The organism is Nocardia brevicatena NBRC 12119, from assembly GCF_000308495.1.
Classification (GTDB): domain Bacteria; phylum Actinomycetota; class Actinomycetes; order Mycobacteriales; family Mycobacteriaceae; genus Nocardia; species Nocardia brevicatena.
Genome location: NZ_BAFU01000057.1, coordinates 1 through 115,343, shown reverse-complemented (window position 1 = coordinate 115,343; position 115,343 = coordinate 1). Strand labels below are relative to the sequence as shown.

Annotated in this window: 100 protein-coding genes and 6 pseudogenes; 45 read left to right on the top strand and 61 right to left on the bottom strand. The window is 65.8% G+C overall.

Annotation, left to right across the window (positions count from 1 at the left end):
* Positions 1-111 precede the first annotated feature (111 nt).
* The gene (locus ON20_RS14495) at positions 112-498 is read right to left on the bottom strand and encodes a nuclear transport factor 2 family protein (RefSeq protein ID WP_040836019.1); all 387 of its coding nucleotides are present in this window, start codon (positions 496-498) and stop codon (positions 112-114) included.
* A gap of 350 nt (positions 499-848) precedes the next feature.
* On the opposite strand from ON20_RS14495, the gene ON20_RS14490 reads away from it, so the two are divergent.
* The 8 genes and pseudogenes from ON20_RS14490 (at position 849) to ON20_RS14455 (ending at position 9,725) form a co-directional block, all read left to right on the top strand.
* Positions 849-1,940, top strand: coding sequence for a ferredoxin--NADP reductase (locus ON20_RS14490; RefSeq protein WP_086008984.1), 1,092 nt, complete (start codon positions 849-851; stop codon positions 1,938-1,940).
* Between the two features lie 219 nt (positions 1,941-2,159).
* Positions 2,160-3,344, top strand: a complete 1,185-nt coding sequence (locus ON20_RS14485; RefSeq protein ID WP_040836018.1) for an acyl-CoA dehydrogenase family protein — start codon at positions 2,160-2,162, stop codon at positions 3,342-3,344.
* Between the two features lie 26 nt (positions 3,345-3,370).
* Entirely contained in the window at positions 3,371-4,324 is a 954-nt protein-coding gene (locus tag ON20_RS14480; protein WP_040836017.1) for a VOC family protein, read from the top strand.
* Between the two features lie 160 nt (positions 4,325-4,484).
* On the top strand, positions 4,485-6,197 hold the full coding sequence (locus ON20_RS14475; RefSeq protein WP_051162471.1) for a flavin-containing monooxygenase: 1,713 nt from the start codon (positions 4,485-4,487) through the stop codon (positions 6,195-6,197).
* A 57-nt stretch (positions 6,198-6,254) separates the two neighbouring features.
* Positions 6,255-7,199 (top strand): alpha/beta hydrolase, encoded by a 945-nt coding sequence (locus ON20_RS14470; RefSeq protein ID WP_051162475.1) that lies wholly within the window; start codon positions 6,255-6,257, stop codon positions 7,197-7,199.
* Positions 7,200-7,228: 29 nt separating this feature from the next.
* Positions 7,229-7,819, top strand: a pseudogene (locus ON20_RS14465) (FAD-binding protein); the annotation flags it as partial.
* Between the two features lie 414 nt (positions 7,820-8,233).
* The gene (locus ON20_RS14460) at positions 8,234-8,773 is read left to right on the top strand and encodes a flavin reductase family protein (protein WP_051162469.1); all 540 of its coding nucleotides are present in this window, start codon (positions 8,234-8,236) and stop codon (positions 8,771-8,773) included.
* Positions 8,774-8,858: 85 nt separating this feature from the next.
* Positions 8,859-9,725 (top strand): alpha/beta fold hydrolase, encoded by an 867-nt coding sequence (locus ON20_RS14455; RefSeq protein WP_040836058.1) that lies wholly within the window; start codon positions 8,859-8,861, stop codon positions 9,723-9,725.
* Here the strand turns inward: ON20_RS14455 and ON20_RS40265 are convergent.
* From ON20_RS40265 to ON20_RS14445, 3 genes are read right to left on the bottom strand one after another with little or no spacing between them, the layout of a single operon-like run.
* Positions 9,705-9,992, bottom strand: a complete 288-nt coding sequence (locus ON20_RS40265) for a Dabb family protein (RefSeq protein WP_306306846.1) — start codon at positions 9,990-9,992, stop codon at positions 9,705-9,707. The genes ON20_RS14455 and ON20_RS40265 overlap by 21 nt on opposite strands.
* Positions 9,889-10,401 carry a hypothetical protein gene (locus ON20_RS14450; protein ID WP_306306847.1) on the bottom strand — a complete coding sequence of 171 codons (513 nt, stop codon included), beginning with the start codon at positions 10,399-10,401 and terminating at the stop codon, positions 9,889-9,891. The genes ON20_RS40265 and ON20_RS14450 overlap by 104 nt, the downstream gene beginning before the upstream one ends.
* Entirely contained in the window at positions 10,394-10,741 is a 348-nt protein-coding gene (locus ON20_RS14445; protein WP_040836057.1) for a hypothetical protein, read from the bottom strand. Before ON20_RS14445 ends, ON20_RS14450 begins: the two co-directional genes overlap by 8 nt.
* Positions 10,742-10,845: 104 nt before the next feature.
* On the opposite strand from ON20_RS14445, the gene ON20_RS14440 reads away from it, so the two are divergent.
* Positions 10,846-11,514, top strand: a complete 669-nt coding sequence (locus ON20_RS14440) for a PadR family transcriptional regulator (RefSeq protein ID WP_040836015.1) — start codon at positions 10,846-10,848, stop codon at positions 11,512-11,514.
* A gap of 16 nt (positions 11,515-11,530) precedes the next feature.
* Here the strand turns inward: ON20_RS14440 and ON20_RS14435 are convergent, their stop codons facing one another.
* The gene (locus ON20_RS14435) at positions 11,531-12,307 is read right to left on the bottom strand and encodes an IclR family transcriptional regulator (RefSeq protein ID WP_040836014.1); all 777 of its coding nucleotides are present in this window, start codon (positions 12,305-12,307) and stop codon (positions 11,531-11,533) included.
* Between the two features lie 488 nt (positions 12,308-12,795).
* Between ON20_RS14435 and ON20_RS14425 the strand changes: the two genes are divergently transcribed.
* Complete coding sequence (locus ON20_RS14425) at positions 12,796-14,493, top strand: 3-ketosteroid-delta-1-dehydrogenase (RefSeq protein WP_040836009.1); 1,698 nt, start codon at positions 12,796-12,798, stop codon at positions 14,491-14,493.
* Between the two features lie 63 nt (positions 14,494-14,556).
* Here the strand turns inward: ON20_RS14425 and ON20_RS14420 are convergent.
* Positions 14,557-15,154: pseudogene (locus tag ON20_RS14420) on the bottom strand (MaoC family dehydratase).
* Between the two features lie 385 nt (positions 15,155-15,539).
* Here ON20_RS14420 and ON20_RS14415 point away from each other — a divergent pair.
* Entirely contained in the window at positions 15,540-16,043 is a 504-nt protein-coding gene (locus tag ON20_RS14415; protein WP_040836056.1) for a thioesterase family protein, read from the top strand.
* 57 nt (positions 16,044-16,100) lie between these two features.
* Here ON20_RS14415 and ON20_RS14410 read toward each other — a convergent pair whose 3' ends face one another.
* Positions 16,101-16,769 (bottom strand): TetR/AcrR family transcriptional regulator, encoded by a 669-nt coding sequence (locus tag ON20_RS14410; protein ID WP_083864921.1) that lies wholly within the window; start codon positions 16,767-16,769, stop codon positions 16,101-16,103.
* A 477-nt stretch (positions 16,770-17,246) separates the two neighbouring features.
* On the opposite strand from ON20_RS14410, the gene ON20_RS14405 reads away from it, so the two are divergent.
* Complete coding sequence (locus ON20_RS14405; RefSeq protein WP_051162467.1) at positions 17,247-18,104, top strand: IclR family transcriptional regulator; 858 nt, start codon at positions 17,247-17,249, stop codon at positions 18,102-18,104.
* Between the two features lie 136 nt (positions 18,105-18,240).
* Here the strand turns inward: ON20_RS14405 and ON20_RS14400 are convergent, their stop codons facing one another.
* On the bottom strand, positions 18,241-19,074 hold the full coding sequence (locus ON20_RS14400) for a mycofactocin-coupled SDR family oxidoreductase (protein WP_040836005.1): 834 nt from the start codon (positions 19,072-19,074) through the stop codon (positions 18,241-18,243).
* On the bottom strand, positions 19,074-19,883 hold the full coding sequence (locus tag ON20_RS14395) for a mycofactocin-coupled SDR family oxidoreductase (RefSeq protein WP_040836003.1): 810 nt from the start codon (positions 19,881-19,883) through the stop codon (positions 19,074-19,076). Before ON20_RS14395 ends, ON20_RS14400 begins: the two co-directional genes overlap by 1 nt.
* A gap of 1,001 nt (positions 19,884-20,884) precedes the next feature.
* Here ON20_RS14395 and ON20_RS14390 point away from each other — a divergent pair.
* A complete protein-coding gene (locus ON20_RS14390; RefSeq protein ID WP_040836002.1) occupies positions 20,885-22,426 on the top strand; it encodes an FAD-binding protein in 1,542 nt (513 codons plus the stop codon).
* A 393-nt stretch (positions 22,427-22,819) separates the two neighbouring features.
* Here ON20_RS14390 and ON20_RS40575 read toward each other — a convergent pair whose 3' ends face one another.
* From ON20_RS40575 to ON20_RS14365, 6 genes and pseudogenes are all read right to left on the bottom strand, one after another.
* On the bottom strand, positions 22,820-23,059 hold the full coding sequence (locus ON20_RS40575) for an AMP-binding enzyme (protein WP_245547237.1): 240 nt from the start codon (positions 23,057-23,059) through the stop codon (positions 22,820-22,822).
* Positions 23,060-23,326: 267 nt separating this feature from the next.
* Positions 23,327-24,503 (bottom strand): annotated as a pseudogene (locus tag ON20_RS40570) (AMP-binding protein); the annotation flags it as partial.
* Positions 24,500-26,587 (bottom strand): acetate--CoA ligase family protein, encoded by a 2,088-nt coding sequence (locus tag ON20_RS14380; protein WP_040836001.1) that lies wholly within the window; start codon positions 26,585-26,587, stop codon positions 24,500-24,502. The gene ON20_RS14380 and the pseudogene ON20_RS40570, both read right to left, overlap by 4 nt.
* Positions 26,584-28,299: an FAD-dependent monooxygenase gene (locus tag ON20_RS14375; RefSeq protein ID WP_051162464.1), complete on the bottom strand. Its 1,716-nt coding sequence runs from the start codon at positions 28,297-28,299 to the stop codon at positions 26,584-26,586. Before ON20_RS14375 ends, ON20_RS14380 begins: the two co-directional genes overlap by 4 nt.
* Positions 28,300-28,390: 91 nt before the next feature.
* Complete coding sequence (locus tag ON20_RS14370) at positions 28,391-29,215, bottom strand: PaaX family transcriptional regulator (RefSeq protein ID WP_051162462.1); 825 nt, start codon at positions 29,213-29,215, stop codon at positions 28,391-28,393.
* Positions 29,216-29,425: 210 nt separating this feature from the next.
* Positions 29,426-30,622 carry a PucR family transcriptional regulator gene (locus tag ON20_RS14365; protein WP_157228850.1) on the bottom strand — a complete coding sequence of 399 codons (1,197 nt, stop codon included), beginning with the start codon at positions 30,620-30,622 and terminating at the stop codon, positions 29,426-29,428.
* Between the two features lie 133 nt (positions 30,623-30,755).
* On the opposite strand from ON20_RS14365, the gene ON20_RS14360 reads away from it, so the two are divergent.
* The 3 genes from ON20_RS14360 to ON20_RS14350 all read left to right on the top strand — a co-directional run bounded on the left by ON20_RS14360 (position 30,756) and on the right by ON20_RS14350 (position 34,449).
* A complete protein-coding gene (locus ON20_RS14360) occupies positions 30,756-31,724 on the top strand; it encodes a VOC family protein (protein WP_040835997.1) in 969 nt (322 codons plus the stop codon).
* 19 nt (positions 31,725-31,743) lie between these two features.
* On the top strand, positions 31,744-32,586 hold the full coding sequence (locus ON20_RS14355; RefSeq protein WP_040835995.1) for an alpha/beta fold hydrolase: 843 nt from the start codon (positions 31,744-31,746) through the stop codon (positions 32,584-32,586).
* 84 nt (positions 32,587-32,670) lie between these two features.
* Complete coding sequence (locus ON20_RS14350; RefSeq protein WP_040835993.1) at positions 32,671-34,449, top strand: FAD-dependent oxidoreductase; 1,779 nt, start codon at positions 32,671-32,673, stop codon at positions 34,447-34,449.
* A gap of 309 nt (positions 34,450-34,758) precedes the next feature.
* Here the strand turns inward: ON20_RS14350 and ON20_RS14345 are convergent, their stop codons facing one another.
* The 5 genes from ON20_RS14345 to ON20_RS14320 form a co-directional block, all read right to left on the bottom strand.
* Positions 34,759-35,094: a hypothetical protein gene (locus ON20_RS14345; RefSeq protein WP_157228849.1), complete on the bottom strand. Its 336-nt coding sequence runs from the start codon at positions 35,092-35,094 to the stop codon at positions 34,759-34,761.
* A 192-nt stretch (positions 35,095-35,286) separates the two neighbouring features.
* Complete coding sequence (locus ON20_RS14335; protein ID WP_040835987.1) at positions 35,287-36,540, bottom strand: MFS transporter; 1,254 nt, start codon at positions 36,538-36,540, stop codon at positions 35,287-35,289.
* Complete coding sequence (locus ON20_RS14330) at positions 36,537-37,652, bottom strand: PLP-dependent cysteine synthase family protein (RefSeq protein ID WP_438803409.1); 1,116 nt, start codon at positions 37,650-37,652, stop codon at positions 36,537-36,539. The genes ON20_RS14335 and ON20_RS14330 overlap by 4 nt, the downstream gene beginning before the upstream one ends.
* A gap of 117 nt (positions 37,653-37,769) precedes the next feature.
* On the bottom strand, positions 37,770-38,189 hold the full coding sequence (locus tag ON20_RS14325) for a hypothetical protein (protein WP_040835986.1): 420 nt from the start codon (positions 38,187-38,189) through the stop codon (positions 37,770-37,772).
* 433 nt (positions 38,190-38,622) lie between these two features.
* Positions 38,623-38,823 carry a hypothetical protein gene (locus tag ON20_RS14320; RefSeq protein WP_040835984.1) on the bottom strand — a complete coding sequence of 67 codons (201 nt, stop codon included), beginning with the start codon at positions 38,821-38,823 and terminating at the stop codon, positions 38,623-38,625.
* A gap of 66 nt (positions 38,824-38,889) precedes the next feature.
* Between ON20_RS14320 and ON20_RS14315 the strand changes: the two genes are divergently transcribed.
* Positions 38,890-39,345, top strand: a complete 456-nt coding sequence (locus ON20_RS14315; protein WP_218002523.1) for a GNAT family N-acetyltransferase — start codon at positions 38,890-38,892, stop codon at positions 39,343-39,345.
* Between the two features lie 444 nt (positions 39,346-39,789).
* Here ON20_RS14315 and ON20_RS14310 read toward each other — a convergent pair.
* The 9 genes and pseudogenes from ON20_RS14310 to ON20_RS14280 form a co-directional block, all read right to left on the bottom strand.
* Positions 39,790-40,272, bottom strand: a pseudogene (locus ON20_RS14310) (nucleoside deaminase).
* 79 nt (positions 40,273-40,351) lie between these two features.
* On the bottom strand, positions 40,352-40,630 hold the full coding sequence (locus ON20_RS14305) for a hypothetical protein (RefSeq protein WP_040835982.1): 279 nt from the start codon (positions 40,628-40,630) through the stop codon (positions 40,352-40,354).
* Between the two features lie 321 nt (positions 40,631-40,951).
* Positions 40,952-42,223, bottom strand: a complete 1,272-nt coding sequence (locus ON20_RS36425) for a hypothetical protein (RefSeq protein WP_157228848.1) — start codon at positions 42,221-42,223, stop codon at positions 40,952-40,954.
* 332 nt (positions 42,224-42,555) lie between these two features.
* Complete coding sequence (locus ON20_RS14295) at positions 42,556-43,800, bottom strand: MFS transporter (protein ID WP_040835978.1); 1,245 nt, start codon at positions 43,798-43,800, stop codon at positions 42,556-42,558.
* 111 nt (positions 43,801-43,911) lie between these two features.
* The gene (locus ON20_RS14290) at positions 43,912-45,705 is read right to left on the bottom strand and encodes an HEXXH motif domain-containing protein (RefSeq protein ID WP_040835977.1); all 1,794 of its coding nucleotides are present in this window, start codon (positions 45,703-45,705) and stop codon (positions 43,912-43,914) included.
* 5 nt (positions 45,706-45,710) lie between these two features.
* On the bottom strand, positions 45,711-46,892 hold the full coding sequence (locus tag ON20_RS14285) for an FxsB family cyclophane-forming radical SAM/SPASM peptide maturase (RefSeq protein ID WP_281032873.1): 1,182 nt from the start codon (positions 46,890-46,892) through the stop codon (positions 45,711-45,713).
* Between the two features lie 77 nt (positions 46,893-46,969).
* Positions 46,970-47,143 (bottom strand): hypothetical protein, encoded by a 174-nt coding sequence (locus ON20_RS36420; RefSeq protein WP_157228847.1) that lies wholly within the window; start codon positions 47,141-47,143, stop codon positions 46,970-46,972.
* A 252-nt stretch (positions 47,144-47,395) separates the two neighbouring features.
* Complete coding sequence (locus tag ON20_RS36415) at positions 47,396-47,569, bottom strand: hypothetical protein (RefSeq protein ID WP_157228847.1); 174 nt, start codon at positions 47,567-47,569, stop codon at positions 47,396-47,398.
* A gap of 374 nt (positions 47,570-47,943) precedes the next feature.
* Entirely contained in the window at positions 47,944-48,204 is a 261-nt protein-coding gene (locus ON20_RS14280) for a transposase (protein ID WP_040835975.1), read from the bottom strand.
* A 240-nt stretch (positions 48,205-48,444) separates the two neighbouring features.
* Here ON20_RS14280 and ON20_RS14275 point away from each other — a divergent pair, with 240 nt between their 5' ends.
* The gene (locus tag ON20_RS14275) at positions 48,445-48,873 is read left to right on the top strand and encodes a class I SAM-dependent methyltransferase (protein WP_051162458.1); all 429 of its coding nucleotides are present in this window, start codon (positions 48,445-48,447) and stop codon (positions 48,871-48,873) included.
* A gap of 200 nt (positions 48,874-49,073) precedes the next feature.
* Here ON20_RS14275 and ON20_RS14270 read toward each other — a convergent pair whose 3' ends face one another.
* The 6 genes from ON20_RS14270 to ON20_RS14245 form a co-directional block, all read right to left on the bottom strand.
* Positions 49,074-49,835: a class I SAM-dependent methyltransferase gene (locus ON20_RS14270; protein WP_040836046.1), complete on the bottom strand. Its 762-nt coding sequence runs from the start codon at positions 49,833-49,835 to the stop codon at positions 49,074-49,076.
* 932 nt (positions 49,836-50,767) lie between these two features.
* Positions 50,768-51,445 carry a membrane protein YczE gene (gene yczE / locus ON20_RS14265; RefSeq protein ID WP_245547234.1) on the bottom strand — a complete coding sequence of 226 codons (678 nt, stop codon included), beginning with the start codon at positions 51,443-51,445 and terminating at the stop codon, positions 50,768-50,770.
* 117 nt (positions 51,446-51,562) lie between these two features.
* Complete coding sequence (locus ON20_RS14260) at positions 51,563-52,522, bottom strand: acyl-CoA thioesterase (RefSeq protein WP_245547233.1); 960 nt, start codon at positions 52,520-52,522, stop codon at positions 51,563-51,565.
* 279 nt (positions 52,523-52,801) lie between these two features.
* On the bottom strand, positions 52,802-53,308 hold the full coding sequence (locus ON20_RS14250; RefSeq protein WP_040835973.1) for a PucR family transcriptional regulator: 507 nt from the start codon (positions 53,306-53,308) through the stop codon (positions 52,802-52,804).
* Between the two features lie 57 nt (positions 53,309-53,365).
* Entirely contained in the window at positions 53,366-53,536 is a 171-nt protein-coding gene (locus ON20_RS38895) for a hypothetical protein (protein ID WP_245547232.1), read from the bottom strand.
* The gene (locus tag ON20_RS14245; RefSeq protein ID WP_245547231.1) at positions 53,533-54,249 is read right to left on the bottom strand and encodes an alpha/beta hydrolase; all 717 of its coding nucleotides are present in this window, start codon (positions 54,247-54,249) and stop codon (positions 53,533-53,535) included. The genes ON20_RS38895 and ON20_RS14245 overlap by 4 nt, the downstream gene beginning before the upstream one ends.
* 573 nt (positions 54,250-54,822) lie before the next feature.
* On the opposite strand from ON20_RS14245, the gene ON20_RS14240 reads away from it, so the two are divergent.
* Both ON20_RS14240 and ON20_RS14235 read left to right on the top strand, forming a co-directional pair.
* Positions 54,823-55,278, top strand: a complete 456-nt coding sequence (locus ON20_RS14240) for a hypothetical protein (protein ID WP_040836041.1) — start codon at positions 54,823-54,825, stop codon at positions 55,276-55,278.
* 352 nt (positions 55,279-55,630) lie between these two features.
* Positions 55,631-58,357, top strand: coding sequence for an ATP-binding protein (locus ON20_RS14235; protein ID WP_040836039.1), 2,727 nt, complete (start codon positions 55,631-55,633; stop codon positions 58,355-58,357).
* 162 nt (positions 58,358-58,519) lie between these two features.
* On the opposite strand, the pseudogene ON20_RS36410 reads toward ON20_RS14235, so the two are convergent.
* A pseudogene (locus tag ON20_RS36410) lies at positions 58,520-58,609 on the bottom strand (short-chain dehydrogenase); the annotation flags it as partial.
* Between the two features lie 286 nt (positions 58,610-58,895).
* A complete protein-coding gene (locus ON20_RS14230) occupies positions 58,896-60,125 on the bottom strand; it encodes a cytochrome P450 family protein (RefSeq protein ID WP_040835972.1) in 1,230 nt (409 codons plus the stop codon).
* A gap of 213 nt (positions 60,126-60,338) precedes the next feature.
* Between ON20_RS14230 and ON20_RS14225 the strand changes: the two genes are divergently transcribed.
* Entirely contained in the window at positions 60,339-60,971 is a 633-nt protein-coding gene (locus tag ON20_RS14225; protein WP_040835970.1) for a TetR/AcrR family transcriptional regulator, read from the top strand.
* Positions 60,972-61,045: 74 nt separating this feature from the next.
* Here ON20_RS14225 and ON20_RS14220 read toward each other — a convergent pair whose 3' ends face one another.
* From ON20_RS14220 to ON20_RS14205, 4 genes are read right to left on the bottom strand one after another with little or no spacing between them, the layout of a single operon-like run.
* Positions 61,046-62,656: a PEP-utilizing enzyme gene (locus ON20_RS14220; protein WP_083864917.1), complete on the bottom strand. Its 1,611-nt coding sequence runs from the start codon at positions 62,654-62,656 to the stop codon at positions 61,046-61,048.
* The gene (locus tag ON20_RS14215; RefSeq protein WP_051162453.1) at positions 62,653-64,161 is read right to left on the bottom strand and encodes a pyruvate, phosphate dikinase; all 1,509 of its coding nucleotides are present in this window, start codon (positions 64,159-64,161) and stop codon (positions 62,653-62,655) included. Before ON20_RS14215 ends, ON20_RS14220 begins: the two co-directional genes overlap by 4 nt.
* Positions 64,158-64,769 (bottom strand): hypothetical protein, encoded by a 612-nt coding sequence (locus tag ON20_RS14210; RefSeq protein WP_040835968.1) that lies wholly within the window; start codon positions 64,767-64,769, stop codon positions 64,158-64,160. Before ON20_RS14210 ends, ON20_RS14215 begins: the two co-directional genes overlap by 4 nt.
* 30 nt (positions 64,770-64,799) lie before the next feature.
* The gene (locus ON20_RS14205; protein WP_040835967.1) at positions 64,800-65,696 is read right to left on the bottom strand and encodes a DUF7064 domain-containing protein; all 897 of its coding nucleotides are present in this window, start codon (positions 65,694-65,696) and stop codon (positions 64,800-64,802) included.
* 1,419 nt (positions 65,697-67,115) lie between these two features.
* Between ON20_RS14205 and ON20_RS38890 the strand changes: the two genes are divergently transcribed.
* The 14 genes from ON20_RS38890 to ON20_RS14140 all read left to right on the top strand — a co-directional run bounded on the left by ON20_RS38890 (position 67,116) and on the right by ON20_RS14140 (position 79,092).
* Positions 67,116-67,277 (top strand): hypothetical protein, encoded by a 162-nt coding sequence (locus tag ON20_RS38890; protein WP_245547230.1) that lies wholly within the window; start codon positions 67,116-67,118, stop codon positions 67,275-67,277.
* Positions 67,262-67,645: an aromatic-ring-hydroxylating dioxygenase subunit beta gene (locus tag ON20_RS14200; RefSeq protein WP_245547229.1), complete on the top strand. Its 384-nt coding sequence runs from the start codon at positions 67,262-67,264 to the stop codon at positions 67,643-67,645. The genes ON20_RS38890 and ON20_RS14200 overlap by 16 nt, the downstream gene beginning before the upstream one ends.
* Before the next feature lie 75 nt (positions 67,646-67,720).
* Positions 67,721-69,106, top strand: coding sequence for an aromatic ring-hydroxylating oxygenase subunit alpha (locus ON20_RS14195; protein ID WP_083864916.1), 1,386 nt, complete (start codon positions 67,721-67,723; stop codon positions 69,104-69,106).
* 8 nt (positions 69,107-69,114) lie between these two features.
* Positions 69,115-69,753: an isochorismatase family protein gene (locus ON20_RS14190; protein WP_040835965.1), complete on the top strand. Its 639-nt coding sequence runs from the start codon at positions 69,115-69,117 to the stop codon at positions 69,751-69,753.
* Positions 69,750-71,003 carry an NADH-ubiquinone oxidoreductase-F iron-sulfur binding region domain-containing protein gene (locus ON20_RS14185; RefSeq protein ID WP_040835964.1) on the top strand — a complete coding sequence of 418 codons (1,254 nt, stop codon included), beginning with the start codon at positions 69,750-69,752 and terminating at the stop codon, positions 71,001-71,003. The genes ON20_RS14190 and ON20_RS14185 overlap by 4 nt, the downstream gene beginning before the upstream one ends.
* A gap of 2 nt (positions 71,004-71,005) precedes the next feature.
* A complete protein-coding gene (locus ON20_RS14180) occupies positions 71,006-71,197 on the top strand; it encodes a ferredoxin (protein WP_040835963.1) in 192 nt (63 codons plus the stop codon).
* Between the two features lie 99 nt (positions 71,198-71,296).
* Positions 71,297-72,070 carry an SDR family oxidoreductase gene (locus ON20_RS14175; RefSeq protein WP_040835962.1) on the top strand — a complete coding sequence of 258 codons (774 nt, stop codon included), beginning with the start codon at positions 71,297-71,299 and terminating at the stop codon, positions 72,068-72,070.
* A 62-nt stretch (positions 72,071-72,132) separates the two neighbouring features.
* Positions 72,133-73,149, top strand: a complete 1,017-nt coding sequence (locus tag ON20_RS14170; RefSeq protein ID WP_040835961.1) for a 2,5-dihydroxypyridine 5,6-dioxygenase NicX family protein — start codon at positions 72,133-72,135, stop codon at positions 73,147-73,149.
* Between the two features lie 5 nt (positions 73,150-73,154).
* Positions 73,155-74,291, top strand: coding sequence for a DODA-type extradiol aromatic ring-opening family dioxygenase (locus tag ON20_RS14165; protein ID WP_040836033.1), 1,137 nt, complete (start codon positions 73,155-73,157; stop codon positions 74,289-74,291).
* Positions 74,288-75,172: a carbon-nitrogen hydrolase family protein gene (locus ON20_RS14160; protein WP_040835960.1), complete on the top strand. Its 885-nt coding sequence runs from the start codon at positions 74,288-74,290 to the stop codon at positions 75,170-75,172. The genes ON20_RS14165 and ON20_RS14160 overlap by 4 nt, the downstream gene beginning before the upstream one ends.
* Positions 75,169-75,432, top strand: a complete 264-nt coding sequence (locus ON20_RS14155; RefSeq protein WP_051162448.1) for a hypothetical protein — start codon at positions 75,169-75,171, stop codon at positions 75,430-75,432. The genes ON20_RS14160 and ON20_RS14155 overlap by 4 nt, the downstream gene beginning before the upstream one ends.
* A complete protein-coding gene (locus tag ON20_RS14150) occupies positions 75,429-76,247 on the top strand; it encodes a GntR family transcriptional regulator (protein WP_040835959.1) in 819 nt (272 codons plus the stop codon). Before ON20_RS14155 ends, ON20_RS14150 begins: the two co-directional genes overlap by 4 nt.
* Positions 76,248-76,317: 70 nt before the next feature.
* On the top strand, positions 76,318-77,070 hold the full coding sequence (locus ON20_RS14145) for a maleate cis-trans isomerase family protein (protein ID WP_040835958.1): 753 nt from the start codon (positions 76,318-76,320) through the stop codon (positions 77,068-77,070).
* An 87-nt stretch (positions 77,071-77,157) separates the two neighbouring features.
* A complete protein-coding gene (locus ON20_RS14140) occupies positions 77,158-79,092 on the top strand; it encodes an oxidoreductase (protein ID WP_040835957.1) in 1,935 nt (644 codons plus the stop codon).
* Between the two features lie 87 nt (positions 79,093-79,179).
* Here the strand turns inward: ON20_RS14140 and ON20_RS14135 are convergent, their stop codons facing one another.
* On the bottom strand, positions 79,180-80,007 hold the full coding sequence (locus ON20_RS14135) for a GntR family transcriptional regulator (RefSeq protein WP_040836030.1): 828 nt from the start codon (positions 80,005-80,007) through the stop codon (positions 79,180-79,182).
* Between the two features lie 146 nt (positions 80,008-80,153).
* Between ON20_RS14135 and ON20_RS14130 the strand changes: the two genes are divergently transcribed.
* Positions 80,154-80,945 (top strand): SDR family NAD(P)-dependent oxidoreductase, encoded by a 792-nt coding sequence (locus ON20_RS14130; RefSeq protein WP_040835955.1) that lies wholly within the window; start codon positions 80,154-80,156, stop codon positions 80,943-80,945.
* A 744-nt stretch (positions 80,946-81,689) separates the two neighbouring features.
* On the opposite strand, the gene ON20_RS14120 is transcribed toward ON20_RS14130, so the two are convergent.
* From ON20_RS14120 to ON20_RS14100, 5 genes are read right to left on the bottom strand one after another with little or no spacing between them, the layout of a single operon-like run.
* Entirely contained in the window at positions 81,690-82,853 is a 1,164-nt protein-coding gene (locus ON20_RS14120; RefSeq protein WP_438803408.1) for an acyl-CoA dehydrogenase family protein, read from the bottom strand.
* 52 nt (positions 82,854-82,905) lie between these two features.
* A complete protein-coding gene (gene mbtM, locus ON20_RS14115; protein WP_281032871.1) occupies positions 82,906-84,528 on the bottom strand; it encodes a long-chain-fatty acid--ACP ligase MbtM in 1,623 nt (540 codons plus the stop codon).
* A 1-nt stretch (position 84,529) separates the two neighbouring features.
* A complete protein-coding gene (locus tag ON20_RS14110) occupies positions 84,530-85,777 on the bottom strand; it encodes a wax ester/triacylglycerol synthase domain-containing protein (protein WP_040835950.1) in 1,248 nt (415 codons plus the stop codon).
* 36 nt (positions 85,778-85,813) lie between these two features.
* On the bottom strand, positions 85,814-86,107 hold the full coding sequence (locus ON20_RS14105) for an acyl carrier protein (protein WP_281032872.1): 294 nt from the start codon (positions 86,105-86,107) through the stop codon (positions 85,814-85,816).
* Between the two features lie 48 nt (positions 86,108-86,155).
* The gene (locus tag ON20_RS14100; protein WP_051162446.1) at positions 86,156-92,821 is read right to left on the bottom strand and encodes a type I polyketide synthase; all 6,666 of its coding nucleotides are present in this window, start codon (positions 92,819-92,821) and stop codon (positions 86,156-86,158) included.
* Between the two features lie 130 nt (positions 92,822-92,951).
* Here ON20_RS14100 and ON20_RS14095 point away from each other — a divergent pair, with 130 nt between their 5' ends.
* The 3 genes from ON20_RS14095 to ON20_RS14085 are packed head-to-tail and all read left to right on the top strand — an operon-like array spanning position 92,952 to position 96,440.
* The gene (locus tag ON20_RS14095; protein ID WP_040835945.1) at positions 92,952-94,052 is read left to right on the top strand and encodes an AMP-binding protein; all 1,101 of its coding nucleotides are present in this window, start codon (positions 92,952-92,954) and stop codon (positions 94,050-94,052) included.
* On the top strand, positions 94,052-95,422 hold the full coding sequence (locus ON20_RS14090) for an aldehyde dehydrogenase family protein (RefSeq protein WP_040835943.1): 1,371 nt from the start codon (positions 94,052-94,054) through the stop codon (positions 95,420-95,422). Before ON20_RS14095 ends, ON20_RS14090 begins: the two co-directional genes overlap by 1 nt.
* Positions 95,423-95,453: 31 nt before the next feature.
* Entirely contained in the window at positions 95,454-96,440 is a 987-nt protein-coding gene (locus tag ON20_RS14085) for an aldo/keto reductase (protein WP_040835941.1), read from the top strand.
* A 39-nt stretch (positions 96,441-96,479) separates the two neighbouring features.
* Here the strand turns inward: ON20_RS14085 and ON20_RS14080 are convergent, their stop codons facing one another.
* Both ON20_RS14080 and ON20_RS14075 read right to left on the bottom strand, forming a co-directional pair.
* Positions 96,480-97,682: a cytochrome P450 gene (locus tag ON20_RS14080; protein ID WP_040835939.1), complete on the bottom strand. Its 1,203-nt coding sequence runs from the start codon at positions 97,680-97,682 to the stop codon at positions 96,480-96,482.
* Between the two features lie 2 nt (positions 97,683-97,684).
* Positions 97,685-98,788 (bottom strand): SDR family oxidoreductase, encoded by a 1,104-nt coding sequence (locus tag ON20_RS14075; protein WP_040835937.1) that lies wholly within the window; start codon positions 98,786-98,788, stop codon positions 97,685-97,687.
* A 503-nt stretch (positions 98,789-99,291) separates the two neighbouring features.
* Here ON20_RS14075 and ON20_RS14065 point away from each other — a divergent pair.
* Positions 99,292-99,498: a hypothetical protein gene (locus ON20_RS14065; RefSeq protein ID WP_157228843.1), complete on the top strand. Its 207-nt coding sequence runs from the start codon at positions 99,292-99,294 to the stop codon at positions 99,496-99,498.
* Here ON20_RS14065 and ON20_RS14060 read toward each other — a convergent pair.
* Positions 99,486-100,580, bottom strand: coding sequence for an NAD(P)/FAD-dependent oxidoreductase (locus ON20_RS14060; protein WP_040835932.1), 1,095 nt, complete (start codon positions 100,578-100,580; stop codon positions 99,486-99,488). The two genes, ON20_RS14065 and ON20_RS14060, sit on opposite strands and share 13 nt — an antisense overlap.
* Complete coding sequence (locus tag ON20_RS14055; protein ID WP_040835931.1) at positions 100,573-101,517, bottom strand: cucumopine synthase-related protein; 945 nt, start codon at positions 101,515-101,517, stop codon at positions 100,573-100,575. Before ON20_RS14055 ends, ON20_RS14060 begins: the two co-directional genes overlap by 8 nt.
* 212 nt (positions 101,518-101,729) lie before the next feature.
* Here ON20_RS14055 and ON20_RS33135 point away from each other — a divergent pair, with 212 nt between their 5' ends.
* Positions 101,730-103,250 (top strand): FAD-binding oxidoreductase, encoded by a 1,521-nt coding sequence (locus ON20_RS33135; RefSeq protein ID WP_051162442.1) that lies wholly within the window; start codon positions 101,730-101,732, stop codon positions 103,248-103,250.
* Between the two features lie 387 nt (positions 103,251-103,637).
* Here ON20_RS33135 and ON20_RS14045 read toward each other — a convergent pair whose 3' ends face one another.
* From ON20_RS14045 to ON20_RS36405, 5 genes are all read right to left on the bottom strand, one after another.
* Positions 103,638-104,435 (bottom strand): phenylacetate--CoA ligase family protein, encoded by a 798-nt coding sequence (locus ON20_RS14045; RefSeq protein ID WP_157228842.1) that lies wholly within the window; start codon positions 104,433-104,435, stop codon positions 103,638-103,640.
* Between the two features lie 621 nt (positions 104,436-105,056).
* Positions 105,057-105,872 carry an alpha/beta fold hydrolase gene (locus tag ON20_RS33130; protein ID WP_051162440.1) on the bottom strand — a complete coding sequence of 272 codons (816 nt, stop codon included), beginning with the start codon at positions 105,870-105,872 and terminating at the stop codon, positions 105,057-105,059.
* Entirely contained in the window at positions 105,857-107,212 is a 1,356-nt protein-coding gene (gene cysS / locus ON20_RS14035; protein ID WP_040835929.1) for a cysteine--tRNA ligase, read from the bottom strand. Before cysS ends, ON20_RS33130 begins: the two co-directional genes overlap by 16 nt.
* Positions 107,213-107,722: 510 nt before the next feature.
* Complete coding sequence (locus ON20_RS14030) at positions 107,723-107,986, bottom strand: hypothetical protein (RefSeq protein ID WP_040835928.1); 264 nt, start codon at positions 107,984-107,986, stop codon at positions 107,723-107,725.
* A gap of 57 nt (positions 107,987-108,043) precedes the next feature.
* Positions 108,044-108,193, bottom strand: a complete 150-nt coding sequence (locus tag ON20_RS36405; RefSeq protein WP_174361885.1) for a hypothetical protein — start codon at positions 108,191-108,193, stop codon at positions 108,044-108,046.
* A 170-nt stretch (positions 108,194-108,363) separates the two neighbouring features.
* Here ON20_RS36405 and ON20_RS37630 point away from each other — a divergent pair, with 170 nt between their 5' ends.
* Together ON20_RS37630 and ON20_RS14020 are read left to right on the top strand one after the other, a co-directional pair.
* Entirely contained in the window at positions 108,364-108,642 is a 279-nt protein-coding gene (locus tag ON20_RS37630) for a hypothetical protein (RefSeq protein ID WP_040835926.1), read from the top strand.
* Positions 108,643-108,715: 73 nt separating this feature from the next.
* Positions 108,716-109,582, top strand: coding sequence for a phosphotransferase (locus tag ON20_RS14020; RefSeq protein WP_040835925.1), 867 nt, complete (start codon positions 108,716-108,718; stop codon positions 109,580-109,582).
* 11 nt (positions 109,583-109,593) lie between these two features.
* On the opposite strand, the gene vph is transcribed toward ON20_RS14020, so the two are convergent.
* Complete coding sequence (vph, locus tag ON20_RS14015; protein ID WP_086008983.1) at positions 109,594-110,457, bottom strand: viomycin phosphotransferase; 864 nt, start codon at positions 110,455-110,457, stop codon at positions 109,594-109,596.
* Between the two features lie 287 nt (positions 110,458-110,744).
* Here vph and ON20_RS14010 point away from each other — a divergent pair, with 287 nt between their 5' ends.
* On the top strand, positions 110,745-111,020 hold the full coding sequence (locus tag ON20_RS14010; protein WP_218002521.1) for a hypothetical protein: 276 nt from the start codon (positions 110,745-110,747) through the stop codon (positions 111,018-111,020).
* Here ON20_RS14010 and ON20_RS14005 read toward each other — a convergent pair.
* The 4 genes and pseudogenes from ON20_RS14005 to ON20_RS41230 form a co-directional block, all read right to left on the bottom strand.
* On the bottom strand, positions 111,007-111,852 hold the full coding sequence (locus ON20_RS14005; protein WP_040835923.1) for an alpha/beta fold hydrolase: 846 nt from the start codon (positions 111,850-111,852) through the stop codon (positions 111,007-111,009). The two genes, ON20_RS14010 and ON20_RS14005, sit on opposite strands and share 14 nt — an antisense overlap.
* Positions 111,849-112,784: a VOC family protein gene (locus ON20_RS14000; protein ID WP_040835922.1), complete on the bottom strand. Its 936-nt coding sequence runs from the start codon at positions 112,782-112,784 to the stop codon at positions 111,849-111,851. Before ON20_RS14000 ends, ON20_RS14005 begins: the two co-directional genes overlap by 4 nt.
* A gap of 25 nt (positions 112,785-112,809) precedes the next feature.
* Entirely contained in the window at positions 112,810-113,136 is a 327-nt protein-coding gene (locus tag ON20_RS41235) for a hypothetical protein (protein ID WP_498043794.1), read from the bottom strand.
* Positions 113,137-113,388: 252 nt separating this feature from the next.
* A pseudogene (locus tag ON20_RS41230) lies at positions 113,389-114,353 on the bottom strand (FAD-dependent monooxygenase); the annotation flags it as partial.
* 181 nt (positions 114,354-114,534) lie between these two features.
* Here ON20_RS41230 and ON20_RS13990 point away from each other — a divergent pair.
* Complete coding sequence (locus tag ON20_RS13990; RefSeq protein ID WP_040835918.1) at positions 114,535-115,206, top strand: TetR/AcrR family transcriptional regulator; 672 nt, start codon at positions 114,535-114,537, stop codon at positions 115,204-115,206.
* Positions 115,207-115,343 lie beyond the last annotated feature (137 nt).

The window sequence follows — 115,343 nt, the reverse complement described above, 5'->3', positions numbered from 1 at the left end:
GCTTCGGAGAATTCGGGTGCCGGCGAAGAGCGGGCCACCCCGAGCAGGCCGTGGGGTGGGCGAAATCGGTCGGGACGCAGGGGCAGCTGTTTCGCGCTCACGCCTACCGGGTCAATCGGACGCGGATTCATGGACGACGACATCGCCCGGACTCCAGATGGCACGCATGCTCGTGATGAGACCGTGCTCGTCGAAGGTCATGACATCGATCGGTTCGATTGTGGTCACCAGATCGCCGGCGGTGGTGGTCACCCGCATATGAAAGGCCGCCGTGTCACCGGAAACCCGGACGGTGAGCAGCTCGGCGGTGATGTCGACCGGGTCGAGCGCGCTGTAGAAGTCGGCGATGTCCGCCCGTCCCCGTCGGGCCGGGCTGCCCACGGGGTCTTCGACGGTCGCGTCTTCGGCGTAGAGCGCGGCGATGTCCGCCGATGTACCGGTTCCGACTCGGCGGACGTACTCGGCCACGGCGGCGGTGAGCTGTTCGACTGTAGGCATCGGATTCTTCCTCCTGAAGGGAACGGCGCATCGTTCGCGCCGGAACGGAGCCGATGGAACCAAACACCGGCGCTCGAGGTACGCCTGTGATCCGCCTAGTGGGACAGCGCGAGCGTCGACCGGCCCTCCCGCGCCTTCCCCGAGAACCGGACCTCGGTGCCACCACTGCCTCGACGCGGTGGCGCGGGCGGGGGGACTCGCCGCCCACTCGATGACCGACGACATCCGGATGGGCTCCCAATCAGCGAGACAGCCCCGCCTGCGCCGCGGATTGCGGCCCTAACCTTCCCGGAGCCCGAAACCCGTACTCGAGAGGTGCGGGCGGTGACCGAAGACGATCAGGAGGGCGGATGTCCACGGATACGAGTGTCGGCCCCGAGGTACTCGGAGGCTCGAACACCATGACCGATGGCTCGCGCGGCAGCATTGTCCGAGTGCGCGAGGTCGTCCATGAGACCGCCGACGCGTGCTCGTTCGTCGTGGAGCCGGAAGAGGAGGCAGCGGCATCGTTCGAATACCGGGCAGGACAGTTCCTGACCGTCCGGGTTCCCGATGTGGGCACCGGGTCGGCGCGCTGCTATTCCTTGTCGAGCTCACCACACAGCGACCCGGCGATGACGTTCACGGTCAAGCGAGTCCAGGGAGGACATGGATCCAACTGGCTCTGTGACACCGTCTCGGTCGGAGACGGACTCGAAGTGTTACCACCCGCGGGGACCTTCACCCCGAGCTCGCTCGACGAGCCCGTGGCCCTGATCGCCGGCGGCAGCGGAATCACGCCGGTGATCGCGATCGCGAAGTCGATTCTGTTCGGTGGCAGCGGAGACGTTGTCCTGATCTACGCGAACCGAGACGAGGGGTCGGTGATCTTCGCCGACGAGCTGCGCGCACTCGAAAGCGAATTCGGTGACCGCTTCACCGTGCTCCATATCCTGGAGTCCTTGCAGGGCTATCCGACGCGACGAATGCTGACGCTGCTTCTTCACCCCTTCACCGGCCGAGACGTCTACATATGCGGGCCGACGCCTCTGATGAGCCTGGCGGCCGAAGTATGTGCGGAAGCGGGAATCCCCAGTACCCGGGTCCATTCGGAACGTTTCTTGTCGATACGACAAGACCCCTTCGCCGTCGGACCCGCGGCCGGAAGCGATGAGAACACAGCCGAGGACATCGCCTGCATGGTCCGGGTGTCGATCGACGGCGCCGACCACGTCGTGCCGTGGACCGCCGGCCGGAAACTGCTCGATGCGCTCTTGTCGGCCGGTATCGATGCACCGTACTCGTGTCGGGAAGGGGCCTGCAGCGCGTGCGTCTGCTCGTTGAAGTCCGGACGAGTGCACCTGGCTCACAACGAGGTCCTCGGCGATGAGGATCTCGCCGACGGATACATCCTGACGTGCCAGGCGGAACCGGTCACCGACGGGATCTCGATCGAGTACTGACCGGCACGCACCGCGCCGGACACAACTTCCATCCCACTCACCAGGAGACTCACATTACACACGAGTGCCGGATTGCCAAGCTCTACGCAGTGCGAGGAATCCTGTAACGCGGCAGTTCGGCCGATCCGCTCGGGCACTCCCTACGGGACCCGCCTCACTCCGGCCGTAGTTCGATCCCCTGCCCATTCCACTTCCAGCTCGAGAGATCAGGAGCCTTCAATGCCGAACCCAGTACTCGACAATATCGTCGCGATCGCCGACGAAATCCGTGCCGGTGCGGAAGAAGGTGAGTCGCTGGGTCGTCTGCCCGACGATATGGCCAAGCGCCTCAAGCAGGCGGGCATCATCCGCCTGCTGCAGCGCAAGAAGTACGACGGCTACGAAGCCCACCCCCGCGAGTTCGCCGAGACGGTCATGAAGACCGCCGGTATCTACGGTTCGGCGGGCTGGGTGGGTGGCATCGTCGGGGTGCATCCTTGGCAGCTGGCCTTCGCCGACCCGAAGGTGCAGGACGAAATTCTCGGCGAGGACAGCAACGTCTGGATGGCCTCGCCCTACATGCCCGGCGGGATCGCCGTCCCTACCGACGGGGGCTATGTGATGAACGGGCGCTGGCAGTTCTCCTCGGGAACAGACCACTGCGACTGGATCTTCCTGGGCGCCATGGTGGGCGGTCCGGACGGCAAGCCGCTGATGCCGCCGCAGGCTCTGCATGTGATCCTGCCCCGTTCGGACTACGAGATCGTCGACGACTCCTGGGATGTCGTCGGTCTGCGTGGCACCGGCAGCAAGGACATCGTGGTGAAGGACGCCTTCATTCCCGACTACCGCGTCATGAACCAGGACAAGGTGATCGACGGTACCGCGGCCAAGGAGTACGGGGTCACCGAGACGCTGTACAAGATGCCCTGGTCCACCATTTTCCCGCTGGGAATCACCTCGGCGACCATCGGTATCTGCGAGGGCGTGCTCGCCGCCGGCATCGCATATCAGCGCAACCGGGTCGGCGCCACCGGCACCCTCGTCAAGGACGACCCGTATGTGCTGCACGCCCTCGGCGAGTCGGCATCGGAGATCGACGCCGCCCGTCAGCAGTTGCTGACCAACGTCGACCGCATCTACGACAGGGTCGACCGGGGCGAGGAGATCGACTTCGCGACCCGGGCCCAGGTGCGCCGGGACCAGGCACGCGTTGCGTGGCGTGCGGTCCGCGCCGCCGACGAGATCTTCGACCGGGCCGGTGGTAACGCGCTGCGCATGGACAACCCGCTGCAACGGTTCTGGCGTGACGCCCACGCGGGCCTGCACCACGCCATCCACGTCACCAGCACCACCTATCACGCGGCCGCCCTGGCGTCGCTGGGCGTGGAGGTCCCGCAGGGGCCGCTGCGCGTGATGATCTGACGGTTCGGAAGGAACGCGAGTAAACGATGACCGAAATCAAGGGGCTCGGCTATGTCCGGGTTCTCGCCACCGATATGGAGCGCTGGCGCGAACTCGGTTTCGAGGTACTGGGTTTCGCCCCGGGCTTCGGCGACGACGAGGACGCCCTGCACTTCCGGATGGACGAGCGGCCGTCCCGCATCACCGTCGAACGCGGTGACGTCGACCGGGTGACCGCGGTGGGCTGGGAGGTCAGGGACGCACCCGCTCTGCGCCGGCTGGCCGCCACGCTCGAGGCCGCCGGGGTCGAGTGCACCCCGATGTCGCAGGAGTTGACCGACCGGCGCAAGGTGGAGGCGGGTATCTGCGCGAAGGATCCCGGCGGTACGCCGCTGGAGTTCTTCCACGGGCCGGTGCTCGAGCACAGTCCGGTGCTGACCAAGTACGGTCAGCGCTTCATCACCGGGCCGCAGGGCATGGGCCATGTGGTGATGCCGACGACCAACTTCGACGAGTCGTTCGCCTTCTACACCGAGACGCTGGGCTTTTTGTCCCGCGGCGCGTTCCGGATGCCGTCGCCGCCGGACGCCCCGTCGCTGCGGATCCGGTTCCTCGGTGTCAACCAACGCCACCACAGCCTGGCGATCATGCCGAGCCTGGAGGGCCGGGACCCGGGGCTGATCCACGTGATGGTCGAGGTGGACGAGCTCGACGCGGTCGGCCGCGCCTACGACCAGGTGCTGGCCCGCGACTTCCCGGTGTCCTCGACGCTGGGCCGGCACACCAACGACAAGATGATCTCCTTCTACGTCCGGGTGCCCGGCGGCTGGGACATCGAGTACGGCACCGGCGGCAAGCTCGTCGACGAGGCCTACTACACCGCCGAGGAGATCACCGCGGACAGCTACTGGGGCCACGAGTGGATGTGGATGCGGGAGATGAAGCAAGCGCAGAAGGCCGCGGAAGCCGAAGCCACCGGTACCGAACAGGTCGCCGTCTGAGCTGCCGGAGACGGCGCCGCCCCGCCGGCTGACGTGTCGGTATATGACGCACTCACCGCGTGGGCCCGGCCGACTGCCGGCGCACGCGGTGAGTGCGTCCTTCATTCCACCGGCCGGGAAAACTCGCCGACCCGGCCGGTATGTCCCCTGCTTCGAATCGATGATCACTTCAGCGAGGAAAGTGAACGTAGTGACAACCCAGGACAGTCATTTCGACGCAGTCGTCGTCGGGGCCGGGATCGCCGGTCTCTACGCAGTTCACAAACTCCGCGGACGCGGTATGAGCGTGCGGGGTTTCGAAAGTGCCGCGGGCGTGGGCGGCACCTGGTATCACAACCGATACCCCGGCGCTCGCTGCGATGTCGAAAGCATCGACTACTCGTACTCCTTCGACGAGGAACTCCAACAGGAGTGGACGTGGAGTGAATGCTTCGCCACCCAGGAAGAGCTCCTGCGCTATCTCGAACATGTCGCCGATCGCCACGACCTGCGTTCGGCATACGAGTTCTCGACTCGGGTGACAGCGGCGGTCTACGACGGGAAATCCGAGCGGTGGACCATCGACACCGACACCGGCCGAACCGTCACCGCGCGCTTCTGCATTATGGCCACTGGGGTCCTGTCCGCGACCAATATGCCGGATATCCCGGGACGCGACAGCTTCGTGGGCGAGATGTATCACACCGGTGAGTGGCCGCACGAAGCCGTGGACTTCTCCGGAAAACGTGTCGGCGTCATCGGGACCGGGTCTTCGGGGATCCAGGCGATACCGGTCATCGCGGAGACCGCCGCCCACGTCTTCGTCTTTCAACGCAGCCCGAACTATTCGATCCCGGCGCGAAACCGCCCGCTGACGGCGGAACACATCGCCGAAGTCAAGGCCGATTATCCCGAGCGGCGCAGGCTGTCGAGGATCAGTGGGGGTGGTACCCCGTACAGCCCTCACCCCAAAGGCGCTCTGGAAGTCGATGCCGCCGAGCGGAGACGGATCTACGACGAATGGTGGGAGCGTGGCGGGTACTTGTTCGCCAAGGCGTTTCCCGATCAGACGACCAGCCTCGCCGCCAACGACACCGCCCGCGAATATGTGGAGTCCAAGATCCGTACGCTGGTGAACGACCCGGAGATCGCCGAGCAGCTCATCCCGACCGATCATCCCATCGGCACCAAGCGCATCGTCACCGACAGCGGCTACTTCGAAACCTACAACCGCGAGAACGTCACACTGGTGAACCTGCGTCGCACGCCGATCGCCGAGATCACGACGACCGGAGTGCGAACGTCGGGGGAGTCCTACGGTCTCGACATGCTGGTGTTCGCCACGGGTTTCGACGCCATGACCGGTGCCCTGTCGCGTATCGATATCCGGGGCCGTGCCGGGCGTGAACTTCGTGACGAGTGGTCGGCCGGCCCACGAACCTACCTCGGCCTGGCCGTCGCCGGGTTCCCCAATATGTTCATCGTCTCCGGGCCCGGCAGCCCCAGTGTCCTGGCGAACATGGTGCTCACCGCCGAACAGCACGTCGACTGGATCGCGAACTGCCTCGATTTCCTGGGCGAGCACAACGTGACGACGATCGAACCGATGGAAGAGGCCGTTACCGAGTGGGTGGCCGAGTGCAACGCCAAGGCGGTCGGCACATTGTTCCCCACCGCCGATTCCTGGTATCTCGGCGCGAACATTCCCGGCAAGCCGAGGGTGTTCATGCCCTATATCGGCGGACTCGGCGCCTATCGCACGATCTGCGACGAAGTTGCCGCCGCCGGCTACAAGGGTTTCGCACTCGGCGCCGTGGAAGCCTCCTCGGACCGACATGTGCAAGCGCCGGACCGCGGGGGTGCAGCCGGCCGTACCCCATCGACGACGAGATAGGAAGTGTGCGAATTGAGCGGACAGCGCCGGTCCGACCTGCATCCGGAGGTCGAGGCGATGCTGGAGGCCTTGGCGGCCTTTCCGGATGTGACCCGGCACGACGCGGCGGAACTGCGGACGATCATCCGATCACGGCGGACGCCGTTGACCCACCGGCCCGAGATGCGCGTGGCCGAGGACCGCGTCATCGAAGGACCGGGAGGAGACCTGGCCCTCCGGATCCTCGCGCCGCACCTCGAGGGACCGGGCCCGCAGCCGGTGATCGTCTTCGCCCACGGCGGTGGCTTCGTATTCTGTGATCTGGACAGTCACGACGAGTTATGCCGGTCCATGGCCGACTCGGTGGGCGCCGTCGTCATCTCCGTCGACTACCGACTCGCACCCGAACATCCCGGTCCCGCGGCGATGGAAGATGTCTATGCGGCGCTGATCTGGGTCTCCGAGCACGCCGCCGAATACGGCGGTGACCCCGATCGCATCGCGGTCGCGGGCGATAGCGCCGGCGGCAACCTGGCGGCCACGGTCAGTGTCGCGGCTCGCGACCGCGGCGGTCCGCGGATCGCCGCGCAAGTCTTGCTGTATCCGGTGATCGACGATGATTTCTCCACCGAGTCCTACCGGCTCTACGGCGAGGGCTACTACAACACCGCCAAGGCGATGCGCTGGTACTGGGCGCAGTATGCCCCCCACGGCACCGAGAGCCCGTACCTCGTCCCGAGCAGGGCCGCCTCGCTCGCAGGTCTGCCGCCGGCGGTGGTCGTGACCGCTGAGCTCGACCCGCCGTGCTCGGCCGGGGATGACTATGCCCGCCGCTTGGCCGAGGCCGGCGTGCCGGTTGTCGCCCACCGCTTCGACGGCTTCTTCCACGGATTCCTGACATTCCCTACCTTGTCGCTGACCGAGCCCGCGCGCCGGTGGCTGTGGCAGACGATGCGGAATGTACTCGCGTGTCCAGGACTGCCGCGCGGGCAGGCCGGCGGCGCATCGGCGGGCGGATCGTAAACTTCGGCGCTGGGCGTCGGGTCCGGGCCCGCTGGCTGGTCGCCAACGGGGTGCCGTTCAAGGAGGTTTTCTGGGGCGAACCCGGCTGGGAACCGCCACACGACGAGGGCCTGGCCTATTCCGGCGGGGAGAACGCCGCACCCTTCAACACCATCGCCACCCCGGCCCCGCGCGGACATGTGCCGCAGATGCAGAACAAGCGGACCGGCTCCAAGGGCGGCGGCTACATACTGATGAAACCGCTCGCCGACACCGCCGAATCGCTCGGCGTGCGGGTCGAATACAACGTCCGGCTGTCCCGGCTGATCGTGGACGGTGAGCGCGTGGTGGGTGTGCCGGCCAAGCGATACGGCAAGGAGGTCGCGGTCCGGGCCGAACGCGGTGTCGTCCTGGCCACCGGCAGTTTCGCCTACGCCGAGCGAATGGTCGCCGACCACGCGCCGCGACTGATCGGGCGGCCGGGTGCCGCCATCGAGGAGCACGACGGTATCGGCGTCCTGGTGGCCACCGCGCTGGGGGCGGCGACCGCGCATATGGACGCAACCGAAGTAGCGATCATGGGCGACCCGCAGTTGATGGCGCGCGGCATCCTGGTCAACGGTCGCGGTCAGCACTACGTCAGCGGCGCGTCGCTCGGAGACGGTAGTTTCTACGGCCGGAGGGCCGGTATCGCCGCGGCCGAGAACTGAGCCGCCACGGCGGAAACGCGATGGCCGTTCCGGGCTGTGCGGTACCGGCCAAGGCCGGGTTGTCGATGGCGCGGTCGGCCATGGGGACTTGTGCCACAATGTGTTCGAAAAATAGATCAAGCGTGGACGTGTCGCTGCGGGACGGCCGATACCGGCGCACCGTGGAGCCCAGTCGCTCTGGGCGCCGTCGCGGCAACCGAATGGGCAGCGAGCCGGGACGGTGTTCTACCGGAAACTTCGGAGCCGGAGAGGTTCCCAGCCATCGGGAGATCGTCGGCCCGGATATGTGCGTCCTGGATAGCGTCGGTCGACTCGTCCGAATCCGAATCCGCGAGGAGTATCTCGATGACGCCCAACGGTCCTGAAACCACCACGGCAGCGCTTTCCGGTCAGAGCCTCCCGGAGTTGGATTCAGTGCAATTACGCATGGTGCTGGGACATTTCGCAACCGGTGTCGTGGCGATCACCGGCATCGACCCGGATACCGGAAAACCTGTCGGCCTGGCCGCCAACTCGTTCACCTCGGTCTCGCTGAACCCTCCACTGATCGCGTTCTGCGTGGCGGCAACCAGCACCTCATGGCCGGGAGTCCGATCCGCGGGCCTCTACGCGGTCAGTATCCTGTCCGACGCACAGGAAGCAGTGTGCCGTCGGTTGGCTGCGCGCGGCGGCGACAAGTTCGAGAGAATCGACTGGACACCCTCGCCGTCGGGGGCACCGGTGGTCACCGATTGCCTGGCCTGGATCGAGGCCGAACTCGAGGCCGAGCATCGCGCCGGAGATCACACCATCGTGGTATCGAGAGTGCGCCACCTGTACTCGTCGGACCTGGCGCCGCTGGTCTTCTTCCGCGGTCGGTACGGCAGCGTCAGCGCCCTGTCGTGAGAGATTGCGCGATCGGCCCGGTCGTATGTCCGCTCACCGGGAGTGTGACCGGGAAGAGCCGCGCATTGATGGCATGGTCGGGTACATGAGTACTCCAGTCGATTCCGAAGTCGTACCCGAATTGCTCGAACTTCCCACCGAGCACGGTGTTCTGCGTTATCGCGAGAGCGGAGACGGCCCGCCGCTGTTGCTGCTGCACGGCTCCGGTCCCGGTGTGACCGGGTGGCGCAATTTCGGCGACAACGTGCCGACATTCGCTCGTCATTACCGGACCATCGTGCTGGAATTCCCGGGGTTCGGTGTCAGCGACGATTTCGGCGCCGTCCATCCCATGCAGTCCGCCGGAAGCGCGGTGGGCGCGTTTCTCGACGGCCTCGGACTCGACCGGGTACGGATCGTGGGGAATTCGATGGGTGGCTTCGTCGCGACGGAATTCGCGCTCGCGGCCCCCGAGCGTGTGGAACGCCTGGTCACCATCGGCGGTATCGGAACCCCACTGTTCAGCGCACAGCCGGGGGAGGGGATCGTCCGGCTCAGCGAGTTCGTCGAGAACCCCACCCGTGAAGCCCTTGTCGCATGGCTGCGGTCGATGGTCTACGACCCCACGCTGATCACCGAGGAACTGATCGAGGAACGCCGGCGCCAGGCCACGGAGCCCGCGGTCCTGGAGAACTCGCGCCGGATGTACGGCAGTGCGGCTCTGGCGCGGATGGCCGCGGCGGCCCGGAGCGCGGACACCCCGCCGAGTTGGGCCGAACTTCGCCGGATCGATATCCCCACCCTTGTCACCTGGGGGCGTGACGACCGCGTCAGTCCCGTGGATATGGCGTTGATCGCCATGCGCACCCTTCCTCGCGGCGAGGTGCACATCTTCCCGAACTGCGGACACTGGGTCATGATCGAGCAGAAGGCTGCTTGGGAAGCCGTTGTCCTAGCGTTTCTCGGCCGATGACGGAACTGCCGGCGCCGCGTCGATAACCGGCGCCGGCAGCGCGCAGAAACTGTGGCATACCCGGTCTCGGACGATCAGATCCGGGGACTCCGGGTCGAAGAAGCGATCCACATGAGCCCAATGAATCGGATGATTCATGTACGGGCCGAGCAATCCGTCGAGGTCATCGAACTCTTGTTCCCAGACGTGGGTCCACTCCGATGCCCCCGCGGCGTGCCGCACGCGGCTCAGTTGCCAGGACCGGATCGTGGGGATGTGTTGCGGCATCAGCAGGGTGGCCGCGCTCGAAGCGGTCCAGCTCGGTGTGTGAGGCCGAATCATCCACGCGTAGCAGCAGAGTCCGGTACACGGTGGGCGGATGCGTCGACCGACGGCACCCCGCCCGCCCGTCCGCGTGCGTTCCACCGATGTACTCGACGGAGTCGACATGCCGGATCGGCGACCCGGACATGGCATCGTCGAGGACGGCTCGGCTCCGCGCCCACTGCCGGTCGTCGGCGAACTGTAGGTGCACGATGAGGTCACCGCCGTTGCGGACCCCGGGTAGCGTGGGCTCCACCAGTCCTCGGATGGCGGCGGAGGCCTCGGCGGCCTTCACGATTCGTGAGATCGTCGCGGTCGCCATCGCCTTATCGGCCGGATCCGCCAGATGCAGCAACCGCGTCACCTTATACACGAGTCAGTTCCTCCATGTCTTCGGCGGCGGCCGCCATCGAACGCGTGCGTTCGATGATCATGGGGGAAACCGAGTCCCACCATTGGGCCGGTCCACGATCGTGGCGGGCCGCGAGCGCGGCGGCCCACCACTGCCTCGGGCCCGAAACCGTCCAGGTGATCGTTACCGTGCCGGCCTCGCCCTCGATCCAGGCGGGAGGGCTCACCAGGATCCGGTCCAGCGTCAGGCCGCGGCGGCGCGCGTCCGGTGCGTATTCGTTCATGTACGCATCGATGAACAGTTGTGCGCTGCCGGGTGCGAGCACGACCCGATCGATGAGGTAAATGGTGTGGTCGCTCATGAAGTGAAGGTAGGCTTTGCCGAGGCAGGCGAACACATGCCGTTCCGGTGAACGGGAGTGCGTGATCCGAGGCGCCGCGGCGGGCCCTTGTAAGCTGCACGATTATGGCCGCCGATGTCGATTCGTTCCCCGACCTCCCCGCAACCAGCTGGGCTGTCCTGGGGATGTTGTCCTTCGGCGAAGACCTGACCGGCAACGATCTGAAGAGGTGGGCCGATTGGAGTATCGGCTTCTTCTATTGGAGTCCCTCGGTCAGCCAGATCTATTCCGAGCTGAAGAAGCTGGAAGCTCTCGCGTTGGTCGGTTCGCGAAAGGTTTCCGAAGAAGGAGTGCGGGGGCGTCGGGTCTACGGCATCACCGATCTCGGACTTCGTGCGCTGCGGAACTGGTCTCGTCGCTCCGATATCGACATGCCCGTTCTCAAGCACGGTGTCATGTTGCGCCTGTGGATGGGTCACCTGCATGATCCCGAACATCTCAAGCGGCTGATTCGCACGCATATCGAGAATCTGCAGGAACGGGCACGGCAAGCGAATTCCTATGCCGAAGGCTCCGCCGAGGAGCCGGGATGGGCCTTCAGCCGGATGAGCCTGCGGTGGTCGCAACGGCTGTTCGAAGCCGAGATCGAGCTGGCGCACCAGTTGCTCGCCGACATCGACGAGGCATCGCGTGAGTATCGGAAGTCGGCAGCGCGCGACGCTCGCGATCTTCCGATACCGCGATACCCGGGATACTGGCGCACGGTCGCAGAGGACCTGTCCGACAGCGTGTGATCTCGAGCGAGCCGAGTCATCCCTCGGCGAGAACACTCGCCGCGGTCGGCAGGTACTGCAGCGTGTTGCGTCGCTGAAGGGTCGGCGTGACCTGGCGTCCCGCGGTCATGCTGCGCCAGATGGCATGGGCGGTGAGCTGGACCGGCGTTCTCATCCGGCTGTCGAAGGTCATCTTGGCCAGGGGCCCGCAAATGGACACCGCGGTGGTCGCCTCGCCGACCGGTCCGATAGGTACAGCGATGCAGCCGAAGCCGCTCGCCCCGCTGTTGCGTTCGATGGCGTAGCCGAGTTCCCGGATGGTCGCGTCACCGGGTTCGTCGCGACCGCTGAACGCGAGGAGGACCTTGCCGAGCGCCGAGCGGGACGCCGGTAGCCTGCCGCCGATGCGTGTGGGAACGTGTGCCGCGAGCCTGCCACCGATCTTGTCGAGATATACGACATCGTGGCCGTCGAGGACGGCGAGATGCACAACCATGCCCGTAGCACGGTAGAGGTGTTGCAGATGCTCGCCCGAGGCGGCGTGGACGCGGTCCTGGTGAACCGCGAGCGATCCCAACTCGACCAGTCGGATGCCCAGGCTGTAAAAGCGGCCGTCACGACGCAGCCAGCGCAGTTGGACCAAGCGCTCGAGCATCCGGTGTACCGACGAGCGGGGCAACCCGGTGCGCAGGACGACCTCCGCCAGGCTGAGGCTCTCGTGTCCGTCGAAGGCGTCGAGGACGAGCATCACGCGGTCGAGAACGGCGCTGGGGGCCGCCGCTGAACCCGTCGGCGTCTGCTGTGTGATCTTCATTCAGTAACTCCCGTACACGCCCATGTCAGCCCCGTGACATGGCTATTTCAATTAGGAATACTGCCATGTGTCGTCCATTATGTGAAGCGGGTCACTCGCCTTGCCCGTGGGTTGAGGCAAAAGTGGAGGTGGCGCGGGCGGCCGGTCCGAGACGACTCCGGTGCCGTGGCGTCGGCGGCGTCTGTGCGTGAGCGTTCCCGGAGTCGGATGTGTGTCCGGTCCCGTCGAGGCGTAGGCGATCGTTTCCTCGGACCGGGGGTCGATCGGGAGTTGCGATCCGATCCGGTCGGTGTGACCGGACTTCGCAGGGTCGCGGGAATTCCCGACGATTCGTACGGCGCCGGATTCCGGGCATTGTCGCGGATTTTCGGCGGGCGAACCGGGCGCGCCCGGATTTCCCGCTGAATGGAATTGGCCCGGAGGCCGGCGAAATCGCGAAATACGGTTACCCGGCCATTGCTCCGATGTCGAAGTGGAGTTCGAAACCCATGAAAAAGAAGATGCCTCCGCTCGTGCCTGCTCACGATACGACAGTTGATCTACTCATTGTCGGATCGGGAACCGGAATGGCCGCCGCGCTGGCCGCGCACGAGCTCGGCCTGTCGACCCTGATCGTCGAGAAGACCGGCTACGTCGGCGGATCGACCGCACGGTCGGGCGGAGCATTCTGGATTCCGGGAAACTCCCTGCTGCCCGAAACCGGTCCCGAGGCCATCGAGGATGCCGAGACCTACCTGCGTTCGGTGGTAGGGGATTCGGCGCCGATCGGCCGTGGGCGCGCATTTCTCGAGCACGGCGCCGACGCCCTCGACATGCTCGGCCGTACCACGCCGATGCGGTTTTTCTGGGCCGAGGGCTACTCCGACTACCACCCGGAAGCGCCTGGGGGCCGTCCGGAGGGGCGGACCTGCGAATGCCGTCCGTTCGATGCCTCGATACTGGGGGAGGAGCGGGCTAGGCTGCGCCCCGGCGTGATGGCGGCGCCTGTCCCGATGCCGGTCACCGGCGCGGACTACAAATGGATGAACCTGTTGGCGCGGAAGCCGGGCAAGGCGCTCCCGCGCATCGTTCGGCGAGCAGCGCAAGGCATCGGCGGCAAGCTCATCGGCCGCGAGTACCTGGCGGGCGGACAGGCACTCGCGGCGGGCATGTTCGCGGGTGTGCTGCGTGCGGGTATCCCGGTGTGGACCGAGACGAGCCTGGCGCGGTTGCTGTACACCGAGGGCCGGGTAGCGGGTGCCGTGGTGCGCCAGGGAGACAAGGAGGTCACCGTGACAACCCGCCGCGGTGTCGTCCTGGCCGCAGGAGGGTTCGACCACGACGTGGAATCCCGTCACAAGTTCCAGTCCACGCGATTGGTGGCCCATGCAAGCCTCGGGGCCGAAGGGAATACCGGCGATGCCATCCTCGCCGCTCAGGAGGTCGGTGCCGGGACGGCGCTGATGGACCAGGCCTGGTGGTTCCCGGCGTTCGCGCCGCTGCCGGGCGCTCGGCCGGCGGTCATGCTCGCAGAGCGGTCGCTGCCCGGGTCGTTCATCGTCGACCAGACCGGGACACGGTTCATCAACGAGTCCATCGACTACATGTCCTTCGGGCAGGCCGTGCTCGCGCGTGAGCGCGCCGGCAAGCCTGTCGAACAGATGTGGATGGTGTTCGACCAGCATTACCGCAACAGCTATGTCCTGGCGGGCAGCTGCTTCCCCCGCCAGGACCTTCCTGAGACGTGGTACAAGGCGGGCATCGCGCACCGGTCGCGCGACCTGTCCGTCCTGGCCGAGGCGATGGGAGTACCGACAGGAACCTTCACCGAGACCTTCCGGCGTTTCAACGAACAGGCGGATTCGGGAACCGATCCCGAGTTCGGCCGCGGCGAGAGCGCCTACGACCGCTACTACGGCGATCCGACCGTCACTCCGAATCCGAATCTGGGAGCGCTGCGACAGGCCCCCTACTACGCGGTGCGGATGGTCTTGAGCGATCTCGGCACCTGCGGCGGCGTGGTCGCCGACGAGCACGCTCGTGTCCGGCGTGAAGACGGGAAAGCCATCGAAGGCCTCTACGCGATCGGGAACACCGCGGCCAACGCGTTCGGCGCCACCTACCCAGGTGCGGGGGCAACGATCGGCCAGGGCATCGTCTACGGGTACATCGCAGCACGTCACGCCGCTGCGACCGAGCACTCCTAGAAGTCGCACCACGCCATGCGGGGCTCGTCCACACACCGGACGAGCCCCGCATTGTCGCAGCCCTCAGCCCGCGATCCGCAACTCCGCATCCGCGAGTACCGGCGCATCCATCCGCTCTACCACGGTCACCCCGAGCGTGAGCAGATCATCGGAACGCCTGACACGAACCCGCAGTGTCTCACCGGGATACAGCACGCCTGCGAACCGCGCCCGGAACCCGGCAACCCGCGTGGCGTCCCCGGCCGGCACGGTGTCGGTCGCCGCCTTGCAGACGATCTCGTACGTGCACAATCCGTGCAGGATCGGATTCGGAAACCCCGCCTTCCGGGCGAACGCCGGATCGGAGTGCAACGGATTCCGGTCACCGCTCATCCGGTACAGCAACGCCTGCTGCGGCAAGGTCGCCGCCGGTATCTCGAAATCGGGTTCACGGGAGGGGACCTCGATCATGGTGCCCGGGCCCCGATCACCGCCGAACCCGCCCTCGCCTTCGGCGAAGACGGACGACCGTGCGGTCGTCGAGGTAGCGTAGTTCGGCCGGGTCGGTCCATCGGTGCCCCGCGCCCAGGCCGAGGTGGTAGGTCTGCACATCGGAAGGGGTCCAGGCGAACTCGCGGCCGGGTAGTTCGGCGCCGAGGGCGGTCTTCGGGTCGATAGACACCTGCTTCTCCTTCTTGGTCGTATTCACGGCGGTGGCTTACATATGCGAGCCACCGCCGACGCGTACCTCGGTGCCGGCCACGAAGTAGGCATCGGGGAGTCGAGCGCCGCCACGACCGTGGCCACGGCATCGGGCCCGCAGACGGTGCGTCTCCCGGCGGTGGCAACGCCGACGCCATCTTGCCGAAGAGAGCGTGTCCGCGCCGGTGGGCATGCCGGGACCGGTGCTCTGCTCGGCCTCACTGCCATCGGTGATCCGGGCGAAAGCCGGAATCCACCACCGCCGGTGCTGAGGACGCGGGCGGGAACGGGCCAGTCGGTTGCCCGATCTCGCTGAGTGGACGCTTCGGTCGGAAATTGTCGGAGTCTCTCCGAGAATCGTGGGCATGATCGCTGAACTCCCCACCGCCGACCAGGTGGCAGCCCTGTCCGAAACGGTTGCCGGCACCGTCACCGCCGAGACACTGGACGGCAACGATCACATGAATGTCGTGCAGTACCTGATGTGGGGTACCAAAGGGGCCGACGCCCTCGTCCGAGCTATCGGTATCGACGACGTCTACCGCGGCGAACGGATGATGGGACTGTTCACAGCGCAACACCACCCGGCCTACTACAGCGAGCTACGCGACGGCGACCAGTTCATTGTCGCCGGGCGGATTCTGGACCGGAGCGCGAAAGCCGTCCACAGGATGACCTTTCTCCTCGATACCGGTCGCGGTAGAGTCGCCAACACCCTCGAGATCTTGCTGCTCCACGTGGAATTGCGGCATCGCCGTGCGGTCGAGCTACCCAACGATATTGCCGATGCCCTGGACAAACACATCGCACGCTCACGCACGATGTCGTGGCCGGCGCCGGTCTGTGGTGCTATTCGGATTCGGCGATGAATGCGCGGCCAACGGCTCTGCGCGCCGATACGCGACACCCTCGATGGTCGGCAAGCGTCATGAGCCGGCGGAACCCGCGGAGTTCGCCGGAGCGCGGGTGGAAGCAACTCGCTTCGCGGTAATGGCTTTCAGTCCGCTGAGAGCCATGCGAAAGCCCTGAAGTTCCAATTTCTCGACCTCGGCGTAATCGCCGGAATTCCCGGTGTCGACCCAGTGGAAGATGGCATGGCGCAAGGTTTGCACGACCAGCCTGGCCGGAAGTACGCGCAGGAACGGATCGGAATCGAGTTCGTAGTACCGCGACAGGAATTGTGTGATCCCGTCGGCCAGCCCCTCGCTCCACCCCACGAAGCGGAGTCGGTATTGGGGGGCGTTCACGATCAGGGTGACGAGCCGGCGATCGAACTCGGGTACCTGCCTGCTGCCCACCTCCAGGGTGAGGGCAGAAGCGAGTGCCTCGACCGGGTCGGCGTCATCGGGCACTTCCTCGAGTGCCTGCAGGACGATGCGTTCGCTGCGACGAAGCAACGGCATCAGGACATCTTCCTTGACCGGGAAGTGGCGATGAAAGGTCCGCGGTGCGATTCCGACGATTTCACATATCCGCTCCACGGTGGCCGAGGTGTCGCCATCCGCGACGAATAGATCCCGGGCGGTGAGCGCAATGGTCATCCGCAGTTCCTCGGCGCGGCGTTCGGTGAGAGTTTGTCGCTTCGGTTTCGTCACCACGGGCTCCCTCGCTGCTGTTGTCCGGTCACCGTAGCCGGCCGGACTCTCCGGTGATCTCGGCTGCCCGGTCAGCGGAATATCGTACAGCCGGTGCTGTTGCCGCGGATCCGTGGGTGTCAGTTTGTGACATCTTGTCAGTCGCGGCCCTCCACGGGGGCGACCCGCCGGCGGGCCGCGACTCCATATGCTTCTGCCGCGCCGGATGTCGGCTGTGGTCTATCGCGCCGGCGGTTCGCGGTGTGGTGCGGTCCTTCCGCTGAGCGGGAGAGCGAGGCGTCGGGGTCTGCGCCACGCCCGACACTTGGGCGGTCGTGGCGAGCAGTCGGGTCGGCGGTTCCTGCGCGAACGGGGAATCCGGCGGTACCGGAGATCGCGGTGGGACCCGCTTTACAGCGAATGGTCGTGTGGTTACACTCACACCTGTCATTTACTGCCAGAAAGGCAGAGTGTGACATCTTGTTTTCGGAGGTTGTGATGGCAATGGCGCAGATCGAAGAAACCCCCACAGCGATGATCGATCGGGTCGCTTCGCTGCTGGAGTCCTTCGTGGGGGAGCGGCCATTGACCTTGGCGGAGATCGCGCGCCGTTCCCATGTACCGCGGTCTTCGGCGCATCGCATCCTGCAACGCCTCGTCGAACTCGGCTGGGTAGAGCGCAAACAGTTCAAATACGCTCTGGGCGTCCGAATGTTCGAACTCGGATCGCAGTTCACCCGGCGGCGCACCGTCCATCGCGCGGCATTACCGGTGATGACCCAGCTGCACCGGCGGAGCGGGCTGACCGTGCACCTGAGCATGCTCGTCGGCGCCGAGATCATGCATCTCGAGCGCGTGGGGTTGTGGCCCTCCACTGCCGGCCAATGGAGTATCGGCGCCCGCCAACCGGCGACGATCACCGCCGCAGGCCGGGCGCTGCTGGCGACTCTGTCCCCGGATCAATGGCCCGAACTCTGTTTCGAGGATGCGCCTACCTGCTATTCCCTCCAGACGCGAAGCCAACTCGTGCGAGACCTCGACCGAGTCCGTAACCGCGGCGGGATCGCCGTGGACTCCCAAGGCACCGCATTGGGAGTCACAGTAGTGGCCGCCCCGATCGCCACCGATGACGACGAAGGGCGTTTCGCGCTGTCGGTCTGCGGTCCCACCCGGACGCTTGGCCTCGAATCCGCGATCACCGAGGTGCGAGGTGCCGCCGCAACCATCTGGAGGGTCGCCTCGGGGGTGCCCTCGATGCGACCGCGCCCTGTCACGGGACTCGGTGTCGGTGCGCACCCGGATAAATCGCCATCCCCCGCAACCGCAATCCAACTGGTGGACGGGGAGCGGGTGTAACCGGCCGGCAGCCGACACCGGCCGGCGAACCGCCGGAAACCGGCGGTGTCCCGGGGATGATCGGTTTCGGGCAGACCCGCCGCCCGACGCGCCGGTGCCGGCAACGAGCCCAGTGCATCGGGTTCGGGTCATCCGTCTATTTCACGCAGTGTCCGGCATCCACGGGAAGGGTGACGCCGGTGATATGGCGCGACTCGTCGGAAGCAAGGAACAGACTCGCGTTCGCGATATCCTCGGGTTCGATCAACGTCACGGGAAGCAGGTGCATCGACTGCAGGCCCACCTCGAACTGTTCCTGCGTCGGGTTCTCCACACCTGGACAGAATGCCCGAACGGTGGCCGGGTTCTGAACCATCGTGGTCCGTGTGTTCGCGGGATGAACCGTGTTCACCCGCACGCGGTGTTGCGCCAACTCGTTCGCGAGGGACCTCATCAACCCGACCACACCGTGCTTGGCGGCCGTGTAATGACCGACACCGACCAGTCCGCGCAGCCCGGCGACCGAGCTGAGCAGCACGATCGAACCGCCCCGTCCCCCTGCGATGATGTGGGGGACACCTGCCTTGCAGGTACGCCATACGCCGGTGAGGTTCACATCCAGCATCGTCTGCCAGCGCTGGGCACTCAACTCGACGGCCGGACCGGACGAGCTGATGCCTGCGGCGGCGCAAATGATATCCAGCCCACCCAGTGCATCGACCCCGGCGGACACCGCCGTGTCGAGCGCGCGCTGGTCACGGACATCGACCTCGGACGCACAGATCCGGCGGCCCACCGCCTCCACCCGACGCACCGTTTCGGCGAGATCCTCCGGCGACGCTCCAGGAGTTGTCGCATGCTCGACCGGGGCGCAGATGTCGATCGCGATGATGTCGGCGCCCTCTTCCGCGAAGCGAAGAGCCTGTGCGCGCCCTATACCGCGGGCCGCGCCCGTGATCAGGGCAACCTTGCCTTCGAGACGTCCGGTCATCACGCAACCTTCTGGGTCAGGCCGGCGTCGACGATCATGTGAAGACCGGTGACGTAGCGGGATTCCTCGGATGCCAGAAACAGAACCGCATTGCTGACGTCGACCGGCTCCACCCACGGGACGGGCAACAGCGTTCTGCTGGAAAGGATTTCTGCCGCATCGGCGGCCGAGGGTTTATCGAGATCGGGGCGGAGCCGCGCGAATGTCGCGGGATTCAATATCATCGGTGTGGCGATGGAACCCGGATGGACCGTGTTCACACTGATGGATCGCGAGCCCAACTCATTGGCAAGCGTCTTGGCCAGACCGGTGATCGTATGCTTGGCCGCCGAATAGTGTGAGGCCCCTGCCACGGCTTTGACGGCCGCTGTGGAACTCATGATGATCACCGATCCGCCGGTCGGATTCATCGCCGCGACCCCGGTTTTGACGGTGTGCCACGTTCCGGTGACATTGACGTCGATCGATCGGTTCCAGACATCGTCGTCGATATCCCACGAAGGCCCTGGAGTGTCGAAGACCCCGGCATTCGCCACGACAACGTCGAGTGGGCCGAGTTCGTCCACCCCGGCCCGTACCGCTGCCGCGACAGCGTCGAAGTCTCGAACGTCGGCGGTCCCGGTGAATACCCGACACCCTAGTTCGCGCACCGAACTCGCCGTCCCGGTCAATTCGGCCTCCGACTCGTGCCCGGAAAGATCCAAGGCCACGATGTCGGCACCCTCCTCCGCGAGCCGAACGGCGCACGCACGCCCCACCCCTCTGCGAGCGCCCGTAATCAGCACGACCTTGCCGGCCATTCGTGTCATGGTGTTGGCTCCCCGGTCCGATAGCGCACAGTCAACCTTTCATCGGAGCACGACGCTAGCGATCTGCACGGGGGACCGGGCTCGATCTCCCATGGAGTGGGAGCATGGGGGTGCCACCGCGCTGGGCAGGCCCGACCGGCACGGCCGACCTGCTTCACAGCATTCGGCCACCTCGCCGCCGCACTCACCTGCTACACGGAACTCCCCAGGAGATATTTCCTCGGTGGTCTGCGAACAGGGTCCGACGAGCGAAGGAACGGCTCTCGTCGCCAAGGCCCCGCCCGTCTCCATCGCCGCTGCCGAATGCCGGTACGGAATCGCAAAGGCCACGAACGCACCGACCATGGCGACGAGGCAGCCGATCAACAGGGCCGGCGTGAAGCTCGACTCGGACGGGACGAACTTTCCGCCTCCGATGTCGATGACCAGGAAACGTAGCACGCAAGCCCGGCCCTTCAGGACCGGGAGGACGTCAAAGCCAGGAGTTCGATACCCCGACGCTGCGAGTAGATGCTTCGGTCACTGCCTCGTGGAGCCTGGGCGAGTTCGGATAGGAGCGAGCGACAGGATCGTATCCTCGCAGGGACCATCATTGATTTCCGAAGGGCGAGATCCTCGACGTTTCCCACTGCCCGGACAGCAGTGACGCAGGCGATAGAGCGTGCTCGGCGTAGCCACCGGCGGGTAGGCATTCAAGAGTCGGGCCACGGATCGTCCCGGTTGGTGGGAGAAGGCCTACACCGGTGACCGCTTCGCTGGAAGCCTCCACAGGGTGGCGGCCGACCCTGCGACAACCGAACACCCTCGCCGTGAAGTCGAAACCGAGAACCACGGCGTTCCGCGCTACCACGAAATCAGACCCGGAAACTCTCGCTGCCGCACCGTTCCGGACTCGGGGGTGACCGGCCGGCGCGATCATAGCGGTGTTGTCGGTCCGCGGTGCCCGGCTGTCCACGGTGACCGAATTTCCGGCCGCAGCGAGTGAAAGGCAGAGGCGAGTAATGACATCGAAGTGGGATATGACCTGTGACACCCTGATGGTCGGTTCGGGTGCCGGCGGAGTTTGCGGTGCCTACACCGCCGCACGCGAGGGCCTGGAGGTCATCCTCGTCGAAGCCACGGAGAAGTTCGGCGGAACGTCGGCCTTCTCCGGGGGCGGCGTCTGGTTCCCCGGTAATCCGGTTCTCGAGCGTGCCGGCACCGACGACACCATCGAGGATGCGCTGACGTACTACACGGCGGTGGTGGGCGACCGCACCCCGCGGGAGCTGCAGGAAACCTACATCCGCGGCGGCGGACCGCTCATCGGGTACCTCGAGCAGGAGGAGATCTTCGAATTCGCCCCGTACCCGTGGCCCGACTACTACGGCAACGCACCCAAAGCGCGACAGGACGGAATGCGTCATATCCTTCCGCCCCCGCTGCCGGTCGCCGACGCAGGCGAGCTGAACTCGTTGATCCGCGGTCCGCTGGACACCGAACGCCTCGGCGCGCCACTGCCCGACGAACTCGTCGGTGGTCGGTCGCTGATCGGCCGTTTCCTGCTGGCGATCTCACAGTACGACAATGCCTCGTTGCAGTTGAACACCACGCTCGTCGAACTGGTGGTCGAGGATCACAAGGTGGTCGGCGCCATCGTCGAAAGCGGTGGACAACGAAAGGCGATCGGGGCTCGCAAGGGTGTCCTGCTGGCCGCCGGGGGGTTCGAGCAGAACGACGAATTGAGGCAGAGGTTCGGCGTTCCGGGTGTTGCGCGGGACTCGATGGGTTCGTGGGCCAACATCGGGAAGGCGCTGGAAGCGGCGATCGCGGTGGGCGCGGATACCGACCTGATGGATCAGGCCTGGTGGTCGCCCGGCTTCACCCACCCCGACGGCCGATCGGCCTTTTCGCTCGCGATCACCGCCGGTGTTTTCGTCAACGATGCCGGTGAACGCTTTGTCAACGAGTCGGCACCCTACGACCGTTTGGCGCGCGAGGTCATCGCCCGCATGGCGGATGGTGCGGTCACTCTGCCCTACTGGCTGGTCTACGACAACCGCAACGGGATCGTCCCACCTGTCGGGGTCACCAATGTGTCCATGGTCGAGCCGGCGAAGTTTCAGGATGCCGGGCTGTGGCAGACAGCCGATACGCTCGAGGAGCTCGCCGAGAAGATCGGGGTTCCTGCCGCCAATCTCGTTGCGACGGTCCAGCGGTACAACGAGATGTCCGCCAAGGGTGCGGACTCCGACTTCCATCGCGGTGAAGAGGCCTATGACCGTGCCTTCACCGAGGGCCGGAAACCGCTGACCCCGATCGACCAGGGTCCGTTCCACGCCGCCGCGTTCGGCATCTCCGACCTGGGCACCAAGGGCGGCCTGCGAACGGACACGCAGGCCCGGGTCCTCGACGCGGCCGGCGCGCCGATCACCGGTCTCTACGCCGCGGGCAACACGATGGCCGCACCCAGCGGTCCCACCTACCCCGGCGGCGGCAACCCCATCGGGACCAGCATGCTGTTCGCGCATCTGGCCGCGATGGACATGGTCGCGGTCGGTTAGGGCCTGTCTCGCAGTGGCGGTTGAGGCGCGGCTGCGACCGTTGTCGCCTTGCGGGAAAACGGGACGCCCACCCGCATGGGTGAAACGGCAGCTCATCGACTCCGAGCCGCCGGCGTGTCCGGATCGGTGGCCCCTGGCGGGGCATTCCGCCGCAGTGCGGGTCCTGGGAGGTGATCTACGCGCTGTTCCGGCAGCTTGGCCCGGGCCGAGCCACGGGGCAGTGATCGCACTGAGCCTCGGGCCCGGGTGGTTCCGCATCCGTTCGGATCGGGTGCCGGCCGACAAGGCGTACTCCTCGGCCGCCAACCGCGAGTGTCTGCGCCGGCTCGGGATCGCCGCAGCGATCCCGACGTAGCGACGGTAGACGATTTCGATGCCGGCGGTGCTCGGGTCTTATGTGCCGGTGTCCTCGCGGGTGAGACGGGCGCGGATATCGTCGCGCATGGCCTTCTTGTCGATTTTTCCGATCTTGGTGGTGGGCATGTGGTCGACGACGACGAGTCGTTCGGGCATCTTGAAGCGGGCGACGCCGGCATCGGTCATCACCCGTACGATGTCGTCGAGCGTGACGTGCCGGCCATTGGCGACGGTGACGTACAGGCACGGTTTTTCGCCCAGTTTCGGGTCGGGCATGGCCACAGCGGCGGCCATCTCGACACCGTAGACCTGGTAGGCGAAGTTCTCGACCTCTTCGGCGGAGATCTTCTCCCCGCCGCGGTTGATCATGTCTTTGTCACGACCGGCCACGACGAGGTTGCCGTCCGGGCGGCGGACGACGATGTCGCCGCCGGCGTACCAGCCGTCGGGGGTGAAGGCGCGGGCATTGTGTTCGGGAGCGCGGAAGTATCCGCGCGGCGTGTAAGGGCCGCGGGTGAGCAGGGCTCCCGGAGTGCCGTCCGGGACCGGGTTGCCCAGTTCGTCGACGACGGTGATCTCGTCGGCCTCGCTGACCGGTCGGCCTTGGGTGGTGAGGATGACGTCCGGATCGTCGTCGAGGCGGGTCATGTTGATCAGCCCTTCGGCCATGCCGAAGACCTGCTGCAGGCGTGCGCCGAGGACCGGTTCCACGCGAGCGGCCAGTTCGTCGGGCATGCGAGAGCCCCCGACCTGCAGGACGCGCAAGCTGTTTCCGCTGAGGACGTGGTGTTCGCGCTGGTACTCGATCCAGGCCTGGGCGACGGCGGGGACGACCGCGGAGACGGTGACCCCTTCGGCATCGATGATGTGCAAGGCGCGCTCCGGCGCGGGGGAGGGCAGCATCACGGTGCGTCCCCGCGAACAGAGCGCCGAGGACACCGGGACAGGCGAGGGGGAAGTTGTGGCCGGCGGGTAAGGCGGCGAGATAAACTGTGCGCTCGTCGAATTCGGACACGTCGAGACAACGCCGGATGTTGTAGGCGTAGTCGTCGTGGGTGCGCACGATCAGTTTCGGCTGTCCGGTGGTGCCTCCGGACAGCAGCAGACAGGCGATATCGGAGCCGGTGGGTTCGTAATCGCTGTCGGCGAACCGAGCCGGGATGTCCATACAGCTGTTCAGACTGTGTTCGGGAGCGGCGCCTGGCGCGGGTTCGGCGGTGAGTGCGCCGTGGACCAGCACCATTCGCAGGGTGGGGGAGTCGGCGCAGGCCTGCTGGGCCACTTGGCGCAGGTCGGTGCCACGGTCGTTGTCGGCCACGACGATCGCCACGGCCTCGGAGAGGACGGCCAGATGGGTCAGTTCGTGGCGACGATGCGCGGGTAGCGCCATGACAGGAATGACGCCGGTGCGCATGCAGGCCAGGGTCAGTGCGACGAATTCCCAACTGTTCGGCAACTGCAACACGAGCCGGTCACCGGGGGCGATGGACAGATCGAGCAAACTTTGGGCGCATGAGGACGACTTGTCCCACAACTGGCGGTAGGTCAGGCGAGTGGGGCCGTCGACCAGAGCCTCGTCATGGGGGCGCCGAGCGACCTGTTCGGCGATGCAGGCGGCGATCGAGGTTCCTTGCCAGTAGCCGGCTTTGCGGTATCGCTCGGCCACGTCGTCGGGCCAGGGGACTGCACCGTCGATCGAGAGCGGGGTGCGGGTGCTCATTGTGGCTCTCCTTCGGCTGCGGTGTGCCCGTCGGCGGCCACGACCACCGCGTCCAAGGCGATCAACCCGGTGGGGGTCAGCCGCAGGGGATTGATTTCGATATCGCTGATCTGGGGGTGAGCGGCCAGATAGGCCACGACGGTCACGGCGATGTGGGCGAATGTCTCGCGGTCGAGGACCGGTCCGCCGCGCCAGCCGTCGAGCAACGGCGCGAACTGCAGGTCGTCGAGCATGGTCGTGGCGGCCACCGGCGTGAGATTGTGGCTGCGGATGGCCACGTCACCGATGGCTTCCGCGGCGGTGCCACCGAGCCCGGCCACCACGATGGGCCCGAACACCGGGTCGCGGCGGGCCCCCAGGAATACATCGATACCGGGCTCGGCCATGGCTTCGACGAGGTACGCGGGAGCGGAGATCGCGTCGAGGGCGTCGAGGGCGGCATCCAGTTCGGCGTCGGTGCGGACGTTCAGGTGCACGCCGCCGATATCGGTTTTGTGCAGCACTCTCGCATCGAGGATCTTCACCGCTACGGGCAGCGTGAGTTCACGCAAAGCCCGATGGGCCGCGGCGCGGTCGGTGCACACGCGTCGGGCGGGGGTGGCGATCCGCAAGGCGTCGAGCAGGTCTTTGGCGGCGGCCTCGTCGGCAGGCAGGACCGGCGGCGGAACCGATGGGATGACCGCTCGAGGGTCGGGGCTGTTCGAATGCCGCAGTCGCGCATCCTCGACGAGCGCGTGGACGCCGGTGGCCAATGCGGTCGGGCTGGACAGAACGGGGACGCCCAGCGCCGCTGCGGTGTCCGTGGTCGCCGTCACGTCGGCCGCCGGCCCGCCGAGGCCGAGCACCACAGGCACCTCGGTGTGCACACCGGATCGGCGCACCGCCTCGGCGAGGTCGATGGCGTCGGGTTCGACCAGCGCGTAGATCGCCAATGCGTCGATCTGTCGGTCGGCGGCGATGGTCGAGAGTACGGCCGAGAACGTGGGGCCGGGGCGGCCGGTGTCGACGGGATTGGCCTGGTATGTCATCGGTGGCAGTAGATCGGCCAACTGCTGCTGCGTGTCCGTCGTGAGGGTGGGCACGCGCACGCCCTGTGCCTGTAGTTCGTCGAGCGCCATCAAACCGGGTCCGGCCTGAGCGGTTACCAGGCCTACGCCCGGGTTCGCCGAGGGAGTGAGGCGTGTGCGGCTCAGGACGGCCAGCGCGTCGACGAGCTGCTGTTCGGAGTCGACGACCACCGCACCCGCTTCGGCCAGCAGTGCCCGGGTGGTGCGCCAGGAGGTGGCCAGTGCGCCGGTATGGGATTCGGAGAACGCGGAGACGTCGCTGCGGCCGATGACGATCGCCACGACCGGCTTGTCCGCCGTCACCGCGCGCACCGTCGAGAGCAGTGCCGCGCCGTCGCCGACCGATTCGACATGCAGGGCGATCGCGGTGATCGCGGGATCGCGGCGCAGGTACTCGAGCACATCAATGGCGGTGACATCGACACTGTTGCCCAAGCCGATGCCGAGTCCGACGCCGATACCACGTGCGGAGAGCAGGAAGGACAGGGCATGGTTCATACCCCCGCTGGTGGCGACCACCGCGACCGTGCCCGACTTGATATGCTCGACCGCCGGTACGAAGCTGACGATTGCGCTTCCGGGGCGGAAGAATCCGGAGGTGTTCGGTCCCAGGACACGGATACCGGTAGTGGCGCTGATCTCGGCGATACGCCGCTGGAGCACGGTGCCCTCGTCGCCGACCTCGGCGAATCCGCCGGAGCAGATCAGCGCGGCTCCGACACCACAATCGGCCGCGTCTTGGAGGGCGCCCGGAGTCGCCTCGGCCGGGATGCACAGTACCGCGAGATCGAGCGGGCCGCCGTGTGCTTCGGTGGCGGCCCGCACCGAAGGATGAAACGCCGTGTTGTCGGCCTTGGGGTTGATGCCATAGGTTGCCGGAGCGGTGTCACCCTCGCGGGTGACGGCGCCGAGCATCACGGTGCCCAACTTGGCGGGCGAGGACGATGCCCCGACGACGGCGATGGAGCGGGGGTGCAACAGGCGGTCGAGGCCGGTGCGGGCGGTGGTCGTGGTCATCGGCCGGCCTCTGCGCCACCGGTGGGGGAGTGGGTGGCGAGCTGCGCGGTTTCATAGGCCACGGCGTCGGCGCGACCGGAGAGCACCATGGTGGTGGCGTTGTCTCGCTCGTCGACGGCGCGGCGGGCCCGCACGGCGGTGGGGGCGTCGATCACGATCGTCGGCAGATGATGGGTGAATCGCACGTATTCGGAACTCAACGCCCGCGACAGTGGCGTTCCACCGCGGATCACGACTGCCGCGGGATGCCGTCCGCACAGGGTGTCGAGGTCGGCGCGGGCGATGCCGTCGAGGGACGTGTGGTCGGCGTCGGGTGCGGTGAACAGCACTGGTTCGGCCCGGTCGCCGGTATGGCTGTCGGGCGGGACGGCGGTGAGGCTGCGGGTGCCGTCACCGACTTCGACGCCGGTCGCGCTCGTTTCGCTCAGTCGCAGCAGGCGCGTGGTGAAGGTGGTCCGGCCGATCCGCAGCGGTGTTTCGAGAGGGGGCGCGCCGTGGCACCGGATCCAGGAGCGCTCGGATTCGGCGACGAAGCGGGGGTCGCGGACGCGGATCTTCTCGGTGGAGATGGCGCGGCTGAAGAAATGGAAGCCGAACTGCCACGGTTGTAGGGCGCGATAGTACTCGCCGAAATGGTCCCACCACGACAGGCTCGGCGTGGATGAGTCCTGGATACGGGCGACCTGGGGCTTGCGGACTTCCTGGAAGCGGGCCAGGGCCGACTCCAGGTCGCCACGGTGGTCGGCGATGGTGTGGGCGAGTACCGCAGCGTCTTCCATCGCCATCTTCGTGCCCGATCCCACCGAGAAGTGGGCGGTGTGGACCGCGTCGCCGAGCAGGACGACGGGTGTGCCCGCGGCGCCGCGGGTATGCCAACGGCGAGTGCGACGGGTGCGGAAGTTGGCCCAGCGGGAGTTGTTGGCCACCAGTTCGTGCCCGTCGATCTCGTCGGCGAACAGTTCCTCGAGATAGCGCTGGGACACGTTGTCCGAGGGGCCGGGCGGGAGAGTGGTGTCGAAGTTGTCGAGGCCGGCGCGGCGCCAGGATGCTTCATCGGTTTCAACGATGAACGTGCTCAGTCCGGAGCCGATGGGGTAGGCGTGAACGGCGAAGTTTCCGTGCTCGGACTGCTTGTGGAGGAAGGTCAGTCCTTCGAAGGCGAAGGTGGTGCCGAACCAGATGAACTTCACCGCCGCTTCGTGGACCGAGTGTCCCAGGTTGTCGAGGTAGCGCTCGCGGGTGCGGGAGTTCGCTCCGTCGGCGGCCACGATGAGGTCGTAGGTGCCGGCGGCGTCGAGGGTGTCGACGTCGACGGTCGTGGCGTAGTGCAGACGTGCGCCCAGCGCGGTGGCGCGTTCGCGCAGTGCGTCGAGTAGGGCCCGGCGATGGATGGCGGCCATTCCGTTGCCGCCGGCGGCCGTGGTCTGGCCCTTGCTGTGGACCTCGATGGTGTCCCAGTGCCTGCCGTGAGCCGCCAAGGCGTCCCGTAGCACCGGGTCCACCCGGTCGATGTTGTCGAGTGTGGCGTCGGAGAACACGACCCCGAAACCGAAGACGTCGGAGGCGCGGTTGTGTTCGAAGACGTCGATTCCGGCTCGGGGGATCGCGTGGGCCACCGCGATGGCGGTGAACAATCCTCCCGGACCGCCGCCGATGCATGCGACGCGCAAGGGCGCCGCGTCGGGGACGGGGAAGTGCGTGGCAATGGACATTGGTGGAAGACCCCTCGGGTGACTGCGCTCCGAGACTTCGAGCGAACCGGGCCATTATGTGACAAGAAATCATTTAAAGTCAATGAAAGTGTTACATATGAGCGGTTTGCTGCTCGACGACCGGTCCGGTTTCCGTGCGGGAGGCGACCAACTGCTCGGCCGGTGCGCGCAGCAGTTCGTGTGCTTCGGTGAAGACCTCGTGTGCCGCTCGCCCACGCCAGCCGGCCGGGAGCAGTACCTCCGGTAGATCGGGGTCGCGGAACGGATACCGGCGGTAGTCCTGGACCAACTCCATCCGCTCGACCAGTGCCTCCGGGCCGGCCAGACCGCGGCGGTAGCGGGCCAGCTTCGGCCGGAATCGTTCGATGAACGTCTGATAATCGCTGTCCAATTCGCGCAGATCCCAGCAGCGGTCTGCGATCAGGCGGTCGGCGGTGAGGCCCGTGGTGGTGCACTGCAGGAACTGGACGTGCAGGTCGCCGCCGTCGAGCATCTCACGTAGCTGCTCGCGGCGATCGTGCGGGGAGAACCACACCGATTCCCGATAATTGCCGAAGCCGCACCAGGTCAGGGCGGTGACGATACGTTTATGTCGTTCGCGACCCGCATCGGCCTCGTCGACCAGGGCCTGGGTCCAGATGCGATCCCAGTCGCCGAAGTGTCGTTCGAAGATGCGGGTGCGGCCGTCGTCGAGCAGGCGCCAACTCTTGTCGTTGAGTAGATAGGTCACTTCGCGACCCGATTTGGACGAGTCGAACCAGCCGTCTCTGCGCAATCGGGTCATCGCTACGCGGACCGTGGCGGGTTCGACCCCGAACAGGCCCATGAGTTCGGTCAAGGTGCCGAGTTTCGCACCGCCCCCGGTATGGCGGAAGTACTCACCGTACAAGTCGAAGACCAGGGCCCGTGGACGCACGGCTCCGCTCCTTCCCCGGACGCTGCGTCGTAGCTGCCCGAAAACGTATCAATACCTTAGTAAGCAGAGTAGTAAATGTTACTTGTCGGCCTGCGGCCGGATTCACGTCGCTGATCAGAGCGCTCATTCCACGGGTCGATGGGTCGCCGGGCGGCAGCACCGCCGTCGGCGGCGGCCGGACTCCGCCGCGCGGTGATCTGCCGTCCGCGGTCATTCCGCCGCGCCATCGGATTCGAGAGGTGACGGCAATATCCCGGCCAGTTGCGCGACCCGCAGGCCGGTGTGCAGATCCATACGGGCGACCCCGTCGGAGATATCACAGCCCGTGACATCGCGTATACGGTCCAGCCGGTAGTACAACGTGCTCCGATGTATTCCGAGTCGGCGGGCGGTTTCCTTGACATCACCGCCGGCGCTGAGATAGGCGTCCAGCGTTCGCGCCAGGTCTCGGCCGTTCGGTGACTCCAATAACCGTCCCACTCCTGCGGGGAACTGGGTGGGGGTCAGGTCTTGCAGCGGCAGTTGCAGCAGCAGTCGGTCCACGCCGAGGTCGTCCCAGAACGCGGCCCGCCCGTACCGGGCAGGATCTGCCCGGGAAGCCTGCCATGCAAGCCGAGCCTCACGATATGACTCGGCCGCCTGCACCAAGGAATCCTGCACGCTCCCCACTCCGGCCCTGACCTGTCCGAGCCCGGGCCGCGCCATGATCGCCTGTAGGCGTGTACGATTCACCCGGCGCGGAAAGAGCAGGACTCCCTCGGAGCCGAGAATCCCTCCGACGATTTTCACGGTGGTCGACCTGGCGGTGAATTCCATAGTCGCTTCCACGGCAAGTCGGGTCACCGATATCGAACTTGCACCCGGAGTGCGGTAGACCAGTACCGAATACTGGTCTACATTCTCGATCAGGCCCTCCTCCAGCAGTCCGAAAGCGCAGCGGGACCGGTTGGCGGACGATTCGCCGAGCAAACCTGTCAAAAGCCGGCGAGAATGCTTCATCCGATAGTGCAGGTCGGACAACCGAAACGAGAGCAGCATACCGAGTTCGGTCCCTCCGTCGGTCAACAGATCCTGTTCTTGCGGAGACAGGTCACCGCGTACCGAATCGTCCCAGTAACACAAGTAGCCGAACAATCGCTTCTCGTGGCGTAAGGGGAGAACAACACGCATGGTGTCGTCGGCGCCGGATGAGACACGTATCGGGCCCACGGTGCTCGTGAGACGGTGCTGCTTCACCATCGTGTCGGTCAGCGCGACGTTCTTGCCGGCGGACAGCAGTAACAGACGCATCCGGTCCAGATCCGTCTCGTGCACACTCACCGCCATCACCCGCAGGTCGACATCCAGTACCACCAGCGGCTTGCCCAACTGATCCGCCAGATCCTGCAACCTGTCGTCGAGGCTCATCGGCCGCGCCTCCTTCACCCGACACGATGTCGGAATATTCCGGCAAAGCTACGACAGATCGCCCGAAGCGGGTCGCCCGTCGCATGGATACGTTGAGATTCGTATCACAGCTCCTAGCGTTCGAGAGGTCCCCGTGACAACTCCTGAAATTGCAAAGCTCGGCCATGTTTCACTGGTTACTCCCGATCTGGACAAATCTCTATGGTTTTTCCACGAGGTTATCGGACTGGAGATCACCGAGGAGTCGAACGGTACCTATTATTTACGCGCGAATATGGAATTCGAGCATCATAGCCTGGCTCTGCGCGCGGGCGATCGGGCGTATATGGACCATGTCGGTTGGCGGGTCAAGCGCGCCGAGGATATCGACGAATTCGAAAAACTTCTCACCGATGCGGGCGTAGCGGTGACCCGGGTGCCCGCAGGCGAGCAGAGGGGTATCGGGGAGGCAATCCGATTCCGGATGCCGACCGGGCACCGTTTCGAAATGTACTACGACGTCGACAAGCCGCTCGCTCCGGAGGCCGAACGCTCGGTGTTGAAAAACCAAGTGTACCGATCCTGGAACCGTGGGATCGCGCCGCGGCGGATCGACCACGTCAACCTCTGGACCTCGCACAACCCGAGTAGCGCCCACGAATGGCTGGCGAACAGGCTCGGGTTCAAGCTGCGTGAGTACGTGCGCGCCGGGAACGATCAGGTCGTCGGGGGGTGGATGAGCGTGACGCCCCTGGTGCACGACATCGCGATCATGGGAGACCCGCACGCGCGGACACCCGCCCGGATGCACCACGTCGCGTACTGGCTCGATAACGCCCAGGACGTCCTGCGTGCCTGTGACATCCTGCGAGAGAACGGCATCGTGCCCGACCAGGGGCCCGGCAAACATGGGGTGAGTCAGGCCTTCTTCGCTTACGTACGCGATCCGGGAAGCGGCCACCGGGTCGAACTCTTCAGCAACAGCTATCTGATCCTCGACCCGGACTGGCAGCCGATCGAGTGGAACCAGGACGAGATCGCGACCGCCTTGGCGATGTGGGGGCCGACCGACTACGTCCCGCACACCGACAACCATGTCATGAACACCACCACCGAGGCCTGAGGACGAGGAGCACAGTTCGATGCATGCGATTTCCGAACAGATTGTGCAGACCGATGGCTATTCGACCTTTCTGCTCGATACCGCCACCCCCGACGCCGAGGTGGTGATTCTGCTGCACGGCGGGGGCCCCGGCGCGAGCGCGAGCTCCAACTGGCGCTCTTTTATCCCGGAACTCTCCGATGAATACCGTGTCCTCGCGCCCGATCTGGTGGGTTACGGCCGGACCGACCACCCCGAGGACATGCCGCGCAGCCTGACCGGTTGGATGCGGATGCGGGTCGAGCAGGTGCTCGCGATGATGGACGCCCTCGGCATCGACACCGCTCATCTCGTCGGCAACTCCATGGGAGGGTCGCTGGCCATGCACCTGGTGATGACCGCGCCCCACCGATTCGGACGGGTCTCGCTGATGGGTAGTGCGGGCGGTGAATCCCACCCCACACCGGAAGTCATCCGGATGGTCGGCTTCTACAAAGACCCGTCGCTGAGCGCGTTGGAGAACCTGATGCGCTGGTTTGTCTACGACGAGGACACGCTGGGCGACGATTTCGGTGCTCTCGTGGCCGAACGGCACCGAGAAGTGATGCGGCCGCAGGTACGTCGCTCCTACGAGTCCTTCTTCTCCTCCTCGCCCACCGAGATGGCGGTGCCGCCATCGGCGCTGCGGCGTATGCGCCAACCGTTCCTGGTCGTGCACGGTCGCGAGGACCGTTTCGTCACCCCCGATTCCAGCGTCTATCTGCAAAAACACCTGCCCAACGCGGAATTGCACATCTACGACCGGTGCGGTCACTGGGCGCAGATCGAGCGACAGCGCAGCTATGGGGCCCTGCTCCGCGCGTTCCTCGCCGAGCGGCGCTGACCCATCACACGTCGGGCGGACTCTGCTGCCCGCGCCGGCGGCGGAGTCTGTCACCTCCATCAGTCAGCTCATAGGAGTCACACCATGTCCACTTCCGACAATGTTGTCGAAACAGACGTCCTGATCGCCGGAGCGGGGCCGGCGGGCGCGACCGCGGCAGCGCTGCTGTCGACATATGGCATCGACAACATAATGCTCAACAAGCACGGCGGGGTGGCGAACTCGCCGCGCGCGCACATCACCAACCAGCGCGCGATGGAAGTGCTGCGCGATCTGGGCCTGGAACATCAGGCGATCCGGCACGCCACCCCGCAACGCCTGATGGGTGAGCACGTCTACGCCACCAGCCTCGCCGGCAACGAGCTGGGACGTTTGCGGACCTGGTATACCCACCCGCATTTCAAGGCCGAACATGACCTGGCCAGCCCCTCCTCGGTGTGTGACCTGCCGCAAGACGCCCTGGAACCGATTCTCGTCGACGCTGCCTCGGTGCGCGGGTCCACGGTGCGGACGAGCACCGAGTTGCTGTCCTTCACCCAGGACGACACCGGAGTAACCGCTCGGGTGCGAGACCGGCTGACCGGTCACGAATACGATATCCGCTGCAAGTATCTGATCGGCGCCGACGGCGGCAACTCACTCGTCGCACGGCAGCTGGGCCTGCTGATGGAAGGCCGGATGGGGGCCGGAGGATCGATCAATATCGTGTTCGAGGCCGACCTGACGCCCTACGTCGAGCACCGGCCCGGCGATATGTACTGGTTCGTGCAGCCCGGTGTCGGCCATGGCGGCAATGGGGTGGGCGTGCTGCGGGTGGTCCGCCCGTGGACCCGCTGGGTCGGTGTCTGGGGTTATGACCCGAGCGCCGGGAACATCGAGCTCACCGAGCAGGACGGAATCCGGATCGCTCATCAGCTGATCGGCGACGACAGCGTGCCGGTGAAGATCGAGTCCATGTCCACCTGGGCCGTCAACTCCATGTACGCCACCGACAATATGCGCGGCCGGGTGATATGCGTCGGTGACGCCGTGCATCGGCACTCACCGATGAATGGCCTCGGTTCCAACACCTCCATCCAGGACAGTTACAACCTGTGCTGGAAACTGGCAATGGTACTGCGAGGTGTGGCCGCCCCCGCTCTGCTCGACAGCTACCGTGACGAGCGCATACCGGTCGGCAAGCAGATCGTCGAGCGCGCGACGAAGAGTGAGGGGCTGATGCCACCGCTGTTTCAGGCGCTCGCGCTACCGGCGGTTCCGGACGAGGATTCGATGAGCGAGGCACTGGCCGCTCTGTCACGCCCCGGATGCGGGGAACAACGACGCGCTTTCGACGTCGCACTACAGGCGACGATCATGTGCTTCAACACCCACGGGGTGGAGACCAATCAGCACTACCACTCCACGGCCGTGGTACCGGACGACAGCCCAGCGCGGCCCGCGCCGCGTGACGAGGAGATCTACTACTTCTCCACCACTCGGCCGGGACGGCACCTGCCCCATGCCTGGGTGACCGCGAACCAACGCCGGGTTCCCATTTTCGATCTGTGCGGCAAGGGTCGGTTCACCCTGCTCACCGGGCTCGGTGGTGATATTTGGCGGGAAGCCGCACGCCGGGCCGGCGACCGGTTCGGCGTACCGATCCGGGTACACACCATCGGCCGTGGCTGCGACTACGAGGACAGCTACGGCGACTACCGGGCGCTATCCGAAGTCGACGAAGATGGCGCCGTCCTCGTACGCCCCGATCACATGGTGGCGTGGCGAGCCACCGATGCGCGGCACGACCCGGTCGCCATGCTGCAAGCAGTTGTCGAACGGATTCTGGGCCGGGCGACCACGGCACAGACCGAGTCTCGGTAAGCCGCGGTACCGTCCTCGCCCGGCGCGCGCCTCGCCCTCCCCCGCGGCCTGGAGAGGGTGGTGAAAGCCCGAGCACCGCATCCGGGCCCGCCGTCCCGGCCGAGGGATCATCGTCGTTCTCACCACGCGCTCGATGATGTGGCCGGTTCCTCATGCTGCTCCGGCGAATGAGTAGGGCCCTGCTGCGGCAATGCTTCGGCGGGTATGCGTCGTGCGCCGCGGTGCGTGGGCGCCGGATCTACCGGAGTGGGCACCGCTCGGCTTCGGAGGTCGGCCTCTTCGGCCGAGCGGTGCCCGGTGTCTCCCGGGTCAGCGGGTGACGGTGACGCTGACCCCAGGTGTGTCGGCGACCGGCTGATCGATGATCACCGACAGGGTCGATCCAGGGGTTCGCGCGGCTTGGGCGGCATAGTGGGAGATGTTCTCCGCGAGGCGCTGTTTCGCTTCGGGCGTGAAGTTCGGCGGGAGTGCACCCAGGAGAGGGCCGAGGTTCAGCGCGGTTATCGCCTCGGCCTCGGCCTGGGTGAGGTCAAGGGTCACGGTGCTGGGGGAGGGGGTTACCGACAATGCCGTCGCCGGTGCGCTTGCCAGGAGGAGGCAGCCGATGGGGGCGGTCACTGCCGTCAGGGGGGTGAGAAGTCGCACGATTGTCCTTTCTGGGATGGTCGAACAGGTTGATGGGGGGTTCACCGGCGCGGTACGGCTATGCCCCTTCGGTGAGCAGCGGTGAACGGATGAGCACCCCGATGGCGCTCGGATGTCCGGTGCGGCGCGGGTCGGGTCCGCGTCCGGAGGTCGGACGGCGACGCCTGGAGTATGGACAGGCGGTGGCTCGGTTCATGCCGGCGCCGGTTGCGGTTGTGGTTGTTGTGTGGGCCGGGCCCTGTCGAGCCGGTGCAGGGCGAGTGCGGATACGGCACCGATCGCGGTGAGGCCGAGCCAGACCAGACTTTCGGCGTTTGCGTCCTGTGCCGCGCCCAGGACGGCTCCGGTAGTCAGGTTTCCGAGCAGGATGCCGATGCCGACGATGGTGTTGTAGAAGCCGTAGTGGGTGGCGACGAGCCTGCCGCCGGCCAGTGAAACCACGCTGTCCATTTCGAACGGGAACACCGTGGCCGTGCCGACGGCCAAGAGCACCGCCGAGATCAACAGTGCGGCGTAGGCCGCGATGACGCCGAACGCACGGATATCCGGGACCACTGCCGGCGGCAGAAACGCGACCGCGAGGATGCACATGCCGAGCACCAGGGCTCGCCCGGTTCCGAAACGTCCGGCGAAGAACGCGGTGATGCGCAGCTGGCCTGCGATGGCCACCACGGCGGATACCGCGAACACCGCCGATGTCAATACCTGTGCGTGGACGCCTGCGATGACCTCGGCCTGGAGCGGCAGCGCCAAGTAGATCTGGAACGACAATACGTACGATCCGATCATCGCGAGGGAGAACCACACGAACCTGCGGTTGGCGGCAACGGTGCGCCAGTCGTGTAGCACCGAGGTCTTTTCCGGGGCCACCGGCGCGCGTCGGGTGGGCAGTGCGCACAGCTGCGCCACCGTCAGCACCCCGAAAACCACCGCCGCGGCGGCTGCGGTGACCCGGAAATCCAGTGCCATCAGCGCCAGTCCCACCAGGGGACCTGCCAGAATTCCGGCCTGATAGAACACATTGAACACCGCGAAGGCCTCCACGCGGCGTTCCCCGGTATCGGCGGCGAGATAGGCCCGCACCGCGGGATTGAACAGTGCTCCGGCGAAACCCGTCGCTGCCGAGGCGATCAGCAGTGCCGGTAGCGATGTGGCGAACACGAGCAGCGTGAAACCGCCCGTGCGCAGAAGGCATCCGGCGACGATGAGCGGCTTGTAGCCCAAGCGGTCGGCGAGGGTGCCACCGATGAGGAACATGCCCTGCTGGGAGAAGTTGCGCACCCCCAGCACCAGGCCGACGGCCCACGCCGCGAGGCCGAGGGGGCCGGCCAGATACCCCGCCAGATACGGCATGAGCATGTAGAAGCCGAGGTTGATGCCGAACTGGTTGATCATCAGCAGGCGTGCCGGCAGGTCGAAGCTGCGGAATTTCGCCAGGAGGGTCACCGCGCCACCTCGGAACCGGTCGCACGGGTGCGGGGATCCATCACGGTGGTGCAACGGGTCCAGAACCGCACCACCCGTTCCTCCGGGTGGTCGATGGTCTCCGGCCCGCGCGGGGGCTCGGCGTCGAGCAGGCCGTGTTCGGCGCAGTAGGCGTCGTTGTAGACGGTGTCGAAATAGCGGTGCGGGCCGTCGGGGAACACCGCGGCGATCCGGGTACCGGGCTCGTAGGTACGCGCCGCCCACCCGGCCACCAGCGCCGCTGCTCCCACACTCCAGCCCCCGCCGACGTAATGAGTCGACGCCAGGGCACGACAGGCCCAGACGGCCTCGGCCGGGGCGACCCAGTGCACCTCGTCGAAGGCGCTGTAGTCGACATTGGACGGGTAGATGCTCGAGCCCAGACCACGCATCAGCCGAGGCTGCGCCGGTTGGCCGAAGATGGTGGAGCCGATGGTGTCCACGCCGATCAACCGCATCTCCGGCTGGGATCGTCGTAGTACCCTCGCTACTCCGGCGGAGTGGCCGCCGGTGCCGACTGCGCAGACCAGCACGTCGACTCCGCCGAGCTGGGTCATCAGCTCCAAGGCCAGCGTTTCGTAGCCGGCGACATTATCGGGATTGGTGTACTGGTCCGGGCACCAGGAACCGGGTTCGCGGGCCAGCAACTCGGTGACTCGTTCCCGGCGCGCTCGTTGCCAGCCGCCGACCGAATGAGGTTCGGTCACCAACTCGACCTGTGTTCCGTAGGCGGCCAGCATTCGGGCGACGATCGGTTCGAGTCCGGGGTCGGTCACCACCGTCGTCGGATGGCCGGTGATCATCCCCGCCAAGGCCAACCCGAGCCCCAGAGTTCCGCTGGTGGATTCGATGATCCGCGCACCGGGTGCCAGTTCTCCGCGGGCCTCGGCTTGCCGCACCATGTGCAGGGCGGGCCGGTCTTTCATCCCACCAGGGTTGAAGCCCTCGAGTTTTGCCCAGAATCCCCGGTCCGGGGGCGCCAGGGGAGCGCCGATCCATTGCACGGGGGTGTTACCGATCAGTTCGTGGGGAGAGCGGACGGAGCGTAGTGCCTCACCCCAGGGTTCGTTGAGCTCCGCGAGAGTCCTGGACACGACGACATCTTCCATGTGTGTCGCTTTCTGTACGGGCGCCGCAGCGGCGCCGGACGTTGTGTGGGCAGCGGACACCGGCCGCGCGGCCCCGTGGACCGTCGGCCTGGCGCCGGCCTGTCAGCGTCTGGCGATACAGAAACGAGTCAGGATGTCACGACCCCCGGTTGGCAGTGGCGGCCCGGTGGAGAAGGGAAGTTCGGACGGTGCGCGGGGGGCCTCGACCGCTGCTTCCGCGGCCTGATACAGGAGAGTGTGAGCTTTAGGCGTGTCGGTTCCGGCGACGGCGATCTCGTCGGATGCCATGTGCCGCGCGTGTGGCTGTTCGTCCGGTGCATCGGTTCCGGCGCAATGGTCTGTCGGTGCGGCACTGAAAAGCCCCGTGATCCCGGTCTTTTCGGGTTGCTGAAGATACTGGCGTTCACGATCGCACCCGGCGAGTGAGAACATCAGGACAAGGATCGCAAGGATCCATGTCACTGCGGCGTCGATGCGTGACGGGCGCCGGTCCGGCGCCGTGATCTCCGGCTGATACCTCATGGTCACCGTGTGTGGACGTGCTCGCTTCGGAGGCGAACCGCTGCTGTCGCGGTGGTTCGATCGGATCCGCGTGGCGCCGGCATGCCGGCGCGGATTGTCAACTGTAGGCGAGGCGCGGTCCCGCCCGGTGCCCTGTGATCCGGTATTTCCTTGTCGCGGAATACGATCGGTGCACAGGTATGCATAGTAGACGGCCGGTGAGAGGCAACCGTCGAAGGACCCGTTCCCTGGACCGGGAACGGGGTGCCGGGTATGCCGGTGAGGGTGTCGAGCACGGAAGAACCATAGATCTACCGGCCCGGCGGGGCCGTGTTCGGAATCACGCGTCTGCCCATTCTCAGAAACTTCTCAGTCATGTGTCCGTAATGCGCATCCGGTAGCGGGCAGGTGATCGAGGCGTGGTCGGATCGAGACCACCGCAGTGGACTTGCCATCATTTGCCGAACCTGCCGACAACCTCGGGCAGGGCGGCGGCGAGCCGGTCCACATATTCGATGGGTGTGGACTGCGCCGGAGCGACCCGCACGCAATTGCTGCGCGCCCCTCCGCCCCGCCGGGCGTGCGCGACCACGTCGTGGCGGAACTTCTCGGGATAGGGCTTCGGTATATCGATCGCCTCCACCGTGAAGGCCAAGTCCTCACAGGTCAGGAGTCAACCGAACCAGGAGCGGTCCCGTGCGCATTCCGATGAGCGGGGCGTGTGATCGATAAACGAGTCGACAGCGGTGTGGTCTCCGAACCCATAATGGCGGCCGTGGAAATCGACTACGGTTGGCGCGCCGAGATCACCGACGCCGAGCTGATCGCCCTCATCCTGGCCGATGGAGGCTCGCCTGAACCCGGCCGGTGGGATCGTATCCGTCGGCACAGCCTCGGCTGGACGACCGTTAGGCTCTCCGACCGCACTCTGGTCGGATTTGCCAACGTGGCCTGGGATGGAGGTGAGCACGCATTCCTGCTGGACCCCACGGTCCATCCCGACTTTCGTCATCGAGGCATCGGTACCGAACTCGTGCGCGGTGCGGCCGAGGCCGCAGCGCGAGCGGGCTGCACCTGGCTGCATGTCGATTTCGAGCCGCATCTTCGGGCCTTCTATTTCGACGCCTGCGGTTTCCGGCCTACCGACGCGGGCCTCATCGCGCTGTCGGCCTCATAGCGCCGGGTGCCCTCGCTTCATGCTGACACCCGATCGTTGACGTCGGGAAAGTGTCACTTCGTTAAGACACCCCGACGACCACAGCGCGCTCTCGATGGGCCATCCTCCTGGATCCGCCAACCGAATCCGGCCGGTCTGCGGCGGTGTGGTCGACTGCCCCGGTAGCGCCCGGCTGCTGTACCGGCTCGATTTTGCTGTGCCCACCGGCCGCCTCGACGACTGTTGCTCCGGCCTGGAGCGCCGTCTGCACCGGCACCCGATCCCGGTGGCCGTGTTCACCAGCACCACATCCTTCGGGGTGAACCGGGCACGAGGCGGGACCCCCTCGCCATCTGCCCGTGCCGACCATGGCAACCGCGGCCGCATACTCGACGTCTGCGGAAATCTCATGCGGAGCAGCGGTATCGGCCACCACCGGCTGTGCGTAACCGCCGCTGCGTGGATTCAGCTGGTCGAAGGTGTCGCCTCGCGCTCTCCACTGTTGCGTTCGCGCCGGAATCGATAGACGTCGATGGCGGCGTCGCGGGTTCGTAACATATCGGCAGGCGCCGCTTGTCCCGCCCTTTGCCGAATTCGTCGTAGAACGTGTCGACCTCGAAATACCTGCGATCGTCGACATAATACGACTGATAGTTGTCATGCGAAGCCAAGGAGACGACTTCGTCCGGCGAACAGGAATACAGCGAGCCCAGGCACATCGGGCACGGGGTCGGCCGGCAGGTAGACAGTGGCGCCGACCAACTGCTCGGTACCTGGCTTTTTACACGCCTGACTGACGGCGAGGGTCTCCGCGTGCGCGGTCGGGGCGACTCGGTTGGCGGCCTCGACCAGTATTTCGACGTCCTCGACGGTAACCGTCACGAATGGGCGACCGCCTTCGGCGACGTTCTGGTGGGCCAAGTCGATGGTCCGTTGAGCGAAGTCCATGATGTGCCTCCGAGGCGGGAAGGCGAAGGTGCCGTCGGCAGAAACGCAACTGCTGTCGAGCGCGGTCCCGGAAGCACCGTCAACCGAGGCGGTGATGTAGCTCTTCGGGATAGTCGCGGTACGCGGCGACAACGGTGTCGAGGTATACCAACGGGGGGAAGTCGATGACCGGTTGACGTTCGGCCAAGAATAGGGCGGTGTGTTCGACGACGCGTTGCTCGTCTCCGGGGGCGAATCCGAGTTCGGCCAGGGTGTCGGGGTCGATAACGAACTGCGATTCTGCGGTGTCGCCGGCATCGACGACACGGACGAAGTATTCGTGGTCGATAACGGGTTCGACACTGATTCGTTCGGGCATGTGAATCACTTCTGTCAGCGGTGGAGGTGATGACAGGGTGCGCCGCGATGTACCCGGTCATCGCGGAGGCAAACATCGAACGGGGTCGCGGCGCCGGCTCCCATGTCTCGGATCGGGTGAGCACGGCTCGGACGCAAGCCTGGTGAACTCTGCCCGTGTGACGGTCTACACCCATATGACATCTCTGCTGTGTGACCTGGATGTCCTGCGTCAACCTCTCGACAGGATTCGGCCGGTCACAAGGTTGACGCTACGGACGCCGAGGCCATCGGCCAGGGAATACGACTGTTCCCCGACACCGGCCCGAACGCAGCGCTCGATCTAGAGATCAGCCGGTTCGTGGCGTGGTACGGGCTCCAGAGACGTCGGATCGAGCCGCACTATGCCCCGTTGTTCGAGCGCGGCCACCAACCCCACTGCGAGAATCGCACACACATCGGCAGGGGTCACAATCGTCCGTAAGTGCTCGGGCGCATGCCCGCCAGTGATCTGATCGATTTTATCCACGAGTTCAGCATGTTGCTCGGCTTCGGCTTGATTCGGTGCAAGCGCTTGGTTGGACGGACAACGTCCCCAATGACCCATAAAACCTTTTCGTCCCAAGTCTTTCGCTTCCGCCCGCGCTACCCGTTCAGCGGCCGAAACGAGCGGTTGCCTGACTGCCTCGAGGATCCAGCGTCCGGAATTTTCCGTAGCCCGATAGACGCGCTTGCCGCGATCCGAAAAAAGTAAATTTCCCGCCGGGCCGTCCTTGAGGGCAGCCACCGCGGAAATTGGCGCAATGCTGCTGAGCTCGGTTTCTATCCAGACCTGGCGTGGACAACCATCTTCTTTGAAGGTATACGGTAGAATGGTTCCTACCGCGGATCCATAGAATTCACCGAATCCGACTGCATTGGTATGGAGCTGATGCAGAATATCGGGCCGCAAGCTGTTGTTGGCCCGAACCGGTTCAGCGGTGTTTCCCATGAAAGAGACGGTCCTCATTCTCATGGTGACCCGAGCCGCATCATCGACTGTAACGTATGGCTCATTTGCGATAACTTCCATCACAGGCGATTCCGCATACTCTTTGTCGCGCGTGGCCGATGCCGCCTCGCGTAGTGCGATCGTTGCGTCATAGTTGATCCGACGAAGCGCCTCGGCCTGTTCCGGGGTAAAGCAGGAGAACAAGTTCTCTTCGGCTGCGGACATGAACAGGTATTCGTATGCGGCAGCTATTTTCGCCTCGTCTCCGAAAAATACGCGATAGCGAGCACCTTCCCATTGGTCGACATCGGTGACTTTTTCGCGTTCTATGCGATCCATCGCATGCGAATCATCACCGAGAAGGTCCAACGCAATAGGCAGCAGGACTTCGGCCACACGATGTGTCACCACACGCTGAATACTGCGACGTAGGTCTTGCCGCATGAGCATCATCGCAGCTTCCGGCCGCTGGTCGAGCTGGTCTGCACCCTCCACATCGTGATAATCGCGGAGGAACCTCTCGAACTCACCGAGAGCTTCTGGGCCGCATACGGGGTCCGCCAGGATCCTTGCGGAGGTCATCAAATCGATGTGATCACGCAGTTGCCCTGCCTCAATGGTCATGAGGTTTCCTTAAGTGTGACGGTGACTGAACTTCACATTCTATCCGTAAACATATGAGAACAAGGGACTTTCGTGTTCCCAGCAGCGGTGGCGTCTGCATCGGTTGCACCCTCGCCGAATACACCAACAGCATACGGACCCATTGCCGACAAGCTCGCGGCCGACCTCACCGCACCATCCACACGATGGCAACAGCGATTTCGCGGACCTGTCGGACTTCGTCCACAGGCGCCCGAAGGCCGCGACCACTACCGTCGACCTGAGGGTCACCGGTATTACCGGGTGTCGAATTCTACTGCCCGTCAATGGCAATCGACCGTATCGGGTTACCGTCATAGCTCAACGGATCCGCGGCGGATGCTTCGCGACAAGGATAGATAGGTTCCACCGACCGCCAATACGAACATCGCTGCGACCATGATCCATCCGGTGGCCCGGATGCCAACCGCGGTCAGCAGATATCCTCCGGCCAGGGCACCGAAGGCGACCGCCGCAGCGTTGAAGTTCTCGGCCGCGGCCGTAGCACGGCCGAGAACATGGTCCGGGATGACGTCCACCTGGAACACAATCAGCACAACCGAGACGAATCTGCCAATGCCACCGATGCAACCGAATGACAGTGCCATTACGTACGGATTGGAGCTGAGGGCAATCGGTACCAATGCAATCGACCACGCCCACACCGATACTCCGAAGACGACCCGGGTGTTGAACCGTGTTGTCAGCGGGCCCGCGATTCCCGCACCGAGCAGACCGCCCACGCCGGCGGCACCGAGAACGAGGCCGACGGTCCATGTCGGGAGCCCATCGACCTTGATTTCGAGCAGCAACAGCAAGATCACGACCTGGAAGATCGAGTTGGACAGCGCCATGATCGCTGTAGACCCCCGGAGGAACGGGTGGGACCATATAACGGCCACTCCCTCGACGATGCGGGTCCACGTGCGCCTCGGGGCCGAAGAATCTTCGGATCGGCGTGCCGGATAATCCGTGCGCATTACGGACAAAGCGCCCAGACAGCACAGGTAGGACAGAGCATTCACAGCAAAGGGGAGCCACCGGGCGAGTCCGTATACCGTGGCGCCCACGGCGCGCCCGATCAGCTGCGCAATAGGCAATTCTGCTTCGAGTAATGCCAAAGCGGCCGGTCGTTGCTCCACGCTTACCACATTGCGGACCACTCCCAATTCGCTGACAACGAAAAAGACATTCGCGGTACCTTCGAGGAAAGCAGTGACACTGAGCAGCAGAACCAAACCGGGCGGCCTGCCGACGGCAGCGACCAGTGCCATGCACGTGGCTATCAACCCGGCGAATTGGCACCACCACAGAGTCCGCCTACGGTCGGTATAGTCGGCGACAAGCCCGGCCGGAATCTGAAAGATCAGACTGGGCAAGCTCATCGCGAACGTGACTATGCCCGTTTGGCTGGGCGAGCCGGTAATCGCCAGCACCAGCAGCGGATAAGCGATACGCGCACCGTGGAAGCCCACCAGCGAGACCGCATTCCCGGACCATAGCAGCAGGAAGTTCCGGTTCGTGATGATTCCACCGCCGACAGCAGCGGGACTACTCATGGGTCACGGATCCCATCGAAAGCAAGGAACACCGTACTGTCCGGACTCGTGCGTATACCGTTGGAATTAGGCTGCCAAGAACTCACCGGCGCGTGGCAGCGACGCGTTCGTTCATGCCTGGGGGCCATCGCTCGACAACCAGTACACGAGATCCGCTGGATCACAACTGGCCCCGGTCGCACAGATGCGCGTGTAGAGTTGTGCGACAACTTCGCCTCGTGCCGGCAGTGCCGAAACCTCATGAACGGGACGTAGTCGCTGCAAGGCCAGTGCCAGGCCTGCCCATGGCTGTGGAAGCATCGGGCCTGCCTCGATCTCGCGTTTGTAATGCGTGACGGCTTCCACATAGTTGCCTGACCCGTATGCCATGTCACCGGGAGCAAGGTCCCGAGTTCTGTCGACATTTCTCGAAGGAGTCTGTTCCAGGACCTGAAGGTAGCTCGGCAGCAATCGGCTCCTGAGTTCCGGCTGTTTTCGGTCCGGACGGGTCGGCAGGCCAACCGGAACGTTTTCCAGGTGTGGCCGTTCAGCTGATTTCCATGCCGAGAACAAGTTCTCCAGGGCGCTGTCGGCGACCTGCAGGTTGCGTACACACCACGCCACCCAGTGACCCGAGGCGGCCTCATCGGCTATGAGCGCCGCCGAGTCGGTGACTTCTTCGTCGAGCCACGGCCTCAATGTCTCGGCTGCCGCTTGCACGAACTCCAGGCCGGCCATGGTCAATACACCGGATTCGAGAATCTCGGCGATAGAGCGATGCACCTGTGTCCGCCACCGGGCAAACTCCACGTGAGCGAGCTCGGATCGCGTACGCAGCCGTTCAGCGCGCCAGAAATCGGTAACGCCGAGGTGCGCATACATGCCTTGGAGCAGCCATTCGATAGGGCGCGGATCGTCTCGCCATGGCGCATAGAAACGTTCCCGCGGGTCCTCTTCGTAGAGTTCGACCATGTCGGTGAAAGCCCCCAGCTTGGCATGTTGGAATTCATGGATCAAGGTGAGCGCCATCTGGTGGGAACTGCGCGTCGAGGACGCGGCGATGCAACCGAAGGAGTCGTAGGAGGTGCGGCTCGAGCTCGGGGAGATCGGTTCGGCTGTGAGTGGAACAAAGGAGCGCAGCCCCATCGAGATGGGCTTCGCGTAGCCAGGATGGTCTTGCTCCATCAGCACCCACGCTGCGGCGAATGCCTCACGCCAGTCACGTAATTGGTCTCGAGAAAGCCGTGGCAGACGTCTGTCGGCCGAAGCGGACCGGGACGGGTCGTTGAACTCCCGGAACGGATCGAGATCATCGATGACGGCTTCGAAACCGCTGCCGGCTGCCCGAACCCGCTCCAGTGGACGCCAGCCAGGTTGCTCCCAGTACGCAGTGTCCGCGATATCCAGCTTCGTGCCTTCGAATTCGATCGCAATAGAGTTCGGTCCGTGTACGTACAGCCGTCCCAGGCCGTACTCCTCGGTCGCAGCGACCTGCGCCAGACCCACCGTCGGGAGCATGACCTGGCCCGCGCGCACAACCACAGCCGTATGGGTGGGCGCTCCGAGTTCCACCAACGCAGTAGCGGTCAGCCAACCCAGATAACCCAGGTCGGGCCAGATGTCGTCGTGTGCGGTCTCGGCAGATCGAATGCGTCGCAGACAATGTGCCAGCCATACTCCCGTGCTCGGATATGCCAGCAGGCCGTTGACCAACACCGGGTGTGCCTGATGCAGCCCGACCAGCGCTCGATACGATTCGACGAAACGGGACTTTTCGACATCGTCAGGACAAATTTGGCCACTTTCCCTGAAGAGGATGCCAAGCATAGCGAGCCGCTTGGTCAATTGTCCGGCGCAGAGTGATACGACAAGGTCTTCGCTGCCGAAGCCCGCACCCAACTCCTTCGCCCTGTATTGGAGATCCATCGCAGTCACCGTATGGCTCCGTTTTCTTCCGATACGACCAGGTCTGCATGAAGCCGCTGGGTAATATGGTTGATGAGCTCGAATAGGTCCGAGCAATATACCGAAGGATTACGGAAACCCGTTTCCGTCCGATATCGGTGAGTGAAATTTCCTCCACCGCATATATTACGTATCGGACACTTCAGGCACGCAGGGCCCAGCGCATCTACGCCGATCTGCCGCGCAACCACCCCAGGGCTCCACAGTGCGTTCGACAGCCGGCTGCGCGAAACATGTTCGCCCAGTTTCGTCGCATCGGGGAAGGCTGATTTCAGTGTGTCGACCTGCTCGATTTGCCCATCCGTTTCGATGACGACGACCTGTATCGGAGCCAGTCCCACAGTCTCCGATGCACGATCGGTTCCCAGGGCAATATCCATGATGTCGTCGAATAGGCGAACGCTCGGCTCATCCCGCACAGATTCGTACCAATAGTCGAAGATGGAAATGAGCCAGTCGGCATACGGGGTGTCATCGCGGTTCACGGTTCGTCCGGGCGGCGGACTGTCCCAATTCCCATGCGGCATCAGGAAGTCGATGGCGGGCGGAGCGGAAGCGGCGAGGCTTTTATAGGTTTCCAGTGGGTCGTTCTTCAGATCGACCACACACAGTAGACCGCTGTAGAGGCTCCGGTTTGCATCCTCGGTGAGAAGTCTCAGCTTCTCGATCACCTGTGCGTGGCTACCCTGGCCATTGCGATATTTTCGGTGGCGGTCGTGTCCGGCTTCGGACCCATCGAGGCTCACACCCACCTTGATGTCCCAACGCTTGAAGATGTCCAAGAACTCTTGATCCAAAAGCAAGCCGTTGGTTTGGATGCCGAGTCGCAAGATTGTTTCGTCGGCCAGATGTTCATGTAGTCGCCGAGCCACCGAGTCGATTACCTGATGTCCCGCGAGCAACGGCTCTCCGCCATGTAATACGATGGTGACCTGAGGGATCGCATACTCGGCGACGTGCTCTGCGATGTTCCGGCAGGTAGCGTCGATCACATCCGCGGAGATGACCTTCGGCTGCTGGAGCCAACTTTGGTCTGCCATCTCGTACATGTAGCAGTAATCGCATGCCAAGTTGCAGCGACTGTGTATCTTCAGTACGAATTCGGTAAATGGCAGTGGTTGCCACCCACGGTCGCGAAGGGCTTGCACATCGAGTGTGTCCACGGGCCATGATGCGGAGTTCGACAATTGGTGACCGTACCCTTCGCGATCGGAGCGTATGTCAGCTATTCGGTGGGACCGGCATCGATAAAGGAGTTGAAGCTGCCGGGGCCGGAGGAGTCACTGATGGCGTTGTGTCCACGTAGCACGGCCTTGCGCAGCGCCGGTGTTGCGCTCTCCAGTAGGTTCTCGATTTCAGTGTTCGACAGTTGCGGCAGAGACAGAGTATCGCGACTCATGCGGTCTTCCTAATTATTGGGTGAGCCAACGCTTTTCACCCGACAAGGCTTGTAGCGTCAGCCCTGTTGCAGTAGTCAGTGTGCATCACAGACGATGCGGTGACCTCCCGATGTGGGGAAGCATGCGAGATGTAATGGCAGTGGTTGCCACTCGCGGTCGCGAAGGGCTTGCACATCGAGTGTGTCCACGGGCCATGATGCGGAGTTCGACAATTGGTGACCGTACCCCTTCGCGATCGGAGCGTATGTCAGCTATTCGGTGGGACCGGCATCGATAAAGGAGTTGAAGCTGCCGGGGCCGGAGGAGTCACTGATGGCGTTGTGTCCACGTAGCACGGCCTTGCGCAGCGCCGGTGTTGCGCTCTCCAGTAGGTTCTCGATTTCAGTGTTCGACAGTTGCGGCAGAGACAGAGTATCGCGACTCATGCGGTCCTCCTAATTATTGGGTGAGCCAACGCTTTTCACCCGACAAGGCTTGTAGCGTCAGCTCTGTTGCAGTAGTCAGTGTGCATCACAGACGATGCGGTGACCTCCCGATGCTGGGAAGCATGCAAGCGGGACTGTCACTGATCCGGTTGCCTTGCAAGCTATTTCGTCACGGGTGACCCGGTCTGTGGTCGAGGCGGGATCGTCATGGTGGATGTCGAGAGTGGCGTCCATCAGACGCGCGCTATCCCGATCGCACTGGGAGACAGTGGTTTTGTGTCGTTTGTAGAATGCTTGGATGATGAAGCCGAGCGTCCGGCAGGTTACCGGCCACGGGATACTGTCGGCGGCCAGGTCGCGGACCATCGGGTAGGTTATTTCGAAGGCGGTTCGCGGGCGAAGAACGCCGCTGCCCGGCACGGGATTTCGTTCCCTTGTTCGGGTTTCTTGTTGCGTTTACGCAGTCCACGCAGCTTGGTTGGCTCCACGGCCGTGGTCCCGGGCCGTGCACCGTCTTCGATGTCGGCGGCTTCGAGCCAGTTGTGCAGACAGTCCTCGGAGATCCCGAAATCCTTCGCGACCTGCCGTAGCGGCGCCTCGCCCATGCGAGCGACAGCGACAATGTCGCGGCGCAACTCCTCCGGATGGGCTTCGGCACGGAGAACATCCTTCCAGCGAGGACGAACCCCCGTAGATCAGAAATCAACCAAGCCGGGGCAGTCCCAACCAGCGGACCGATTCCAGGGGCCATATCGGATTGTTCCGTGCCCCGGTGCAGCATCGGCCACAATCCAGTACTGCACCGCTCGTGCAAGTGATGGACGACATGGCGATTGCATCGGGGCAGGGACCTGTACATCTGTATCGGAGTCGGCGTGCTCGCGCTGCACGCATTGCTGCGCGGAGCCGAGACCGTTGCCGCCGGGGATATCTCGGTACCGGCGCTGGTATCCGCGTGGGTCAACGGCCGGCTGCGGGTACGACGGATCGAACTACTGCGCGGCGATTTTGCGCGGGTCGTGTCCGACGATGGCGGCTTCGATCGTGTGATGGCCATCCCGCCGTACGTCCCCGGGTCTCGTATCGCCGCAATCCGCGGCGCTGCCCGCGCCTGCGAGGCGGGGCCGGCGGGCTGCGATGCGCTCGATCCGCTGTGCCGTCTCATGTCCCGTCTGCTGCGCCGCACAGCGGTTGGTTTGGTCGTGCATTCGGCGCTGTGCGACCCGCCGCTGACAATGCTGCGGCTGCGACGCGGCGGACTGGAAGCAGTGGTGGCGGTCCGTGCCGACCGGACCGAGCGGTGAACGTCACCGCCACCGTGAGCAAGGCCGGAACTCGTCGAAGGCCGGGTGAGCGCGGACCGGTCATCGCCTACACCGTCGCATGGACGCGCGGCCAATGCCGAGCGAACACAAGCAAACGCTTGATCATCCAATACGAGTCGCGGACCGACAGCAAGGCCCTCACCGGTCACCGCGAACACATGGCCGGTGAGGCGTCCGTTTCACGGTTTGGTGTACACCACGGCCACCTGCCGTCGCGTCGCCGGGAATTCGACGGTGATCGTGGGATCGGCCGCGGCGGCGAGAGCGATGAACGCGGACGTGCTGTAGGAGCGCAACAAGCTGATGTAGGCGTCATGCAGGATGGGAGCGACCGCGGAGGGCGAGGAGTGGGCCAACAAGAACACAGCAGCGGGGAGGACCAGCAGGAACGCGAGCGCCACCACGATCGCCGGCGGCCGTTTCAGGTCGATGACGAGGAATTCCTTCCCGACGCGAGTGCCTTCGGCGATGGACCGGTAAGCCGCGCTCGGCGGGAGATGGTGGAAGGACATCGCGAACACGACCAGGTCGTAGCTGTCATCGGGTGCGTCGATGGCTGTCGCGTCGGCGACCTCGGCGGTGACGCGAGGGCAGGTGCCCAGGGGGCCGGCTTCGATATCGGCGACCGATACCGGGTCCAGATCGGTGACGGTCACCTCCGCGGTGGGACGCAGGTCGACTACCCGTGCCGACAGCCCGCCATGGCCCGCGCCGAGTTCGAGGATCCGCGGATTCGGGATGCCGGAGAGTTGTTCGGTGGTCAGGTGCGCGTTGTAGTTGTGGTGGCCGGTGCGTTCACCGGCTCGGTCGAGAAACGCGGCGATCTTCTGTTTGCGCTCGTCGGGCACATCGTCTCTGTCGAGGTACTCCGGCCTGCTCGTCTGTAGATGCCGGTCGAGCCAGGAGGCATCCGGTCCGCCACGAGGCATCGCACCGATCATCTCGATGTCGATTGTGTATCGAGTCACTGGTTTCGTCCTCAGCCGAAATCCACCCTCGGGTCACCGCACTGCCGAGTCGGTGTGCGCGCACCGTGCTCGCCATCGACCCGGGTACCGATTCCATTGCCTGAAATAGGCGGAATCGGCGACGCCGAAGCAACCGACGGCAGCGCTTCGCCCACACGAACCGGGCAAGGACGGGTTCGTCGGTGACTTCGGCCAGGAACGGGGGCATGGCTTCTGCACGGAGTCTCTCGGGTCGGGCACCGAACAATGCGGTCACGTGCCTGTCGAGCACGGCGCCAGGGATGGGCACGGACATCTATTTCGATGACGCCACCGAACTATCGGTCGGCGCGTGCAGTGCGGGTGACTGCGACGGCATCGGCGAAAGCCGGCATGCACATGTCGATAATGCTGCCCGTGCACACCCACGTCAGCCCGTTCCCGACACCACCTTTCGGTACGGCAACGATGCCGGAACCTGCCTCCATCGTAGGCCCAGGACTCCCGGAGTTGCCATGAAGTGCAAAATACCGGCGCCTCCACCCGGTCGGCAGCCACCGGCGCACCTATTCGCCGGTTCGAGTCCCGCCCGCCCCTGAAGTTCCAACCCCGACAGAGCGAAGAGCCATGTCATCTGTGCACGGGCTTTTCGGTGTTTCGAGCCGAGAAGATCTGCTGGTGTCCTCGATGTGGCGGATGGCTCTGCTCGAAGTCGATATCCACACAGGCTCCGGTGGCACCTACGGGTCGTCCCGGGTGCGCGATCCCGGGCCGACGCGGAGGACGATTGGAGCCACGATGGGTCGGCTGCAGCATTTGACGTCCATCGACTCCTCGGCTCGCCCGGCCGCACTCACGGTGACCAGGAGGTCCACCACGGATTGTGGAGCCCGGCCATATCAACGTAATCCGGTCGGTGCGGGCGGTCAGGTACGGGGAGCGACCGGTCCGTCCTCGCATCCGACCCGCTCCGGAACGGGTGCGGTGACACCGGCGGTCGCTTCGTGCGTGTACAGATCGTCGAATCCGGGTAGCCGTCCGGAGACCAGCGGGATCATCAGTTGGATCAGCGGGCCGATGCATACCGCGTAGACCGCCGTGCCGATACCCACACCGCCACCAAGCAACCAGCCGGTGATGAGGACCGTGACCTCGATGGTGGTGCGTACCAGGCGTACGGACCACCCGGTCCGACGCACTATGCCGGTCATCAACCCGTCGCGCGGCCCCGGGCCGAGTCCCGCGCCGAGATACAGCACGCCGGCCAGCGCGTTGAGCACCACGGCGAGCACCATCGCGGCCGCCCGCACCGGCATGGATTCCCATTGCGGCAGCAGCCACAACCCCATATCGACCGATACCCCGACCAAGACGACGTTGCTCACCGTTCCCACGCCGGGCCGCTGCCGCAGAGGGACCCAGGCCAGCAGCACGACCACACCTGTCAGCGCGGTCACCGTGCCGAAGCTCAGTGGGACATGCCGGGCCAGGCCTTGGTGGAACACATCCCACGGGCCCAGACCGACCGCGGCACGGATCATCACGGCCATCGAGAACCCGTACAGCCACAGACCGGTGAACAGCGCGACGAGACGTCGGATCATGCGGTGAGCATGCCGGGCGGCCGGACCTCTTGTACATGGCCACCTGTCCTCGACTGGACCTCGGCGGTCAGGCCGGTCCGTACGGGCCCGAACGTTGCCATGATGGGGCCGGACGATTCAGCCCGGCGTGGGCGCCCGGAAGTAGTTGGGCTCCGCGTCGGCCGGTACATCGCCGGCCGTTGTGAACGGCTCGGCCTGCGAACGCAGGTCGACGAGATGGCGGGCATGCGCCTCCAGCGCGCGGTCCTCCTCGGAAACCGGCGTCCACTGCCGGACCGGCCGCGCTTTACCGTCGTCGCCGAGCACGACGACGACGGCGAGCCCGTGCGCCGCCAACGCGGGCGTGTCCGAAACGGTATCCGTCGAAGTCACGTGGACGCTGACGTGCATACTGCGCGGCCCGGTGTGGATCAGACGCGCGGTGACCTCGACGATATGGCCGATAACGATCGGCCGGTAGAAGCGGATACCGCCGAAGTACGAGGTGATCACATGCTGTGCGGCCCAATCGGCTCCACAAACGCAGGCGGCGTCCTCGATCCAGCCCATGGTGCGCCCGCCGTGTACCTTGCCGCCCCAATTGATATCCGACGGGGCCGCCAGGAAACGCAATGTCGCGCTCGGCGCGGTGCCGGCCGCGGTGTAGTTCTGTGCGGCCATGGCCTCTTCGATCCGCTTGCGCACCGAGATTCGGGCCCGCGCCTGTCGATGCCGGCGCAACTCGAGAATCGTGGTGGGCTCCCACTGCGGAACGACCACGGTGCGCCGTTGTTCGTCGACCGCGACGAAAATGGTCAGGCACTGCGCCGTCTGCACCGGTTTCTGTCGCGTGGGATCGGTCGAATAGACACTGACCAGGATGTGCATGCTGGTACGGCCCGTGTAGACCAGATTCGCGTGCAACTCGACCAGTTCCCCGACAACGATCGGCCGGTCGAGATGGATGTTCCCGACATAGGCCGTTACGCAGTAGTGCCCGCTCCACTGGGCCGCCGCGGCGTAGGCGACCTTATCGATCCATTCGAGGAGTCTGCCACCGTCGACCGAGCCGGCGATCCCCGCGTCAGCGGGTTTCACGAGGAAGCGGTGGATCGCCTCGGGACGTGTGCCGGCCACGGCCGGGCCCGGAAGGGAGTCGGAAATCGTAGCGTTCACAGGCTGCCGATCTGCTCGTGGTTGCGATTACAGTGCCGACTCCGTTGTCGTCGGAGCAGGATAGGCAACTGCGGTGCTACGGGCGAGTAGGTGCTACCTCGGCGTTTCGTGTCGCCACCGCCTCTCGCGGAGATCGGCCTGCGCCCGCGGAGTTCACCGACCACCCGGGCGCGGTCTCCGCCGATGACCGGCAGATCGAATTCACGCACGGTTTTGCTCCTCCTGCACCGAGACCGGGGTGCCCGGCGCCGAGGTCGTCGGACCGGGCACTGTTGAGTCCGGCCGCCGGAAGCACGGCGGAATATGTGTCGGCGCCCAGAATTCGCGGCGCGGAAATGGGCGCACTGTCCAAATCGGTGCCGCTCCGAAACGGGACTGGTTACGGATCCGATCACCGGTTCGAGATATCGCCGACAATGCCGGCGATATCTCGACGAAGGCGGTATGTCCGTTGAGCGGATGCCCGGTCAGTTCCTCGATCCGGTGTAGCCGGTTCAGCACGGTATTGCGGTGACAGTGCAGACGAAGGGCAGCGCCTGCGGCCGAGCGGTTCTCCTCCAGCCACGCGGTGAGGGCCTCCAACAGCGCTGCCCGCTCCCGTGCCGGACGGCGCAGCACCGGCCCGAGAGTGCGACCGACCAGCCGGTCGGCCAAGTCAGGGGAGCGGACCAGCAGGGCTTGCGGGTAATGCTCCTCGAGCGAGAACAAACCGGTCGTGTCGCCGGGTACGGTCTCGAGCGCGAGCCGATATGCCGTATGACCAGGTCAGTCGATCAGGTTGCGCAAGGTATCGATGACGACACTCGGCTGTTCCTCGGGCAGGAAGTGCCCGCAATCCACTGTGGCCGTGTGGAGGTCGGACGCCCATGTCGACCAAATCGCCTGGGGGTCGAACGGAAGAACGACATCCCCAGGGTCCTGCCAGAGCGCGGTCACCGGCATCTCCAGCCTGCGGCCTGCTCGGCGGTCGGACTCGTCGTGGGCACTGTCGGCATACGCGCCGGCGCGATAGTCGGCACACACGGCGCTGATGGGTCCGGGTGGCGGGCCGCGGCGAGATAAGCGGAGCGGATATCAGCGGGGATCGCGTCGACCACCTGCGTCCACGTGTCGAGGAAATACCCGAAGAACAGGTCGGGATCGGCTCGAATCATGCGTTCGGCGAGATCGGTGGGTTGGGCGAGCAGGTACAGGTGGAAGGCGAAGATGCCGGAAGTCCCGTGCAGGGTGGACCACATGTCCGCTGCCGGTAAGACGTCGAGGATCGCCAGATGGCTGATGGCCTCCGGATGATCCAAACCGGCACGAAACGCGACCAATCCACCTCGATCGTGCCCGGCCAGAGCGAATCGGTCGTGGCCCAGCGAGCGCATGAGCGCCATGATGTCGGCGGCCATCGTGCGCTTGGTGTAGGTACCGTTGCCCGAGTCGTCCGCGGGCTTGTCGCTGTCGCCGTAGCCACGCAGGTCCGGACAGACCACCAGGTGGTCACGCGCGAGATCGGTGGCGACGTGGCGCCAGGCGAGATGTGTCTGCGGGAACCCGTGCAACAGCACGATCGGGGTTCCGGTTCCGGCTGTAGCGACATTGAGACCAACATCGCCGACCGGCATGTGGGTGTAGCCGAAAGCGGGGATTCTGTTGCGCATCCCTGGAAAGTAGCCCACGCAACCGGCAAGACCCGGCAGCGCGGGTGAGTCGAACAACGCTGCCCTCGACTGAAACCGGCCACGTTCACACGGCTGTTCGTTGGAATGAGCGTGCGTTCGCCGGACGTGCGCAGGGGGGAGAAGGCCCTCTTCCTCGGACGTGCGCTCACGGCGCGCGAAGCCGGGATGCCACTGTCGTCGCCGCGGGGCGAGCCGGCGACATCATGGTGGGTCCGCGTTCATCGATTGCGCGGGAAGGTGCAGCGCAACGGTGGTCCCGCGGCGGTACCACGCATACACCGGATCTTCCGCACCGTCGGGCCCGCCGTCCCCGAGCGGGTGCGAAAGTTATGGCCCGCCACTCGCGCAGCAGCTGTCGATGCCGGACGCCATCGAAGCCGAGTAGGTCCCCGCATTCGATGTGCTACCTGCTCGGCCCCCGGCACCGAGGCGGCGGACCTCTTGCGCCGATATCAGTATTTCGACCGATGCGGGTACTGATAGGCGCGGTCGTAGCTTCTCGGGTGTGAGAACCACCGCAACCGTTGTGGACACGCCAAGGAGATGATCGACATGAGTGAAAACACCAACCAGACCCGGGACCCCGAGTTGGCCGCGTTGGATCGGCTGATCGGTACGTGGAAGATTACCGGTGGTGCCGAGGGCACCGTCACCTATCGCCGGCTGACCGGCGGGCACTTCCTGATCCAAGATGTCGAGCTGGAGCAGTATGGCGAGCGGATCGAGGGCATGGAGGTGATCGGGCGGGAGCGGCCCTTCGGGGCCGAGGAGCCCAGCATCGATATCAAGAGCCGCTTCTACGGCAACAAGGGCGAGACGCTGGATTACGTATATGAGCTGGAAGGCGAGGTCCTCACCATCTGGAGTGGGGAGAAGGGGTCACCGGCGTATTATCGGGGATCGTTCGACGAGACGGGCGATGTAATGGTCGGTGCCTGGGTGTATCCCGGCGGTGGTGGCTACGACTCCACCATGACCCGGGTCGCACGGAGGGAGAACGACCGGTAATCGGCCGGTTCACGGGTCGCCGCCGGCCTGCGGGGTGCCGGCGACACCGCTGTTCTGCATGGGTTGCCTGCGCTCGAGCGGTGGCGTGGGACGGTTCGACCTCGGCCCGCACATGCTCGGTCGGGCGGCCACCGGTGGCCGGCTCCGGATCACCGGCTTCGTTGTCACCGGCCACTGTTCGTGCCGGCCGCGACGGGCTCGGGCGGTATCGCCGTCAGGGCAGCGGTGGCTGCTCGGGCCATCCCGCAAGCCGCATAGTCGTGACCGTCCGACGGTGGCGGGCCGGTGCATCGCGCATCCACCGGCCCGCCACCGCGTACTCGCCGTCGAGATGAATTGTTACTGTTCACCCATGGTTCTCGGGCGCGTGGAGGAGTTGGCACGAATCGGCCGGCTGCTGGCAGACGCTCGAAGCGGTGTCGGGGGCGCGTTGGTGATTCGTGGGGAACCCGGGATCGGTAAGACCGCGCTGCTCGACCACGCCGAGCGGGCGGCCGCGGATTTGCGGGTGCTGCGCGGTGTGGGCATCGAGTCCGAGATCGAAGTCCCTTTCGCCGGCCTGCACCTGCTGTTCCATCCCTACCTGGAGCGTATTCCAGCACTACCCGAACCGCAGGCGCAGGCGTTGCGCGCAGCATTCGGCCTGACCGACGCCGATGTCGGCGAGCGGTTCTTGATCAGCGCTGCCACTCTCTCGCTGTTGTCCGAGCTGACCGCTGACGGGCCGGTCGTTTGCCTGATCGACGACGCCCACTGGTTCGATCCGGCCTCGCTGGACGCGCTGCTGTTCGCCGCCCGGCGGCTGCAGCAGGAGCCACTGGCCATGCTGTTCACTGTGCGCGATGACGGTGGGTGCTTTCCGATCACCGGGCTCGACACGGTGACGCTGCCCGCGTTGGACCGCGAAAGCTCGATGACCCTGCTCAACCGGCGCGCACACGACCTGGCCGGCCCGACACGTGCCCGTGTCCTGGCCGAGGCGCGGGGAAACCCGCTCGCCATCATCGAATTCACCGCCGCGCTCACCAACCGGGAACACGGCGGCAGCCATACCTGGTCGCTGCCTGTTGAACCACTACCCGTGGCAAGACAGGTCCAGGACGCCTTCCGCTCCCGGATCAGCGGACTTCCGCGACAGACGCAACGGCTCCTGCTGCTGGTCGCGGCCGACGACACCGCGGACCCGACGGTCATCATGTGCGCCGCCGAGCGGCTCGGGCTGACCGCCGCCGACCTGGAACCCGCCGAGCATGCCACCTTGATCGAACTGTCCGCCCGTGGGATCTCGTTCCGGCACCCGCTCATCCGCACCGCCGCCTACCAGGGCGCACCGCGAGGCTGGCAACTCGCCGCACATCAAGCCCTGGCCGACACGCTCATGCAAGGGCACTACGCCGACCGTCGCGCCTGGCATCTGGCCGCCGCCACCACAACACCGGACGAAACCGCCGCGGCCACGCTGGAACAGGTCGCTCGGCGCGCCGCACAGCGGGGCGGCTCGTCTGCCGTCGCGCACGCGCTCGAGCACAGCGCTCGACTCAGCGCCGATCCGGACCGCAGAAGTCGGCGACTGGTCGGCGCCGCCCGAGCCGCCTACGATGCCGGCGCGCTGGAACGGGCAGCCGAATGTGCCTCGGCGGCCGCCGATCTCACCACCAGCGAGTCCGTCCTCGCGGAGGCCACCTGGATCCAGGCTCAGATCGCTTACGAGAACGAATCGCCGGCAACGGCCTCCGCGCTGATGGTGAAGGGCGCGACACCGATCGTCGAATCCCATCCGGAACAAGCCGTCTCGATGCTCATCGATGCTATCGGGTGTGCCAAAGACGGTGGCGCGCACGACCTGGTACGTCGTTCCGCACGGCTGCTCACCGACGTGCCGCTCGAACCGGAATCGGGGCTACGGCCGGTTGTCGACGGAATGGTCGGACTGGCCGAACTCTTCGACGGCCGCGGCCGGCAAGGAATCACCGGCATGCGGGCGCTGGTCACCGCGGCGCGGGACGGGCAGGTGCGCGGCATATTGGAGCGCGTGCTGGCCGGATACCTTGCACTCATCATCGACGACCGAGCTGCGGTCCAGGTGCTGGAGACGACAGTCGCCGAGGCCCGTCGATCGGGCGCGCTGGGCTGGCTGCCCTACATACAAGAACCGTTGGCCATAGCCCTGCTGTTGCGGGGGCGATTTCGCGACGCGGAAACCGAGGTCGCCGAGGCGCTGTCGGTGTCCACGGACCTCGGGCAGAACACCCAGGCGACCATCATGACCGCCATTGCGGCCTGGCTGGCCGCCGTTACCGGCGATGCCGAAGCCTGCCGTACCCACGCCGAAACCATGCTGCGCAACCATGCCCGGCATCCCACCAACGCCGCTCTCGCCGCCTGGGCGCTGGGCCTGCTCGACCTCGGTGAGGGACGGTTCGATACGGCCGCACATCACTTGGAGACCATATGCGCCGGGCCGGCCCGCCGGGATTTCCTGGTACAAGCCATACCCGACCACGTGGAATCGGCCATTCGCAGCGGTCGGACCATGCAGGCAGCTCGGTATCTGCCTGCTCTGACCGATTGGGCGGAACACACCGGACAGCCGTATGCGAACGCACTCGTATTCCGCTGCCACGCGCTGCTATCCACCGACGCCGACACCGAAACTCGGTACAACACAGCGCTTCGACTACATCTCGAAGCCGAGCGCACGTACGACCATGCCCGCACCGCCCTGCTGTACGGCGAATGGCTCCGCAGGAAACGTCGCCGCACCGACGCCCACACCCGCCTGACCGAAGCGTTCAACGCATTCGAGCAACTCGGCGCCACCACCTGGGCCGAGCGGGCCCGCGCCGAACTGAATGCCCTCGGTGACCGACCCATCGCTCGACCGCACGACCACGACCCCATCGCACGCCTTACCCCTCAGGAACTCCAGGTGGTCCGGCTCGCCGCCACGGGACTCGGCAACCGTGACATCGCCGGCCAACTTTTCCTCAGCCCTCGGACGGTCGGACACCACCTATACCGCGCCTACCCGAAGCTCGGCATCACCAAGCGTGCCGAGCTCATCCGGTTCACTTTCTGACAGTAACCAGCACTGTACCGCCCGGGAGCGTCCGATTGACGGCTCTGGCGCACTTTCGGTGGTGGCCGGTTTCGGGCCAGGAGGATGCGGTGGTGGAGCGGAGGAAATCCGACGTGGTGCGCGCTGTCCGACCTCGGTGTCAACAATCCTCGGCTCCGGTGTGTATGGCCCGGCCATGAGGGTGTTGACGCGCACAGTCGGTCCCAGGGCCGGCGCCAGGCCTTCGGCCTTGGCGGCAGCGTACGGCACGATCGAGGTCCGCAACCGGCAAACTGCTCGGCTTCGCCGGTCAGGTCAAGGTCATGGACCCCGGCTACGCTGTGGACCTCTGGAGTGCATCCGGTTACCTCGGCACCGACCCGTCCCCTGGGTGATCGGTTGCGCGATAAAAGTGGGCCACCACACCCGGGGGTCCGGCGGCGGGATTACTGCGGTACGAGCGGCGGCCCCGCTGTGTGGTTGATCGGAAGCAGCGGGTTCCGGGTCGACAGTTCTGCGGCGACGCCTGTAGCCGCGACGCGGTGATCACCATGTCTTCTCAGGATACGTGCAGCGGAGGGGACGGCGGAAACTCGACCAGCAGAGACGTCGGCGACCTATGGAAGGGGCCGGGCCGCCAGGCCGGGGGTTCGGCCGCCCGGATCTCGGGCAGGGCGTCGAGCAGCTGATCGATGGCGTCCTGTGCGATCAGGTATGCCATGGACTGCGCGGGGCAGCTGCGGGCGCCGAGACCCCATGCCAGATGCGAGCGGTTGCCGGCGCGATTATCGCTGCGGACCGCGGGATCGTTGTTGCAGGCGGCGATGCTGATGACGATCGGCTCGTGGGCGGGCAGCCAGGCGTCATCGATGAGGATCGGCTGCCGAGGGTAGGTGAGCAGGTAGTTCGCCAGGGGTGGATCGTTGAACAAGACGTCGTCCAGCGCTTCGCGGGTGGACAGGCTCCCGCCCAGCACGCCGCCGCCCAGCCGGTCATCGGTGAAGATCCGCAGCAGGGTGTTGACGATAAGGTTCTGCTGGAATTCGATCCCCGCACCGTATTGGCTCGCCAGCTGGTGCACCATCTCGAGATCGTCGAGTCCGGCCGGATGCCGTAGCAGTGCCGAGGTGACGTCGTTGCCGGGTTCGTTCCGTTTGAGGGTCACCAACTCCAGCATCGCTTCGCTGATCATTCTGTTGCCGGTATCGGCGTCCACGCCCTCGACGATCGCCGCCATACCGGCGGCCATCTTCTGCCCGATCTCCGGTGGACAGCCGAACAACGCATTGAGCACGCTGAATACCAGCGGGAACGTGTACTGGCCGATCAGTTCGGCGTGGCCGTCTTCGCAGAAAGAGTTGATCAGTGAGAACGCGATCTCCTCCACGGTGGTATGGAGAGCATAGAGATCGACCTCGTTGACGCTCTCGGTTGTGGCCTGCCGGTAGCGCTCCGCTTCTGCTCCGGCACTCCGGGTCGCCATCGGCCGCCACTCCATCATGGGGAGAACAGGACAATCGGCGGCGACATTCTTCTGCCATGTGCGCGGGTCGGCAGGGAAATGCTCGGGGTCGTTGAGGATCCGAACCGCGGTCCGGTAATCGATCACGAGCGTGGCGGGAACGCTCGGCGCCAGTTCCACCGGAATCAAAGACCGATATCGCTTGCGCATTTCACGGTAGTGGCCGTGGGGGTCAGCGGCGAACTCCGGCGCGAACAGCGCCATCCGCCGGTCGTCGGAACCAAAAGGCGAGTTGCGGAAGGCCGGGCAGGACGGGTCGGTACTCAAGAATGGGACTCCAGACGGTCGGAATTTACTGTGAACGAGGTGCTATGGCTTCGGTGGCGCTCCTACCGGGCACCGGGGCGGAGTTTGGCTCTGTACAATGCGGCCTGTGCGGAGTATGTGCCGCCGTCGAGTGTCCCCGCCAGAGGTTTTGTCGGATACGCGATGATGGTGGGTGATGAGCCGCAATGTCGGTGAACGAGAGGTAGCGCGGTTGTGACTGACCCGGCGGCATTGCCCAAGCGCGGTCGAGGCCGCCCCGCCGGATCCAACGGAGCGAACACCAGAGAACGGATTCTGCGAGCCGCGCGTGAACTGTTCAGCGAAGTCGGCTACCACCGTGCGACATTCACCGATATCGCCGTGCGTGCCGCAGTCACGCGCACCAATGTCAACCATTACTTCCAGAGCAAGGACGAGCTGTACCGAACACTCTTCGAGATGGACAAGAGCAGTGTGATCAGGGCGGGTATCGCCGACGCCGAGGAAGAAGCGGATCTCGCCGATCGGGTGGCGGCGTTTCTGCGCATCACCATGCAGGGTGATTTCGAGAGCCGCGCCTCTGTGCGGCTTCTCGCGGCATCGCTGTTCGACGCGCTGCGCAATCCGGAACTCGGCGACTGGGCGCAGGAACAGATCGACGATGTGCGCCGGTTCATCCAAGCGGCGTTGGATGCCGCTGTGGCGGACGGGAAGATCCGACAGGACATCGATATCGCTACCGTCACCGAGATACTGATAGCCATGGTGTGGGGAATGAGCATGTACGCGGGGTTCGTCGGAACCCCCGGACGGTTCGAGCCTATGGTCGATCAGTTCGCCGACCTCCTGCACGGCACTCTCTGGTAGGGACGCACGAGGGCATCGTAGCTGCTTGGCAGCTACGACGCCTGATCGCACGGAGTTTCATCACATCGTACAACTCATGCGAGCACGGTGACCGTGCCCGTATCACCGTCCAAGCGGATACGCTGACCATCGCGAATTCGGTAGCTGCCGTTCTCGGTACCGCAGACACAGGGGATCCCGAGCTCACGCGCCACGATCGGGCCGTGGCTGAGCAGGCCGCCGAAATCGGTGACGACACCGGCGGCGACCAGGAACAACGACACCCAGCTCGGATCGGTCGTCTCGCAGATGAGGATATCGCCATCGTCCAGCTCGGTGGTCGACGGGTCGCGGACCACCCTTGCGCGACCTTCCACGACACCACCGCTGGCGGCCACGCCGGTGACGACACCGGAGACCTCCAGTGGGGGCACTTCCTCCTCGTCCACCTTCCTCAGTTCCGGTATTCCCGACCATGATTGCGGCAACCGGTAGGTGCACCGCTCGTCGTATTGATCCTGGCGTTCGGCGACCACGGCGCGCCGATCGTCCGTGACGCCTCCACACACATCGTCATAGGAGAGATGGAAGACATCGTCGACGCGGTCGATTGCGCCCGCGTCGACCAACAGGGCACCCTGTCTGCGCATAACCGCCCGGGCGATATCGAAGGTGAGCAGATAGCCGGCCTTGCCCTGCTCGCGGAGGGCGATCCAGCGACTGGCCATCCGCACGGTCCAGGCAGCGACGCCCCGCTTGCGCCGGGGCAGGGCCGACCGGAGCTCGGCCAAGGCACGTTGCCGTATCTCGGTCTGCTCCTGGCTCCGGTTGCGTGGTGCGCGTGGACTGTCGGCGGGGATGGCGCGGTAATCGCCGAGCCGGTCGAGTATGGGCGTGGGATTCTCACGCCAGGTCACGCCGTGCAGCTGACCTTCGTTGCTGCCGTGGTAACCGTGCCGATCGGTGAACTCGCGCAGGGTGATCTGTTCATGGGCCAGTGCCCAGAGGTCGTGTGCGATCTCGTTTTCATCGGAGCCGACCCCGGAAAGCAGTGCCGGTCCGAGGTGAGAGAGATCGTGTTCGGTCAGGATATCGGTCACGCGGTCCGCGAGCCCAGAGCTGACGAATGCGACAAGCATATGCAGGGTCAGCATGCGTTGGAAACGCCGCTGCGCATCGGCCAGCAGCTCGACGCACCCCACGTGGTCGAGGATGTCGATACCGTCCAGATGCGCAAGCCGCCAGCGGCGCAACTCGGCGAATTCCGCATCGTGCCGCTTGGGCAGCCGAAGAACCGCTCCCGGCGCCTTGGCGGCGATGGCCGGATAACGGCGTGCACTGTTCGCATCGACGGTCTCCGGCCGGACGTAGCCGAACAGCTGCTGCTCTACCGCGGTCGCCGAGGTACCGGGAGTGATATTCGCGATCTCGCGGAACTTGTCGATGTTCGCCGCGGCCCGCCCGGCGAACAATGTCCAGAACATGTCCTCCGACCGATCGGGGAGGTAGACCTGCTTCCTGGTGAGAACACCCAGATTCTTGAACGTGGTGCGGGTTGCCGACTCCACCGCCGCGTTGATGAAGGTGAAGCCGAGAGTGGTGAACACGCCGGGGAATGCCTCCGCGACATTGCCGGTGGTCCAGGTGACCGACGGGTCGATCGTCGTATTGTCGAGCGTTTTCTCGACGGTTTCGCGACTACTCATCGTATCTTCTCCATCTTGCGTCGTCGGAGCAACTCGGGCAGCGCGCCCGATACGCCCCGGGGGGATTCCGCGCGTGCCCATCGAGTGAGCAGCGCAATATCGGGATCATCGACAGCGGTGGCGGGCACAACGGCAACCTCGCCCGGATACACGGTGCCGGTCGAGGCATCGACGGTGACGATCTGCCCGGTCAGCTTCATGAGTGACCCGGTGCCACAGCCGACTACACACGGAACGCCCAGTTCCCGACAGACCACGGCCGCGTGCGAGGTCGAGCCCCCGAGCTCGGTGATCACCGCGCCGGCGACCGACATCGCCGCCGCATCGTCGGGGTCGGTGGTCGGCCGGGCCAGGATCACCGCCTCACCCCGGCTTACACGGTTCTCGGCAGCGCCGGCCTCGGTGACCACGATGCCGGTGGCGATGCCCGGACAGGCCGGTTTGCCGGTCGCCACCGGTACCGTCGCGGCCACTTCCCCGGGGTCGAGACGCGCTGTGAGCAAGGTCCGGACGTGTTCGGGCTGCACCCGGTCGAGAGCCTCGGTCTCGGTGATCAAGTTCTCCTGCCACAGAAGTACTGCGTGACGGACCTCGGCCTCGGGAGATCGCTTCGCCGCTCGGGATTGCAGCAGCCACAGGGCGCCGCTTTCCACGGTGAACTCGATATCCTGCACGTCGCGGGCGTCGGCCTCCAACCGCCCGGCCGCGGCGATCAGCTCGGCATGGACCTCCGGCATCGTGGTTGCCAAGGCGGCGAGAGCCAGGGCATCGGCACGTCCGGACACCACGTCCTCGCCCTGGCCGCCCGGCAGCCATTCACCGTAGGGTTCGGCGCCGCCGGTGAGCGGGTTGCGGGTGAACAACACACCGGTGCCGGAGCGGTCGTCGAGATTGCCGAAGACCATGGCCTGCACGGTGACCGCGGTACCGCCATCGTGTGAGAGCCCTCGGCTTTCGCGATAGCCGGTCGCGCGCGGCGAGTTCCACGATTCGAGCACCGCCACCATCGCACGACGCAACTGCTCCCACGGGTCCGTGGGAGGTGGAGAGCCGACGACCTTCTCGAACTGTTCGCGAAAGCGCCGGTGGGTGTCGGCGGCGAACGCGGCCCGCTCGCCTGCGGGGCCGGCCAGCGCCCGCTCCAACTCATCGGTCATGCCCAGATCGAGAACCGTGTCCATCATCCCCGGCATGCTGGTCGGTGCGCCCGAACGCACCGAGACGAGCAGTGGCCGTGGGGAGGCTCCGAACCGACGTCCGGTGACCGCTTCCAGTTCCGCAACCGCCGCGGGCACCTCGCGCCACACATCGGCGGGCAGCGTCTCGCCCGTACCGCGCCCACGGCGGCCGACTTCCGTGGTGAGGACGAAGGCAGGGGGAACGGGAAGGCCGAGCGCCATCATCCGCTGGATGCTCCATGCCTTGCCGCCGACCAGCTCGCGATCCGCGACGGTGCCGCCACCGAGGACGAGAATCGCGGACGGACCGGCCCCCGCCGAGGTCATTCCGCTCTCCCGGCAGCCGCTTCCTGCACACGCGACAGGCCCGCGAGGCCGATCAATTCCTCGTGTAGCTCGAACCAGACCGTGTGGTAGCTGTCGATGAGCGGACGGGCGAACCAGGTCGGGTCGCCGGACCGGACCTTCGCCAGTGCCGAGGCGAACCGGTTCGTATACATCGCGAGTCGAGGCGCAAGCCGTACGAACTCCTCGAGCAGCGGTACGAAGCGCTCGTGCAGTTCCGCCAGCCGCGTCGCGATCCGGGCGTCGTACTCGGCGTCGGTATGGTCGTTCGGCGCTCCGTCGATGAGCTGCCAGTCGGTGACCAGCTGTTTGAAATCCGTATTGATCGCATCGAAGCCCAGGTAGCACTGACGTAACAGCTCCTGGTCGACAGTCGCCCGCTCGGCCGCCAGCAATGCGTCGAGTCTGGACCGGCCCGCTGCGGTGAGTCCGATCCGTACACCCACACGATCGAGCTCGCCCGCGGCGACGAGTGCCGCGACGGCGGCGGCGCCGTCGGCTTCGGCAAGGCCCACCGCGGCGATCAGATCGGATTCGCTGGGCCGCCCCTTGAATCGTGTTGCCCGCAGGATGCTGAGTTCCTGTGACATGGTATGTCTGCTTTCTCTCGGCACCGGCGGCTAAGTGACCCGGTGCAGGATCGCCTGCTCGAAAATGCCGGCGCCCCCGTGCCCTTCGCTGTCGAGCGTCATGAAGTCGTCATAGGCCTCCAGTGCCGGACCTTCGGTCTCGGCGGGGCCCGCCGGTATCCGGAATCCGCCGAGGCGGGTGCGGATCGATACCAGGCGGGTGCTGTCGTCGGCGAGTTCGAGCCGGGCCCAACGGAACTGGGCGGCCGCGTCACGTGCGAAGGTGATTCTGGTGATGGGTATCGAACGGGCGCTGTCGATAACGAACCCGTCGCCGGTCAATGTGTCATCGGCGCCGCGGAATTTCATCGCGGAGATGAAGGTCGACTCGTCCACCATGAACAATGCGGCGAACTCGATCCACTGCGACGACTCGTCCCGGAAGCCCCAGGTGCGGTCGCGCATACCGCGACCCGCAGTGGTGACCGTGGACCCGGCCACTGTTACCGTGCCCGCGACCGTGCAGGCCTGCTGGAAATGCTGGAGCGGTTTACCGGGCACCAGCGGCGGAATGACATTGTTCACACCGTAGTCGGCCGCGGCGAACAGTGGGGTGTTGACGAGCTCGGCCTGCACGGTCGGGTGATCGACCCGCACCCGGCCGTCCAGCCCGAAGTGGAGGCTTTCGCCGCTGAATGTTCCCTCGGCCAAAGGTTCGATCACCTCGGTGACCCGTCCCGCCACGGAGATGCTGAATCGGGCGCGGCGGGCATCGGGCGCGTTCGGTGAGGTCGAAACGTGCAATGTGCCGAACACCTGTGCGGCGGGATCCCAGAACGATAGGTAGGCATTGTCCTTCCACACCGGATCGCCTGCGCCCGCAGCATCGGTATGGATGGGCTCGGATAGCGCGCCCCAACTCCGTTCGGTAGGTGTGGCAGATGTCATCGATGTCCCTTCTGATCTTGGATACACGAACGGAATGTGGACCCATGACATTGACTTGTTCGGCAGTCCGCTCCCGGAAGACGAATGTTCCTGCGGTGCAAACCATCTCACCAACCGGTATACACGGTGAGCCGAGCCGCGTGGTCCTGCGGACGATGCCACGTATCTCCGCGGCTCGGGCGCCGGCGGGGGGACCACCGCCCGGCGAGCGCGACATGGACCATCGGCGCGCGGTTGGAGACAGAAGCCGGACCGGACCGGACCGGGTTGTGTGGACGAGAAAGCCACTGTCGGGGTCATCGGCCGCCGCGGCAAACCGACGAGAGCATATGACCCGCTTCGCTCCTATCGGGTCGGCTACCCGGGCAGCCCGGACACGGACTCGTATGGCGCGCCGAATTCCCTGGTCGGTGGGGGTAGTGCAGCTCTGGGCAGAAAGCGCTGTGAGCCAGGCGGCTCGGCTGTTTTCTCGGACCCGACCTCGATGGTCATGGCGGTACCTCCGGTTGCCGGCGCAACATGGACGTGCTCGAACGTAATCAGTGAACAGCTGCGCAGGGATGTGGTCGCGAGCCGACCACGCCGGCGCTCGGAACCACTGTGCAAGTGTGAGGTTACCCACGAAATAACGATAGTGTCAATTTGTGGGCGTTGTCCGAACAGGCCAAATCTATTCGGCGCCAAAGGCTTAGCTGTGGCCGGCCACCACCTCACCGAGTCCAGGTCGCTGCGATACGGCGGCCATGCAGATAGTCGCGGATGGGCCGTATGGAGTAACCCTTGTCCACGGCCACTCGTGTGGGCCGGTCCGCGGCGACCGTCCGAGTTGTCGCTGAGATCGGTGATCCGGACGGCGAATGCGTCACCGCGGAATTGGGGTGGGCCCGATCATCGCTGTGGTGAACGCGTTCGCAGGGTCGGCTTTTCTCGCATGGTGTGGGAGATGTGTCCTGCATGGGCAGGGCGCATTGTCCTTTGGCGAAGCGGTGCCGCAGTGCACGGGTAAGAGCGGATCCGTGGGAGCCGGGGTTGTCGCGCAACACCACCAGCGTTCTGAAGCCCGCCCCGCGCGGGAGCAGTTGGGGCGAGGCAAGCCGGCCGAGACAGGACGTGCACATGTACTTGCTGATACCAAGATATTAGTATCTGACTATTCAAATAGACCGACGCGGTACGACTGCTCCACTGTTGCCGGCTCGATGACCTCGGCCGTATCCGCGGTGGGCGTCGGTCGGGCGACTCTCATTGCACGGTATCCGACCTGTTCGGCTCGGTTACGGCGCGCATCGGATTCCGGAATGGTTCACGCGGGGGAGTCGGTTGGCTCGGGCTTGCATTCACCTGTAACTCGAGCCACAATGCTTGTGCATCCAAAAGTGTATGCAGTTTTAGGGGACGGAATTGACCCAACGACAAACAGTGACGCGGCAGCGGCTCGCGTCCAGCGATCCGCGGCATGCCGAAGTCGTCGACTTCATGCTTCTCGAGGCCGAACTGCTCGACGATCTCAACGAGCGTGAATGGCTCACCGAGATGGTGAGCCGCGATATCGTCACGAGGTCCCGGTGCGCGAGACGGTAGAGCGAGCCCGTGGATTCGGGTTCTCGTCGACCACCTTCCACCTGAACGAGAACCTCGGGTCGCTCCAATCGCGTGTGGCGCGTGGCGCGACCCTGTACGCCTGGGCCGAGGACCCGCCGTCACGGGTGCGGCATTTCGTCACCAATATCCGTGTGTCCGAGCATGAAGGCGGCGATCCCGATTACATCCGGGCGCGCAGCAACATCCTGATCTACCGGACCCGTCAGGACCAGACCAATCCGCAGATGCTTTCCGGTGAGCGCCGGGACGTCCTGCGGCGCGAAGACGGCCACCTCAAGTTGCTGCACCGGGTGGTGTACCTGGACCTCACCGTTATCGGTACCCACAACCTCTCGCTGTTCTTCTGACCGCCGACACGGCGAGCCACGCCCTCGCCCACGGTCCACCCCAAGCCTTCAGCCCATTCAGCCCAGGAGCGACGTATGACGGCGGCACAGGAAAGCACGCTTTCCCCCCGAGTCCGGCAATTGATGGACCGGATCGACAGCGGATTGCCCGGGGGGCGAATCCCCTCCGGCATCTTCGGCAACCCCGATGTACACCAGGCGGAACTGCGCCGGATTTTCGGCCGGACCTGGGTCTACATGGGCCACGAATCCGAGATCGCCGCCAACGGCGACTATATGGTCCGCCGAATCGGTGAAGACAACTTCGTCGTCACCCGTGACGAATTCGGCACGGTTCATGTCCTGTTCGACGCGTGTAAGCATCGGGGTGTGCAGATCTGCCGGGCGGATTCCGGCAACTCCTCGCATTTCCGCTGTCCCTACCACGGCTGGACCTACGCCTCCGACGGCAGGCTGGTCGGTGCGCCGCTGTGGAAGAACGCGTTCGGCAATATGAACAAGGCAGAGAACGGCCTGAGCAAAGCCGCGCAGGTGGAGTCCTTTCACGGACTCGTCTTCGCCACCCTCGACCCGACCGCGCCCCCGCTGCGCGAATATCTCGGCGGTATGGCCTGGTACATGGATCTGCTGTTCGGCCTGGATGCCGATGGGGTGGAGGTCCTGGGCAAACCGCAGCGGTTCGTGCTCGACGCCAACTGGAAGTCGGGCGCCGACAACTTCTCCGGTGACGACTATCACCTGGGTACGCTGCACAAGTCGGTGTACAGCATCGGTGCCTTCCCCGTTCCGTTCAGCGAGAACATGATGGGGTATCACATCCAGGCCTCACCCGGGCATTCGCTGTCGTTCTCCATGGCCGATGATCCCGATGATCCGGGACCCAAGTTCTTCGGCTTCCCGGAAGACCTGGCCGCGAAGTACTTCACCGCCGCCAATATCAGCCCCGAGCAGCTCGAGGTCGCCCGGCGCTCGCGAGTGCTGGTAGGCAATGTCTTCCCCAACTTCTCCATTCTGGCGTTGCCGATGACCGAGGACGGCGCCAACCATCCGCCGACCGGTGTGCTCACCGTGCGCTGCTGGCAGCCCAAGGGCCCGGGCCAGGTGGAGATGTGGAACTGGTTCCTCGGCTACAAGAACATGACCCCCGAGCAGAAGGACCGCGCCTACCGTGCCGGGCTGGGCACGTTCTCGCTGGGTGGGGCGTTCGAGATGGACGACACCGAACCGTGGATCACGGTGAGCCGCACCGGACGTTCGGTCGCCGCCGAGCTGCTGGGTTTCGAACTGAACTACGAAATGGGTATGCCGGGCATCGGCATGGCCCATCCGGTGCAGAACTGGCCGGGCCCCGGCAAGGTGTACTGGACCCGGTACGAAGAGGGCGTCCAGCGCAATATGTACGCCTACTACGCCGACCTCATGCGGTCGGAACCGGGCCAGTGGCCGGAGCATTCGTTTTGAGCCCGGCGATGACCGACGAGGCGCAGATCCGGGCTCGATACCGGGATGGTGGCCTGCTCGGCTCCCTGACTCCGGGGTCACGTCCGGCGGTGATCGTGGTGGATCTGCAATACGGATTCACCGAGTCACAGTATGGTCCCGGGTTCGACCTCGACACCGTCGTGGCCGCTACCCGGAAACTGATCGATACAGCCCGCGGGGGCGGGGTGCCGGTGTACTTCACCGCGATCGCCTTCCCCGCCGACTCCGACGGGATCGCGGGAACCTGGTTGCGCAAGATGCCCGCGATGAGGTGCCTGCGCACCGGTGACCGCAGTGTGGAGATCGATGAACGCCTGGGGATGCGGCCCGGCGACCCGCTGGTGGTCAAACAGACCGCGTCCGCGTTCGCGCACACCGACCTCGCGGCTCGGCTGGCCGTCGCCGGAATCGACACGGTTCTGGTGGCGGGTGCCACCACCTCCGGCTGTATTCGCGCCACCGTCGTGGACGCCTGTGCGGCCGATCTGCCGGCCTTCGTCGTCCGCGACTGTGTGGGCGACCGAGAGGAGGGGCCGCATCGGGCAGCGCTGCTCGATATCGATGCCAAATACGGCGAGGTGATCTCACTCGCCACCGCACAAGCCATTTCGAGGGGACTCTCATGACCTCTACCCTCCGGTCGGCGCTCTACCGTGCGCCTGCTGTCGACACACCGGCCCGGGTGGCCGGCGGCGCCCCGGGACGGCTGGTTGTCCCCGGAGTGGAATCGCCCGAATGGGGTCTCGAGCACGAACGGGCGCTCGGATTCTTCGGCCCTTCCGTGGATTCGGCCGCTTTCCTGGCGGAACTGGAACTGTCCGGGTTGCGCGGACGAGGGGGTGCCGGGTTCCCGGCCTACCGCAAGTGGGCCGCGGTGGCCGGCGCCGGTGACAGTGTCGTGGTGGCCAACGGCCACGAAGGTGAGCCCGCCTCCGCCAAGGATGCGTGGCTGCTCACCCGGCGCCCGCATCTGGTTCTGGACGGGCTTTTGCTGGCCGCCGCGGTCACTGGTGCCGACGAAGCCGTCGTCTACGTCTCCGCACCAGAGGTGGTCGCCACGGTGCGGCGTGCCGTCGCCGAGGTCGTCACGGCCGGATTGGTCCCCGAGGGCGTGACCCTGCGAGTGCATCAGGGCCCACCCGGTTATGTGGCCGGTGAGGAATCGGCGGTGGTGCAATGCCTCAACGGTTGGCCCGCCAAACCGACCAGCAAGCCACCCCGGCCCTTCGAAGTGGGTGTCCACGGTTTGCCGACCCTGGTGAGCAATGTCGAGACGCTGGCCCACGCGGCATGGATTCGCCGCCACGGCGCGTCGGAATTCGCCGCGGTCGGTAGCGCCTCCTCGCGGGGAACCGCCTTGTTCACCGTCACCGGTCGGGTCGGCGAACCGGGGGTGTACGAGATGCCGCTGGGAGCCATCGTGGCAGATCTGGTATCGGCGGCCGGTGGTGTGCGCGCCCCGATGACCGCCGCCCTGATCGGGGGCTGGTTCAACGGTGTGGCGATCGGTGACCACAGCGCGCTCGAGTGCTGCTACGACGCCATGCGTGCCGCGCGTACCGGCCTGGGCTGCGCCGCCATCACCGTGCTCGGCCCCGACGACGATCCGCTGGTGGTGGCCGAGGAATTGAGCGGCTGGTTCGCCATGGAAAGCGCACACCAGTGCGGCTCGTGCTTCACCGGCACCAAGGAGATCGCGCGGGCGTTCCGTCGGGCGCTCGCCGGGAACGACGCGACCCGGCATATCGCCGACCTCAGCCGGTGGGGGTCCGAGCTCGCCGGTCGCGGGGTGTGCGGCTTCATCGACGGCGCGGCGGCGCTGGCCCGGATCGGGGCAGCCGAGATCGAGCGCCGCAATGCGCGAAAGGAGCCCTGACCATGCGAGTGATTGTGGACAACAGCAAATGCGACGGCTACGGCACCTGTTTCGAGATGTGCCCGTCGACCTTCCGGTCCGACGACTGGGGGTACGGCTCCGCTGTCGGGGACGGAACCGTGCCCGCCAGGGACGAGGCACTGGTCCGCCGCGTAATCGGGTTGTGCGGTCAGCAGGCGATCCGTGAGATCTGAACGACCCGCGGGTGTGCGGCCGGGGCGCCGAGTCCAGGCCTACCGGGCGAAGCGCCGCGCATCCACGGGGAGCAATCGACACAATAACGAGGAGTAATCGTGTATCTGGGTCTCGAGAAGGGCGTCGCCTTGGTGACGGCCGCTTCACGCGGAATCGGGCGAGCCACCGCCGAACGCCTGGCGGCGGAGGGGATGACCGTTGTCGCGGCATCACGTTCCGGTGGGTCCGGACCGGAACCCATCGGTACCGGGCAGATCGTGCCATACACGCACGATTTGGGTGACGGCGCCGCCACCGCCGAACTGATAGATACCGTGATCGGCAAGTACGGGGTGCTGGACGTCCTGGTGCTCAACACCCCCGGCCCCGAGATCAAGCCCGTTCTGGAGACCACCTGGGACGATTGGCAGGCCGCGCACGACTTGCTGCTGCGGCCGGTGGTCCAGCTGGCCACGGACGCCGGGAACCGTATGCGCGACAAGGGTTCCGGGTCGATCATCCTGCTGTCGTCGACCTGGGTTCGCCAGCCGGCGATCGGCGGGGTGCTGTCGGCATCCTACCGGTCTGCCGCGTCGGCGTTCGTCAAGACCCTGGCCACCGAGCTGGCGGCCGGCGGTGTGCGGGTGAACCAGGTCATGCCCGGCGCGACCGGCACCGACCGGATGCAACGCATCGTCGAGATGAAATCGCAGAGCAACGGCACCGATGTCGACGAGGAAATCGCCAAGGTAGTGGCCGATATCCCGGTCGGCCGGTGGGCGGAGGCGTCGGAGATCGCCGACACCGTCGCCTTCATCGCCTCACCTCGGGCGTCGTTCATCACCGGCGCGTCGATTCCGGTGGACGGCGGGGCTGTTCGCGCGGGCCACTGACCCGCGCATACCCGGAATGACCGCCTGGCTTTGGAGTAAACAGATTCGAGAGGGATATTTCCATGCCGAAAACGTTGACCGAGAACTTCGTCGAGCAGTTCAGGCTGTGCAAACTGACCGCGGACGAGACGGTGGCCGTCATCGCCGAACTCGGCCAGAAGACCGAGTATGTCGAAGCCGCCGTCGCCGCCGCCCGTCGGCTGGGGGCCGGTGCGCTGGTGTTGCACGCCTCCAGCCTGTCCAACCCCATACTGCCGCCGTACCGGCCGGACGGCCGTGAGGTCGCGCCGTTGCTGGCCGCCGCGGGTGAATGCGATTTCGTCGTCGACGTGACCGTGGGTGGTCTCATCCATTCCGATGTGCGCACCCGCATCACCGGCAACGGCAAGCGTATGCTGTTCGTGGCCGAACCCAACGATGTGCTGGAGCGGCTGATGGGTAGCCCGGAACTGCGGGAGGCCGTGGAGGCTGGTGGCCGCAAGTTGCGGGCCGGTTCGACCTTGCATGTCACCAGCTCCGCCGGTACCGATCTCACCGCCGATATCTCCGGCGAGGGCCTGCCGATCACACACCAGTGGGGATACGTCGACGAGGCGGGCCGCTGGGATCACTGGCCGTCCGGTTTCGTGGCCTGCTTCCCCAACGACCGCACAGCCGAGGGCGTTATCGTGCTCCAGCCCGGTGACGGCCTGATCCCGTGGCAGCGTTACGTGCAGGACACGGTCACCATCGAGGTGGAGAAGGGCTACCTCAAGCGGATCACGGGTACGGGCACCGACGCCCACGTGCTCAACGACTACTTCGAGGCCTGGGGCGACTCCGAAGTGTGGGCCACCAGTCATATGGGCTGGGGCCTGCTACCGCAGGCCCGCTGGTCGGCCTTCGACGTCTACGATGCCCGCACCCTGTACGGGCAGGAACTTCGTTCTACCGCAGGCAACTTCATGTGGTCCACCGGATCGAACCGGTTCGCCGACCGGGAGACCCCGGCCCATCTGGACGTGCCGATGCGCGGTTGCACCGTGGAGATCGACGGCGAGGCCGTGGTCCGCGACGGTGCGCTGGTCGTGGGGGAGTGACCGTGATGGACAAGGCCGCGATCGAACAGGCCATCCTGGCGATGGCACGCGATACCCAGCTGCTCGAACAGGTCAAGGCCGAACCGGCCAGGGCTCCGGAACTGCTGGGCGTGCAGCGGGAATGGGTCGAGACGATTCTGTCCGGCAATCGGGACAAACTGCGTGCCGCCGGTCTCAACGACGGACTGACCATCCTGGTCAGCCGATGGTTCAACGACAACCTCGGGGACACCACCAGCAAGGGTGGCTTCCTCGTGGACGAGAGCATTCCACTGCCCGATCCGGACGTGCCCCGCAATCTGGTGTTCGCCGGGGGCTGCTCACACGTCCCGGACCTGCTGGCCCGGCCCGAGGTCGACCCGGCCGAGGCGGTCGGTCGGTTACTGGCGGGCTATGACCGGCTGAAGCGGGACCTGGTTGCCGCCGACCCCGATATCGTCCTGGTCACCGCCGACTGCCATTTCCAGAGCTTCGAGACCGGTCACTACGTGGTGGGTGTCGGTAATCAGCACGTCGGCTCCATGGAGTTCTTCAAGCGCGGTGATCTGGACCTGACGCTGAAGGGACACCCGGAGTTCGCCCGCGCGATCGCCGACACGGTCCGCGCCGCCGGACTCGAGGTCGAGGAAGCCGAGCGGGTCGACCTGGACCACGGCCTGATCGTGCCGTTGCGGCTGGTGCTGCCGCGGCCGGATATTCCGGTGATCCCGATCATCACTCAGCCGCACCGCAGCTTCTCGCCGTTCAACGCGCGCCGCTATGGTGAGGCGCTGCGCGGCCTGGTCGAGGAGTCCGGTCCGAAGGTGGCGTTCCTGGCCACCGGTGGCCTGTCGCACTGGCTCGATCCCGGTCATTTCGGTGGGGTGGATGTCGAATTCGACACCTACATTCTGAAACTGCTGGAGTCGGGTCGCGGTTTGGACCTGTGCGGCCTGGAACCGTATCCGCTGCTCGAACACGGCCAGTACGAAATCCAGAACTGGATGATCATGCTCGGACTGGTCGGGCCCGGTGTGCACGGCACCGTGTACAGCTACGAGCCGATGGAAGCGTCCGGCGGTGGCTGGACGGTGGTCAATATGGATCTGGCGCGTGCCGAGCGCGAGCGTTCAGCGATGGCCGCGGCAGGGCAGTCGTCATGACCGACCGGACACTACGGATCGGGCTCACCCAGTGGCATGCCACCACTGATATCGAGGCCAACCTCGGGACCGCCGTCCGGCTCGTCCGGGCGGCGGCCACCGACGGCGCCGATCTGGTGGTGTTGCCGGAGAACGGTCTGATGCTCGGTAGCAACGCCCAGATGCGTGATGCTGCTTTCACCGAGGAATCGCCGGAGATCGGCGAACCGCGCCGGGCCGCCGCGGAATCCGGGGTGGCCGTGGTGCTGGGCGGGATGAAGAACCGAACCGACGACGGTGTCTTCAACTCCGCCTTGGTCATCGGCGCCGACGGCGAGGTGGCCGGGCGCTACGACAAGATGCACTTGTTCGACGCCAATATCGGCGGCCGGTCGTTCGAGGCGTCTTCGGTCGAACGACCCGGCGCCGGGCCGGTGCTGCTCGAACTCGACGGCGTCCGCATCGGGCTCACCATCTGCTACGACGTCCGATTCCCCGAGCTGTTCCGGGCGCTGGCGGTGGCGGGGGCCGAGGTGCTGCTGGTGCCCGCCGCCTTCGTCCGGTCCACCGGCGAAGCCCACTGGCACACCCTGCTTCGAGCACGTGCGATCGAGAACCTGGCGTATGTGGTGGCTCCGGCCACCGTGCATGCGGTGGATTCCTCCTACACCGACGCCTTCGAGACCTATGGCCACGCCCTGGCGGTATCGCCGTGGGGTGAGGTGCTCGCCGATCTCGGCGAGGACCCGGCGGCGGTGCGGGTTGTCGATCTGGACCTGTCCGCGGTGACCGCGGCCAGGGCCGAATTGAACGTGCTGAGGGGTCGCCGCAACGCGCAGGAGTACGGGGCGCCGCCACGCCCGGTGCGCATTACGGGCCGGATTCCGGAAGGAGCCCAATGAGCGAGACGACAGTGTCCTCGCGGTCCGATCTGCCGCCCGGTGTGGTCGAGGCAGCGGAATGGAATGGTATCGGCAACGAATTCACCGGTGTGCGGTTCCGCAAGGTCTGGACACGCAATGGGGAGCGGCTGGAACTCTTCGTTCCGCGCACCGGGAAGAGTATCCTGCTCGACGCCATGGTGCTGGAAGCGCTCGCCGGTCAGCGACCGGACTTCTTCGGCCACATGATCGCGGTGGGGCTCGGTTCGGCGGACGAATGACCACCGCGATAGGCGGGGGTACCCGCCGGGGCAATGCCGTCGAGGATACCTATCTCGTCCTGCGGGAGCGGATCGTCGACGGCACCTACCGCCCGGGAACCGCATTGTCACAGGTACAGCTGGCGGCCGAACTCGCGGTGTCCCGGACCCCCTTACGAGAGGCGTTACGCCGGCTGGAAGCCGAGGACCTGGTGGTCGGTCAGGCCAATCGGGGTGTGGTGGTGGCTCCGCTGGAGCTCGGTGATGTGGAGGACTCGTACGCGATCCGCCTGCTCGTCGAGCCGGCCTTGCTGTCGGCGGTCCTCGACCGGGTCACCGCGGGCGATATCGATGCCATGGCCGCCGCCCTGGGGCGGATGCGCCGGCACCGGAACTCGCCCCGCGATTTCCAGCGGGCGCACTGGGAATACCACCGGGTCATGCTCGGACGGTGCCCGGCGGCCACCGGTGAGCTGATCGAGTCGCAGCTGACCAAGATCGACCGCCACCAACGGCTGTACTTCTCGCACCCCGTTGTGGTGGAGGACGTCACCGGAACCGATCAGTTGTTCCTCGACGCGGTGGTTGCCCGAGACGCCGAGTCGGTCCGGCACATCCTCGGCTTCCATCTGCTCGACACCGCGCTGGGACTGATCATGGCCGTCGACCGCGACCATGAGTTCCGGTCGCTGCCGGTGGCGGTCGCCGCGGGGGCCGCGCGGCTCGACGACCTGGATCGGCTGCGCGCGGGAGGCCGGGCCCGGATCGCCCACATCGGTTGTGCCAGGACAGATCTACCGATCCTGCGGACAGCCAACCTGACCTCGGCTCGCTGACCTACCGATATAGCCGCGCATCGTGTGCCGGGCGCGCGAGAAATACGACACAAAAAGTAGACACACGACAATGACGACTTCCTACCGTGTGGGCATGATCGTGCCCAGCTCCAACACCACCATGGAGACCGAGATCCCCGCCATGCTCCGGGCGCGCTCGGAGATCCGGCCCGACGAGCAGTTCACCTTCCACTCCTCGCGGATGCGGATGCAGCATGTCACCCCGGAACAGCTCGCCGCCATGGACGCCGACTCGTTGCGCTGCGCGGCCGAGCTCGCCGACGCCCGGGTGGATGTCATGGCGTATGCGTGTCTGGTGGCAATCATGTCGCAGGGCCGCGGCTACCATTGCGAATCCGAACCCAAGCTGGCCCAGGTCGCCAAGGAGGAGAGCGGTACCGATATCCCCGTCCTGTCCTCGGCCGGCGCGCTGACCGAGGCACTGGCGCATCTGGATGTCGAGAACATCGCGGTGGTCACGCCCTATATGAAGCCGCTCACCGCGACTGTCTGCGACTACATCGAACACCTTGGGTTCACCGTGGTCGATTCGCTCAGCCTCGAGGTGGCCGACAACCTCGCTGTCGGCCGGCTCGATCCGCAGGATTTGCTCGGGCATGCCCGGTCCGTGCAGACCTCGGGTGCCGACGCGCTGGTGATCAGCGCTTGCGTACAGATGCCGTCGCTGCCGGTGCTGGACGCCCTGCAACAGCAGTTCGACATTCCGGTGTTGTCCGCGGCCGCCGCCACCACCTGGCGCCTGCTGCGCAGCCTGGATCTCGAGCCCGTCGTCCCCCGGGCCGGTGCCCTATTGGCCCCGTGATCCGGTTCCGGGAGGATTCCTTCCCCTCGAATCTCTGATCAGCCCATCTCTCGAACTTTTCACAGCCCATTCACGAATCGAGATTTCATGAGTTTCGACGCTCTGTTCCGGCCGGGCCGTATCGGTCCGGTCGAGATCCGCAACCGGGTGCTGAAGTCGCCCAACAGTTCCGCTGCCGCCAATATGGACGGAACGGTCAGTGAGCGGATGGTCAACCACTACCGGCGACTGGCCGAGGGTGGTGTCGGCCTGATCATGACCGAATACACCTATGTCGACGACGACGCCAGCAAGGCCATTCACAACCAGCCCGGTATGAGCCGCCACGAGCACATCGCGGGCTGGGGCTGGTTGGTCGACGAGGTTCACCGGGCAGGCGCGAAAATCGGTCTGCAGCTGGCGCACGGTGGCCGTCAGAAGTTTCTCGGCACCAAGCCGTTGAAATCCGCGTCCGACAGTTCCTGGGATTATGTCGAGGCGATCGAGGGCAATGTTCCGCAACCGCTGACCGTCGAAGAGATCGACGGTATTGTCGAGGCGTTCGGCGCGGCGGCACTGCGGGCGTGGAAAGCCGGTTTCGATCTGGTCGAAGTGCATGCCGGGCACGGGTACATGATTACCAACTTCTTGTCCCCGCACACCAATTTCCGGACGGACGAATACGGCGGCAGCTTCGAGAACCGTGTCCGTGTTCTGATTCGGATCGTGGACGCGGTCCGGGCGCGCGTTCCCCGGGGCTTCCCGCTCAGTGTCCGGGTTTCGGTGACCGACTACGAGCCCGACGGGTTCCCGGTCGAGGAGACTGTCGAACTGTGCACCCTGCTCGAGGCGCACGGTGTGGATGTTATCCACGCCTCCGGTGGTCATCACGCCACCATGGAGTGGGAGGTCAGTCCATGGTTCAACATGCGGGCCCCGCACCGTTGGGGCTGGGAGAAGATCAAATCGGCTGTCTCCATCCCGGTGATCGGGTCCGGCTCGCTGGTCTCGCCCGAAGTCGCCGACGAGGTGATCGCCTCCGGTTCGGCCGATTTCGTCTCGCTGGGCCGTGCCATGCTCGCCGATCCCGACTGGACCCGTAAGGCCCAGGAAGGTCGGGTACTGGATATCGTCCCGTGTATCCGCTGTAACGACGGGTGCCTGCACCGTGGCTTGGACAAGGGCCGCTCGGTGGGCTGCACGGTGAATCCGTCGGTTGTCGAAGAGGGGCGGTTCCCTCTTGTGCCCGCCCCGGTCGCCAAGTCCGTCGCGGTGGTCGGTGGGGGTCCCGCCGGTCTGCACAGCGCGGCGGTGCTGGCCGACCGTGGTCACCGGGTGAGCCTGTTCGAGGCCGAGGAGCTGGGCGGTCTCCTGCTGCACGCCCAGGGATCACGGGTGAAACAAGATATCGCGTCATTGGCAGAGCATCTCGTGCACCAGGTCCGACAGCGCGATATCGAGGTGGTCCATGCCCGGGCAACCGTCGCCGACCTGGTGCGCAGCGAGGTAGACGCCGTTGTGCTGGCCACCGGTGCCCCGTTGCGTGAACCCGAGTTCCCGATCGCCGACGGCATCGAGGTCGTCCAGGCCGCGAAGGTCCGGGCCGACAAGCCGTTGCGCGGCCGGGTGGTGGTGATCGGTGGCGGCTTCCAGGGCTGCGAAACCGCGCTCCGGGTCGCCGAGATGCCGGATACCGAGGTGCTGGTCCTCGAACAGCAGGATGCGCTGCTGACCGGGGACGAGGTCGTCTACGACGTCATGAAGCTGCCGGTGTTCATGGACAAGGCCGGTATTCGGGTTCGGATCGGAGCCCGAGTCACCGCGGTGACCGCCGCCGGGGTCGTGGTGGCCGGCGAGGCGGGTACCGAGACCGTCGCGGCCGACACCGTGGTGCTGGCGCTGGGCCGCGAGCCCGCATCCGACAGGGCGGCCGACGAGCTGCGGCACGCCGGAATCGCTGTTCACGTGGTGGGCTCCGCGCAGCGGCCCGGCCGGGTGTACGACGCGATTCACACCGCGTTCTCCATTGCCCGCCTGGTCTGACCGGCGTCGAGTCCCGGTCCGGCGAGCCATGGCAGCGGTCTGTCCGGTGCCGGGCCGGTCCGGACTCGCCGCCGGACCGGTATCGGGTCAGTCGTGATGGTGAGGCGGGTAGCGGAGGATCAGATTGGAGGTCGTGAAATCCGGCAGTATGGGATCGGAATCGATCCAGTAGATCGGTGCCGGGCGTTGGATGTGCCCGTCGTCGTGTTCGATGACGATCTGCCGTCCGCGCATCGTCAACAGCAGCGAATCGAAGCGGTGATCGGGATCGGCGTCGAGGACGAGCCCGAGAGCCGCGTCGATCAGGTGGAACTCCATGATCCGCTGGGCCGACGGGGCATTGCGGGCCCGGATGGCATCGAGGAAGAACTGGTCGCTCTCGATGAAGTCGCCCGGTGTCCGGGCATGGGAGAGGTAGAAGCTCTGATGCCGGTGGATCATCGTGTGCAGCGAGCGGGTCAGGTCGGCGAAGGTCGAGGGATACCGGACGAGGGCCACGTCGTGGAACAGCTGGTGTGCCTCCTGGAATCGGCGGCTGTGTCCCCGGTGTTCGCGCATGGCGGTGAGATGGGTTTGCATCTTGTCGATATCGCTATCGGCCAACGTGTCGATGATGGCGCCTATGGTGGGTGGTTCGAGCAGCAGGCGCAATGCGTAACTCTGCTCGGTCTCGGAGTTCACCACCGGCGCGACATGCATTCCGCGGTTGGCGTGTGCGACGACCAGACTGTCGGCCTCCAGGCGTTGCAGGGCTTCGCGCAGCGGGGTCCGGCTCACCTCGAGTTCCGTCGCCAACTGTGCCTGAGACAGACGCAGCCCGGGTGGATAAACCCCGGAGATGATCCGGTCCCGGAGGGTGTGATAGAGCGCGTCGACCGTGGTACCGGCGCGGGTCCGGCGAGCGGAGGCTGTCATTCCGGTCATCCTAGGTCTGCCGGCGGGGTTCGGAGTTTCCGGTGGGCGCGGTAAGTGCACCCCACCCTTGATTGTATCCAGATATGTACACAGATGGTGGATCGGTGGTGCCGCCGATCGCCGCAGAACACGAGAGGGGTCCCACTGTGGGTGCTTTGGATGGGCAGGTCGTCGTTTTCACCGGTGCGGGTGCGGGGATCGGCCGCGCCGTCGTGCACCGCTATGTGGCCGAAGGAGCCCGCGTGGTCGCGGTCGACATCTCCGAACGGGTCCTCGAGCTGAGTGACGAGTTGGGTGGTGCCGTGCGCCCCTTGGTGGCCGATGTGGCCACCTGGGAAGGCAATGTGGCGGCGGTCGAGTCCGCGCTCGCGGCCTGGGGCCGGGTAGATGTGTTCGTCGGTAATGCCGGAATCACCGACGCCGCCTGCCCGCTCGAGGAAATTCCCGGCGACCGGCTCGCCTCGGCATTCCGCGAGCTGTTCGGGGTGAATGTGCTGGCTCCTCTGCTGGGTGTGCGGGCGAGCCTGGAGGCGCTGATCCACTCGCGGGGGTGTGTGATCATCACCGGTTCCTACGCCGGTGCCAATGCCGCCGGTGGTGGGGTGCTCTACACCTCGTCGAAGCATGCGGTACACGGCCTGGTCAAGCAGCTGGCCTACGAGTTGGCACCGGATGTGCGGGTCAATGGAGTGGCTCCCGGTGTGGCACCCACCCGATTGCGTGGAACCACATCACTGGGTCAGGCACCCTCGGATTCGGTGCTGAACGGCACCAGGCAGGCCCTGCCGTTGCAGGAGGTCCCTGGAGTGGACGCCTACAACGGGGTTTTCACCCTGCTGGCGTCGCGGACCGAAGCCGCGACCATGACCGGTGCCATGGTGGCCGCCGACAGTGGCCTGTCCATCCGGGGTATAGCCAAGCCGGGCGGACGGGTCTGAGCGACCCGGTTCGGGGTGTCCTCTCGGATTTCTCGAAGCGTTCGTGTCCGGACCCCGCGCCGCCGGGACACGAAACGCCGGGCCGTCACCGTCCCGATAGTAGGGTCTTCGCGAGTGCGATATCGGTGGCCGTATTCTCGGTGTAGCCGCCTTGGTTACCCATCGAGGTCATGATTGGTCGGTGTGTACCATCCGGCCGATCCGGTGAATCCCGCCGAATCGGCCACCTGATGTGACCCCGCTGGTTCGGTCCGGGGCATCGGTGCGATCGGGGGTCGGCGACGGTCCCTGGACGACCGCCCGGTCCGCATTGCTCGCGTCTCTCCCGCGTTCCCTGGCCGAGCCGATCCCGGCATCGGCCGATCGCGCCGATACACTTGTCCCGAGCCGTGGTGTCCGCTTGCGCAAGCGCGCCGACATACGGTGCTGCCGCCTGTAGGGCGCCTCGGGTGAGCGACGGGTTCGGCGCGGCGCTACCCTCGGCCACCAGTGGCTCGTTGATACTCCCCTCCTGCGGGGCGTCGTCGTACCGGTGGAGGTAGTGCGAACCGTCACGAGTTCGGGGCCGCTTCCTTTTCGAGGAAGACGGTCACCATCATGATTCCGGTATCTTGCAGCCGTGCTCACCTGCCACGAGGCGGCTTGAACCCCATCCATGCCGTAGGAACCGCACGAACGAGAAGGCAGGACAGGATTATGCGGCTGCGAGAAAGCCATGGGTGACTACTCCTTCCCGGGGTGAGGTCACCCGAACAGCGCATCGTATTCGTTGAAGTCCGGCTTCATCCCCGCGGCGACGAGTTCCCACAGCACTTCGTCGGTGCCGCTGCCGATCCGGGACAACCGCATGTCCTGCCACCATCTGGCGAGCGGAGTCTCCGCCGTCAGATATCCGGCGCCACCGAAGATGTGGAGGCATTCCCCGACAACTTCTTGACCCAGCCGCGCAGCGGTGACTTTCAAGCCCGCAGCCGTCCGTACGTCGATCTGCTCCGCTGCCGCCATCCCCTGCAAGGCGAGTCGCAGCATGTCGACCTTGGCCTGCAACTCGGCCACCCGCAGGCGCAATGCCTGGTGGCCGAACAAGGGTTTGCCGAACTGCTCACGTCGCATCATCCGCGCAACAGTGAGGCCGAGAACTCGGCTGCATGCGCCCGAGACCTGAGCCGCGATCGACAGGCGCTCATGCGTCAGTCCCCAGGTTATCGCGGCCAGTCCGGTGCCGGGACGACCCAACAGTGCCTCATCGGGCAACCATGTGTCGAACTCGATCGGGGCCGTGTCCAACGAGTTCGCCCCCAACTTGTCGTATGGTTTACCCACCGACGCCGATGTCAGGGGCAGCGCGAACAAACCGAGGTTCCCCGGCCGATGGTCGTCTCCATTCTCTACGCATTGCGCGAGCACCAACGCGAAGTCGGCTACGTTGGACAGCGATACGAACGCTTTCGCCCCGGTCAGCACATACCCGCTACCGTCGCGGACAGCGGTTGTCCGTACAGCTTGCAGGTCCGAGCCGCCCGTCTCCTCCGACGCGCCGATGCAGAGCACCGCAGTGCCTGCCGTCGCGTCGGCGCAGAGCGAGCGGAGATGATCCGAACCGGCAAATCGGTGAAGTATGGCGAGCGCTGAATCGTGCAGACTCACCCCCACACCGACGCCGCCCGAGCATGCCGCGCCAAGTGCAGTGTGCAGCCCGACGAGTTTGGCGAGTTGGAACCGATATCCTCCCGCCCATTTATCGGTGAAGACCCCGGCAGCACCGAGTCGGACAAGGACTTCTCGTGGAAAAACGCCCCGCCGCTCCGCTTCCGCCACCGTCTCGCGAAATCTGTCATCGAGCATGGTCTCGACTGCGGCGCAGAAATTCTCGACCGAGGTATCGTTCGTCACCGCGTTATTCGGCACGCCGAGGCCTCCTGTGCTTGTCCAGCGCAATCCAATGTATTTCGTGGCGACATCACGAGAACCATGTCGCCACCTCCAGCCTTCGCAATTTCCCGGAAGTCGTACGAGGTAGTTCGCCTGGTTTCACCAGCACAACTTTCCCGGGCACAACACCGCATTCGGCCATTACCGCGGCTATGATCCGATCTTCGGTGCCGGGGGCCCGCTTTCCGCTGAACTCGGCAACCACCAGCAGGCGTTCGGTACGTACCTCGGTGCGCTGTGCGGCCATTGTCGCCACCACGCCACCGGGTCGAACGCCCGGAATCAGCGCGGCGACCCGCTCGACGTCGTGGGGAAAGACATTTTGCCCCGCGACGGTGATAACTTCCTTGGACCGCCCGCACACCACCAGTTCCTCGCCCGACAAGTAGCCGATATCCCCGGTCGGGGTCCAGTCTGCGGTGCCGACCGTAGCAACATCATCCGCATACCCACTGAACATCGAATGGCCACGTATCTCCACCAGGCCGATATCGCGACCGGCGACCACGGGCACTTTCATCGGCGGAGCGACAATGCGTACCTCCATGCCGGTGAGCGGCCTCCCGAGCAGTGCATGTCGGCGGATCGTTGCGGTGGCGCCGTTCTCGGCCATCGCAGCTTCATCGATGCGGATGCCGAGCCCTGGGTCCGGTGCCGTCACCGCGCACGTTGCTTCGGCCAACCCGTAGGAGGGTGCCAGTGCACCTGGTGCCAGCCCGAATCGCTGCAGCCGGTCGGCGAAGCGCGCCATGCCGTCGCAGTCGACCGGCTCACCACCGTTGATCATGTAGCGCAGTGCTCCGAGTTCGACGTTGTCCACTCGTCGGGCGTATTTCCCGATCAGGTTGTACGCGAAGTTCGGAGCGGCGGTCACGGTCGCCGAACTCGCACTGAGCCAGCTCAACCACTCGAAGGGCATCCTGGCGAACGCGCTGGTCGGTGCGAGCCACATCGCGAGGCCCGTGGCCATGCCACAGACAGCGAGCATCAGCCCCATGTCGTGATACAGCGGAAGCCAGGAACACAACACATCATCGCTGCCGCCGCGGGCCCGGTCACATAGGCCCCAGAAGTGGTTGAGCACGGCGTTATGCGACAGGACCGCCGTCCTGGGAGTGCCCGTGGAGCCGGCCGTACCCTGTAACACCGCCGGCCTGTCCGACGGGACCCGAACCAGGGGTGCCTCGGAGGCCAACCGCCGGTCGGCGACCTGAGCGAGATCGTGCACCGGCACATGACCTGCGGAATCGCGGAGTAATTCGAGCACCGGGCCGTGGGCGAGAACCATACCGCAGTCGAGTGCGCGCAACCGCCGCATCGTCGATTCCGACCATGGCCGTGGATCACTGCCCCGCACCGGCATCGGCATGATCGATATCGGTCTGCCCGCTGCCCAGCAACCGAAGACCGCGGCAACAACCTCCGCGGTCGTTTCGCCCACGATGCCGACCGGTTGTCGCGGACCGGAACCGGCGTCGAGCACTCGGGTGGCGATCCTGAGACCCACGTCTCGTACCTCCGCCCAGGATCTCTGCTGCCATTGCTGTGATTCGGGGTCCAGCACCATCAGTGGCCCTCGACCCGATTGCATGGCCCGATCGATCGTCTCGACCAGATCGAGATGGGGATCTCTGGTCAGCGCCGCACCCACGTCACACCTGTCCCGTCATGAGTTCGCGCAGATGCTTGGCGAACAGACCGACATCGGGCAACGCGGCGGGGTCCGCCATCATTCCGATCGTGACCCGATCGCGCAGTATCAGGGCGGTCACCGCGAGCTCACGGCCCAGCATCGGGTGGAAGCCGACGACATTCGTCACCTCCCGGCCCAGCAGCCGGTCATCCGGACTGAAAGCAGGATTGACGCCTACGGCCAGATCCCAGCTGTCGGCTGCCATCAGTTGGGTCATCAACACCTGGGCGGGCCATGGCAGATGGCTCAATCCGTGTGAGGTCTTGGGGGCGTCCATGGCTTGGCGCAACGGATCCGATCTGCGCAGCGCAGCCTGGACGTCATGGACTCGCTTCGGCAACGAGTCCGCCGCGTCGGATAGTTCGAGGATCGCCAGCGACGCGGCATTCCCCGTGTGCGCCAGCGTATGGTCCAGCGATACCGGAAACATTATGCGTAGCGGACGATCGGCGTGTTCCGGAAAGGCCCGCGCGAAGGCGAGCCCGGCCACCGCATACACATACTCTTGTGTCGAGGCGCCCAGCCTCAGTCGGTTCTGCCGCACCGTCTCGGTGGAGACCGTGACCTCGGCTACCCGACGCACCGCCCGGTCCCCCACCGGGCGCACGTGTCCCCGGCGCCGGCCTTTACGCCTGAGCAGTCGAGAACTCCGTGTCCCGGCCGCCAGGGCCGCGACCGGACCGACCGGATCGACCTTGAATCGCGGCGTGCCGACAAAGCGCCGGTATTCGGCGGTGCTTCCGGAGACGGTATCGATGAGCATTGCGACGAAGCCGGGCGCGCCGAACCCGTCCGACAGCGCGTGATGCACGCGCAACAGCAAGGCCTGAGCTTTGGTGTCCTGCTGGTGGACCAGAGTGAAGTCCCACGGCGGAGTATCGCGCCGCATCCGACTGCCCATGAGTTCTTCTACCTGCCGGAGCATCCCGAACCGGTCCGCGACATGATGCTCTTTCGCATGCTCGGTCGGATCTATCGAGGCTGCGAGGGTGAAACGGGGTTTGCGTCGTGGACGTATCGGCAGCACCAACCGGTACAGATCGCTCTCGTCGACCCGCTGTGCGATTCGAGCCCGCACATCGTCGATCCGGATGGGATCGCCATCGGGGGACAATTCGAGCACAAGAACCCAATTCATCGGATGCGCGGGAACATCCAGGCGTAGGTGGTGGCTGTCGAGGCTGCTCAATTCGATTTCGACGGGCATGACAATCGCACTCCTCTCTGGTCCGGGCGGAGATTGTTATGCATCCGCCGACATGCCCGGACCGTCCGCAAGCGCGACCCGAAACAAAGCGTCGACTTCGCCTACCGTGCGGCACTCCATCAGTTGCTGTCCGGATAGCTGCAGTCCCGTATGGTCCTCGATGGCGACCAGCGCGATCGCGAATGCCACCGAATCCATTCCGAGATCTTCGATCAAGCGATCATCGGGACCGATGTTCTCCACATCGAGGGCGAGATCTTTTTGGAGGACGCTACATAGCTTGTCGTTCAACCAGCTCGACATGCTGTTGAACTCCCTTCGGCAATTGATGGCGGAGTCTGGAAATGTGTTCGTCGTCGGCTGCTCACAGTCGGCCGGTCACCGGCCGGCCGACTGCGGGGGATCGGCAGCCGGGCTTCGCAGGAGTTCCTTGCTCACTCGGCGTGCGAGGGCGGTGGGATCGGGATTGTCGAAGAGTGCGTCGGTACGCAGATGCAGGCCGGTCAGCCGATTCAGCCGGTTACGGAGCTCCACGGTGGTGAGTGAGTCGAATCCGAGGTCTCGGAAAGTCTCGTCCGCGGCGATCGAGTGACCGGCGGGGTAGCCGAGGACGTCGGCTGCCTGCGTGAGAACCAGTTCGAGTACGAGACGGTCCCGCTCCGGTTCGGTGGCTCCGACGAGCTTGTCGGTCCACGAGCCTTTGCCGCGTCGGGCCGGTTCGGCGGTGGCGCCGGTCCTGCTTTCGCGTCCGGGAACGAGGTCGCGGAGTATCGGCGGCTGTTCGGCTCGGGAAGCGCGCAGGGCCGGCAGGTCCCACCGTGTCGCGATCGTCATCGCTCTGGTGCTGCGGCGGGCCGCGTCGAATATCTCGACACCATCGGAGGTGGACAGCGGGATCATTCCGCCACGGGTGACGCGTCGGTGGCCGATCGGGTCCAGTCCGCGGCTGATCGGCGACGGTGCAGCCCACAGGCCCCACGCGACCGCGCAGGCGGGCAGCCCCGCGACCCGGCGGTGGTAGGCCAGGGCGTCCAGGAATGTGTTGGCCGCGGCGTAATTCGCCTGGCCGGCATTGCCGAAGACGCCTGCGGCCGAGGAGAACAGCACGAACTCGGCCAGATCCAGATCGCGGGTCAGTTCGTGCAGGTGAACAGCGGCGTCCAGTTTCGGACGCAGGACGCTGTCCAGTCGGTCGGTGTCGAGAGATTCGAGGGTACCGTCGGCCACGACGCCTGCCGCGTGCACGACAGATCCCAAGGAGGGAATCGAGGCCAGCAGTGCGGCTACCTCGTCACGCACCGAGACGTCGCAGGACACGATGCGAACATCGGCTCCCCGCGCGGCCAGTTCGGTCGTGAGTTCCGAGGCCGACTCGGCTGTCGGTGCATTGCGGCCGGCCAGCACCAGACGCCGCGCACCGTGTCGGGTTACCAGGTGTCGTGCGATCTGGGCGCCGAGAGTGCCGGTGCCCCCGGTGATGAGCACAGGGCGTTCCGGGTCCGGCCGGACCGGCACGGTGAGTACGACTTTGCCGGTGTGTCGCGCGTTGCTGACGTAGCGGAGTGCGTCTCCGGCCTGCCGGATGTCCCAGGCGCGGACCGGCAGCGGGCCGATGGCCCCGTCATCGATCAGTGTTTGCAGCGCCCGGAACAGGTCGGCGACTCGGTCGAGCTCGAGATCGGCGAGGTCGAACGGCCGGTAGGTGACACCGGGATGCTCGCCGGTGACGGTGTCGGGGTCACGGAGGTCGGTCTTGCCCATTTCCAGGAATCGTCCGCCACGTGGCAGCAGGCGCAGCGAGGCATCGGTGAACTCCCTGGACAAGGCGTTGAGCACCACGTCGACTCCGCGTTCGTCCGTTGCCTGCCGGATGAGTTCTTCGAAGTCGAGCGTGCGCGAGGACGCGATATGCCGATCGTCGAGGCCCTGGCGGCGCAGGGCCTCCCATTTGCCGGGGCTCGCGGTGGCGAACGCTTCGGCTCCGAGATGACGGGCCAACCGCACGGCCGCCATGCCGACACCTCCTGCGGCCGAATGGATCAGGATCGACTCGCCCGGTATGAGATGTGCCAGATCGACGAGGGCGTGATATGCGGTGAGGAACGCGATGGGGAATCCGGCCGCCTGTGCGAACGACCAACCGGTCGGGATGTGGACCAGGCAGCGGTGATCGGCCTCGGTCTCGGTCGCGAAGGCGTCGTCGAACACGCCCATCACCCGGTCGCCGACGGCGAAGGCGGTGACGTCCGGGCCCACCTCGGTCACCACTCCGGCAGCCTCCCGCCCCATGCTCGATACGCCTGGATAGATGTCCAAGGCGACCAGCGCATCGCGGAAGTTGATGCCCGCTGCGCGCACGGCGATTCGCACGTGCCCCGGCGGCAGCGGTGCGAGAGGGCGGGATACGAGAGTCAGCCGGTCGAGGTCGCCCGGCTCCTCGAGGTGCAGGTGCCACGATGAGCTGTCGGTGGGTGGCTCGAGTTCCGCGGTCTCGGTGTTCGCGCGCGCCAGCCGCGGCACGTATAGGGTGCCGGACCGCGCCGCCGACTGCGTCTGTCCGGACGCGAGCGCCGCACTCAGCGCCGCCGGCAGGCCGGCGCCCTGGTCCACGTCCAGCAACAGGATCCGGTCGGGGTTCTCGGTCTGTGCGACACGGACCAGCCCCCAGATCGGTGCGCGGGCGAGATCCGCGATGTGATCGCCCGCGGTGACCACTACCGCTTCGCGGGTTACCACCGCCAGGCGCGAGTCGGCGAAACTCTCATGGGCGAGCCAGGAGCGAAGCAGATCCAGGACGCGGGCGGTCTCGGCGTGTCCCGCCTGGATCACGCTTGCGTCGTGCTCGTCCGGGCCGGCGCAGGGGACCAGCACCACCTCTGGTGCCGGTGCGCCTGCGCCCACTGCGAGGGCGAGTGTGTTCCAGTCGGGCACGGTCAGGACCGAGTGCCCGCTCGTTGCGAGAGCGGCGGTCACGCCGATCCGGTCGATGCCCAGCACCGCGATACTGCGTTTCGCGGAATGCAGTGATGCGTCCGGTTCCGGGGCAGGGACCCAGTCGAGCCGGAACAGGGCCTCCGCCGTGGACTGCGCGGCCAAGAGTCGGTGCTGCACACCGGCGCCGACCCCCGGAGGCGGGAACAACGCGGCCTCGGACACCCGCACGGGCCGCAACACGAGCGAGGCGACGTCGATGACCGGCCGGCCGGTCTCGTCGGTCACGTTGAGCGACAACCTCATCGAATCGCTCGCATCGGGGCCATCGACCCGGATCCGGGCCCGAAGCGTGCCGGGCCGCAGGGCGCACCGGGTGACGCCACTCCACGAGAACGGCAGCCACAATCCCGTCGGTGCCGCGAATTGCGTGGCGTGCATAAGTGTGTCGAGGGTGGCATGCATAAGTGTGTCGAGGAGAGCGGGATGGACGCCGAACCCACCGACGGACACCCCCTCGGGCAGACTTGCTTCCACGTATACGTCGGCACCCGAGCGCCAAGCGGCTCGCAGACCACGGAACGCGGGGCCGTAGACCATTCCCCGCACGGCGAGCTGCCGATACAGGTCGTCCACGGGTAGTGGGGTCGCGTCGGGCGGGAGCCACTGCACATCGCCGGCCGGTGGCTCGGCGTCGGAACGCAGGACTCCGGTCGCATGCCGAGTCCACGGTTCGGGCTCGCCGGCATCCACCCCTGTTTCCGGCCGGGCGTAGATGGTCAACGGCCGGCCACCGTCGTGACCCGGCGCACCGACCTCGACCTGGAGCCGAATATCGGTGTCGTCGGGCAGCAGCAGCGGTTCCTGCAGAATCAGCTCGTCGAGCCGATCGCAGCCGAGGTGGCCACCGGCATACAACGCCAACTCCATCAGAGCTGTTCCCGGGAGTACCGGATTGCCGCGGATGGTGTGGTCGTCGAGCCATGAGGCGCTGCGGCGGGAAAGCCGGCCGTCGAAGACATGCCCTGCGGTGCCGGCGAGCTCGACGGGTGCGGAAAGCCACGGGTGGTCATCGCCACCGGCCCGGGTGATGGCCCCGCTTGCGGGCCAGTAGCGTTGCCGTTGGAAAGCATAAGTCGGCAGGTCGACCTTTTTCGGTCGAAGTGCGGCGAAGAGAGTGTCCCAGTGCAGGGGCACGCCGTGGACGTGGGCTCTGGCCAGAGTTGTCGCCGCGGTGCGGGCCTCGGGCCGACCGGGACGCAGGACCGGGCCGAGTTGCCGGGCGTCGGGCAGACAATCGCGGGCCAGTGCGGTGAGCACTCCGTCCGGGCCGATCTCCAGGTACCCGGTGACGCCGTCGGTGTCCATCCGGAGCAGTGCGTCGTGGCAGCGTACCGTGTCCCGGGCCTGCCGGACCCAGTACTCAGGGGAGCAGGCCTGTGCCGCCGTGAGGGGAGCGCCGGTGACACCCGAGATGATCGGGATCTGTGGTGCGGTGAATGTGACACTCTCGGCCACCTGTCGAAACCGTTCGAGCATGCCGTCCATGTGCGGTGAGTGGAAGGCATGGCCGACCCGCAGGAGCCGGGTTCGGCGCCCCGACGACTCCCAATAGGCGGCCTGGTCGGCTATGGCTGTGGCATCGCCCGAGAGTACGACGGACTGTGGCCCGTTGACCGCCGCGATGGCCAGGTCGAGGTGGTGCCCGGCCAGTGCCTCGGCGGCTTCGCGTTCACCGGCCGCAACCGCCAGCATCGCTCCGCCGGGGGGCATTTCCTGCATCAGCCGGCCTCGCGCGGCGACCAGGGTGCACGCATCCGTCAACGACAACACGCCCGCGACATGTGCGGCGACGAGTTCGCCGACCGAGTGGCCGAACAGCACGCCCGGTCGTACTCCGGCCACCTCCAGGAGGCGCACGAGTGCCAGTTCACATGCGAACAGCGCCGGTTGGGTGAACTCGGTCCGATCGAGGAGTTCGGCGTCCGCGGACCCCGGTTCGGCGAAGATGACCTCCAACAGCGGCCGGTCCAGCAGCGGGTCCAGATGGGCGCAGGCCGTGTCCAGCGCGTCCGCGAATACGGGGGAGTGGTCGTACAGTTCGCGGCCCATGCCCACACGCTGGGCCCCTTGGCCGGCGAACATGAACGCGATCTCGGGGTACGGTGTCGCCGTTCCCTGAACCACACCCGGCTGCTCGTTACCTGCCGCGATCGCTTCGAGGCCATCGAGGTAACCGTCCCGGTCGTCTGCGAGCACGACGGCGCGGTGCGAGAACGCGGTGCGGGTAGTGGCCAGTGCATACGCGATATCGACCACCGGGAGATCCGGATGGGAGCGTAGGTGGTCGGCAAGTCGGGCTGCCTGTGCGCGCAGTGCGGGACCGCCGCGGCCGGATACCACCCAAGGCACGGTTCCGGGCTCGGGCGCCGGACTCGGTTCGGCGCGGACCGGGCCGTCGGGCGTGGATTCCTCTTCCAGGATCACATGTGCATTCGTCCCACTGATTCCGAACGAGGACACCCCGGCGCGGCGGGGGCGTTCGATGCGTGGCCACGGCCGTGACTCGGTCAGCAGCGATACCCCACCGGCCGACCAGTCCAACTCCGCCGGTCGGTCGATGTGCAGTGTGCTGGGCAGCACGCTGTGGCGCATGGCCTGCACGGCCTTGATGACACCGGCGATCCCGGCAGCGGCCAGGGTGTGGGTGAGGTTCGATTTCACCGAGCCCAGCCACAGCGGCCGCTCGGGCGGCCGCGCATGACCGTAGGTCGCCATCAGCGCCCGCGCTTCGATCGGGTCGCCCAGTGGGGTACCGGTGCCGTGGGCCTCGACCATGTCGACATCGTGCGGCCCCAGGCCGGCGTCGGCCAGTGCCTGCCGAATCACCCGGCGCTGCGCGGGGCCGTGCGGTGCGGTCAGGCCATTGCTGCGACCGTCCTGGTTGATCGCCGATCCGCGGATAACCGCGAGCACCCGATGGCCGTTCCTGCGGGCATCTGCCAGTCGTTCCACCAGCAGTACCGCTACCCCTTCGCCCCAGGCGGTCCCGTCGGCCGTTGCGGCGAACGCCTTGCACCGGGCGTCGGGCGCCAGGCCACGTTGTTTGCTGAACTGTACGAAGGGCTTCGGAGTGCAGATCACCGACACGCCGCCCGCCACGGCCAACGAACAGTCACCCGCGCGCAGCGCCTGACCCGCCAGGTGCAGTGCCACCAGGGACGACGAGCAGGCGGTGTCCACCGTCAACGCGGGTCCCTCGAATCCGAGGGCATACGCCACACGCCCCGAGGTGACCGCGAACGAGTCGGCGGCGCCCAGGTACGCGCCGTCCTGGCCGGGCTCATGCGACAGACTCTCGTACCCGTGGGTGGTCATACCGAGGTATACGCCGGTCTGCGTCGCACGCAGACCGGTCGGATCGATCCGGGCGTGTTCGATCGCTTCCCATGTCGTTTCCAGCACCAGGCGCTGCTGTGGGTCCATCGCCAGTGCCTCGCGGGGCGAGATGCCGAAGAACGCCGCGTCGAACCGGTCGGCATCGGCAAGGAACCCGCCGTGGCGCACGTAGGAGGTGCCCGGGCGATCCGGGTCCGGGTCGAAGAGGCTGTCCAGGTCCCAGCCTCGGTTTCCGGGAAACGGGGACAAGGCCGAACGCTCTTCGGCGACCAGGCGCCACAAATCGTCGGCGGATGCCACCCCGCCGGGCAGGCGGCAACTCATTCCGATGATGGCGAGCGGCTCGTCGGACATGACGCGATCCGGCGCGGCCGCGGTCGGTCGCGTGGAACGCGTGGCGGGGGCCAGGATGCTCCGGAGGTATTCGGCGAGTGCCCGCGGGGTCGGGTACTCGAAGACGACGCTCGCTTCGATGGGCACGTCGAGCGCGTCGGACAGGAGGTTGGCCAGCTGTACGCCGGCGATCGATCCGAGACCCGAGTCCCAGAACGCCCGGTCGATCGCGATGGCGTCGGCCGAGAGGTTTCCGTGCGCTCGGGCGGCTGCTTCGCGAACGAGTTCGGCGAGGTACCGCTCATCGTCGGCGACACCGAACCCACTGTCTCCCAGATGCCCACGGTCCGGAGCAACGATTGACTCTTCGCTAGAGTTCACAGCACACTTCCTTTGTGGGCCTGTACATTACCGGTGGGTCGGCATTCGCCGGAAAGCGCTCGCATCGAGCGTCGAGGCATCATCGTATCCCGCACCGAGGCGAAAACACTTGGGATCGAAAGGAAACCGTATGCGAGGCTTCCCGGACTCAGTTCTGGAACCGCCCATCGGCGAAACGCCCGACACCGAGGATTTTCTGGCTGCGGCCATGCGCTGGCATTTCTCCTCGGACACCGGTTCGGACTTCTGGCTCGACCGCGCCGCGACGCTCGATTTCGATCCGGTACACGATATCCGGTCCTTCGCCGATCTCCGGCGGTTTCCCAACGTTGTCGACGAACTACGCACGGTGCCGGTCCAGGACCTGATTCCGCGCGGGTACGGCCGCAACGCACCGGTGTTCGGTGTCTACGAAAGCGGCGGTACGACGGGCAGTCCCAAACGCCTGGTCTTCCTGGCCGACTGGATGGACCGTGTGGTCGACTGGGCGATGCGGGACATGGACGCCCGCGGTCACCCGTACGGCGTCAACTGGCTGACTCTGGTTCCGAGCGGGCCGCAACTGTTCGGCGACTGGACCGCCGAGCTGGTCCGGCGCCGGGGAGGTGTCCGCTTCTGTATCAATATGGATCCTCGCTGGGTGAAGAGGATGATCGGTGCGGGCGAGTCCACCGTCACCGACCGCTACGTCGACCATCTCGTAGCGCAGAGCGCGCACATCCTGCGCAGCCAGGACGTCGGAGTGCTGGTGTGCACTCCGCCCTTGCTGGAGCGGCTGTGCCGGGACGACGAGCTGGTCGAGCTGATCAACGCCAAGGTCCGGCTGATCGTGTGGGGGGGTGCGCGAATGGATCCGGATACCCGCCGGTTCCTGCGCACCGAGGTGTTCCCGGGTATCGAGCTGTACGGCTACTACGGCAACGTCACGATGCTGGGCACGACGATCGAGCGCCCCGGTCTGTCCGATGACGGTCGGTGCGTCTACGACACCTTCTCTCCGCACATCACCCTCGAGGTCGTCGATCCGGAGACCCGGCTACCCGTCGCGTACGGCGAGCGCGGTCAGGTGATCGTGCACCACGTCAGCCGAGCAATGTTGCTGCCCAACAATTCCGAGCGCGATCTCGCCGTCCGGGTCGAGCCGCCGTCGGGGCGGCTCGGTGACTCGGTCGCGGACATCACATCGATGACTGCCTTCGCCGGCACAACGGTCATCGAAGGCGTGTATTGATGCCGGACCCTGTGCAGCTCGACGTGCTCGGCCCGCGCGGCGCGTTCCGTGCCGTAACCCGTCGACGCGTCGACGACGTCACCGGGAGTTCGGTTGCCGAGCTGAGCCTGGCGCCGCAGGTGTTCGTGAGTCGCGCACTGTCCGCTCTGCGACAAGCGTCGGTGCCGCCGGCGGAGGAGTGCATCGCCATGCTGGCGCGGGCGGGGCACCTCTTCGCGACAAGTACGCTGTGCGGGTTGTCGCCTGCCGACTATCAGTGGCTGACCTGCCGGGTCAGCGGTGTGCCGATCGCCGCGGTGCGCCGCGCGACGCATTGGATACAGAGCTGCGCGGAACATGTCGAACGTGCGGTGACGGATGCCTGTCCGCGAGCGTTGGCGGACAATGGCGCTCGCACCGGTTCCGAACTCGGAATCCGCCGCGTCACCTGCGTTCGGCGCGGTGACGTGCTCGCCGTCAGCGCGGCGGCTAATCACCCCGCCGTGCAATCACAGTGGCTGGAGGCGGTGGCGCTCGGATACCGCGTCGCGGTGCGCCCCTCCTGGCAGGAACCGTTCACCCCGCACCGACTGGTTGCCGCGCTGCGCACAGCCGGCTTCGGGGCGGATCAGGTGAACTTGCTGCCGACCGACTCGGAGGGCGTGGATGCGCTGATCCACGGCGCGGACCTGGCGGTGGTGTACGGAGCGGATCTGGCCGGTCGGTACGCGACCGACCGTACTGTTGCCACGCACGGCGCCGGGAGGTCGAAGGTCCTGCTCGCCGGCGACGACTGGCGTGATCATCTGGACATGGTCGTGCACTCGGTGGCCCATGACGGTGGCACCGCCTGCGTGAATGCGACAACCGTGTTGGTCGACGGGGATCCGGGGCCGTTCGCCGAGGCCCTGGCCGCGCGGCTGGCCGAGTTGCCGAGCCTGCCGCCGCAGGACGACCGGGCAGTACTTCCCGTGCGCTCACTGGCGAGCGCACAGGTGATCGAGCAGTACCTGCTGCGTCATGCGCAGGGCGCTCGGATATGGCTGGGTAGCGACGGAGTCGTGGACGAGCTGGGCGACGGCAGCGCTGTGCTGCGGCCGGCGGTGCTGCAAGTGGACCGGGCAGGGGCTGCGGAAATAGGTGTCGAACTGCCCTTCCCCTGCGTATGGGTCGCCCCGTGGTCTCGGAGCGACGGGGCGGGACCGCTGCGGGACACGCTCGTGCTGACGGTGGTGACCGACGACGAAGAACTGATCGACCGACTGGTCGCCGAGCCGTCGATCGGCAATGTACATATCGGCAGCCACCCGACATGCGCTATGGAGGCGGGTATTCCACCGGACGGATATCTGGCGGATTTCCTGATGCGCGGCAAAGTGGTGTTGCGATGACAATGTGGGCGAGACGCGGAGGAGGTCTTCGGTGCAAACACGCCGAGTCGGCGGTCTGACCGTGGGAGCCCAGGGTCTCGGGTGTGCCGGGATGAGCGAATTCTACGGGCCGACAGATGATGCCGAGTCGGCCGCCACCATCCATCGGGCTCTGGACCTGGGTGTCACCCTCTTCGACACAGCCGATATCTACGGCCGGGGCGGGAACGAGAAGCTGATCGGGCGCGTGCTCGCCAAGCGTCGTGACGAGGCGGTGATCGCCACCAAGTTCGGCCTGGTCCGTGCCGCGGACGGATACACCAGGACCGTGTGTGGCGATGCCCGTTATGTGCGACGCGCGTGCGAGGATTCGCTGCGACGTCTCGGCGTGGACCATATCGATCTGTACTACCAGCATCGCGTCGATCCGGCGGTTCCGATCGAGGAAACCGTCGCGGCGATGGCCGACCTGGTCGCCGCGGGCAAGGTTCGGGAGCTGGGGCTTTCCGAAGCCGGTGTCGCGACGATCCGGCGGGCGCACGCCGTACATCCGCTCGCGGCCGTCCAATGCGAATGGTCGCTATGGACCCGCGACCTGGAACAGGACGGCGTTCTGAGAACGTGCCGGGAACTCGGCGTGACCCTGGTGGCGGCCTCTCCTCTCGGTCGGGGCTTTTTGACCGGAAGATTCACCGCAGCAGCGGATTTCGAACCACGGGACTTCCGCAGGGTCACACAGCCGCGGTTCGCCGATGGGAACCTGGAACGCAACCTGCCCATTGTGGCCCGGCTGCAGGCGCTCGCGCACCACCACGGTGTGACAGCGGCACAGCTGGCGTTGGCCTGGGTACATCACCGTGGTGTGGATGTAGTAGCGATCCCCGGTACCAAGCGCCGAAAGTTTCTGGAGGAGAACGTGTTCGCGGCCGATCTCGACCTGTCCGAATCCGAACTCGGTGACCTCTCGGCCGCGGTTCCGGTGACTGCCGTTGCCGGAGAACGCTGTGACCCCGCAATGGCCCGGCAATTGGGCCTGTGACGGTCGCCCACCGGTGGTCCGCGGCCGGGTCGCCGCGGATCAAACGAAGGTCACCGGCAGCGATTCGAGCGAGCGAACAGACAGGTTCGTCCGCCATCGAATCGGCTCACCGGTGAGCCGGACGGTGGGTGCGACGCGACACAACTCGTCGAGCACGATCTCTGCTTCGGCCTGTGCCAGCGTCGAGCCGGGGCAGGTGTGCACCGAGTAGCCGAACGCGAGGTGTCGGTCGCTACCGCGCCAGATGTCGAACCGATCCGGGTTCGGGAAGACCGCGGGGTCGCGATTGGCCGCGCCCGCATGGAAGTACACGAGGCTACCCTTTTCGATCCGTATGCCGCGCAGGGTGATCTCGGCGGCTGTCAGGCGCGAGATTCGTTGTACGGGACTTTCGTAACGGAGCGCTTCCTTCACGGCGCCGCGGATCAGCTCGCGATCCCGGCGCACCGCGGCGAGCTGTTCCGGGTGCCGGAGCAGCAGCAGGATCCCGTTGCCGATCAGATTGCTCGTGGTCTCGAATCCGGCAAAGACCATCATCAGGCAGACCGCGACGATATCGTCATCGCTCAGCGCCGGATCGCCCGCCAGGGTGCTCAGCAGATCTTGCCGCGGCTTCTCGCGCCGGGCGTGCACCATCGGACGTAGCAGGTCGCTTGTCCGTAGGACGGCTTCCATCGCGGCCTCTGCGCGGGACAGATAGGCCTGTGGATCCGCACCGAAGAAGTCGACGATGTCCACAGCGCAGCGCTTCAGCAATCCCACCGCGTCATCGGGGACGCCGAGGATCCGCGATGTCACGTACAGCGGCAGCGGCAAGGCCAGCTCCGCTATTATGTCCATGCCGCCGCGTTCGACCCCCTCGCACAGCATCGACCGGGCCGTATCACGGATCAGTTGACGGAAGCCCGCCACGGTCGCCGGTGTCATCGTTCGCGTGATCGGCATCCGCAATCGAGCGTGCTCCCCGTGATCGAGCATCAATGGCCATCGGCTCAACACCTCATACAGCGGAACGAACCGGTCTCGTTCGCCTTCGGGAAACTGGGCCAGGCGCGGGCTGATTCGGTCGGCGGAGATCACCGGGTCGGCCAGCCCGCAGCGGACGTCCGCATAGCTGGTGACGACCCAGGCCTGCAGTTGTTCGCTGAAGGTCACCGGCCGATCGTTCCGCAGCCGACCCAGGACAGGATAGGGATCGTTTCTCGCTCCAGCGGTGAGCAAATCGTATGCGGCGTTTGACATATTCAGCTCCTATCTCCGAGGCCGGGGGCCCGCGGAGCTACCGGGGCGGTACCGATACCTGCCGACAGATAGTCGAGGTCGATGCGGACCGGTGAGGCGGGTGGACCGAGTAGTGACACTGTCCGGGTGTCGTCGTACCTGCGGCGATGACTCAACATCGCTGCGGTGGGCGACCTGTCGAGGAATGTTTCCAGTGCGGTTCGTTCGGCAGGTGCTGCGGATTCCATTGTCATCTGCAACGGAGCCAGAGTTTCCATGAGGTCCATCAGCACTCGCACCGAAACGTCGTGTCCGTGCACGACGTGGTACGTCGCCACCCGACGGGGGTGCTCTGCTTCGGTTAGCCGGGCCAGGGTCTGCGCGGCGCGTTCCACCGGGAGGAAGTTCAGGTGCCCTTGCGGATGCCCGACCACGCGCACCGCAGTCCGCGATGTCCCGCACAGGCGGGTGGCGGCATCCCGGATGATCTGTCCGAGGGACAACAAGGTATGCGGTGGCAGATCCGCATGCGGCGGGCGGTCGGTCACCAAGATACTGGGGCGCGCCACGACCACAGCCCGGTCGTGCCGACGGGACCAATCCCGTACCAGCGTTTCCGCCTCGAATTTGGACTTCTCGTAGGCGTTCTCGAAACCTGCCGAACCGTTCAGTTCCGACTCGTACACCACCCCCTCGCGACGGGCTCCTGCCACGAAAGCGGTACTGACATGACACAGCAGCGGTCTGCGTTGCCCTGCCGATACCAGCTCGAGTATGTGGCGGGTTCCGTCCACGTTGATCGGCCGCAGCGATTCCAGGTCGTCGTGTAGTTCGGTGCTGGCGGCACTGTGCCAGACGACGTCCACTTCGTCGGCCAGTCGCTGGAAGGCGGTGTGGGACAGCCCGAGCATCGGCAACGACACATCCGATTCGACGATGCGGATTCGCCGGGGCAGTGCATCCAGCAGCCGAGGCGGCTCGCCCACGAGTTCGAGAAACCTCGCGATACGATCCAGCGCCCCCGGATCACGGACCAGAGCGACGAGATCGTGATTGCGAACGAGTAACTCACGAACGAGGTGAAGACCGAGAAAACCGGTCGCACCAGTAACTGCAACAGAAGACATACGAACCTTCGCTGACCGCCGGGCGAAACCCAGACTACCGGTTGTTCATTGCGGTCTCGGCCGGATCGATGCGAAAACTACCACCCCATGCCGGTCCGAGAAGACTCGGCCCTGTGCCGGACCGCTGTCTCGGTCGTCCCGGTTCGGCGATCGCCTCCGTGCTCAGCGAGTGTTTCGGCTCGTCACGGCCATCCACCCGCCACGTCGTGCGAGCACCGTTGCGGTCTCGGTGGTGGGGATGCTGTTCGACAGGTGCCGTGGATATTGTCGACTTCGCGCGTTGTCGCGGAATTCGGTTCCGGCTCCGCACTTCTCGTCGAATCCGACTTGCCGGCCGCGGCCCGTGTACCGGCACGGCGGGCCGGAATCGTCGCCGGCGGTGATTCCCGTGTTCGGTGCGGCGCCGCCGTGGCTCTGTGGAACCTCGACATGTTCGTCGACCTGCTGCCGCGATTCGGGGCCGTGCTGGACGAATGCCTCGATGATGTGCGGGTCTGCCTGCTGTGCGGCGACTGGTGCTGCTGTATGCACTGCGAAAGCCGTTCCAGCCGCACGTTTTCCGTATCGGATGGGATCCGGAGACGCTCGGCGCCGACCGACCGCCGTATCGGGATGCGCTGCCCATGGCGCTGTGGGTGTTCCTCGACACGGTGCACGCGGGGTTCACCGACCTCGACCACGACAGTTACGCGTCACATCACGCGACCTGAGTGAAACGTGTCGCCGAAAAACGTCTCAGGTCTACCGACGATTCGGATTCGAGGTAGAGATCGCGGACGATCTCGCCGGCGCACGGCGCTTGGCTCAAGCCGTGACCGGAGAACCCGGTCGCGTAGATGAGCCGCGTCGGCCCCGGGTGCACGCCGAGAAAAGGTGCCATATCCGGTGCGAGTTCTTCGACTCCGAACCATGCCGAGTTCAAACCGACCCCGGACAACGGCGGGCAGATAGTGGCGAGTGCGGTGGCCAGCCGCTGCATCCAGGCATCACGGGATTCACCGCCCTGCGGAATATGCATACCGACCATCAGCCGGTTGCCTATTCCCCGCATGCGGAGTCCGCCGGTCGCGTCCAGAGTCATCGCGACCGACGGCGGCTCCGGCAATGGGTCGGTGAAGAGCAGTTCCTCCGGCTGCGGTGTGATCGGCAGGCCGAGTCCCGCGCCGGCCGCCAGTTCTCGCGACCAGTAGCCGGCGGCGAGGACTATCGCATCGGCCGTGATGGGACCGCTGTCGGTATCGACTCGCCCTGTTTCCGGATCGATCCGGATGACCGGGGTACGTGTGCGGATATCGGCGCCCATTTTCTGGGCCGCGAGGGCGTACCCGTGTACGGCATCGCTCGCATTGCATGTCACGGCGTCCGGTGACCAGGCGGCTGCGAGTATCCGTTCGCCGTCCAACAGGGGGTTGCGCTCGACAGCCTGCTCCGGCGTGAGTAGCCGCAAGTCCACACCGAGCATTCTGTGGCTGTCGGCCTCCGCATGGAAGTCGGCCACCTGGTGTTTTTCGGTGAGCGGGAAGAGGAACCCGGCTTCGCTGACCTCGGCGTCACCACCGGTGCGTTCGGCGAAACCGCGGTAGGCCTGCACGCTGCGTATGGCCAGTGCTGTTTTGTGAGGTTCGCCTGGGAAGTAGGCACGGGCGATGCCTGCTGCCGAACCCGAGGTGCCCGAAGCCAGTTCACCTCGTTCCACGAGAGTGACCTGCACACCGGCCTCGGCCAGGTGGAAGGCGGCCGATGTCCCGATGATACCGCCGCCGACGATGACGACTTCGCTGTGTTCAGCCATGGCGCGTTCCTGTCTCTTGCCGGAGGTGGTGCCCGACATCCCAGGGGAAAAGCTGTAGGTTCCAGCCGCCCAGGCAGTTCACGTACATCGCCATATGGGACATGAGCGCTTGAAAGTCGCTGCGCGACAGTGGCTGATCGAGCACATCGAGCAACCGTTGGGTGAAGCTCCACAGCCGCTCCAACCCGCAGTAGCCGAGGAACTCGGCGGGCACCGGCACCAGTAAGCGGGCGAACTGGTGGAGCTGCTCGGCGGGGACGTCGCCATTGGCGGCGGCACGTACCAAGGCGCCGTAGCCGGCGTAGCCCAGCGGCCGGGTTTCCCCGTTGACGAACAGCAGGGTGGTCAGGACCGTGTCGAAACTGCCCGCCCCCGACGCTATCCGTCCATCGTGCAGGTCGACGAGTTCGGCCGGCGGCGTCAGCCAATCGTGTTCTGTGGCAGCGAAGATGTCGGTGATCAACCTATCCACCCGTGGGTCGGCGGCGTGCAGCCGGGGAATTCTGTGCCCGCCCGGTTCCCCGGCCCGGCGCACTTCTACGGTGATGGCTTTCTTGGTGTGATAGGTCGCTTCCCAGACCGCGCGGCCCACCTGGGACAACAGCGGGAGGTCCGCTTCGTGAACTCGGCCGATCGGGGAAGCCGCCATTGGTTCGGTCAGCGACCCGTACTTGATGCCCAGATGTTGCAGCGCCGAACCGAACACCGTGCCGTTGGGCGCGGTCCGTCGATCGATGCACTCGGTGCCTGGGGTGTGCACCAGTTCGTGTACGGGTGCGAGGTGATAGAGATGATGTCCGGCCACCAGGGCGTGTCCCTGCAGACTCTGGTATGGCAATGCCTGCCAGATCGCCTCGGCAAGCTGTGGGTTACGTCCATCGAGTTCGGCGGTGACACTCAGCCCGAGGGGCTCCCAACTCAACGTGATTCGGCGCATCTATCCCACCGTTCCTCGAAAATTTCCGTCCGGCAGGAGTCTAGGAGACAAGCATCCGTCCCTGGACGGCGAATATCCTCCATATTGGGAAACGCTGCTTATCACCGCAGTCGGTGCGGTCCGCGAAACTTCGATGCCGATTTGCCCTGTCGCCGAGAGGATCCCGTGCCGCGTTGACAGAAGTGACGAGCTGGACCGAGACTGACTCCGCGATGGACAAGCATGAGACGCTCACGGTGAGCGCGGACACGACTGCGGTGGATGGCTGGCGGCGCGCACTCGGTGACGGTGCGGTATCGACAGACCCGCAGGTGTTGGCGCGGTACCAGCAGAACACCTCCGAATATGCGGAACGCGATCTATTGGCGGTAGTCCGGCCGGCGACGACCGCAGAGATACAGGATGTGATCCGAGTCGCCCGGGAAACGGGCGTCGCGATCCATCCGATCAGTACCGGGAAGAACTGGGGTTTCGGTTCGGCGCTGCCGGTACGCGGTCCGGTCGCGCTCGTGGATCTCGGGCGTCTGGACCGGATCGTGCAAGTCGACCAGGAGCTCGGGGTCGCAGTGTTCGAGCCGGGCGTCACCCAATACCGGTTGGCAGAGCATCTTCGCTCGCTCGGTGGCGAGTTCAAACTGAATGTCACCGGCTCGGGCCGAGAGACCAGCATCGTGGGCAACGTTCTCGAACACGGTGGCGGCCATCTCGGGCCGCGGATGGACGAACTGCTCGGGCTCGAGGTGGTGCTGGGTGACGGCACTCTGGTCCGCACCGGATACTGGAGTTTCGCCGAAGGTGAGCAGCGTGGGCTCCACTATCCCCTTGGGCTCGGCGCTGATCTCCGCGGTCTGTTCGTCCAATCGAACTTCGGGATCGTGACCAAGATGGCGCTGCGACTACACCGCAATGTGCACTTCCAGGAATTGGCCCTCCAGTTCACCGGGGATGCACTCGCCGACATCGTCGACGCGCTACGGCGCCTCTATGACGAGGGCGTGGTCACCGGTTACGCGCGCATCATCGATGGCGCCGATCCGCATATTCGTTTCTTCGAACACGACAAGCCGGCCACCTGGACCGCCCAACTCACACTGAAAGGTACGGCAGCGATGCGGGCCGCGGCGCGTGCAGGGGTGGAAGCACGCCTGTCCGGTTTGATCGGCCGTATCGACGGATATGACACCGAGATCGACGGGCCACCATCGGCGGAAGGACCCGCCGATCTGCGAGCGGCCCGATGGCAGCTCGCCACCGGGAACCCCTCCGACCGCTCGCTACAGCGGCTCGCCGATCGTATCGGCTTTGCCTTCCCCGATGACGATGCCGATATCGACCGGTATCGCGAACTGCCCGGGTTCCTCTGCGTCAACGTCGCAATGCCTTTCACCGGACGTCAGGTGTCCACCTGCGCCCGCCTGGTAGAGGAGGCATCTGCCCGGTGGGGCATACCTGTCGCGCGTTTCTTCGGCGTTGTGGGGCCGTCGGCGTTCTCCGGCTTCTTTCCGTTCTATTTCGACCGTACGGATGCCGAAGCCGTGCAGTGCGCACACCGGTTGAAGAACGATTTACTCGCCTGCCTCACCGAGCACGGATACTACCCGATGCGGATCGACGTGGATTCGATGGAACCATTCATCGCCCGGACGGACAGTAGTTACTGGACCACCGTGCGGAAGATCAAAGACGCCCTCGACCCGCAAATGATCCTGTCGCCGGGCCGGTACTGCCCCTGAACCGGGAGTGGCGTTGAACCGGCCGTTACGCCGGCCGAGCGGGATTTCTCGGGGCCGGCTGCCGACACCGCCGCGGCACGGTCGAGGCATGGGTAGCGACCCTGGACCGCGCGTTCCCCACCGTATCGATGAATTCCACGGAAAGTGGAGTCGCCGACACCGATGACAATCGGGCGTTGTCTCGAAGACAGCACGACTCGGGCGATATGACTACGTCTTCTCCGGCGAGGCGTGGAGCCTGTTCCGAGGCGGGCGTGAAATCGCTGCTGGTCCTTATGGGAGGCCGATCTCCGGTTCGTGGCCCATGGAGGCGCGAAGTTTCCGTCCCGGTCCGGTTCGGTGTGATCGACCCGAACGAGTTCCGGCATTGCTCACCAGGTGTAGCGTTCAGCCAGGATCGATGTCTTCCGGGCGGTGGGCCGCGGCCATGGGAACATAGCGAACCAGCTTCCCGGTCCGCGGATGCCGCGGGACGCTGTCGGCGCTGAGCACGCGCACCTCGGGCTCGGCGAGGCCGGCTTCGCGGAGTCGGGCGGTCACCTCATCCGCGAGCGGGGCGGTGACGTCGCGCCGTGTGACGATCAATACGTCGATCCCCGCCGCGGTCTGTCGGATCTGGTACTGCAGAATATCGTCGCGCTCGAACGCGAGTTCCAGAGTTGTTAGCGGTATGTGCACGCCGTCGGAGTAATCCAATTCTTCGCCGCTGCGTCCGAAGACCCGAGAGATGCGTTGTCCCGCGAAAGGTCCCGGGTTAGGACCATCCGCCATCGTCACCCGGTCGCCGAGGTCGTAACGGAGCAGCGGCAACAATCGGTTGACGACATTGGTGACCAGAACGGTGTTCGAGCAGTGGCCCGCAGGCGCCGGCCGAATGCCGCGGGCCATGGGCTCCACCGCGGAAGGCTCCCGCACAACGGGCTCCCACACCACGATGTCCTCGAAGAGATGCAGTTCCGGCGCGGGCGGGTTGGACACGGCTATCGGGCCGGTCTCGGTCGTCCCGTAGCCCTGGAAGACCGGGGCGCCGAACGCCTCCGAGACAGCGGCCAGCTCGCTCGCTCGGATGGGCTCTCCGCTGGCCTCCAGGCCCGCGAGGTCTACGCGTAGCCTGCCCGCGCGCCTCGGCTGCCAGCAGAACCAGCATTGATGAGTAGCCCGCGATGGCGTCCGGCCGGAACGCATTGAGCCGCTGCACAATCGATGACAACGGTAGGTCGGGGGCGATTACCTCGACCGCGGACCCGGGCCGGGCCAACAGCCTGCCGATCACCGCGCCGGTGTGCGCCGGATTGCACGCCGTGACCATCGCGATGCGGATGATCTCGCGCCCAGTCCGCGCCTGCTGCCAGGCCACATGTCGCAGGTTCGCGGTAACGGCACAAGCGAAATCCTCGATATGCCAAACTATCACCGCTTCTTCGCCGCTGCTGCCGCCGGTCCGGACCACGACGTAACGGCCGTCCAACAGACTCGGCTGCCGGCTGTTCTCGCTGCGTGCCAGATGGGCGCGGGCATCGGCCAAGGTCAGCCCACGATCGGTGACGATCTCGTCCCAGTTGGCCATCAGATCGGCCTTGGTCATGATCGGAATGGCCGATAGGTCCTCGCCGGTGACCGTGTCCGGATCCACCCCGGCCAGCCTGCGCGCGTGCCACGGCGACTCGGCCATAGCGTGGCGGATCAGCGACCGCAGCCGCGCGTCGCGCTCCTGGCGTAATCGGGCCAATGACCATGTGACTTTTCGGGTTTCGGCGGTCAGGTCGGTGTGCAGCGTAGCCCGCGCCATGTCGAGCCGGTCGATGGTCATGGGATACTCCCGTCCGCGATGCATTCGATGGTGTCAACGAGGGCCTGGGAGAATTCCGCAGGTCGATCGACGTAGCTGGTGTGATGTCCCGGGAAGGTCCGGACGGGGCAGGACAGCAGCTCGGCGAGCCGTCCGCCGATGCGCGCGCCCGAGGACTCCCGCCGCAGACTGTCGTTCCCGACCGCCACGGCGATCCGGACGTCGGACGTGCGCAGCGTGGCGCAGTCGGGAACGAATTCGACCATCGACATGACCTGGCAGCGTACGACGTAGTCGCCGTCGCGTGCCAGCAGCGCTTGGGATTCGGGACCGATAACGGGCGGCACGTCGGGCCGAGTAAGCCGCATCCACCTCCGCATGGCGGCCGCTGGTCCCTCGAATTCGTTGGTCACACAGAGATCGCGGATCGCAGCGCGCTGCTTGTCGGCATCATCGAGCACGCGGATTGTCATCGGCTCGTGCGCGACGAGCGTGCGTATCAGGTCCGGTCTGCGGGCAGCCAGGTCGAATCCGGTCGACGCGCCGCCGCAGGTGGCGAACACGGCAGCGGTTGTAGCGCCGATGGTGTCCAACACCGCCGCGACGTCGTCGCTGTCCTGGGCAATCTCGACCTGATGGCCGCGGCGACCGGTGCTGCGGTGGGTGCCGCGCCGATCATAGGTGATGACGGTGAACCGATGCGCCAACGCCGCCGCGAGTCGGGCGAACACCCCGACTCCGCTGGCCGCCCCTCCGATGACGACGAGAACCGGTCCGGCACCGACCTGTTCGTAGGCCAGTTCCGCATCATCGATGGTTACTGTTGTGCGCACCGGCCCGCACCATCCTCGATCACGACGCCCAATGCAGCCAGCCGGGTCCGGATGCGGTCGGCGAGCGCGTAATCTCCCCGTGCGCGCGCCGCTTCCCGGCACTCCAGCGCGAGCGACAGCAACTCCTGGTCACCGCTGCCCTCGGTCGGCGCGGCCTGCGGCCGCAGGCCGAGAACCTCCAGCATCGCGTCGACCCGGCGCAGTCGAGTGGCCGCGCCCTCGCGGTCGCCCGTCGCCAATGCCCGGTTGCCGGAACGCGCCTCACCGTGCAATACCCGCAGCGCGGCCGGAGTCGACAGATCGTCGTCCATGGCCGCTGCAAACTCTGCGGGCACGTCTTCGGTGCCGTTGGCCCGCATCCCGACCAGCGCGGAGCAGCGTTCGACGAAGCGTGCGACCCGTCCGAAGGCCGAGGAGGCCTGCCGCACGGCGGTAATGCTGAACTCCAGATCGGCGTGATAGTGCGCGGTGATGAAGTAGTAGCGAAGCGCCGTGGGTTGGACGTCGGCGAGAATTCTGTTCAGTGACAGCGGATTATCCGGCGACTTGCGGATCTTCTCACCGTTGGTGTTGACTTGGCCGTTGTGCAGCCAGTAGCGGGCGAAGGCGCGCCCGCCGGCGCGCGACTGGGCGATCTCGTTCTCGTGGTGTGGGAATAGCAAGTCGCGGCCACCCGCGTGAATGTCGAACTCCGGCCCGAGATATCGTCCGGCCATGGCCGAGCACTCTATGTGCCAGCCGGGCCGTCCGCGACCCCACGGCGAGGACCAATACGGCTCCTCCGGCCGCGCTGCCTTCCACAAGGCGAAATCCGCGGCCGCACGCTTGCCGAATCCTCCATCGGCAAGCAGCCATTCGGTCGGTCGGCGACGAGACAGCGCGCCGTACCCCGGGAACGACGCCACATTGAAGTAGACACCGGTGGTTGTGGCATACGCGTGACCGCGATCCACCAATTCGGCGATGAGGTCGAGGACTTCGGGAATATGCCCGGTGGCTCGCGGCTCGACGGTGGGCGGTAGGCAGCCCAGCGAGCGATAGGCCGCTGTAAACGCGTGGTGACTGGCCTCGGCGATCCGCCACCAGTCAACGGACTCGGCGATGGACCGTGCGATGATCTTGTCCTCGATGTCGGTGAGGTTGCGGCACAAGGTGACATCGAAACCTCGGAAACGCAGCCAACGATGGAGAACGTCGAAGCTCACCGCGGAGCGCATCTGCCCGATGTGCGGGGTGGTCAGCAGCGTTGGCCCGCACAGGTACACGCTCACCCGCCCGGGCCGCAGTGGCGTGAACTCTCGATGACAGCGGACGCTGCTGTCGTACAGCCGAATACCCACGTGTTGAACGGTAACCGGCGACGCCAACTTTCCGTTGATGGGAATTGGTGCGTCGATACGCGGTATCCGTTGGGCCGCAGAACCTTAGCGTGTCATGTGAATCACCCCGGACCGGGCGTTCGGCGCAGAACGATGTTTGCTGCGCCCGCCCGTTCGCCACCCCGGCTACCAGTGCGATCTTCGGCCGTTGAACAGTCCCGAGGGGGATTGCGCTGCAGGCCGCGCCTATTGGTGACCGTTCGTGCCCGTCGACTACCACTGGTATCCCTGCAATAACCCGCGCCCTCGCGCCGGTCGCACCGTCATACGCGTCCTGGCCCAGAAGCATCATCCCCGTGCTACCGACGTTGGTCGGTGGCAGCGTGAGCTCGGGTCTTTTGTAGCAGCCTCTCGTAGGGGTTTGTCCTCCGAGGCCGCCGTGGGGGCCGGTGGTTCGCACGGTCGGTACCGGCCGTGGTGAAGCGGCTGCGCGAAGTTGGTGACGAACTCGTCGGCCTGCGTCGGTGACGATCAGGCGGTCCGGCCAGAGTTCCGGCAATTCGGGAAGTGGGCCGGAGTTGGTCGCTGGGCGGTGCGCTTGTTCATACCGAACATCCGCAGCATGCGGCAGGTCACTTCGTCCGACAGCGCGTCCGCGTCCGCGTCGGGGTCGGCGTCGAGTAGCTGCGGCAGCCCGAGTAGCGCGCTGCCGGCGGTCATGAGGGCCAAGTCGGGGTTCATCGGCTCGAATCGGCCGCCATGGCCGGTGTCCTCGCCGTCACTGGTCGCGACCACATAGTCTTTCGGCTCCGACCGGCCGTTCAGCGCCGCAACCCTCCCACATATCGACAGTCACGATCCCGCCCCAGGCCTCACCGACGGCGCGGGCCTCGTCGGCGAGAACCGGTAGCCGAACTCCAGGTCGTCGCGGTGGGCGTCGAACATCGCGTTCGCGCGGTATGCCTCGTCGAGGTCCGTGTGGGTGACCGGGTCGGCGGCCACGGGTAGTGCAGCGGGGGTCTGACCTCCCGGCGGAGATCTGACCAGGGCCACACATGATCATGTTTGTGTAGGCTTCGGGGTATGCGTTGATCCCCCCGGAATCCGGGCACCGCCACCATCTCTTTCGTGCCACGTGATCGAATCCGGAGCCCGCGAAGGAGAGATTCACCATGCACACGCCGATCCGCGTCGACGTCCCCGAGGCGCCGGCCGCCTTGTACAGCAAGCACAGCGGTGCGTCCGGCCGCGCCTGGATTGCCGCACTGCCCAGGCCGGCCGCCGACTTCCCGGGTCGCTGGGCACTGCGGTTGGACGGTCCAGGACGGCACGGCATGGCATCGCTCATGCTGCCGGCGACCCGCACTACTCCACCGCTTCGACCTCCTGACCGGAAGCCCTCGGCCTGGACCGGCAACGGGCGACCGGCCGGCCGCTCGGCCGCGTGCTGAAACGTGTTGTGTGACCCTGCGGACCTGTAGGAGGTCGTAATGCCTTTTCGTCGATACGCCGCTGACCTTTTCCATGCGGCGCGTGGTTCAAGACGCCTGGGGGCGGCGTATCGATGGCGAGCCGGTACGGCTGTACGGCGGAGAGGAGTCGGCAGCGTATCGGGTCGATGACCTTGTCATACGTGTCGGTCCCGCGAGACGTACGACCGCCGAGGCCGAGTGGTGCCACTCGATCGCCGCACATGCCGCCTCGACCCTGCCGGAGGCGGTGGCCCCGTTGCGTGCACACGACGGGGCCACGGTCATCCGTGTGGACGGCCGGCCCGTGTCGATGTGGCCCTATGTCGAGGGCGAGTGGCCCGATGCGGACCAGCCGCAGGTGCGGACGCAAGGCGCGCGGCTTCTGGCGCGGCTGCACCGTGCGCTGGCCTCCCACAGGCCGCCGCCGCGTCCGGTGGCCTCGTTTGTGGAGATCGGCCTGTACGGGGAGTCGCCGCACGATGTTCCCGAGTTGGCCGATCGAAGACTGGACCGCTGGCTGGCGGACTTCCATCGTCGCAACCCCGTACGCCAGCCACTGCACGGGGACTTCTACACGGGAAACACTCTCGCCAGGGACGGCCGGTTGGTGGCCGTCCTGGACTGGGATGAGGCCGTCGTCGGAGCACCCGAACTGGAGGTGGCGTCCGCCGCGCTCGAGTGGACCGATGAGTACGGCGACAGTCCGGCCCCACGTCGCCGCTTCATCGCCGATTATCACGAGGCCGACGGGACCGCAGGCGATATGGACGACGAGACGGTCATCCAGCTGATCAGGCATCGCCTGCGCCGCGAGGCGGCATATTTCGAGCATGCCCAGCGCCAAGGCGCCGAACATGACGAGGACGGTCTCGAATACCACGAGCGCCGCGTGAAAGCCTTCTTCAACCTCAGGCCGTAACCGCGCCCCGTTCAGCGGTAGCCCGCCAGACCGTCCGCCAACTCCTCCTCGTCACCGTCCCGGTACGCGGCGAGGGCCTGTTGCAGGGCAAACGTTCCGCCGATCGTGGCGATGCGGGTGGTCGTCTCGCGATCCGCCCAGCCGCCCAGTGTGAGTACGCGCCTCAACAGGCCCTCGCCGTAGCCGGCGCCGATGGCCGCGAGGTCCTCGGCGGGGTCGCCGAGCGTGACGTCGTCCCAGTCGATCACCCCGCCCAGGCGCGGCAGCCCGTCGGTGCTCTCCCAAAGGACGTTCTCGGCGCCGAGGTCACCATGCACCACCGCCGTGGTGAGGTCGGGAAGGTCGCCGAGTTCAGTGAGTTCCCGCTCGGCTCGCCGGCGCCCACCGGCGGACATCAGCCCGAACAACTCGGCGCGGACATCCACCGCGAACCGCCGCCACCGATCTTCCGGAGCCGGCAGTGCCGCGCGTACCCTGTCGTCAGCGCCGGCTCTGGCCAGATCGGTCAGCAGACCGACGTACTGGCCTGCGACCGTATCGGCCACCCGGGGATCATCGAGTACGTCAGCCGTCAACGGTGTTCCGGGAACACGGGTCAGTACCAGGAAGGGCGGCTCGCCGACGCCGTCTGCGCCGCCTTCCACCAGCGGCTCCGGTGTACGGAGACCGAAGTCGAACCCGGCGAGGATACGCAGAACGGCCGCTCGCCGCGGCAGCCGGGCTGCCGCCGCCGCGGTGCGAGGCAGGCACACGACACGATCCGAGCCGATCACTACCAGATGGAACTGCCCCTCGTGGACGGTGACATCCTCCGGCTCGACGTCCGGCAGCAGCCGGCTCAGCAGCGCCCGATACGTCCGAAGCACCCTCTCCACGCCGCGAACACTCCTCTCTCATACCGTTTGCTCATTTCCGCTCAGCTGTATCAGAGCGGTCCGTGACATAACGGGGTTGCTCGGGGTCATCGACCGCATGCTCGCCCGCGGCGCAACCGGCCGGCAGCTGACGCTGCTGCCACCACCGGACCCGTACCGGTTCATCCGCTCCACCACCGATTTCGCCGTCCGGAGGCCATCATGAACAACACCCGCTGCCGGCCGCGACATCCGCGGTCAAGCCGATCGAGATCTCGCCGGAGGCGAAAGCGTTGGCCGAGGAAGGTTTGTCGACCCGGACCGGCTGTCGTGTGCTCGGGGTATCGGAATCCGGCTTCTACGACCGGCGACCACGCTCGCCGTCGCAGCGGTCGATCCGCCACTCCTGGCCTACCGGGCCGAACACCGAAATCCATCAGTGCTTCTACGGCGCCCACGGCAGTCGTCAGGTGCACGCCGAGCTACGTCCGGGTCGCGGCATCGTGGTCGAGCACGGCGCAATCGCACCCACCGCCGTGCTCGACCACCGAATGAAGCACAACCGCCGGCTCAGTTGTTCATGATGAAGTCGGCGGTCAGTCGGTTGAACTCGTCGGCGTGCTCGATCATTGCCCAGTGCCCGCAGCGGTTGAGCAATACCAGACGGCTGTTCGGGATATTCGCCAGCAGATACAGCGAGGTTTCGAACGAGACAACACGGTCGTCTCGTCCGTGGATGAGCAAGGTCGGCACCCGCACCTCCGGCAGCAGTTCCGGCTTGACCCACTTCGGCAGCGGAGCGCCCTTCGGCAGGCCGTTCACGTAGTTGCGCAGGTGGTCCGGACGGGAGAGTGCGGCGTCCGAACGCGCCCGACACAGCTCGGCGGTAGCACATCGGGCCTTGTCGTAGACCATGATCTCGACGAGCCGCCGCATGTTCTCCGGACCGGCGTCGCGGTATGCCTCGATCAGCACCTTCAGCCCCTCGGACGGGCCGTCACCGGCACCGAATAGCGTGGGCATCCGGCCGACCGGCGGACCCATGGTGATCAGATGCGAGATCCGGTCCGGGTGCTCCGTGGCCGGCCGCAACGCGGTCTGGCCGCCCATCGAGTTACCGACGAACGCGGCCCTTTCGATATCGAGGGCGTCCAGGAACTGGATTGCCGCCTCCACGTGGTCGAGCCGATCGACGGTCACGGGGTCCGACTCGCCCCAGCCTGGCATATCGACTGCGTACACATGGAAGTGCTCGGCCAGCGCCTCGATGTTGCCGGCGAAGTTGCTCCACCCTGTCGCGCCCGGTCCGCTGCCGTGGAGCAGCACGACCGGATGGCCGGAGCCCGCCTCGTAGTAGCGGAGCTTCCAGTCCTTGGTCTGGACAGTGCGTGCGATGTCCTTGGAGTCGAGGGTCATCGGTCGACCTCTCCGTTCGGCGCGGGTGCGGCGGCCAGCAGCTCGGCGACGACATTCGCGGGACGGTGGCCCCAACTGTGCAGCTTGTCGAGCGTTTTCATCTCCCAGGTCTCGTCGTCGATAACCAGTCCACCCCAGCCGTATTCGACGCTGAAGCCCGAGGGGGTGAAGACGTAGAAACTGAACATGTGGTCATTCGGATGCATCCCGAGAGTCATCTCGAACGGCTGCTCGGCGTCCATGCACCGGTCGTAGGCCAGGCCGACATCGCGGATGTCGGTCACTTCGACCATGAAATGATGGGTCTTCTTCGCCGACGGTAGATCACCGAAGGCCACGGTGTGGTGACGGCCGTTGCAGTGCAGGAAGATCAAGTCGGCGACCACGCCGGGGGCCAGCTCCTCGACGATGATGTCGCTGATCTCGAAGCCGAGCAGGTCGATGTAGAAGTGCAGATAGGTCTCTCGTGGGATACCTCGCGCCAAGAGAACCTGATGGCCCGCACCACCGGCGCCCGTCACGAAACCACCGAGCAGCTTCGCGGACGCGAACGGTGTGGTGGCATCGGCCAGGCCGGTGACCAGCTCGATCCGATTGCCCATGGGGTCCGTGGTGACGAAGATTCGTTTCACCTTACGGGCCGCGGCGAGAGCGTCGTCACCTTCGGTGACCTCGACTCCGACCGCACGGACCTTTTCCACCAGCGCGTCGAGCGCGGCGGCGTCCGAAACCTGGTAACCGGTGGCCACCAGGTCGTCGGCGGGTCCGCCGGTGATGATCCAGCGGTGGGCCTTCTCGTCGGTGCGCAGCGTGAATCCGCCATCGGTTTTCTCTCCGAACTGCATACCCAGCAGTTCGACGGTGAAGTGCTCCCAGCCGGCGAGATCGCCGACCTCGTAGACAACGTAACCGAGTTCCTTGACTCTGGGCATCTCTTCTCCTTCTGGTGTAACGATCTCAGGCGGGCACAGCGAGGCCGCTGACGTCCGCCGCGGCGACGAACTTGTCGGGACGAAGCGCCACAGCGCGGACGCTGTACCTGCGCAGCCACGGCAGAAGGACTTCGTCCAGATCGACCAGCTCGTCCGGGCCTCGCGTGTATGCCGTCTTCGGCCGTACTGCGACGTAGCGGGCACCGAGTGCGTCCCAGCCCGTCTTCTCTTCCGCCGTCAGCAGGGTCGCGGGGTCGACGTCGTCGCCCAGCAGCACGAAGTCGACCCCGAGGAGGTCGTCGAGGCGCGCCATCCGGCCGGCCGCGTCGCCGACGGTTGGCTGCGGAATCATTCGGCCGACGATGCCGGCGTCGTCGAGCGGTCCTCTGATCCATCCGCCTGCGAGCACCGGCGGGGCGATGAGTGGCGGCTCGAACGGGGTGACCGTGTCCTGAGGAGACGCGTTTATCGCGGACTGTTCCTCCTCGGACAGCTCTTGCTTGATGACCCTCCCGAGCTCGACCGCCAATCCGGTGTAGAAGGCGGCATTGGGGCGCCGCTCCGCCTCATAGGTGTCCAGCCACCTCTCGGGCAGCTCGCTTTTGAGCACCCGAGCAAGTTTCCAGCCCAGGTCGTGGGCGTCGCGCATACCGGTCTGCATCCCGGCGCCGGCCCAAGGCGGCATCAGGTGGGCCGCGTCTCCGGCCAGGAACACCCGACCCTTGCGCCAGGTGTCGGCCATACGGGTGTGGTGCTTGTAGAAGGCGTGCTGGTGGATCTCGACATCCTCCTCGGTGACGCCGAGTGCCTCGAGCAGCGGCCAGACCTCGGTGCGGGTCGGGTAATCCTCGGGGGACTCTTCGGGTTTGAGGGGGATTTCCCATCGGTGGTTGCCGGCGGAGAGTGCGATATCGACGACCGGCCGCTCTTTGTCGGACCAGAAGGTCAGGAAGTCTCGGTCGGGCCACCACCGCTTGACGTGGCAATCGATGACCACCCAGGTGACGTCGTTGGTATCGCCCAGCAGATGGCAGCCCACCTTGCTCCGGATCGTGCTGCTGCCGCCGTCGGCGCCGATCGTGTATCGGGCCCGGGTGGTATGGGCTTCGCCGGTTGCGGTGTCCGTCGAGGTGATGGTGACCCCGTCGGCGTCCTGATCAATTTCTGTCACCTCGACGCCGTAGTGGACGGCGATGCGGTCGCCGTATTCCTGTACGGCCGCGCGTAACTCCGCTTCCATCGTCGGCTGATAGATGTTGTAGAAGCGTGGTTTGCGACCCAACGTCGAGGGCGGGTGCTCGATCCGCATGATCTCCGTGCCGTCGTAGGTCACCCAGCGTAGGGCCCGCTGGGGGTCGATCTTCTTCTCGACCCGTTCGTCGACGCCGAGGGCTGGAAGATCCGCATCGTCCAGTCGTTGACGGTCACGGCCCGAGCCCGGGGATAGATGTCCTTGTCCCGCTCGAGAACGACAGCGGAGACGCCGTGCCTGGCGGGGGTGAGTGCGGCGATCACACCGGTCGGGCCGTACCCGACGAGCGCGATATCCGCGTCGTAGCTTTCGGTCATGCGCTGACTCCGTTCTCGGCCGAATATGGTGATGGGAAATTTTTGGACCGAACGTTCAGTTCAATAGTGAGGAAGATAACAACGTGTTGCGGCGATATGTCAAGCCCGTCGAGAACGGGACATCGCACCGCGGTCGGACCGTGCGGGCGAGCCGCCGACATCGGGGCCTAGACTTCGGCGGGTGGAGAACCCCGCGCCCGAGACGCACACCGGAAACCGCCGCGGCCGCCAATCACGGCAGGAGATCCTCGCCGCGGCTGCCAGGGTGATGTCCGTGCGCGGCTATGCCGCGACATCGATCTCCACACTCTCGAAGGAGACGGGCCTGCCCAAAAGCGCCCTCTATCACCACTTCGAGTCCAAGGCGGGACTGCTTTCGGCTGTCATGGCCCAGGGTGCGCGCGGATTCTTCGACGCCATGCGCGAGGCTCATCGGAACCCACCGGCGGACGGCACCCCGCGTGAGCGTCTCGGGTGGTACCTGCAGAAGACGGGTGAGGTCTTCGTGCACCGGGAAGAGTTCCTCCGCCTATTGCTGGTGCTGGTAATGAGCAGCGAGGCCGCGGAGGCGCCGGAGGCGATGCGAACCGTGACCGCGGTCCGCGACGAAGGACGTGACTATATGCGGCACATGATCCGCTCGTCGTTCATCAGCGAAGGCGAAGAAGTCGCAAATGTAGTCGCAGACATTCTCGCTCACTTCGGCATGGCCGGGTTCGACGGTGCGTTCGTCTCACTCCAGTCGGGGGACGGCAAGCCGATCTCGGAGTTCATGGAGCAACTCGCCGACGCCATGGTGGCGATCGGCGATACCCATATTGCCGGTCACCCACCACCCCGTCTCCGCGACTGACCATTGTCGTCAACTCGACCGGTCGACCAGATCACCGACCATGGTCTGCCGGACGAGGTCTGCTTGTCCATCGCCCCGACCACCCTCGGCTGCGGCGTGCCCTGCTTCGCCGCCGCATCGAGCCGAAACTCGGCGAA

Coding starts and splice junctions, on each gene's coding strand:
- ON20_RS14445 (WP_040836057.1), bottom strand. CDS start 10,741: ATGAGCGACCACACCATTTACCTCATCGATCGGGTCGTGCTCGCACCC.
- ON20_RS14110 (WP_040835950.1), bottom strand. CDS start 85,777: ATGCCCGTCGAAATCGAATTGAGCAGCCTCGACAGCCACCACCTACGC.
- ON20_RS14185 (WP_040835964.1), top strand. CDS start 69,750: ATGACCTCTACCCTCCGGTCGGCGCTCTACCGTGCGCCTGCTGTCGAC.
- ON20_RS14375 (WP_051162464.1), bottom strand. CDS start 28,299: ATGTCCATTGCCACGCACTTCCCCGTCCCCGACGCGGCGCCCTTGCGC.
- ON20_RS14090 (WP_040835943.1), top strand. CDS start 94,052: ATGCCGGACCCTGTGCAGCTCGACGTGCTCGGCCCGCGCGGCGCGTTC.
- ON20_RS14395 (WP_040836003.1), bottom strand. CDS start 19,883: ATGACACGAATGGCCGGCAAGGTCGTGCTGATTACGGGCGCTCGCAGA.
- ON20_RS14045 (WP_157228842.1), bottom strand. CDS start 104,435: ATGCGTTCCGGCCGGACGCCATCGCGGGCTACTCATCAATGCTGGTTC.
- ON20_RS14460 (WP_051162469.1), top strand. CDS start 8,234: ATGACGCCCAACGGTCCTGAAACCACCACGGCAGCGCTTTCCGGTCAG.
- ON20_RS14135 (WP_040836030.1), bottom strand. CDS start 80,007: ATGACAGCCTCCGCTCGCCGGACCCGCGCCGGTACCACGGTCGACGCG.
- ON20_RS36425 (WP_157228848.1), bottom strand. CDS start 42,223: ATGACCATTGAGGCAGGGCAACTGCGTGATCACATCGATTTGATGACC.
- ON20_RS14355 (WP_040835995.1), top strand. CDS start 31,744: ATGCATGCGATTTCCGAACAGATTGTGCAGACCGATGGCTATTCGACC.
- ON20_RS14160 (WP_040835960.1), top strand. CDS start 74,288: ATGACCGACCGGACACTACGGATCGGGCTCACCCAGTGGCATGCCACC.
- ON20_RS14485 (WP_040836018.1), top strand. CDS start 2,160: ATGCCGAACCCAGTACTCGACAATATCGTCGCGATCGCCGACGAAATC.
- ON20_RS14440 (WP_040836015.1), top strand. CDS start 10,846: ATGGCCGCCGATGTCGATTCGTTCCCCGACCTCCCCGCAACCAGCTGG.
- ON20_RS14005 (WP_040835923.1), bottom strand. CDS start 111,852: ATGACCCTCGACTCCAAGGACATCGCACGCACTGTCCAGACCAAGGAC.
- ON20_RS14425 (WP_040836009.1), top strand. CDS start 12,796: ATGAAAAAGAAGATGCCTCCGCTCGTGCCTGCTCACGATACGACAGTT.
- ON20_RS14220 (WP_083864917.1), bottom strand. CDS start 62,656: ATGAGTAGTCGCGAAACCGTCGAGAAAACGCTCGACAATACGACGATC.
- ON20_RS14080 (WP_040835939.1), bottom strand. CDS start 97,682: ATGTCAAACGCCGCATACGATTTGCTCACCGCTGGAGCGAGAAACGAT.
- ON20_RS14205 (WP_040835967.1), bottom strand. CDS start 65,696: ATGACATCTGCCACACCTACCGAACGGAGTTGGGGCGCGCTATCCGAG.
- ON20_RS14180 (WP_040835963.1), top strand. CDS start 71,006: ATGCGAGTGATTGTGGACAACAGCAAATGCGACGGCTACGGCACCTGT.
- ON20_RS14210 (WP_040835968.1), bottom strand. CDS start 64,769: ATGTCACAGGAACTCAGCATCCTGCGGGCAACACGATTCAAGGGGCGG.
- yczE (WP_245547234.1), bottom strand. CDS start 51,445: ATGATCCGACGTCTCGTCGCGCTGTTCACCGGTCTGTGGCTGTACGGG.
- ON20_RS14270 (WP_040836046.1), bottom strand. CDS start 49,835: ATGATCGGTGCGATGCCTCGTGGCGGACCGGATGCCTCCTGGCTCGAC.
- ON20_RS14470 (WP_051162475.1), top strand. CDS start 6,255: ATGCTGGAGGCCTTGGCGGCCTTTCCGGATGTGACCCGGCACGACGCG.
- ON20_RS36420 (WP_157228847.1), bottom strand. CDS start 47,143: ATGAGTCGCGATACTCTGTCTCTGCCGCAACTGTCGAACACTGAAATC.
- ON20_RS14020 (WP_040835925.1), top strand. CDS start 108,716: ATGCGGCGCGTGGTTCAAGACGCCTGGGGGCGGCGTATCGATGGCGAG.
- ON20_RS14475 (WP_051162471.1), top strand. CDS start 4,485: ATGATCACTTCAGCGAGGAAAGTGAACGTAGTGACAACCCAGGACAGT.
- ON20_RS14380 (WP_040836001.1), bottom strand. CDS start 26,587: ATGACCACGACCACCGCCCGCACCGGCCTCGACCGCCTGTTGCACCCC.
- ON20_RS14365 (WP_157228850.1), bottom strand. CDS start 30,622: ATGAGCCTCGACGACAGGTTGCAGGATCTGGCGGATCAGTTGGGCAAG.
- ON20_RS40575 (WP_245547237.1), bottom strand. CDS start 23,059: ATGCCCGACCCGAAACTGGGCGAAAAACCGTGCCTGTACGTCACCGTC.
- ON20_RS33135 (WP_051162442.1), top strand. CDS start 101,730: ATGGACAAGCATGAGACGCTCACGGTGAGCGCGGACACGACTGCGGTG.
- ON20_RS37630 (WP_040835926.1), top strand. CDS start 108,364: ATGCACACGCCGATCCGCGTCGACGTCCCCGAGGCGCCGGCCGCCTTG.
- ON20_RS14240 (WP_040836041.1), top strand. CDS start 54,823: ATGAGTGAAAACACCAACCAGACCCGGGACCCCGAGTTGGCCGCGTTG.
- ON20_RS14055 (WP_040835931.1), bottom strand. CDS start 101,517: ATGCGCCGAATCACGTTGAGTTGGGAGCCCCTCGGGCTGAGTGTCACC.
- ON20_RS14215 (WP_051162453.1), bottom strand. CDS start 64,161: ATGACCTCGGCGGGGGCCGGTCCGTCCGCGATTCTCGTCCTCGGTGGC.
- ON20_RS14060 (WP_040835932.1), bottom strand. CDS start 100,580: ATGGCTGAACACAGCGAAGTCGTCATCGTCGGCGGCGGTATCATCGGG.
- ON20_RS14170 (WP_040835961.1), top strand. CDS start 72,133: ATGCCGAAAACGTTGACCGAGAACTTCGTCGAGCAGTTCAGGCTGTGC.
- ON20_RS14075 (WP_040835937.1), bottom strand. CDS start 98,788: ATGTCTTCTGTTGCAGTTACTGGTGCGACCGGTTTTCTCGGTCTTCAC.
- ON20_RS14480 (WP_040836017.1), top strand. CDS start 3,371: ATGACCGAAATCAAGGGGCTCGGCTATGTCCGGGTTCTCGCCACCGAT.
- ON20_RS14495 (WP_040836019.1), bottom strand. CDS start 498: ATGCCTACAGTCGAACAGCTCACCGCCGCCGTGGCCGAGTACGTCCGC.
- ON20_RS14390 (WP_040836002.1), top strand. CDS start 20,885: ATGACATCGAAGTGGGATATGACCTGTGACACCCTGATGGTCGGTTCG.
- ON20_RS14290 (WP_040835977.1), bottom strand. CDS start 45,705: ATGGATCTCCAATACAGGGCGAAGGAGTTGGGTGCGGGCTTCGGCAGC.
- ON20_RS14235 (WP_040836039.1), top strand. CDS start 55,631: ATGGTTCTCGGGCGCGTGGAGGAGTTGGCACGAATCGGCCGGCTGCTG.
- ON20_RS14350 (WP_040835993.1), top strand. CDS start 32,671: ATGTCCACTTCCGACAATGTTGTCGAAACAGACGTCCTGATCGCCGGA.
- ON20_RS14490 (WP_086008984.1), top strand. CDS start 849: ATGTCCACGGATACGAGTGTCGGCCCCGAGGTACTCGGAGGCTCGAAC.
- ON20_RS14155 (WP_051162448.1), top strand. CDS start 75,169: ATGAGCGAGACGACAGTGTCCTCGCGGTCCGATCTGCCGCCCGGTGTG.
- ON20_RS14455 (WP_040836058.1), top strand. CDS start 8,859: ATGAGTACTCCAGTCGATTCCGAAGTCGTACCCGAATTGCTCGAACTT.
- ON20_RS14145 (WP_040835958.1), top strand. CDS start 76,318: ATGACGACTTCCTACCGTGTGGGCATGATCGTGCCCAGCTCCAACACC.
- ON20_RS14305 (WP_040835982.1), bottom strand. CDS start 40,630: ATGCCCGAACGAATCAGTGTCGAACCCGTTATCGACCACGAATACTTC.
- ON20_RS14150 (WP_040835959.1), top strand. CDS start 75,429: ATGACCACCGCGATAGGCGGGGGTACCCGCCGGGGCAATGCCGTCGAG.
- ON20_RS14400 (WP_040836005.1), bottom strand. CDS start 19,074: ATGACCGGACGTCTCGAAGGCAAGGTTGCCCTGATCACGGGCGCGGCC.
- ON20_RS14140 (WP_040835957.1), top strand. CDS start 77,158: ATGAGTTTCGACGCTCTGTTCCGGCCGGGCCGTATCGGTCCGGTCGAG.
- ON20_RS14245 (WP_245547231.1), bottom strand. CDS start 54,249: ATGCGCAACAGAATCCCCGCTTTCGGCTACACCCACATGCCGGTCGGC.
- ON20_RS14095 (WP_040835945.1), top strand. CDS start 92,952: ATGCGAGGCTTCCCGGACTCAGTTCTGGAACCGCCCATCGGCGAAACG.
- ON20_RS14190 (WP_040835965.1), top strand. CDS start 69,115: ATGACCGACGAGGCGCAGATCCGGGCTCGATACCGGGATGGTGGCCTG.
- ON20_RS36415 (WP_157228847.1), bottom strand. CDS start 47,569: ATGAGTCGCGATACTCTGTCTCTGCCGCAACTGTCGAACACTGAAATC.
- ON20_RS14295 (WP_040835978.1), bottom strand. CDS start 43,800: ATGAGTAGTCCCGCTGCTGTCGGCGGTGGAATCATCACGAACCGGAAC.
- ON20_RS14415 (WP_040836056.1), top strand. CDS start 15,540: ATGATCGCTGAACTCCCCACCGCCGACCAGGTGGCAGCCCTGTCCGAA.
- ON20_RS14000 (WP_040835922.1), bottom strand. CDS start 112,784: ATGCCCAGAGTCAAGGAACTCGGTTACGTTGTCTACGAGGTCGGCGAT.
- ON20_RS14405 (WP_051162467.1), top strand. CDS start 17,247: ATGGCAATGGCGCAGATCGAAGAAACCCCCACAGCGATGATCGATCGG.
- ON20_RS14325 (WP_040835986.1), bottom strand. CDS start 38,189: ATGAGGTATCAGCCGGAGATCACGGCGCCGGACCGGCGCCCGTCACGC.
- ON20_RS40265 (WP_306306846.1), bottom strand. CDS start 9,992: ATGCCGCAACACATCCCCACGATCCGGTCCTGGCAACTGAGCCGCGTG.
- ON20_RS14195 (WP_083864916.1), top strand. CDS start 67,721: ATGACGGCGGCACAGGAAAGCACGCTTTCCCCCCGAGTCCGGCAATTG.
- ON20_RS14435 (WP_040836014.1), bottom strand. CDS start 12,307: ATGAAGATCACACAGCAGACGCCGACGGGTTCAGCGGCGGCCCCCAGC.
- ON20_RS14165 (WP_040836033.1), top strand. CDS start 73,155: ATGGACAAGGCCGCGATCGAACAGGCCATCCTGGCGATGGCACGCGAT.
- ON20_RS41235 (WP_498043794.1), bottom strand. CDS start 113,136: ATGATTCCGCAGCCAACCGTCGGCGACGCGGCCGGCCGGATGGCGCGC.